The organism is Curtobacterium sp. AC272, from assembly GCF_979258155.1.
Genome location: NZ_OZ409838.1, coordinates 111,851 through 227,193, shown reverse-complemented (window position 1 = coordinate 227,193; position 115,343 = coordinate 111,851). Strand labels below are relative to the sequence as shown.

At 71.1% G+C, this 115,343-nt stretch carries 90 protein-coding genes, 27 pseudogenes and 1 riboswitch (2 of these 118 running past the window's edge); of the genes and pseudogenes, 26 read left to right on the top strand and 91 right to left on the bottom strand.

Translation table 11 applies throughout. From position 1 onward, the window contains the following. The 13 genes and pseudogenes from ACZZ0J_RS01160 to hrcA form a co-directional block, all read right to left on the bottom strand. Nucleotides 1-505: the 5' portion of an FtsX-like permease family protein gene (locus ACZZ0J_RS01160; protein WP_463434225.1), read on the bottom strand. It extends 236 nt beyond the left edge of the window; the window shows 505 of its 741 coding nt (coding positions 1-505); its start codon is at nt 503-505; its stop codon lies off the left edge, out of view. Continuing rightward, nucleotides 502-1,254 (bottom strand): ABC transporter ATP-binding protein, encoded by a 753-nt coding sequence (locus ACZZ0J_RS01155; protein WP_111085736.1) that lies wholly within the window; start codon nt 1,252-1,254, stop codon nt 502-504. Before ACZZ0J_RS01155 ends, ACZZ0J_RS01160 begins: the two co-directional genes overlap by 4 nt. 111 nt (nt 1,255-1,365) lie before the next feature. Next, the gene (locus ACZZ0J_RS01150; protein WP_111085737.1) at nt 1,366-2,055 is read right to left on the bottom strand and encodes a response regulator; all 690 of its coding nucleotides are present in this window, start codon (nt 2,053-2,055) and stop codon (nt 1,366-1,368) included. Next, nucleotides 2,052-3,221, bottom strand: coding sequence for a sensor histidine kinase (locus ACZZ0J_RS01145; RefSeq protein ID WP_463434222.1), 1,170 nt, complete (start codon nt 3,219-3,221; stop codon nt 2,052-2,054). The genes ACZZ0J_RS01150 and ACZZ0J_RS01145 overlap by 4 nt, the downstream gene beginning before the upstream one ends. Next, nucleotides 3,218-3,349 (bottom strand): hypothetical protein, encoded by a 132-nt coding sequence (locus ACZZ0J_RS01140; protein WP_463434220.1) that lies wholly within the window; start codon nt 3,347-3,349, stop codon nt 3,218-3,220. The genes ACZZ0J_RS01145 and ACZZ0J_RS01140 overlap by 4 nt, the downstream gene beginning before the upstream one ends. A gap of 67 nt (nt 3,350-3,416) precedes the next feature. After that, nucleotides 3,417-4,355: a GTPase Era gene (gene era, locus ACZZ0J_RS01135; RefSeq protein ID WP_194648730.1), complete on the bottom strand. Its 939-nt coding sequence runs from the start codon at nt 4,353-4,355 to the stop codon at nt 3,417-3,419. Further along, entirely contained in the window at nt 4,352-5,671 is a 1,320-nt protein-coding gene (locus ACZZ0J_RS01130; protein WP_463434217.1) for a hemolysin family protein, read from the bottom strand. Before ACZZ0J_RS01130 ends, era begins: the two co-directional genes overlap by 4 nt. A 3-nt stretch (nt 5,672-5,674) precedes the next feature. After that, the gene (gene ybeY, locus ACZZ0J_RS01125) at nt 5,675-6,136 is read right to left on the bottom strand and encodes an rRNA maturation RNase YbeY (RefSeq protein WP_111085740.1); all 462 of its coding nucleotides are present in this window, start codon (nt 6,134-6,136) and stop codon (nt 5,675-5,677) included. Then, nucleotides 6,133-7,194: a PhoH family protein gene (locus tag ACZZ0J_RS01120; protein ID WP_463438120.1), complete on the bottom strand. Its 1,062-nt coding sequence runs from the start codon at nt 7,192-7,194 to the stop codon at nt 6,133-6,135. The genes ybeY and ACZZ0J_RS01120 overlap by 4 nt, the downstream gene beginning before the upstream one ends. 70 nt (nt 7,195-7,264) lie before the next feature. Beyond that, nucleotides 7,265-7,618, bottom strand: coding sequence for a histidine triad nucleotide-binding protein (locus ACZZ0J_RS01115; protein ID WP_194648728.1), 354 nt, complete (start codon nt 7,616-7,618; stop codon nt 7,265-7,267). Nucleotides 7,619-7,658: 40 nt separating this feature from the next. Next, nucleotides 7,659-8,396 carry a 16S rRNA (uracil(1498)-N(3))-methyltransferase gene (locus ACZZ0J_RS01110; RefSeq protein ID WP_463434213.1) on the bottom strand — a complete coding sequence of 246 codons (738 nt, stop codon included), beginning with the start codon at nt 8,394-8,396 and terminating at the stop codon, nt 7,659-7,661. Beyond that, nucleotides 8,396-9,508, bottom strand: a complete 1,113-nt coding sequence (dnaJ, locus tag ACZZ0J_RS01105; protein WP_111085744.1) for a molecular chaperone DnaJ — start codon at nt 9,506-9,508, stop codon at nt 8,396-8,398. The genes ACZZ0J_RS01110 and dnaJ overlap by 1 nt, the downstream gene beginning before the upstream one ends. 49 nt (nt 9,509-9,557) lie before the next feature. Next, a pseudogene (gene hrcA / locus ACZZ0J_RS01100) lies at nt 9,558-10,579 on the bottom strand (heat-inducible transcriptional repressor HrcA). Nucleotides 10,580-10,667: 88 nt separating this feature from the next. Between hrcA and ACZZ0J_RS01095 the strand changes: the two are divergent. Next, the gene (locus ACZZ0J_RS01095; protein ID WP_463434211.1) at nt 10,668-11,075 is read left to right on the top strand and encodes a DUF4870 domain-containing protein; all 408 of its coding nucleotides are present in this window, start codon (nt 10,668-10,670) and stop codon (nt 11,073-11,075) included. A 60-nt stretch (nt 11,076-11,135) separates the two neighbouring features. Here ACZZ0J_RS01095 and hemW read toward each other — a convergent pair whose 3' ends face one another. Continuing rightward, nucleotides 11,136-12,377 (bottom strand): radical SAM family heme chaperone HemW, encoded by a 1,242-nt coding sequence (gene hemW, locus ACZZ0J_RS01090; RefSeq protein ID WP_463434209.1) that lies wholly within the window; start codon nt 12,375-12,377, stop codon nt 11,136-11,138. A 28-nt stretch (nt 12,378-12,405) separates the two neighbouring features. Here hemW and ACZZ0J_RS01085 point away from each other — a divergent pair, with 28 nt between their 5' ends. Beyond that, nucleotides 12,406-13,098: an HAD family hydrolase gene (locus ACZZ0J_RS01085; protein ID WP_463434207.1), complete on the top strand. Its 693-nt coding sequence runs from the start codon at nt 12,406-12,408 to the stop codon at nt 13,096-13,098. 68 nt (nt 13,099-13,166) lie between these two features. On the opposite strand, the gene ACZZ0J_RS01080 is transcribed toward ACZZ0J_RS01085, so the two are convergent. Together ACZZ0J_RS01080 and ACZZ0J_RS01075 are read right to left on the bottom strand one after the other, a co-directional pair. Next, nucleotides 13,167-13,475: a DUF1990 family protein gene (locus ACZZ0J_RS01080; RefSeq protein WP_463434205.1), complete on the bottom strand. Its 309-nt coding sequence runs from the start codon at nt 13,473-13,475 to the stop codon at nt 13,167-13,169. Further along, nucleotides 13,472-13,813, bottom strand: a complete 342-nt coding sequence (locus ACZZ0J_RS01075; protein ID WP_463434203.1) for a DUF1990 family protein — start codon at nt 13,811-13,813, stop codon at nt 13,472-13,474. The genes ACZZ0J_RS01080 and ACZZ0J_RS01075 overlap by 4 nt, the downstream gene beginning before the upstream one ends. A 140-nt stretch (nt 13,814-13,953) precedes the next feature. Here ACZZ0J_RS01075 and ACZZ0J_RS01070 point away from each other — a divergent pair, with 140 nt between their 5' ends. After that, nucleotides 13,954-14,445, top strand: a complete 492-nt coding sequence (locus ACZZ0J_RS01070) for a hypothetical protein (protein WP_463434201.1) — start codon at nt 13,954-13,956, stop codon at nt 14,443-14,445. Nucleotides 14,446-14,452: 7 nt separating this feature from the next. Here ACZZ0J_RS01070 and lepA read toward each other — a convergent pair. Both lepA and ACZZ0J_RS01060 read right to left on the bottom strand, forming a co-directional pair. After that, a pseudogene (gene lepA / locus ACZZ0J_RS01065) lies at nt 14,453-16,299 on the bottom strand (translation elongation factor 4). 277 nt (nt 16,300-16,576) lie between these two features. Next, a complete protein-coding gene (locus ACZZ0J_RS01060; RefSeq protein WP_463434199.1) occupies nt 16,577-17,743 on the bottom strand; it encodes a pyridoxal phosphate-dependent aminotransferase in 1,167 nt (388 codons plus the stop codon). Nucleotides 17,744-17,941: 198 nt separating this feature from the next. Here ACZZ0J_RS01060 and rpsT point away from each other — a divergent pair, with 198 nt between their 5' ends. Continuing rightward, nucleotides 17,942-18,202 carry a 30S ribosomal protein S20 gene (gene rpsT / locus ACZZ0J_RS01055; RefSeq protein WP_111085752.1) on the top strand — a complete coding sequence of 87 codons (261 nt, stop codon included), beginning with the start codon at nt 17,942-17,944 and terminating at the stop codon, nt 18,200-18,202. A 237-nt stretch (nt 18,203-18,439) separates the two neighbouring features. Here the strand turns inward: rpsT and holA are convergent. Then, a pseudogene (holA, locus tag ACZZ0J_RS01050) lies at nt 18,440-19,458 on the bottom strand (DNA polymerase III subunit delta). Nucleotides 19,459-19,663: 205 nt separating this feature from the next. On the opposite strand from holA, the gene ACZZ0J_RS01045 reads away from it, so the two are divergent. Then, entirely contained in the window at nt 19,664-20,176 is a 513-nt protein-coding gene (locus tag ACZZ0J_RS01045) for a hypothetical protein (RefSeq protein ID WP_463434196.1), read from the top strand. Here the strand turns inward: ACZZ0J_RS01045 and ACZZ0J_RS01040 are convergent. The 16 genes and pseudogenes from ACZZ0J_RS01040 to ACZZ0J_RS00965 form a co-directional block, all read right to left on the bottom strand. Then, nucleotides 20,129-20,257, bottom strand: a pseudogene (locus ACZZ0J_RS01040) (MBL fold metallo-hydrolase); the annotation flags it as partial. The gene ACZZ0J_RS01045 and the pseudogene ACZZ0J_RS01040 overlap by 48 nt on opposite strands. 152 nt (nt 20,258-20,409) lie before the next feature. Continuing rightward, nucleotides 20,410-21,152 (bottom strand): annotated as a pseudogene (locus ACZZ0J_RS01035) (ComEC/Rec2 family competence protein). Further along, on the bottom strand, nt 21,134-21,895 hold the full coding sequence (locus tag ACZZ0J_RS01030; RefSeq protein ID WP_463434194.1) for a hypothetical protein: 762 nt from the start codon (nt 21,893-21,895) through the stop codon (nt 21,134-21,136). The pseudogene ACZZ0J_RS01035 and the gene ACZZ0J_RS01030 overlap by 19 nt, the downstream one beginning before the upstream one ends. 3 nt (nt 21,896-21,898) lie before the next feature. Beyond that, nucleotides 21,899-22,639: a helix-hairpin-helix domain-containing protein gene (locus ACZZ0J_RS01025; RefSeq protein WP_463434193.1), complete on the bottom strand. Its 741-nt coding sequence runs from the start codon at nt 22,637-22,639 to the stop codon at nt 21,899-21,901. Nucleotides 22,640-22,778: 139 nt separating this feature from the next. Continuing rightward, a pseudogene (gene leuS / locus ACZZ0J_RS01020) lies at nt 22,779-25,317 on the bottom strand (leucine--tRNA ligase). Beyond that, the gene (locus tag ACZZ0J_RS01015; protein WP_463434191.1) at nt 25,314-25,676 is read right to left on the bottom strand and encodes an ATP-binding cassette domain-containing protein; all 363 of its coding nucleotides are present in this window, start codon (nt 25,674-25,676) and stop codon (nt 25,314-25,316) included. The pseudogene leuS and the gene ACZZ0J_RS01015 overlap by 4 nt, the downstream one beginning before the upstream one ends. Nucleotides 25,677-25,681: 5 nt before the next feature. Next, nucleotides 25,682-26,977 (bottom strand): annotated as a pseudogene (gene cydC / locus ACZZ0J_RS01010) (thiol reductant ABC exporter subunit CydC); the annotation flags it as partial. Between the two features lie 119 nt (nt 26,978-27,096). Beyond that, nucleotides 27,097-27,726: an ATP-binding cassette domain-containing protein gene (locus tag ACZZ0J_RS01005; RefSeq protein WP_463438119.1), complete on the bottom strand. Its 630-nt coding sequence runs from the start codon at nt 27,724-27,726 to the stop codon at nt 27,097-27,099. 244 nt (nt 27,727-27,970) lie between these two features. Beyond that, a pseudogene (locus tag ACZZ0J_RS01000) lies at nt 27,971-28,561 on the bottom strand (ABC transporter transmembrane domain-containing protein); the annotation flags it as partial. Nucleotides 28,562-28,766: 205 nt separating this feature from the next. After that, nucleotides 28,767-29,771, bottom strand: a complete 1,005-nt coding sequence (gene cydB, locus ACZZ0J_RS00995) for a cytochrome d ubiquinol oxidase subunit II (protein WP_123340389.1) — start codon at nt 29,769-29,771, stop codon at nt 28,767-28,769. Nucleotide 29,772: 1 nt separating this feature from the next. Beyond that, a pseudogene (locus ACZZ0J_RS00990) lies at nt 29,773-31,183 on the bottom strand (cytochrome ubiquinol oxidase subunit I). 274 nt (nt 31,184-31,457) lie between these two features. Further along, entirely contained in the window at nt 31,458-32,378 is a 921-nt protein-coding gene (locus ACZZ0J_RS00985; RefSeq protein WP_194648719.1) for an ABC transporter substrate-binding protein, read from the bottom strand. Continuing rightward, the gene (locus tag ACZZ0J_RS00980) at nt 32,375-33,103 is read right to left on the bottom strand and encodes an ABC transporter permease (protein ID WP_463434188.1); all 729 of its coding nucleotides are present in this window, start codon (nt 33,101-33,103) and stop codon (nt 32,375-32,377) included. Before ACZZ0J_RS00980 ends, ACZZ0J_RS00985 begins: the two co-directional genes overlap by 4 nt. Continuing rightward, nucleotides 33,100-33,816: an ABC transporter permease gene (locus ACZZ0J_RS00975; protein ID WP_463434186.1), complete on the bottom strand. Its 717-nt coding sequence runs from the start codon at nt 33,814-33,816 to the stop codon at nt 33,100-33,102. The genes ACZZ0J_RS00980 and ACZZ0J_RS00975 overlap by 4 nt, the downstream gene beginning before the upstream one ends. Continuing rightward, nucleotides 33,813-34,736 (bottom strand): ABC transporter ATP-binding protein, encoded by a 924-nt coding sequence (locus ACZZ0J_RS00970; RefSeq protein ID WP_123292493.1) that lies wholly within the window; start codon nt 34,734-34,736, stop codon nt 33,813-33,815. The genes ACZZ0J_RS00975 and ACZZ0J_RS00970 overlap by 4 nt, the downstream gene beginning before the upstream one ends. A gap of 214 nt (nt 34,737-34,950) precedes the next feature. Further along, on the bottom strand, nt 34,951-35,481 hold the full coding sequence (locus tag ACZZ0J_RS00965) for a TetR/AcrR family transcriptional regulator (RefSeq protein WP_248703474.1): 531 nt from the start codon (nt 35,479-35,481) through the stop codon (nt 34,951-34,953). A gap of 255 nt (nt 35,482-35,736) precedes the next feature. Between ACZZ0J_RS00965 and ACZZ0J_RS00960 the strand changes: the two are divergent. Together ACZZ0J_RS00960 and ACZZ0J_RS00955 are read left to right on the top strand one after the other, a co-directional pair. Next, nucleotides 35,737-36,800 (top strand): annotated as a pseudogene (locus ACZZ0J_RS00960) (App1 family protein). Nucleotides 36,801-36,965: 165 nt separating this feature from the next. Then, nucleotides 36,966-38,827: pseudogene (locus ACZZ0J_RS00955) on the top strand (glycoside hydrolase family 15 protein). Nucleotides 38,828-38,929: 102 nt separating this feature from the next. Here ACZZ0J_RS00955 and ACZZ0J_RS00950 read toward each other — a convergent pair. From ACZZ0J_RS00950 to ACZZ0J_RS00925, 6 genes and pseudogenes are all read right to left on the bottom strand, one after another. Further along, a pseudogene (locus tag ACZZ0J_RS00950) lies at nt 38,930-40,302 on the bottom strand (glucose-6-phosphate dehydrogenase). 233 nt (nt 40,303-40,535) lie between these two features. Then, nucleotides 40,536-40,952, bottom strand: a complete 417-nt coding sequence (locus ACZZ0J_RS00945; RefSeq protein ID WP_111085768.1) for a cytochrome c oxidase subunit 4 — start codon at nt 40,950-40,952, stop codon at nt 40,536-40,538. Nucleotides 40,953-40,956: 4 nt separating this feature from the next. Further along, nucleotides 40,957-42,693, bottom strand: a complete 1,737-nt coding sequence (ctaD, locus tag ACZZ0J_RS00940) for an aa3-type cytochrome oxidase subunit I (RefSeq protein WP_173168381.1) — start codon at nt 42,691-42,693, stop codon at nt 40,957-40,959. 11 nt (nt 42,694-42,704) lie between these two features. Further along, on the bottom strand, nt 42,705-43,607 hold the full coding sequence (gene ctaC / locus ACZZ0J_RS00935; protein WP_111085770.1) for an aa3-type cytochrome oxidase subunit II: 903 nt from the start codon (nt 43,605-43,607) through the stop codon (nt 42,705-42,707). A gap of 267 nt (nt 43,608-43,874) precedes the next feature. After that, nucleotides 43,875-44,245, bottom strand: a pseudogene (locus ACZZ0J_RS00930) (HesB/IscA family protein). A gap of 58 nt (nt 44,246-44,303) precedes the next feature. After that, a pseudogene (locus tag ACZZ0J_RS00925) lies at nt 44,304-45,730 on the bottom strand (M20/M25/M40 family metallo-hydrolase). Between the two features lie 53 nt (nt 45,731-45,783). Here ACZZ0J_RS00925 and ACZZ0J_RS00920 point away from each other — a divergent pair. Next, on the top strand, nt 45,784-46,359 hold the full coding sequence (locus tag ACZZ0J_RS00920; protein ID WP_260213429.1) for a DUF3043 domain-containing protein: 576 nt from the start codon (nt 45,784-45,786) through the stop codon (nt 46,357-46,359). Between the two features lie 397 nt (nt 46,360-46,756). Here ACZZ0J_RS00920 and ACZZ0J_RS00915 read toward each other — a convergent pair whose 3' ends face one another. The 26 genes and pseudogenes from ACZZ0J_RS00915 to ACZZ0J_RS00790 form a co-directional block, all read right to left on the bottom strand. Then, the gene (locus ACZZ0J_RS00915) at nt 46,757-47,764 is read right to left on the bottom strand and encodes a quinone-dependent dihydroorotate dehydrogenase (protein WP_463438118.1); all 1,008 of its coding nucleotides are present in this window, start codon (nt 47,762-47,764) and stop codon (nt 46,757-46,759) included. A gap of 65 nt (nt 47,765-47,829) precedes the next feature. After that, nucleotides 47,830-48,375, bottom strand: coding sequence for a transcriptional regulator NrdR (nrdR, locus tag ACZZ0J_RS00910; protein WP_463434177.1), 546 nt, complete (start codon nt 48,373-48,375; stop codon nt 47,830-47,832). A gap of 13 nt (nt 48,376-48,388) precedes the next feature. Next, a pseudogene (hisD, locus tag ACZZ0J_RS00905) lies at nt 48,389-49,695 on the bottom strand (histidinol dehydrogenase). A gap of 12 nt (nt 49,696-49,707) precedes the next feature. Further along, nucleotides 49,708-50,583 carry a hypothetical protein gene (locus ACZZ0J_RS00900; RefSeq protein ID WP_463434175.1) on the bottom strand — a complete coding sequence of 292 codons (876 nt, stop codon included), beginning with the start codon at nt 50,581-50,583 and terminating at the stop codon, nt 49,708-49,710. After that, entirely contained in the window at nt 50,580-50,930 is a 351-nt protein-coding gene (locus ACZZ0J_RS00895) for a DUF2200 domain-containing protein (protein WP_194648710.1), read from the bottom strand. Before ACZZ0J_RS00895 ends, ACZZ0J_RS00900 begins: the two co-directional genes overlap by 4 nt. A 13-nt stretch (nt 50,931-50,943) precedes the next feature. Next, nucleotides 50,944-54,425: pseudogene (gene dnaE / locus ACZZ0J_RS00890) on the bottom strand (DNA polymerase III subunit alpha). Nucleotides 54,426-54,873: 448 nt separating this feature from the next. Further along, nucleotides 54,874-55,803: an RluA family pseudouridine synthase gene (locus tag ACZZ0J_RS00885; RefSeq protein WP_463434172.1), complete on the bottom strand. Its 930-nt coding sequence runs from the start codon at nt 55,801-55,803 to the stop codon at nt 54,874-54,876. Further along, entirely contained in the window at nt 55,800-56,387 is a 588-nt protein-coding gene (gene lspA, locus ACZZ0J_RS00880; protein WP_463438117.1) for a signal peptidase II, read from the bottom strand. Before lspA ends, ACZZ0J_RS00885 begins: the two co-directional genes overlap by 4 nt. 145 nt (nt 56,388-56,532) lie before the next feature. After that, nucleotides 56,533-57,219 (bottom strand): DivIVA domain-containing protein, encoded by a 687-nt coding sequence (locus ACZZ0J_RS00875; RefSeq protein ID WP_194648708.1) that lies wholly within the window; start codon nt 57,217-57,219, stop codon nt 56,533-56,535. 264 nt (nt 57,220-57,483) lie between these two features. Next, entirely contained in the window at nt 57,484-57,780 is a 297-nt protein-coding gene (locus ACZZ0J_RS00870; protein WP_111085780.1) for a YggT family protein, read from the bottom strand. Between the two features lie 70 nt (nt 57,781-57,850). Beyond that, nucleotides 57,851-58,432, bottom strand: coding sequence for a cell division protein SepF (locus ACZZ0J_RS00865; protein WP_463434169.1), 582 nt, complete (start codon nt 58,430-58,432; stop codon nt 57,851-57,853). A 43-nt stretch (nt 58,433-58,475) separates the two neighbouring features. Continuing rightward, nucleotides 58,476-59,201, bottom strand: coding sequence for a YggS family pyridoxal phosphate-dependent enzyme (locus ACZZ0J_RS00860; RefSeq protein WP_463434167.1), 726 nt, complete (start codon nt 59,199-59,201; stop codon nt 58,476-58,478). A 7-nt stretch (nt 59,202-59,208) separates the two neighbouring features. After that, nucleotides 59,209-60,369 (bottom strand): cell division protein FtsZ, encoded by a 1,161-nt coding sequence (ftsZ, locus tag ACZZ0J_RS00855; RefSeq protein ID WP_463434165.1) that lies wholly within the window; start codon nt 60,367-60,369, stop codon nt 59,209-59,211. A 232-nt stretch (nt 60,370-60,601) separates the two neighbouring features. Then, nucleotides 60,602-61,888 carry an FtsQ-type POTRA domain-containing protein gene (locus ACZZ0J_RS00850; RefSeq protein WP_463434163.1) on the bottom strand — a complete coding sequence of 429 codons (1,287 nt, stop codon included), beginning with the start codon at nt 61,886-61,888 and terminating at the stop codon, nt 60,602-60,604. After that, nucleotides 61,885-63,288 (bottom strand): UDP-N-acetylmuramate--L-alanine ligase, encoded by a 1,404-nt coding sequence (gene murC, locus ACZZ0J_RS00845; protein ID WP_463434161.1) that lies wholly within the window; start codon nt 63,286-63,288, stop codon nt 61,885-61,887. The genes ACZZ0J_RS00850 and murC overlap by 4 nt, the downstream gene beginning before the upstream one ends. After that, nucleotides 63,285-64,423 (bottom strand): annotated as a pseudogene (locus ACZZ0J_RS00840) (UDP-N-acetylglucosamine--N-acetylmuramyl-(pentapeptide) pyrophosphoryl-undecaprenol N-acetylglucosamine transferase). The gene murC and the pseudogene ACZZ0J_RS00840 overlap by 4 nt, the downstream one beginning before the upstream one ends. Beyond that, a complete protein-coding gene (gene ftsW, locus ACZZ0J_RS00835; RefSeq protein WP_123340369.1) occupies nt 64,420-65,679 on the bottom strand; it encodes a putative lipid II flippase FtsW in 1,260 nt (419 codons plus the stop codon). The pseudogene ACZZ0J_RS00840 and the gene ftsW overlap by 4 nt, the downstream one beginning before the upstream one ends. Continuing rightward, a pseudogene (murD, locus tag ACZZ0J_RS00830) lies at nt 65,648-67,175 on the bottom strand (UDP-N-acetylmuramoyl-L-alanine--D-glutamate ligase). The gene ftsW and the pseudogene murD overlap by 32 nt, the downstream one beginning before the upstream one ends. A gap of 4 nt (nt 67,176-67,179) precedes the next feature. Next, nucleotides 67,180-68,283, bottom strand: coding sequence for a phospho-N-acetylmuramoyl-pentapeptide-transferase (gene mraY / locus ACZZ0J_RS00825; protein ID WP_123938314.1), 1,104 nt, complete (start codon nt 68,281-68,283; stop codon nt 67,180-67,182). Then, complete coding sequence (locus ACZZ0J_RS00820; RefSeq protein WP_463434155.1) at nt 68,280-69,788, bottom strand: UDP-N-acetylmuramoyl-tripeptide--D-alanyl-D-alanine ligase; 1,509 nt, start codon at nt 69,786-69,788, stop codon at nt 68,280-68,282. The genes mraY and ACZZ0J_RS00820 overlap by 4 nt, the downstream gene beginning before the upstream one ends. Further along, a pseudogene (locus ACZZ0J_RS00815) lies at nt 69,785-71,433 on the bottom strand (Mur ligase family protein); the annotation flags it as partial. The gene ACZZ0J_RS00820 and the pseudogene ACZZ0J_RS00815, both read right to left, overlap by 4 nt. Nucleotides 71,434-71,544: 111 nt before the next feature. Next, nucleotides 71,545-73,185, bottom strand: a pseudogene (locus ACZZ0J_RS00810) (peptidoglycan D,D-transpeptidase FtsI family protein); the annotation flags it as partial. Between the two features lie 94 nt (nt 73,186-73,279). Continuing rightward, on the bottom strand, nt 73,280-73,966 hold the full coding sequence (gene ftsL, locus ACZZ0J_RS00805; protein WP_463434153.1) for a cell division protein FtsL: 687 nt from the start codon (nt 73,964-73,966) through the stop codon (nt 73,280-73,282). 1 nt (nt 73,967) lies between these two features. After that, nucleotides 73,968-74,938, bottom strand: a pseudogene (rsmH, locus tag ACZZ0J_RS00800) (16S rRNA (cytosine(1402)-N(4))-methyltransferase RsmH). Between the two features lie 106 nt (nt 74,939-75,044). Beyond that, entirely contained in the window at nt 75,045-75,476 is a 432-nt protein-coding gene (gene mraZ / locus ACZZ0J_RS00795; protein ID WP_463434151.1) for a division/cell wall cluster transcriptional repressor MraZ, read from the bottom strand. Between the two features lie 641 nt (nt 75,477-76,117). After that, nucleotides 76,118-76,519, bottom strand: a complete 402-nt coding sequence (locus ACZZ0J_RS00790) for a DUF3040 domain-containing protein (RefSeq protein ID WP_131846264.1) — start codon at nt 76,517-76,519, stop codon at nt 76,118-76,120. A gap of 110 nt (nt 76,520-76,629) precedes the next feature. Between ACZZ0J_RS00790 and ACZZ0J_RS00785 the strand changes: the two genes are divergently transcribed. Further along, nucleotides 76,630-77,748 (top strand): polyprenyl synthetase family protein, encoded by a 1,119-nt coding sequence (locus ACZZ0J_RS00785; protein ID WP_463434148.1) that lies wholly within the window; start codon nt 76,630-76,632, stop codon nt 77,746-77,748. Between the two features lie 70 nt (nt 77,749-77,818). Here the strand turns inward: ACZZ0J_RS00785 and ACZZ0J_RS00780 are convergent, their stop codons facing one another. Further along, nucleotides 77,819-78,175: an Rv2175c family DNA-binding protein gene (locus ACZZ0J_RS00780; protein WP_111085815.1), complete on the bottom strand. Its 357-nt coding sequence runs from the start codon at nt 78,173-78,175 to the stop codon at nt 77,819-77,821. A 171-nt stretch (nt 78,176-78,346) separates the two neighbouring features. Between ACZZ0J_RS00780 and ACZZ0J_RS00775 the strand changes: the two genes are divergently transcribed. From ACZZ0J_RS00775 to ACZZ0J_RS00760, 4 genes and pseudogenes are all read left to right on the top strand, one after another. Beyond that, on the top strand, nt 78,347-79,642 hold the full coding sequence (locus ACZZ0J_RS00775; RefSeq protein ID WP_463434146.1) for a LysM peptidoglycan-binding domain-containing protein: 1,296 nt from the start codon (nt 78,347-78,349) through the stop codon (nt 79,640-79,642). Nucleotides 79,643-79,724: 82 nt separating this feature from the next. After that, nucleotides 79,725-81,082, top strand: a pseudogene (locus tag ACZZ0J_RS00770) (protein kinase domain-containing protein); the annotation flags it as partial. A 69-nt stretch (nt 81,083-81,151) separates the two neighbouring features. Then, complete coding sequence (locus tag ACZZ0J_RS00765) at nt 81,152-81,718, top strand: PASTA domain-containing protein (protein WP_463438116.1); 567 nt, start codon at nt 81,152-81,154, stop codon at nt 81,716-81,718. Next, nucleotides 81,715-81,789: a hypothetical protein gene (locus ACZZ0J_RS00760; RefSeq protein WP_463438115.1), complete on the top strand. Its 75-nt coding sequence runs from the start codon at nt 81,715-81,717 to the stop codon at nt 81,787-81,789. The genes ACZZ0J_RS00765 and ACZZ0J_RS00760 overlap by 4 nt, the downstream gene beginning before the upstream one ends. Nucleotides 81,790-82,092: 303 nt before the next feature. Here the strand turns inward: ACZZ0J_RS00760 and ACZZ0J_RS00755 are convergent, their stop codons facing one another. The 3 genes from ACZZ0J_RS00755 to ACZZ0J_RS00745 all read right to left on the bottom strand — a co-directional run bounded on the left by ACZZ0J_RS00755 (nt 82,093) and on the right by ACZZ0J_RS00745 (nt 85,312). Then, entirely contained in the window at nt 82,093-83,478 is a 1,386-nt protein-coding gene (locus ACZZ0J_RS00755; protein WP_123340362.1) for a class II 3-deoxy-7-phosphoheptulonate synthase, read from the bottom strand. 93 nt (nt 83,479-83,571) lie between these two features. Further along, the gene (locus ACZZ0J_RS00750) at nt 83,572-84,297 is read right to left on the bottom strand and encodes a lysophospholipid acyltransferase family protein (protein WP_123292455.1); all 726 of its coding nucleotides are present in this window, start codon (nt 84,295-84,297) and stop codon (nt 83,572-83,574) included. 61 nt (nt 84,298-84,358) lie between these two features. Next, nucleotides 84,359-85,312 carry an ROK family glucokinase gene (locus ACZZ0J_RS00745; RefSeq protein WP_111085799.1) on the bottom strand — a complete coding sequence of 318 codons (954 nt, stop codon included), beginning with the start codon at nt 85,310-85,312 and terminating at the stop codon, nt 84,359-84,361. 80 nt (nt 85,313-85,392) lie between these two features. On the opposite strand from ACZZ0J_RS00745, the pseudogene ACZZ0J_RS00740 reads away from it, so the two are divergent. Further along, nucleotides 85,393-87,407: pseudogene (locus ACZZ0J_RS00740) on the top strand (AMP-dependent synthetase/ligase). A gap of 303 nt (nt 87,408-87,710) precedes the next feature. On the opposite strand, the gene ACZZ0J_RS00735 reads toward ACZZ0J_RS00740, so the two are convergent. The 3 genes and pseudogenes from ACZZ0J_RS00735 to ACZZ0J_RS00725 form a co-directional block, all read right to left on the bottom strand. Further along, the gene (locus tag ACZZ0J_RS00735) at nt 87,711-87,842 is read right to left on the bottom strand and encodes a hypothetical protein (RefSeq protein ID WP_260155074.1); all 132 of its coding nucleotides are present in this window, start codon (nt 87,840-87,842) and stop codon (nt 87,711-87,713) included. Between the two features lie 125 nt (nt 87,843-87,967). Continuing rightward, a pseudogene (locus tag ACZZ0J_RS00730) lies at nt 87,968-88,470 on the bottom strand (peptide deformylase). 1 nt (nt 88,471) lies between these two features. Further along, the gene (locus ACZZ0J_RS00725) at nt 88,472-91,882 is read right to left on the bottom strand and encodes a pyruvate carboxylase (RefSeq protein WP_463434139.1); all 3,411 of its coding nucleotides are present in this window, start codon (nt 91,880-91,882) and stop codon (nt 88,472-88,474) included. Between the two features lie 60 nt (nt 91,883-91,942). Here ACZZ0J_RS00725 and ACZZ0J_RS00720 point away from each other — a divergent pair. Beyond that, nucleotides 91,943-92,763: pseudogene (locus tag ACZZ0J_RS00720) on the top strand (ParA family protein). A gap of 256 nt (nt 92,764-93,019) precedes the next feature. Here the strand turns inward: ACZZ0J_RS00720 and ACZZ0J_RS00715 are convergent. The 5 genes from ACZZ0J_RS00715 to ACZZ0J_RS00695 all read right to left on the bottom strand — a co-directional run bounded on the left by ACZZ0J_RS00715 (nt 93,020) and on the right by ACZZ0J_RS00695 (nt 97,109). Continuing rightward, complete coding sequence (locus ACZZ0J_RS00715; protein WP_111085817.1) at nt 93,020-93,580, bottom strand: MerR family transcriptional regulator; 561 nt, start codon at nt 93,578-93,580, stop codon at nt 93,020-93,022. 184 nt (nt 93,581-93,764) lie between these two features. Continuing rightward, entirely contained in the window at nt 93,765-94,469 is a 705-nt protein-coding gene (gene ftsR / locus ACZZ0J_RS00710) for a transcriptional regulator FtsR (RefSeq protein WP_123312968.1), read from the bottom strand. Then, the gene (locus tag ACZZ0J_RS00705; RefSeq protein ID WP_123292449.1) at nt 94,469-94,948 is read right to left on the bottom strand and encodes an FHA domain-containing protein; all 480 of its coding nucleotides are present in this window, start codon (nt 94,946-94,948) and stop codon (nt 94,469-94,471) included. The genes ftsR and ACZZ0J_RS00705 overlap by 1 nt, the downstream gene beginning before the upstream one ends. Nucleotides 94,949-95,061: 113 nt before the next feature. After that, a complete protein-coding gene (locus ACZZ0J_RS00700; RefSeq protein ID WP_194648691.1) occupies nt 95,062-96,066 on the bottom strand; it encodes a FecCD family ABC transporter permease in 1,005 nt (334 codons plus the stop codon). A gap of 2 nt (nt 96,067-96,068) precedes the next feature. Beyond that, nucleotides 96,069-97,109: a FecCD family ABC transporter permease gene (locus tag ACZZ0J_RS00695; RefSeq protein ID WP_463434135.1), complete on the bottom strand. Its 1,041-nt coding sequence runs from the start codon at nt 97,107-97,109 to the stop codon at nt 96,069-96,071. 177 nt (nt 97,110-97,286) lie between these two features. On the opposite strand from ACZZ0J_RS00695, the pseudogene ACZZ0J_RS00690 reads away from it, so the two are divergent. Both ACZZ0J_RS00690 and ACZZ0J_RS00685 read left to right on the top strand, forming a co-directional pair. Continuing rightward, a pseudogene (locus ACZZ0J_RS00690) lies at nt 97,287-98,411 on the top strand (S1C family serine protease); the annotation flags it as partial. A 215-nt stretch (nt 98,412-98,626) separates the two neighbouring features. Then, complete coding sequence (locus ACZZ0J_RS00685) at nt 98,627-98,803, top strand: PDZ domain-containing protein (RefSeq protein ID WP_463438114.1); 177 nt, start codon at nt 98,627-98,629, stop codon at nt 98,801-98,803. Nucleotides 98,804-98,833: 30 nt separating this feature from the next. Here the strand turns inward: ACZZ0J_RS00685 and ACZZ0J_RS00680 are convergent, their stop codons facing one another. Beyond that, a complete protein-coding gene (locus ACZZ0J_RS00680; protein WP_123672592.1) occupies nt 98,834-99,991 on the bottom strand; it encodes a hypothetical protein in 1,158 nt (385 codons plus the stop codon). 188 nt (nt 99,992-100,179) lie between these two features. After that, nucleotides 100,180-100,437: a hypothetical protein gene (locus ACZZ0J_RS00675; RefSeq protein WP_323749202.1), complete on the bottom strand. Its 258-nt coding sequence runs from the start codon at nt 100,435-100,437 to the stop codon at nt 100,180-100,182. Nucleotides 100,438-100,470: 33 nt separating this feature from the next. On the opposite strand from ACZZ0J_RS00675, the gene ACZZ0J_RS00670 reads away from it, so the two are divergent. Further along, nucleotides 100,471-100,833, top strand: a complete 363-nt coding sequence (locus tag ACZZ0J_RS00670; RefSeq protein WP_123292446.1) for an RNA-binding S4 domain-containing protein — start codon at nt 100,471-100,473, stop codon at nt 100,831-100,833. 31 nt (nt 100,834-100,864) lie between these two features. Here the strand turns inward: ACZZ0J_RS00670 and ACZZ0J_RS00665 are convergent, their stop codons facing one another. The 3 genes from ACZZ0J_RS00665 to ACZZ0J_RS00655 all read right to left on the bottom strand — a co-directional run bounded on the left by ACZZ0J_RS00665 (nt 100,865) and on the right by ACZZ0J_RS00655 (nt 103,761). Further along, nucleotides 100,865-101,830 carry a J domain-containing protein gene (locus ACZZ0J_RS00665; protein ID WP_463434130.1) on the bottom strand — a complete coding sequence of 322 codons (966 nt, stop codon included), beginning with the start codon at nt 101,828-101,830 and terminating at the stop codon, nt 100,865-100,867. 96 nt (nt 101,831-101,926) lie between these two features. Next, nucleotides 101,927-103,018, bottom strand: coding sequence for a winged helix DNA-binding domain-containing protein (locus tag ACZZ0J_RS00660; protein WP_463434128.1), 1,092 nt, complete (start codon nt 103,016-103,018; stop codon nt 101,927-101,929). Next, nucleotides 103,015-103,761 carry a phosphotransferase enzyme family protein gene (locus ACZZ0J_RS00655; protein ID WP_123292443.1) on the bottom strand — a complete coding sequence of 249 codons (747 nt, stop codon included), beginning with the start codon at nt 103,759-103,761 and terminating at the stop codon, nt 103,015-103,017. Before ACZZ0J_RS00655 ends, ACZZ0J_RS00660 begins: the two co-directional genes overlap by 4 nt. Nucleotides 103,762-103,899: 138 nt before the next feature. On the opposite strand from ACZZ0J_RS00655, the gene ACZZ0J_RS00650 reads away from it, so the two are divergent. The 3 genes from ACZZ0J_RS00650 to ACZZ0J_RS00640 are packed head-to-tail and all read left to right on the top strand — an operon-like array spanning nt 103,900 to nt 105,781. Further along, entirely contained in the window at nt 103,900-104,541 is a 642-nt protein-coding gene (locus ACZZ0J_RS00650; protein ID WP_463434125.1) for a GntR family transcriptional regulator, read from the top strand. Then, nucleotides 104,538-105,611, top strand: coding sequence for an MFS transporter (locus tag ACZZ0J_RS00645; RefSeq protein WP_463434123.1), 1,074 nt, complete (start codon nt 104,538-104,540; stop codon nt 105,609-105,611). The genes ACZZ0J_RS00650 and ACZZ0J_RS00645 overlap by 4 nt, the downstream gene beginning before the upstream one ends. Before the next feature lie 5 nt (nt 105,612-105,616). Continuing rightward, nucleotides 105,617-105,781, top strand: a complete 165-nt coding sequence (locus tag ACZZ0J_RS00640) for a hypothetical protein (RefSeq protein WP_463434121.1) — start codon at nt 105,617-105,619, stop codon at nt 105,779-105,781. Nucleotides 105,782-105,786: 5 nt separating this feature from the next. Here ACZZ0J_RS00640 and ACZZ0J_RS00635 read toward each other — a convergent pair whose 3' ends face one another. Then, a complete protein-coding gene (locus ACZZ0J_RS00635; protein ID WP_463434119.1) occupies nt 105,787-106,716 on the bottom strand; it encodes an NUDIX domain-containing protein in 930 nt (309 codons plus the stop codon). An 82-nt stretch (nt 106,717-106,798) separates the two neighbouring features. Then, nucleotides 106,799-106,894, top strand: a riboswitch (TPP riboswitch). Here ACZZ0J_RS00635 and thiM point away from each other — a divergent pair. From thiM to thiD, 3 genes are all read left to right on the top strand, one after another. Beyond that, nucleotides 106,883-107,755 (top strand): hydroxyethylthiazole kinase, encoded by an 873-nt coding sequence (gene thiM / locus ACZZ0J_RS00630; protein ID WP_463434117.1) that lies wholly within the window; start codon nt 106,883-106,885, stop codon nt 107,753-107,755. Its footprint overlaps the riboswitch before it by 12 nt. After that, nucleotides 107,752-108,501, top strand: a complete 750-nt coding sequence (gene thiE / locus ACZZ0J_RS00625) for a thiamine phosphate synthase (protein WP_463434115.1) — start codon at nt 107,752-107,754, stop codon at nt 108,499-108,501. The genes thiM and thiE overlap by 4 nt, the downstream gene beginning before the upstream one ends. Next, nucleotides 108,498-110,078 (top strand): bifunctional hydroxymethylpyrimidine kinase/phosphomethylpyrimidine kinase, encoded by a 1,581-nt coding sequence (thiD, locus tag ACZZ0J_RS00620; protein ID WP_463434113.1) that lies wholly within the window; start codon nt 108,498-108,500, stop codon nt 110,076-110,078. The genes thiE and thiD overlap by 4 nt, the downstream gene beginning before the upstream one ends. A 55-nt stretch (nt 110,079-110,133) precedes the next feature. Here the strand turns inward: thiD and ACZZ0J_RS00615 are convergent, their stop codons facing one another. From ACZZ0J_RS00615 to ACZZ0J_RS00600, 4 genes and pseudogenes are all read right to left on the bottom strand, one after another. After that, nucleotides 110,134-110,643 carry a metallophosphoesterase family protein gene (locus tag ACZZ0J_RS00615; RefSeq protein ID WP_463434111.1) on the bottom strand — a complete coding sequence of 170 codons (510 nt, stop codon included), beginning with the start codon at nt 110,641-110,643 and terminating at the stop codon, nt 110,134-110,136. Continuing rightward, entirely contained in the window at nt 110,640-111,110 is a 471-nt protein-coding gene (locus ACZZ0J_RS00610) for a MarR family winged helix-turn-helix transcriptional regulator (RefSeq protein ID WP_194648680.1), read from the bottom strand. Before ACZZ0J_RS00610 ends, ACZZ0J_RS00615 begins: the two co-directional genes overlap by 4 nt. A gap of 82 nt (nt 111,111-111,192) precedes the next feature. Next, nucleotides 111,193-111,630 (bottom strand): annotated as a pseudogene (locus ACZZ0J_RS00605) (VOC family protein); the annotation flags it as partial. A gap of 45 nt (nt 111,631-111,675) precedes the next feature. After that, complete coding sequence (locus tag ACZZ0J_RS00600) at nt 111,676-111,972, bottom strand: GNAT family N-acetyltransferase (protein WP_111087034.1); 297 nt, start codon at nt 111,970-111,972, stop codon at nt 111,676-111,678. A gap of 76 nt (nt 111,973-112,048) precedes the next feature. On the opposite strand from ACZZ0J_RS00600, the gene ACZZ0J_RS00595 reads away from it, so the two are divergent. Next, a complete protein-coding gene (locus tag ACZZ0J_RS00595; RefSeq protein ID WP_463438113.1) occupies nt 112,049-112,684 on the top strand; it encodes an NADPH-dependent F420 reductase in 636 nt (211 codons plus the stop codon). Between the two features lie 116 nt (nt 112,685-112,800). Here the strand turns inward: ACZZ0J_RS00595 and ACZZ0J_RS00590 are convergent, their stop codons facing one another. Next, a complete protein-coding gene (locus tag ACZZ0J_RS00590) occupies nt 112,801-113,769 on the bottom strand; it encodes an aldo/keto reductase (protein WP_194648677.1) in 969 nt (322 codons plus the stop codon). Between the two features lie 155 nt (nt 113,770-113,924). Here ACZZ0J_RS00590 and ACZZ0J_RS00585 point away from each other — a divergent pair, with 155 nt between their 5' ends. Further along, on the top strand, nt 113,925-115,022 hold the full coding sequence (locus tag ACZZ0J_RS00585; RefSeq protein ID WP_463434106.1) for a hypothetical protein: 1,098 nt from the start codon (nt 113,925-113,927) through the stop codon (nt 115,020-115,022). Between the two features lie 37 nt (nt 115,023-115,059). On the opposite strand, the gene ACZZ0J_RS00580 is transcribed toward ACZZ0J_RS00585, so the two are convergent. Further along, a protein-coding gene (locus ACZZ0J_RS00580) for a LysR substrate-binding domain-containing protein (RefSeq protein WP_123292823.1) crosses the window boundary here: on the bottom strand, nt 115,060-115,343 show its 3' end. The gene runs 574 nt beyond the window's last position; only the last 284 of its 858 coding nucleotides appear in the window; its start codon lies beyond the right edge, outside the window; the stop codon is at nt 115,060-115,062.

Genomic DNA, 115,343 nt, shown 5'->3' with positions numbered 1-115,343 from the left:
CGGGAGCCCGCGGCGAAGGCCCCCAGGTCGCCAGGACCACGGCCACGACGGGCAGCACGAGTTCCCACGGCAGGAGCGTGTAGTCGGTGTCGGGCAGGAACCCGTTGCCGCGCAGGACGACCACGAACAGCGCCGACAGCCCCGTGCCCACGACGGCGCCGATCAGTCCGCCGAGCACCCCGACGACCAGTCCGGTCCGGGTGATCCGGGCCCGGAGCGTGGCACCGGTGGCACCGACGAGCCGTTGCAGCGCGATGATGCGGGTCTGCCCGGCGATGAGGGTCGCGCACGTGTTGGCGGTGACGATCGCGCCGACGTACAGCGCGATGCCGAGGAACAGCCACCCGACCACCGACAGGATCGCCCTGACCGGCCCGAGGTCGGCGAGCCCGGCGGCGCCGAGCGCCTCGGTCACGATGCCCGGGGCGATGACGAGGGCTGAACCGAACGTGGTGCCGAGCGCGGCGACCAGCACGGTGGGGGCGAAGGAGCGGACGCCGTTCACGCTGCCGCCTCCATCCCCAGCATCGTGGTGGAGATCGCGCCGGCGTCCATCGCCGGGCGGTCGGCGACGACCCGGCCGTCGGCGAGGAACAGGATCCGGTCGGCGTTGGCGGCGGCGACGGGGTCGTGCGTCACCATGACGACGCTCTGACCCCACTCCTGCACGGCCCCGCGCAGGATCGCGAGCACGTCACGACCGGTGCGCGAGTCGAGGGCACCGGTCGGCTCGTCGGCGACGACGACCGCCGGCCGCGAGGCGAGCGCCCGAGCGATGGCGACGCGCTGCTGCTGCCCGCCGGACAGCTGGTGCGGGCGGTGCGACAGCCGGTTGCCGAGTCCGAGCTGGTCGACCAGGCGGTCGATCCACGCGCTCTCGTCCTTCGACGGCTTGTGCCCGCCGAGCAGGAACGGCAGCCGGATGTTCTCGCTGACGTCGAGCGTCGGCACCAGGTTGAACGACTGGAACACGAACCCGAGCCGGCGGCGACGGAGCTCGGTCAGGTCCTTGTCACCGAGACCCGTGATGTCGACCCCGTCGATCTCGATGCGGCCCGCGGACACCGCGTCGAGGCCCGCGGCGACGTGCATGAGCGTCGACTTGCCGGACCCGGACGGCCCCATCACGGCGGTGAACTCCCCCGCGCCGATGTCGACGCTGACGTCGTCGAGCGCCGTCACCCGGCGTGCGGCGTCGCCGTAGTGCTTGGACACGTGGTCGAGTCGGATGATCGGAGCGTGGCTGGTGGTCATGCACCAACCATGACGGCAGGGAGGCCCGTCCCGCGTCCGTCGGGCGGCTCCTGTGGATGAGCCGCTCGGCTCGACTTCCTGTGGACGGGTCATCCGATCGGATGACGTCCGTCAGTCGGCCTTGCTCACCAGCCCGTGCTCGTGTGCGAACACGACGAGGCGCACGCGGTCACGGAGTCCGAGCTTCGTCAGGACCCGCGAGATGTGGGTCTTCACGGTCGCCTCGCTGACGTACTCGTGCTGCGCGATCTCGCTGTTGCTGAAGCCGCGGGCCGCCAGGTCGAAGATCTCGCGCTCGCGCGGGGTGAGGTCGTCGAACGTCGCCGGCACGGTGGCGGCCTGCTCGACGGAGTCGTCGTAGCGCCGCAGGAGTTCCCGCGTCGCCGAGGCCGCGAAGACCGCGGTGCCGGCGTGGACGGTCCGCACGGCGGCGAGCAGGAACTCGGGGTCGGCGTCCTTCAGCACGAAGCCGCTCGCCCCGGCCCGGATGGCCTTCGCCGCAGCCTCGTCGAAGTCGAACGTGGTCAGCACGAGCACCTTGGCGCCGTCGGTGCCGGCCTGCTCGACGATGTGCGCGGTCGCCGTGATGCCGTCCATCACCGGCATGCGGACGTCCATGAGCACGACGTCCGGTCGGGTGCGCCGGACGAGTTCGACGCCCTCGGCACCGTCGCCCGCCTCGCCCACGAAGTGCAGGTCGGGCTGGGAGCCGATGAGCATCCGGATGCCGGTGCGGAAGAGTGCCTGGTCGTCGACGAGGGCGACGCGGATCCGGCCGTCGGCCGGCGGGGTGGTGGTCATCGGGCGGTGCGCTCCTGCTCGGTCGGACTGATGGTCGGGGCGGGGGCCGACCCGGCGTTCGGGCTCGCGGTCGGGCTCGCGGTCGGGGTGATGCGCCCGCGGGGCATCTGCCCGCTCGCGGGGACGGCGGGCATGCGCACGGCGACCTCGAAGTCAGGGCCGCGGACCCCGGCGGTCATCGTGCCGCCGGTCATGGTGGCACGCTCGCGCATGCCGACCAGGCCGTGCCCGGTGCCGGGACCCCGGGTGCCGTCGTCGGCTCGGCGGTTCACCACCGCGATCTCGACGGTGTCCGGGCGGTAGGTCAGCGATGCGTGCACCGGGGTGCCGGGTTCACCGTGCTTGTAGGCGTTCGTCAGGCTCTCCTGCACGATCCGGTACACCGCGAGCTGCGTCGTGGTGGGGAGGCCTGCAGGGTCGCCCTCGCGCTCGACCCGGACGTCGAGGCCGACCTGGCGCATCTCGCCGACGAGCCGGTCGATGTCGTCGATCTCCGGCGTCGGGACGGTCCCCTGCTCGTGCCGGAGCGCACCGAGGAGCTCGCGGACGTCGCCGAGGGCCCGGCGGGCGGTGGTCGAGATGGTGCCGAGGGCCTGGTCGGCGACGGCGGGGTCGGCCTTCAGCGCGTAGCGGGCTCCGTCCGCCTGGGCGATGACGACCGCGAGCGAGTGCGCGACGATGTCGTGCATGTCGCGGGCGATGCGCACGCGCTCCTGTTCGACCGCGACCGCTCGGTCGGCTCGGGCGGCGTCGCGCTCGGCGAGCAGCTGGGCCTCGCGGCTCATGCTCGCCGACCGACGGGTGCGGACCACGAGGCCCGCCAACCACGGCAGCAGCAACAGGAGCAGGACGACGGCGAAGTACGAGACCGTGACCTGCACCGACTCCTGGAACGGCGTCGAAGCGGTCTCGATCGTCAACCGGTTCCGGTAGTCGTCGACGCCGATGTACAGCGCCGCGGTGACGGACCCGACGATGGCCGAGACGAGTCCGGCCAGCCGCACCCGCCGACTGCCGTAGGCGCTCGTCGTGTAGAGCACCGCGGCGATGAAGGCGTTCGACAGGTCGGGCATCTGGCCCGTGACCATCTCGAAGACCGCGAACACCCAGGCCACGGCCAGTGCGAGTCCGGGCGACAGCCGTCGGAGCGCGAGCGCCGCGCTCATGCCGACGACCGTGACGACCGCGAGCGGGAGTCCATGCCCCGCGCCGAGGTGATCAGCACGAGCGAGCCGAGCACCACGGCGATGACGACGTCGGTGATGACCTGCGCGCGCAGCATGGGACGGAACACGCGTCCACGGTACGGCGGTCGGCTCACGGGCGCGTCCCTCGTGTGGATGACTCCTGGCGCCGGACGCTCAGAAGCCGAGGCGGCCGAGCTGCTTGGGGTCACGCTGCCACTCCTTGGCGACCTTCACACGGATGTTGAGGTACACGTGCCGACCGCCGAGCAGCGACTCGATCTCGACGCGGGCGCGGGAACCGACGTCCTTCAGGCGCTCGCCCTTGTGGCCGATGACGATCGCCTTCTGGCTGTCGCGCTCGACGAACAGGTTCGCGAAGATGCGCAGGGGTCCCTCGGCGTCGTCGTCCTCGTCCGGCTCGACGATGTCCTCGATCACGACGGCGAGCGAGTGCGGCAGCTCGTCGCGGACGCCCTCGAGCGCAGCTTCGCGGATGAGCTCGCTGATGCGTTCCTCGTCGGTCTCCTCGGTCACGGCCGACGAGTCGTACAGCTGGGGCGACTCCGGCAGCAGCGAGGTGATCTCGCCGAGGAGGTCCTCGAGCTGCAGGCCCTTCGTGCCGGACGTCGGGATGATCGAGTCCCAGTCGCGGAGCCGGGAGACAGCCAGCAGCTGCTCGCCGACCTTGTCCTTCGAGGTGCGGTCGATCTTCGTGACGATCGCGACCTTCTTGGCCCGCGGGTACTGGTCGAGGGTGTCGTTGATGAAGCGGTCGCCCGGGCCGATCGGCTCGTTGGCGGGGACGCAGAACCCGATGACGTCGACGTCACCGAGGGTGGACTGCACCAGGTCGTTGAGCCGCTCGCCGAGCAGGGTGCGGGGACGGTGCACACCCGGGGTGTCGACGATGATGACCTGGCCGTCGGGCCGGTGCACGATGCCGCGGATCGCGCGACGGGTGGTCTGCGGCTTCGACGAGGTGATCGCGACCTTCTGGCCGACCAGCGCGTTCGTCAACGTGGACTTGCCCACGTTCGGACGCCCGACGAACGAGACGAAGCCCGCGCGGTAGGGCTTGCCCGAGGCGGTGGGGGTGGAGTCGGAGTCGGTCATGCGTGCGTGGTTCCCGTCGTGGTGGTGGCGTCGTCGAAGGCGTCCTCGACACCCGCGAGGGCGTCGGTGCGTTCGGCGAGCACGGTGATGAGGTGGCGGCGCTTGCCCTCGACCCGGTCGGCCGTCAGCACGACGCCGGACACCGTGACCGTGTCACCGGAGATCGCCAGGTGGCCGAGCTCCTTGGTGAGCAGGCCGCCGGCGGTGTCGACGTCGTCGTCGTCGAGCTCGATGCCGAACAGGTCGCCGAGCTCGTCGACCGGCAGCCAGGCCGAGATGCGCCAGAGGCCGGGCTCGACCTCGACCCGGTCGACCACGGCGCGGTCGTACTCGTCGGAGATGTCCCCCACGAGCTCTTCGATGAGGTCCTCCATCGTGACGAGACCGGCGACGCCGCCGTACTCGTCGACGACCAGGACCAGGTGGTTCTTCGCGACCTGCATGTGCCGCAGGGTGTCGTCGGCGGCCTTCGACTCCGGGACGAACTCGGCCGGACGCAACAGCCGGGTGACCCGCTCGCTGCCGGACCCCGGTCGCTCGTACAGCGCCCGCGACACGTCACGGAGGTACAGGACGCCGAGGACGTCGTCGCTGTCCTTGCCGGTGACGGGCATGCGGGACACCCCTGCGGCGAGGAACTGCTCCATGCCCGCGGCGAGCGTGTCCGAGCCGTCAACGGTGAGCATGTCGGTGCGCGGCACCATCACCTCGCGCACGAGGGTGTCGCTGAACTCGAAGACCGAGTGGATGAGCTCGCGGTCCTCGTCCTCGAGCACGTTGCTCTCGGTGGCCTCGTCGACGAGGGACAGCAGTTGTTCTTCGCTCGACACCGTCGAGGCGCTGCGGCCGCGGCCCGGGGTCACGCGGTCACCGATCCGGACGAGCAGGCCGGCGAGCGGACCGAGCACGATCCGGACGGCGCGCACCAGGCCGCCGGTGGACGCCAGCAGCCGTTCGGCGTGCGCTCGTCCGACGCTGCGCGGACTCGACCCGACGAGCACGAACGACACGGCCGTCATGATCGCGGCGGAGACGATGAGCGCCACCCACCAGCTGTCGAACGCCCGCACCAGGGCGATCGTGACGAGCACGGCCGCGGCGGTCTCGGCGAGCACGCGGAAGAAGTTCAGGGCGTTGACGTGCGCGCCGACGTCGTCCGCGATCGCCTCGAGCGCACGACGACGCTTGTTGCCGCGGGCGATCTCGTCGAGGTCAGCACGGGACACCACGGAGAGCGCGGCATCGCTCGCGGCGAGGAGCCCGCCGAGCACGACGAGCCCGAGCGCGACCGCGAGCAGACCGACGACGACGAGCATCGGCTACCGACCCCGGCGCTGGGCCGCGAAGGCCGTCAGGATCTCGCCCTGCAGCCCGAACATCTCGGCCTTCTCGTCCGGCTCGGCGTGGTCGAACCCGAGCAGGTGCAGGATGCCGTGGCAGGTGAGCAACAGCATCTCGTCGGTGCTGGAGTGCCCGGCGGTCTTCGCCTGTTCCTCGGCGACCTGCGGGCAGAGCACGATGTCGCCGAGCAGGCCGGCGGGCGTGGGGTCCTCTTCGGTGCCCGGTCGGAGCTCGTCCATCGGGAAGCTCAGGACGTCGGTGGGGCCGGGCTCGTCCATCCACCGCACGTGCAGCTGCTCCATCGCGCCCTCGTCGACCAGGACGATCGCGAGTTCGGCGTCGGCGTGCACGTGCATCGCGTCGAGGGCGAACGCGGCGAGGCGCTGGATGGCTGCCTCGTCCACCTCGACCCCGGACTCGTTGTTGAGCTCGATGCTCACCGGTTGCCTCCTCGGGCGTCGTTCTGGGGGTACGGGGGTCGCTGGCGGTCCTGCGGCGGCCGACCACGGCGCTCGGCACGGTTGGCGCCGTCGGGGTTGCCGACCGGCGCGGTGCCCCGGCCACCGGGACGGTGACCGGCCTGCTCGGCGAGGCGTTCCTCGTCGTAGACGGTGTAGGCGTCGACGATGCGACCGACGAGCGTGTGCCGCACGACGTCCTCGCTGCCGAGCCGGGCGAAGTGGATGTCCTCGACCGTCTCGAGGATCCGCGTCACGAGCCGGAGTCCGGACACGTTGCCCGGCAGGTCGACCTGGGTGATGTCACCCGTCACGACCATCTTCGAGCCGAACCCGAGACGCGTCAGGAACATCTTCATCTGCTCGGGTGTCGTGTTCTGCGCCTCGTCCAGCACGACGAACGAGTCGTTGAGCGTCCGGCCGCGCATGTACGCGAGCGGCGCGACCTCGACCGTGCCCGCAGCCAGCAGCTTCGGGACCAGCTCGGGGTCCATCATCTCGTTCAGGGCGTCGTAGAGCGGCCGCAGGTACAGGTCGATCTTGTCGGTGAGCGTGCCCGGCAGGAACCCGAGCCGCTCGCCGGCCTCGACCGCGGGACGGGTCAGGATGATGCGGGTGACCTCGCGCCGCTGCAGGGCCTGCACGGCCTTCGCCATCGCCAGGTAGGTCTTGCCGGTGCCGGCGGGGCCGATGCCGAACGTGATGGTGTGCTCGTCGATGGCGTCGACGTAGGCACGCTGGCCGTCGGTCTTCGGCCGCACGGACTTGCCGCGGCTCGACACGATCGGCGTGCCGAAGGTGTCGGACGGCTTGCGGTCGTCGTCGAGGATCCGTGCCGACATCAGGATGTCCGACGGGCCGATGTCCTGCCCGCGCTTGACCATGCCGACGAGTTCGTCGACGAGCGCCTTCGCCCGCGCGACCTCGCGCTCGGGCCCGGTGAGCGTCACCTCGTTGCCGCGGACGACGACCTTGACGCCCGGGTACTGCCGTTCGACGGTCTTCAGCAGGCGGTCCTGGGGACCGAGGAGCTGGACCATGGCGATGCCGTCGACCTGGAGGGCGACGGAGACGACCTGGTCGTCGTCGGTGGTGGGCTGTGCTGGTTCGTTAGCCGGCAATGTTGCCTTCCTGCAGTTCACCTGCGAGTACGTGCGCGTGCACGTGGAACACGGTCTGACCGGCGGCTTCGCCGGTGTTGAAGACGAGACGGAACTGGCCGCCGGCGCGCTCGTCGGCGATGCGCTGCGCGGTGGCGACCAGGTGGGCGAGGAGGTCGGGGTCACCGGCCGCGAGTTCGGCGACGTTCGCGTACTGCTCGGTCTTGGGGATGACCAGCACGTGGACGGGTGCCTTCGGGGCGATGTCCTCGATCGCGATCACGCGGTCGTCCTCGGCGACGACGGTCGCCGGGATCTCGCGCGCGATGATCTTGCTGAAGACGCTGGGCGTGCTGGTGCTCATGACTCCATCGTAGAACGCAGGACCGACCTCGGGCCTTCCCTCACCAGCGCCCGAGTCCGGCCTGCAGGATCGCGAGTGCCGCGGGACCGGCGGTCGAGGTCCGCAGCACGCTGTCGCCGAGCCGGACCCTGATCGCTCCCGCGGCCTCGAGCCGCTCGAGCTCGGAGCCGTCGATGCCGCCTTCCGGACCCACCACGAGGGCGATCTCGTCGAGGTCCGCCGTCGGTTCCCAGGTCGCGAGCCGCACGGTCGCGGTGGGGTCGAGCACGAGCACCGCAGCACCGGCACCGAGCGCGGGGACGAGCTGCGCCGTCGTGACGAGCGGCCCGACCTCGGGCACCCGCGACCGGATCGCCTGCTTCGCGGCCTCGTGCGCGATGGCCGTCCACCGCGATCGGCCCTTCTCGACCTTCGAGCCCTCCCACCGGGAGACGCTGCGCGCGGCCGACCACGGCACGATCCGGTCCACACCGATCTCCGTCGACGCCTGCACCGCCATCTCGTCGCGGCCGCCCTTGGCGAGGGCCTGCACGAGCGTCAGCGACGGGACCGGCAGCGGGTCGACGGACAGTGATGCCACGGACAACACCAGCGAGTCGCGGTCGACGGAGTCCACCGCACCGGACACCACGGTCCCCCGTCCGTCCGAGAGCCGCAACGTCTCACCGACCCGCACGCGCGAGACGGTCACGGCGTGCCGCCCCTCTGCCCCGTCGAGCGTCACGGAGCCACCGACGGCGACCCCGTCGAGCGACTCCACGACGTAGAGCGATGCCATCAGAAGTTGAAGAAGCGGTCGCGGAGCTTGCCGAACATGCCCTGCTGGAACCGGGCGAGCTGCGGCGCCGACGCCTTGTGCGACTTCGCGAGCTGCTCGACGAGCTGGCGTTCCTTGTGCGACAGCTTCGTCGGGGTGACGACCTGCACGCCGACCCGGAGGTCGCCGCGGCCGCTCCCGCGGAGCTTCGTGATGCCGCGGTCCTTGATCACCAGGACGTCCGCGCTCTGCACCCCCGGACGGATCTCGAGCTCGACGGGCCCGTCGAGTCCGTCGATCGTCGTGGTGGTGCCGAGCACCGCATCGGTCATCGCGACCTCGAGGGTGGCGAGCAGGTCGTCACCGTCGCGGCTGAAGACGTCGTCGTGCCGGACCCGGATCTCCAGGTACAGGTCGCCGGAGGGGCCACCGGCGGGGCCGACCTCGCCCTGGCCGGGCATCTGCAGGCGCAGGCCCGAGTCGACGCCGGCCGGGACGTCGACCGGCACGGTGCGACGGGCGCGGACGCGGCCCTGACCCTGACAGGTCGGGCAGGGGCTCGGGATGACGGTGCCGTAGCCGCGGCAGGTGCCGCACGGGGCGCTCGTCACGACGTTGCCCAGCAGCGAGCGGACCTGGCGCTGGATGTTGCCGGACCCGCCGCAGATGTCGCAGGTGCGCGGGCTGGTGCCGGGTGCGCAGCACGACCCGTGACAGGTCTCGCACAGGACGGCGGTGTCGACCTCGACGTCCTTGTGGGTGCCGAAGACGACCTCGTCGAGGTCGACGTCGATGCGGAGCAGGGCGTCCTGCCCGCGCTCGGCACGGCTGCGGGGACCACTGCCCCGGCCGCCACCGCCACCGCCGCCGAAGAAGGCGTCGAAGATGTCGCTGAACCCGCCGGCGCCGCCGCCGAAGGGGCTGTCGGCCTGGGGCCCGGCGTCGTACCGGCGCCGCTGTTCCGGGTCGCTCAGGACGTCGTACGCGTGCGTGACGTCCTTGAACCGCTCGGCTGCCTCTGGAGCAGGGTTCACATCCGGGTGGAGCTCGCGCGCCAGCCGGCGGTAGGCCTTCTTGATGTCGGCATCGGAGGCGTCTCGCTGGACGCCGAGGACGTCGTAGTGGTCTGCCACGTATCCCTCAGTCGGTTGTGTTCGGTCGGTCGGTCGGTGTTGCGGTCGATCAGTGTTCGCCCAGGAGCTTGGACAGGTACCGTGCGACGGCCCGGACGGCCGCCATGTTCGTGCCGTAGTCCATCCGGGTCGGTCCCAGGACACCCAGGCGTGCCACCTCGCCGCCACCGGCGAGGTACCCGCCGGCGACGATGCTCGTGGCGTCGAGCCCGTACTCGGCGTTCTCGACGCCGATGCTGGCCGCCACCGCGATGTCGTCCACCTGCATCTCCCCGAACAACCGCAGCAGGGTGACTTGTTCCTCGATCGCTTCGAGCACCGGGAAGAGGCCGCCGGAGAAGTCCTGCTCGCTCTTCGCCAGGTTGGCGGCGCCGGCCATCACCAGGCGGTCCTGCCGGTTCGCCGCGACCTGCTCGATGAGGGTCGCCACCACGACCCCGCCGAGCGTCTGGGCGTCGGGCCGGAGCTGTTGCGGCACCGCACGGAGCGCGGTGGGCACGTCCTGCAGCAGCAGCCCCACGGCCGCGCCGTTCAGCACGGTGCGGAGTTCGGTCAGCAGCGGCTCGTCGAGCGCGACGTCGGTCTCGACGACGCGTTGTTCGACCCGGGCGGTGTCGGTGATGAGCACGACCATGAGCCGGGCGTCGCCGAGTCGCACCAGCTCGATGTGCTGCACCCGGGCGCGCACCATCGAGGGGTACTGGACCAGGGCGACCTGGTTGGTGAGCTGGCTGAGCAGGCGCACGGTGCGGCCGAGGACCTCGTCGAGGTCGTTCGGGGCGCCGAGGAAGGTCTCGATGGCGTGCCGCTGGGCGCTCGTCAGTGGCCGGGCTGCCGCCAGGTGGTCGACGAACAGCCGGTAGCCCTTGTCGGTCGGCACACGGCCGGACGAGTGTGCGGGGCGACGATGAGCTGCTCGTCCTCGAGCAGGGCCATGTCGTTGCGGATCGTGGCGGCGCTGACGCCGAAGGCGTGCCGCTCGACGATCGTCTTGGAGCCGACCGGTTCGCGGGACGCCACGTAGTCGCGCACGATCGCCTTCAGGACCTCGAGGCTGCGTTCACTGACCACGAGCGCTCCTTCCTGGTCGACCTGGCACTCGGACGTGTCGACTGCTGATCCTACGCCCGCACGACTGCACCCCCGATACGCTTCCGGCATGACCTACGGACAGCAGCCCGGTGGCCCGCAGAACCCGAACGGACCCCAGTACCCGAGCGGGTACACCCCGCCGCAGCCGATGAGCCCGGAGGACCAGCGCCTCTGGGCCACGCTGACGCACATCGGCGGGATCTTCTTCAACTTCGTCGCCCCGCTCGTGGCCTACCTGGTGCTGCGCGACCGCGGCGCCTTCATCCGCGAGCACACCCGGGTCGCACTGAACTTCCACATCACCGTGGCGATCGCGTACGTCGCGTGCGGCATCCTGACCGTGGTGTTCATCGGAGCACTGCTGTTCCCGATCGTCGCCGTCCTGACAATCGTCTTCGGCATCCTGGCGGCCGTCGCCGCGAACCAGGGGCAGTTCTACCGCTACCCCCTGTCGATCGAGTTCATCAAGCAGTAGCGAGCACAGTGCAGGAGCAAGCACAGTGCAGTAGCAAGCACAGTGCAGGAGCGAGCAGCGTCAGTCCAGCAGCTCCCGCACCACCGCGTCGGCGAGCAGGCGACCCTGCAGGGTCAGGTCGATGCGTCCCCGCACCGCGGCCGACCCGTCCACGAGACCCCGTGCGATGAGTCCCGCGACCCGGCCACGGGCCTCCTGGCGGATCTCGCTCGTCGCGAGCTCGCCACGGACCCGCGCGGCGAGGAGCAGGCGCTCGACGTAGCGGGTCTCGTCGTCGATGACCTCGCGCCCGGCGGCCGGCGACTCGCCGGACAGCACCCGGTTCGCGTACGCGGCCGGGTGCTTGATGTTCCACCAGCGCGTGCCGGCGACCGCGGAGTGGGCGCCGGGGCCGACACCCCACCAGTCGTGGCCCTTCCAGTACGACAGGTTGTGGCGACTCGCGTGCGCGTCGCCGCGGGCCCAGTTCGACACCTCGTACCAGGAGTACCCGGCGTCGCCGAGCACCTGGTCGGCGAGCTCGTACATGTCGGCGGCCAGGTCGTCGTCGGGGGCCGGCAGTTCGCCGCGCGCGACCATGCGGCCCATCGCGGTGCCGTCCTCGACGATGAGTGAGTAGGCCGAGACGTGGTCCGGCTCGCAGGCCAACGCGGCGTCGAGCGAGGTGCGCCAGTCGTCGAGGGACTCCCCTGGCGTCGAGTAGATGAGGTCGAGGGAGACGTCGAGGCCCTGCTGCTTCGCGAGGTCGACGACGACCGGCACGCGCAACGGGTCGTGCGTGCGGTCGAGGGTCGCGAGGACGTGCGGCACCGCGGACTGCATGCCGTAGCTGATCCGGTTGAACCCGCCCTCGCGCAGTGTCTGCAACGAGGACGCGTCGACCGAGTCCGGGTTCGCCTCGGTCGTGACCTCGGCGCCGGGCAGGATCCCCCACGTGTCGTCGATGGCCCGCAGGATCATCGCCAGGTCGGACGCGGGCAGCATCGTCGGGGTGCCCCCGCCGAAGAACACGGTCGACACGGGCCGACGCGGCACACCCGACCGGTCGAGCACGGTCGCGGCCCACTCGATCTCCCGCACCGCGTGGCCGGCGTAGTCGTCGCGGCGCACGCCGCGGAGCTCGGACGCCGTGTACGTGTTGAAGTCGCAGTAGCCGCAGCGCACCCGGCAGAACGGCACGTGGACGTAGACCCCGAACGGCACGGCCGCCGGGTCGGAACCGGCGGCGGAGCCCGCCGCCGCTCGCGGCACGATCAGCCCGTCAGCGGGTGCCGGATCGGCGATCGGGAGAGCACTCGGCATGGAGTCCATTGTCCGTCATGATGGACGCATGGAGCACCACCCCGTCCCCACCACGGTCCTGTGGGACATCGACGGCACCCTCGTGATGAACGCGTCGTCCCCGGGCAACCTCTACCACCTCGCGCTCGAGCGGGCCGTCGGCCGCGACCTCACCCTGCGCGTCGGGCACCAGCACGGTCGGACCGATGCCGGGCTCATCGCCGAGCACGTCCGTGCGCACGCGTTCGAGGACACGATCATCCCGACGGTCAGCGGCCACCTGCGCGACCTCACCGCCGAACGGCACGCCTCGGGCGACCACCGGTCCCCCGTCCCCGGTGCCACCGCGCTGCTCACCCGCTTCGCCGAGCTCGGGTGGCGGAACGGCCTGCTCACGGGCAACTCCGAGTACCGCGCCCGCGTCAAGCTGGCCGGTGCCGGGTTCGACGAGGGCCTGTTCGACTGGGACCACTCCTACTTCGGCGACACCGAGGTGGAGCGCGCGGACGTCACCACCCGCGCGGCAGCGGAGCTCGCCGGCACCCGTGCCGTGATCGTCGGCGACACCCCGCGTGACGGCGAGGCCGCGGACGCCGCCGGCATCCCCTTCCTCGCGGTCGCCACCGGGGTGTTCGACGTCGAGGCGCTGCGGGTCACCAACGCGGTCACGGTCGCGCGGGACTGCCAGGTCGATGCCGCGCTGATCGAGGACGCCATCGCGGCGCTGCCGCCGCTGCGCTGACCCAGCACGCACGCGCACGCAAGCACGCGCACGCGAGCCCGCAGGCGCTCGCAAGCACGCGCTCGCCGCTAGTCGCCCCGCAGCGCCGCCAGGTACTGCTCCGCCATCACCTTCTGCTGCCGACGCAGCAGCGGCGCGACGAACTGCCACTTCCGGCTCGACGGCTGCGAGAACTGCCGGATCTGCAGCCACACGGAGCCGTCCGACGTGCGCTCGACGACGAACGACTCCTCTCCGGAGAGCGGGTGCCCCTCGAGCGTGCCGTACGCGAAGCCCTTGCGGTCGTGCTCGTCGATGATGGACACGACCCGGACGGGCGCCTGCACCGTCCGCCCGAAGGCGTGCATCGTGAGCGTCGCCGACGTGCCGGCGGTCACCAGCGGCGTTCCGTCCGGCGCGAACTTCTCGACCAGGGCGTGCCGATCGAGGCCGGGGCGATCGGGACGCCGTCGTCGTCGAACGTCACCGGGTTGTACCGGACCTCGTCGTCGTCGGGCTGTTCCTCGACGCGCACGCGGATGCCACTGCGCTCCTGGATCTGCCACGTCAGGGCCTGCGTCACCGCGGTCTCGAACCGCTGGTCGCCGTGCCCGATCCGGGCACGCGACTCGGTGGGGGTGAACCCCTCGGGCGGGTACGTCATGAGGTCCGACGCCTGGGTCGCCCCCACCGCGCCGTAGGTCAGGGCGGTCCGGTAGCTCCCGCGGATGCTCATGCCGTCAGCCTACTTGCGCCTGCCCCGTCGGATCGAACCGATCACGGCTCAGGTCGCGTCGTCCGGGTCGCGTCGTCCGGTTCGCGTGCACCCCGAACTGGAGGCCCGACACCCGCCCGCACCGCCCCTATCGTTGCAGCGTGCCCCGCTCCACCCCCGCGCCCTGGCGGTCCGTCGACCGTCGGACCGCGACGCTCGCCGCGCTCACGCTCGTCGCCTTCGGCGCCGCCGCACTCGCGCGTGTCCTGGTCGACGCGACGACGGCGAGCATCGGCTCGTCCGCGCGCTACGTCGCGGTGCCGCCAGCACAGTGGGACACCTTCGACACCGCGAACGCGATCGCCGCGGTCGGTGCGTGCTGCGCCGGAGCCGGGGTCCTGCTGTTCGGCGCCAGCCTCGTGTCCGCCGTGCGGCGGCACCGGGCCACGCGGATGCCGCAGTGGCTCGGCGCCGTGACGATCGTCCTGGCCCTCGGGGCCGTGGTGTCCGGGATCGCCGCGACACAGCAGACGGACTTCGGTGCGGCCGCCGGGCTGGTCATCCTGCGGACCGCACTGGCGGGACTGGCCGCCGCGAGCCTCCCGGCCCTCTGCCTGGCCGTGCTGCGGGCGCGGGCCACTCGGACCCGCTGACCCGTCGCTACTTCTTCTTCTCTTCCACGTCGCCGGAGAGCGCTGCGATGAAGGCTTCCTGCGGGACCTCGACCCGGCCGATGGTCTTCATGCGCTTCTTGCCCTCCTTCTGCTTCTCGAGGAGCTTGCGCTTGCGGGTGATGTCACCGCCGTAGCACTTCGCCAGGACGTCCTTGCGCATCGCGCGGATGCTCTCGCGGGCGATGATCCGCGCGCCGATGGCCGCCTGGATCGGGACCTCGAACTGCTGGCGCGGGATGAGCTTGCGCAGCCGTTCGGTCATCAGCGTGCCGTAGGCGTAGGCCTTGTCGCGGTGCACGATCGCGCTGAACGCGTCGACCTGGTCGCCCTGCAGCAGGATGTCGACCTTCACGAGGTCGGCTGCCTGGTCACCGATGGGCTCGTAGTCGAGCGAGGCGTAGCCCTGCGTCTTGCTCTTCAGCTGGTCGAAGAAGTCGAACACGATCTCGCCGAGGGGCATCTCGTAGCGGATCTCGACGCGGTCCTCGCCGAGGTACTCCATGCCGAGCAGCGAGCCGCGGCGCGACTGGCACAGCTCCATGATCGCGCCGACGTAGTCCTTCGGGGCCAGGATCGCCGCGCGGACCATGGGCTCACGGACCTCGACGATGCGGCCGCCGGGGAACTCGGACGGATTCGTGACCTCGGTCACGGAGTTGTCCTCGTTCGTGACCTCGTAGATCACGCTGGGCGCGGTCGTGATGAGGTCGAGGCCGAACTCGCGCGAGAGCCGCTCGGTGATGATCTCGAGGTGCAGTAGCCCGAGGAACCCGCAGCGGAAGCCGAAGCCGAGTGCCACGGACGTCTCGGGCTCGTAGACCAGGGCCGCGTCGGAGAGCTTGAGCTTGTCGAGCGCGTCGCGGAGGTCCGGGTAGTCCGACCCGTCGATCGGGTACAGACCCGAGAACACCATCGGCTTCGGGTCCGTGTAGCCGGGCAGGGCGTCGGTCGCGGGCTTCTGCGCGCTCGTGACGGTGTCGCCGACCTTGGACTGGCGGACGTCCTTCACGCCGGTGATCAGGTAGCCGACCTCGCCGACGGAGAGCCCCTTCGTCGGGATCGGCTCGGGGCTCGACACCCCGATCTCGAGGATCTCGTGCGTCGACTTGGTCGACATCATCTGGACCTTCTCGCGCGGCTTGATCGAGCCGTCGATCATCCGGATGTACGTGACGACGCCGCGGTAGCTGTCGTACACCGAGTCGAAGATCATCGCGCGCGGCGCGGCCTCGACGTCACCGACCGGTGCCGGTACGCGCCGGACCACCAGGTCGAGGAGCTCGGGGACGCCGACGCCGGTCTTGCCGGAGACCCGCAGGACGTCCTCCGGCTTGCCGCCGATGAGCTGCGCGAGCTCGGCCGCGTACTTCTCCGGTTCGGCTGCCGGCAGGTCGATCTTGTTGAGCACCGGGATGATCTCGAGGTCGTTCTCGAGCGCCAGGTACAGGTTCGCCAGCGTCTGCGCCTCGATGCCCTGGGCGGCGTCGACGAGCAGGATCGCGCCCTCGCACGCTGCCAGGGAACGCGAGACCTCGTACGAGAAGTCGACGTGCCCGGGGTGTCGATCATGTTGAGCGCGAAGGTCTCACCGTCGAGTTCCCACGGCATGCGGACCGCCTGCGACTTGATCGTGATGCCGCGCTCGCGCTCGATGTCCATGCGGTCGAGGTACTGCGCGCGCATCGCGCGCTCCTCGACGACGCCGGTCATCTGCAGCATGCGGTCGGCCAGCGTGGACTTGCCGTGGTCGATGTGCGCGATGATGCAGAAGTTGCGGATCGCGCCGGCCGGGGTCGCGGCGGGCTCGAGCGGAGCGGATGCTTGTGGGCTCACGGTTCCTCAGGTGGGTCGGACGGTCGGCCCAGTCTCCCATGCTTCACCCGCTCTGGAGGCACGGCGCGGCTGCGCGACGTGCGATGCGCGCTCGGTGCGCCCTCGCGCCGGTGTGCCGGCCCCGCACGGTGCGAGGTCAGCAGGGCCCGTGCGCGGTTGACCGCCCCGTGACCGCATGCTGCGCGGCACGGGGCGAGCACCCTCGCACCAGGTGGAGGACTGCGCACCGTGCGCTGTCGCGCCGACCGGCACCGGGCCTCCTGGCCGCGATCGCCCGTCAGACGGAGGCGTGCGCCGGTGTGGGCAGCACGCCCAGGCCGCGCCGCAGGTCGTCAGGGGTGGCGGCCAGGCAGACGCGGATCCAGCCCTCGCCGGTGCGGCCGAACGCGCTGCCGGGCGCGACCGCGACGGCCTCGCGCCGCAGGAGGCCGAGCGCCCACGCCGCGACGTCGCCGTCCGAGGCGTGCGACACGTCGACCCAGAGGTAGAAGGCGCCGCGCGGATCGAGGTACCGGATGCCGGCGGCGTCGAGGACCTCCTTCGCGACCTCGAGGTTCGCGCGGTAGTGCTCGCGGGCGTCGCGCACCGCGGAGTGGTCCCCCACGATCGCCGCCAGCGCCGCGTACTGGTCGGGTTCGGCGACGCAGCTGATCATCGCCTCCTGCGTGGTGCGCATCGTCGGCCCGAGGCCCTTCGGCGTCACGAGGTACCCGACCCGGACACCCGTCATGGCGTAGGTCTTGCTCAGCGAGAACGCGGAGAACACCCGGTCGTCCTCGTCGAGCGCAGCCAGGCTGACGTGGCGGGTGCCGTAGGTGAAGTACTCGTAGACCTCGTCGCTGATCACCCACAGGTCGTGCCGCTTCGCGAAGGAGAGCAGCGCGCGCAGGGTGTCCTCGCCGAACACCGAGCCGAGCGGGTTCGACGGCGAGTTCACCACGAGCACGCGGGTGCGCTCGGTGACGCTCGCCTCGAGTGCCTCGAGGTCTGGCTCGAACCCGTGCTGCGGTTCGAGCCGGTACGGCACCGGCGTGGCTCCGAGGATGTGCGCGTTCATCGTGAAGGTCGTGTAGCCGGGGTCCGGCACGAGGACCTCGTCGCCGGGGCTCAGCGTCAGCGTCATCGCCTGGAACAGGGCCTGCGTCGCACCGATCGTCGTCCAGATCTGCTCGAGGTCGGCCTCGATTCGGTTCTCGCGGCGGAGCTTGTCGCGGATCGCCTCGCGCAGGGGCGCGATGCCGCCGTTCGGTGTGTAGTCGGTCCGGTCCTCGGTCCACGCGCGACGGGCCGCGTCACCGATGTGGGGCGCCACGGGCACGTCCGGTTCGCCGATCACGAGCATCGTGACCGGGGTGCCGGCGGACTGCAGCAGCGCTGCCTGCTCGAAGACCCTCCGGATGCCGGAGGCGGGCACGGTGTCGATCCGAGGCGCGAGGGATGGCATGCCGTCACCGTATCCGGTGCGTGTTGCCGCGAGATCACGCCGATCCGGCGGTGTTTCGTGCTTTGGTGGCGGGCCGTTCGCCTGGTAATGTTGGTGGCTGGCTTGCGCGTTCCCCGCCCACGGGTGGAACGCGATGCGACCGAGGGCCCTCTACCCCGCGGTCGCGCCCACCCGTACGAGACGAAGCAGGAGCTACACATGGCGAACATCAAGTCGCAGATCAAGCGCATCAAGACCAACCTCAAGGCCACCGAACGCAACAAGGCCTACAAGTCGGAGCTGAAGACGTTCATCCGTCACACCAACGACGCCGTTGCCGCTGGCGACAAGGACAAGGCCGTTGCCGCCCTGGCCACCGCGTCGAAGAAGCTCGACAAGGCCGTGAGCAAGGGTGTCATCCACCGCAACCAGGCCGCGAACCGCAAGTCGGCCATCGCGAAGAAGGTTGCATCGCTCTGATCTCCTGAGCGCTGCACGAAGGCCCGCACCGTTCGGTGCGGGGCCTTCGTCGTGTGCGGGGGCAGTGCGTGGGGCGTGGGCGGGCGGCCTGCGTCGCGGGCGGCACGCTTCGTGAGCAGAAATGGTCGGGTGGCAGGTCGGCACTCGACCATTTCTGCTCACCAAGTGCGCGGGTGTGGGCGCGCGACGAGCGCGCGACGACCGGGAGCGCGCGACGACCGGGAGGCGCGGGTCGCCTCAGCGCGCCTCGCCGCGTCGGGCGATGGTGCGGACCATGACCTCGAGTGCGTAGTGCGCGTCGCGCGAGCCGCCCTTCACCGCGGTGTCCGCCTCGGCGATGCTCGTGATCGCGTTCGCAAGACCCGTCTCACTCCACGAGGCGACGTCACGCTGCGCGCGCTGCACCTGCCACGGGGCCATGCCGAGCGCCGACGCCGCCTGACCGCTCGGCCCGCGGAACGCGCTGACCTTCGCCATCGTGCGGATCTTGCTCGCGAACGCCGCGACGATCGGAACGGGGCTTCGCCCGTGGCCAGGGCGTGCCGCAACTCGACGATCGCCGGAGCGGACCGTCCGGCCAGGGCGATGTCGGCCACCTTGAACGCGTTCGTCTCGACGCGACCGCCGTAGTACTTGTCGACGACCTTGTCGGTGATCTCCTGCGCTTCGTCCGCCAGGAGCTGCCGGCACGCAGCGGCGAGCTCGGCGAGGTCGTCCGCGAAGGCGACCACGAGGGTGCGGACCGCCGACGGCGCGATCTTGCGTCGGGCGGCGCGGAACTCCGCGTTCACGAAGTCGATGCGGTCCGTCTCGCGCTTGAGCTCGTCGCACAGGACCTCGACCCCACCGCCGACCCCGCTGCGGATCGTGTCGAGCAGCTTCTTGCCGCGCACCCCGCCGCCGTGCCGGAGCACCAGGGTGACGTCGTCGGCCGGGGCCTGCAGGTACGAGATGGTCTCGGTGATGAAGGCGTCGGTGCACTTCTCGACGTTGGTGACCCGCACGAGTCGCGGCTCGCCGAACAACGACGGGCTGGCGAGGGTCGCGAGCAGCCCGGGAGCGTACTGGTCGGCCTCGAGGTCGTGCACCTCGAGCGCCGGGTCCTCGCCCACGAGCAGGTCCTTGAGCACGCTGCTGGCCCGGTCCGCCAGGAACGCCTCGGGCCCGGTGACGAGCACGACCGGGGCCGGGCGGATCCCCGACCAGGGGACCTGGTCGATCTTCGCCGCGGCGCGCGCGGGCTTCTTGGCGGGCATGCGGTCCTTCCGGTGGTGCCGACCCGGACGGTGCCGGTGCGACGAGTGCTCCGACGATCCTACGGGCGGCCACCGACGGCGTGTGCTCCGTCCACACCCGCAGGTCGTCGGCGTCCGCCCGACCCACCACGACGGTGCCGAGTTCGTCGGTGCGGTACGTGGCCGTCCCGGACGATGCGAGCATCGACAACGCCGACCGTGTCGGGTGGCCGTAGGTGTTGTCCGCGCCGACGCCGACGAGTCCGACGCGGGCCGCGAGCTGCCGGTACAGCAGCGGGTCCTGGTCGGCCGAACCGTGGTGCGAGACCTTCACGACGTCGACGGGGCCGTCGGGGAGCCCACCGCCGGAGCGGAGCCGACGCTGCGCGGTCTCCCCCAGGTCGCCGAGGAACACCCCGGACACGCACGTGGGGCAGTCGTCGCCCGGCAGCGGCTCGGTCACGAGCACGATGCTCGCGTCGTTGCCGGCGTCCGGGCTGTCCGCCCGCGGCCACACCACGCGCCAACCGAGCGGCCCGAGCACGCCGGACACCCGGTCGTCGGCCTGCCGGACGTCGACGCCACCGCGCTGCAGGTCCTGCACGACGCGGCTGTCCGACGCACGGCCGACGGGTCCGACGAGCGCCGTGTCGACGATGCCCGTGACCTCGTCCACCGCTCCCACGTGGTCGCGGTCGAAGTGCGTGAGGACGAGCAGGTCGATCCGGCGGACCCCTAGCAGGTCGAGGCATGCCCGGAGGCGACCAGGATCGTCCCCGGTGTCGATCAGGGCCGTGCTGTCGCCGCCACGGACCAGCACGGCGTCGCCCTGTCCGACGTCGCACGCCGCGACCGCCCAGGTGCCCGGGACGGAACCGCGCACGACCAGCACGGGAACCGCGACGGCGGCGACACCGACCACGACGACGACTCCCGCGACGAGCAACAGGCGGCTCCGCACCGTCGGAGTGCTCAGCACGGCGACCGCGAGGCTCGCGCTGACGACCACGGCGCCGACCACCCCGACGACTCCACCCGGCCACGGCGCCGACGCGTACGGCAGCAGCGCTGCACCGTGGGCGATGCCGCCGACTGCCGACGCGGGGCCCAGGCAACGGCTGCCAGGACCGACCCACCCCACGGCCAGACCGGCGCGAGCAGACACGCACCGAGGCCGACGACGGTGACGATCGGTGCCAGGGGCTCGGCCAGCAGGTTCGCCGGCACCGCGTAGGTCGGCAGCGCCGCGGACAGCGGGATCGTCACGGGCCAGCAGGCGACCTGCGCCGCCACCGGCACGGCGAGGGCAGCGCCGCCGGTGGCCACAGCCGTCGGGCGAAGAGCGTGGTGAGCGGTGGTCCGAGCACCACGATGCCGGTCGTGGCGAGCACCGACAGCGCGAACCCGAACGACCGCGAGAACCAGGGATCGACCACCAGCATGCCGATCGCGGCCAGGGCGATGAGCGGTAGACCGCGAACGGGGCGACCGGACAGGTGCACGACCAGCACGACGACCGCCATCACGGTGGCCCGGACGATCGACGGGTCGGGCCGCACGAGCACCACGAACGCGAGCAGCACGGCGACGGCTGACGCTGCCCGGACCCACCGCGGCGCCCCGCAGAGTCGGCCGACCACCACCACCAGGCCGACGATCACCGCGCAGTTCGACCCGGACACCGCGGTCAGGTGGGTCAGCGCCGAGGTCTCCATCGCTGCCTCGGTCGCTGCGTCGAGACCGGACCGGTCGCCGATCGCCAGGCCACGCAGGAGTGCGGCTCCGGGCTCGGGCAGGTCGGCCGTCGCACGGACGAAAGCCCGGCGGGCGGTGTCGGTGACTCCGAGCAGTCCCCCGGGTGGCTCGGTGGCGGGCACCCCCGGAGGAACAGCACGAACGCGGTCGTGGACCCGGGGACGTCGGCCTCGAGCGTCCCGGAGCCGGTCACCCGCGTTCCCGCGGCCAGCACGCGGTCGTGATCGTCACCCGATGGCACGAGCGCACCTTCGCCCGGCGGCACGAGCCGGACCGGTACCCGGAGCGCACGCACCGTGTCGGCACGCTCGAGCGTCGCGAGCACCGAGCGGTCACCCGGGCCCAGGTCGCGCGACAGGGCCGCGTCGAACGAGACGGTGCCCGCCCCGGAGGCGAGGGCGCGGAGCACCTCCGGCGTTCGTCGGGTCTCACCCACGGTGACCGACACCGCGAGCAACGCGGTCAGCGCCGCCGCGACGAGCACCGGGCCGGCACACGCGGTCACGGTGCGGCAGCGACGGCCCGAACGACGACTTGCGACGATCGCACTCCCACCGGCCAGCACGGCCAGCACCGCGGCCACGATCCCGACCACGGGCGCTGCCGCCGGTCCCCCGACCAGCACGGTCGTCACGATCCAGGCGATCGCCGCCGACACCGCCACCCGCAGGTCCGTCGCGCTCGGCCGCAGCTGCACGGGCACGGCTCAGACCCGTACGCGGTCACGAAGCTCAGCGAACCGGACGTCGCCGATGCCGCTGACGTCGAGCAGGTCCTCGACCGCGGTGAACCGGCCGTGTTCGTCGCGCCAGGCGAGGATCCGGCCGGCCAACCCCGGACCGATGCCGGGCAGGGTCTCGAGCGCAGCCTGGTCGGCACTGTTCAGGTCGACGACGGAGTCAGCACCGGTTCCGGAAGCACCCGCAGCACACGTACCGCCGTCCCTGCCGCCGCTCGCTGCGGCCGCACCGCCGCCGACCGGATCGAGCGCCGCCGGCACCTCGTCCTCGCCCAGGCGCGGCACGTACAGCCGCTCGCCGTCGGTCAGGACCCGCGCCAGGTTCAGTCGGTCCAGGTCCGCGTCCGCCGTCGCGCCGCCGGCCCGCTCGATCGCGTCGGTGACCCGGCTCGACGGCGGCAGGCGCACCACGCCGTCGCGCTCGACCGCCCCGAGCACGTGCACCACCACACGCGCCGCACCAGTGGCAACCGCTTCCCCACCGGATGCAGGACCAGCGGACGGCGCACCGACAGTGGGTGCACCGGCGGTGGGCGCACCACTGACGACGACCCCGCCCGCCCCCGCACCACCGCGCCCCGGCAGCGACCCGACCAGGACCACCACGAGCGCGACCACCACGACGACCCCGGCCAGCACCACCGCGGCCCGCGGCGAGAGCACCAGGCGCGACCAGAGCACGCGTCCCGATGCGGGCGCACCGTCCACTGACCGAGGGTCCGGTGACGAGGGCGACGACATGCCCCGAACGCTACGGAGCCCGGCCGATCGGCCGGGCTCCGAGGTGCTGGTCTGTGGACAGGTGCGTCGGACGCCCACCCTGTGGACGGCCGACGACACCCGAGGGCTACCCCTTGATGGCGATGTTCACGAGCTTCGGCGCCCGCACGATGACCTTCACGATCTCGCGGTCACCGATGTACCGCTGCACGTTCGCCGAGTTGCGCGCGAGTGCCTCGAGCTCGGCGGGATCGATCGACTTCGACACCTCGAACGAGTCGCGGACCTTGCCGTTCACCTGCACGACGGCGGTGAGGGTCTCCTGCACCAGCAGCGTCGGGTCGGCCTTCCGCCAACCGTGCAGCGCGACGGTGGCCTCGTACCCGAGCTGCTCCCACATCTCCTCGCCGGTGTACGGCGCGAACACGGCGAGGCCGAGCGTGACGGTCTCGACGGCTTCGCGCACGGCGGGGTCGGCGGCACCGGGGCCGCTGTCGATCGCCTTGCGGGTCACGTTGACCAGGTCCATGAGCCGCGCGATCACGACGTTGAACTTGAACGACTCCATCAGGCCCGGCGCATCGGCCAGGAACCGGTGCGTCACCTGGCGCAGGGCGCGATCACCCTCGGCCCAGACGACGTCGGGGTCGACGTGACGTCGGTCGCCAGGCGGTAGGCGCGGGCCAGGAAGCGTGCCGAGGCAGACGGGGAGACGTCCTCCCAGTTGATGTCGTCCTCGGGCGGGCCGGCGAAGCCCATCACCAGGCGGATCGCGTCGACGCCGTTCGCGTCGAGCTCGTCGCCGAGCGAGACACCACCCTTCGACTTCGACATCTTCGAGCCGCCGGACAGCACCATGCCCTGGTTGAGCAGTGCCGAGAACGGCTCGGTGAAGTCGAGGTAACCGAGGTCGAAGAGCACCTTGGTGACGAAGCGCGCGTACAGCAGGTGCAGGATCGCGTGCTCGATCCCGCCGATGTACTGGTCGACCGGCGCCCACTTGCGGGCGACCGCGGGGTCGAACGCCTGGGTGTCGTCGTTCGCTGCCAGGAAGCGCAGGAAGTACCACGACGAGTCGACGAAGGTGTCCATCGTGTCGGTGTCACGGAGCGCGGGCGTGCCGTCGACGGGGTTCGGGACGTTGACCCAGTCGGTCGCTCCGCCGAGCGGCGAGGTGCCCTTGGGCTTGAGGTCGAGCCCCTCGGTGTCGGGCAGCCGCACCGGCAGCTGGTCGAGCGGCACGGGGTGCTCGCTGCCGTCGGCGCCGTGGATGATCGGGATCGGCGTGCCCCAGAAGCGCTGGCGCGAGATGAGCCAGTCACGCAGGCGGTAGGTCTTGGCGGCGCGACCGGTCCCGCGTTCCTCGAGCAGTGCGATCGCGGCGGTGATCGCGTGCTGCTTCGACATGCCGTCGAGGGGGCCGGAGTTCATCATCCGGCCCTGACCCGTCAGCGCCTCGCCCGTGGTCGCGGGGTTGAGGTCGGGCAGCTCGGTGTCCTCGGTGATCACCGGGATCGCTCCGGTGACCGCGGCGTTGGTGTCGACGACGACCTTCACCGGCAGGTCGAACGCCCGGGCGAAGTCGAGGTCGCGCTGGTCGTGCGCCGGCACGGCCATGACCGCCCCGTGGCCGTAGTCGGCGAGCACGTAGTCGGCGGCCCAGATCGGCAGGCGCTCCCCGTCAGCGGGTGGATCGCGAAGCGGCCGAGCGGCACACCGGTCTTCGGGCGGTCGGCGTTCTGCCGGTCGATCTCGGATGTCTTCTGGGTGGCGACCAGGTACGAGTCGAACGCAGCACGGACGTCGTCCGGAGCAGACGAGACGAGCGACGCCGCCAGGTCCGAGTCCGGTGCGACGACCAGGAACGTCACGCCGTGGATCGTGTCGGGGCGCGTCGTGAACACCGTGACGGGCTCGTCACGGCCCTCGATGAGGAAGTCGACGTCCGCGCCGACCGACCGGCCGATCCAGTTGCGCTGCTGCGCGATGACCTTGGCGGGCCACCGACCCTCGAGCTGGTTGAGGTCGTCGAGCAGGCGGTCGGCGTACTCCGTGATCTTGAAGTACCACTGCGTGAGCTTCTTCTTGACGACGACGGCGCCGGAGCGGTCCGAGGTGCCGTCGGGCAGGACCTGCTCGTTCGCGAGCACGGTCTGGTCCACCGGGTCCCAGTTGACCCAGCTGTCCTTGCGGTACGCCAGGCCCTTCTCGTACATCTTCAGGAACAGCCACTGGTTCCACTTGTAGTACTCGGGGTCCGAGGTGTGGATCTCGGTGCTCCAGTCGAACGACGGCGCGTAGCGCTTGAAGGACGCCTTCTGCTGCGCGATGTTCGCGTACGTCCAGTCCTTCGGGTCCACCCCGCGCTTGATCGCGGCGTTCTCGGCGGGCAGGCCGAAGGAGTCCCAGCCGATGGGGTGCAGGACGTTGAAGCCCTGCTGGCGCCAGTAGCGCGCCACGAAGTCGCCGAGGGCCCAGTTCTCGGCGTGCCCCATGTGGAGGTCGCCGGACGGGTACGGGAACATCTCGAGGATGTACTTGCGCGGACGCGTGTCGTCCAGGTCGGTGGTGAAGAGCCCGAGCTCTTCCCAGCGGGGCTGCCACTTCTCCTGGATACGACGGAAGTCGTAGGCGTTCGGGTCCTCGGCGTGCTGCTCGGTGGTCACGGTTCACAAGGATATAAGCCGGGAGGCCCGACTCGCGCCGCCCGCACCGCCTGCGGTCCGTCAGGGGTCACGAGGCGGCCGGCGGCCATCCGCAGGGTGCGGTCGACCAGGTCCGCCCGGACCGGCACGTGCGACACGATCACGACCGTCCGGCCCGCTGCGCGGGCCGTCGTGACGAGGTCGTGCAGGACGGCGTCGCCGAGGTCCGGGTCGATGTCTGCCGTGGGCTCGTCGAGCACCAGCACTGGGAACGCGTGCAGGAGCGCGCGTGCCAGGGCGAGCCGGTGCGCCTGTCCGCCGGAGACGAGGCCCCGCGCTCCCCCACGGACGCGTCGAGCCCGCCGCGACGCCCGACCCACTCGCCGAGGCCGACCCGGTCGAGCACGGCGAGCAGCTCGTCGTCGGTCGCGGTCTCGCGGGCGAACAGCAGGTTCTGTCGGACGGACTGGTCGAATACGAACGGGTCCTGCTCGATGAGCCCGATGCGGGCGCGGACGGCGTCGGGGTGCATGTCCTTCGCCGAGACCCCGTCGAGCGTGTACGAGCCCTGGTGGTCGACGAACCGGACGAGCGCGTCGACGAGCGTGGACTTCCCCGCGCCGCTCGGCCCTTCGAGCACGACGACCTCGCCGGGGTGCAGGTCGAGCGAGACCCCGTCGACCGCCGGCGTCGTGGCTCCGGGCCACTGCACGGTCAGGTCGCGCACCGCCACGCTGACCGGACCGGACACCGTCAGTTCGGCCTGGTCGGCGTCCTGCTCGGGTTCGGGCACGATGCCCGCGGGCACCCGTGCGGGGACGACCTGCTCGACCCGCTCGGCGGCGGCGCGCACGCGGCGCAGCGTGAGGACGGCGAGCGGGACGCCGCCGACGACCTCGAACAGCGCGAGCGGCACGAACACGGTCAGCGCCCAGAGCGGTCCGTCGAGCGACCCGGACACCACGGCGGGTGCACCGACGACCAGGATCCCGATCACCGCGCCGCCGCCGACCAGCCCGACCAGGGCACCGACGAGCGCCTCGACCGTGCCACGGCGGCGGACCGCACGGGTGACGCCGGCGTCGAGACGGGCGATGTGTGCCAGGCGCTCGTCGAGGGTGCCGTAGGCCGCGAAGACGTCGAGCGTCCGGACGGTGTCGAGCACGAGGTCCGCGACCCGACCACGGTCCGCCGCGGTCTCACGGTCGGAGCGCTCGGCGATCGACCGCGTCACGACCGACCCGAGCAGCGCCGCGACCGCCAGGGCGAGCACGAGCACGAGGGCGGCCGGCACCGACACGATCGACACCGCGACGACGGACAGCACGGCGACGACCCCGGCGGACACCAGCGGCCCGACGACGCGGATGGGCAGGTCCTGCAGCCGGTCGGTGTCGGTGACCAGGCGGGTCATCAGGTCGCCACGGCCGGTGCTGCCGAGCCCTGCCGGTGCGACCGAGGCGAGCCGCCGGTACATCTCGGTGCGCACCACCGCGAGCTGCCGGAAGGACGCGTCGTGCCCGGCGAGCCGGTCGACGTAGCGCAGCGCCGCACGCCCGAGTGCGAACGCCCGCACGCCGACCATCACGAGGGTCAGGTAGAGGATCGGCGGGTGCTCGGCGGCACGCGTGATGAGGTAACCGCTCGCGGCGAGGAGTGCCACGGCGCAGACCGCACTGAGCGCACCGGCGGCGACCGCCTTCGCCCAACCCGACCCGTGCGGCATCGCGAGCCGCAGGACCGACGCTCCAAGGGCCTCCCGGGACAGCGGTCGCTGCCGGGACAGCGCTCGCTGCCGGCTCATGCGCGCACCCCCGTCCGGACGGTGACCGACCCACCGGTGCCGATGTCGACCCGGACGTCGGCCGCGGCCACGACCGCCGGTCGGTGGCTCGCGACCACGACGACCGTGCCGTCGGCTGCGAGGCCGCGGATCGCGGCGACGACATGGGCCTCGGCCTCGGCGTCGAGCGCCGACGTCGGTTCGTCGAGCAGGACCAACGGTGTGCCGACGCGGCGGGCGCGGTACAGCGCCCGCGCGACGGCGACGCGCTGCGCCTGGCCGCCGGACAGTCCGCTGCCGCCGGCGCCGATCGGGAGGCCCGGGTCGACTCCCAGCCCCGCGTCGCGCAACGCGGTCCGGACGTCCACGGCGTCGGGGGTCGCGCTGAGCGCGACGTTCTCGGCGACGGTCCCGCGCACGAGGCGGGGTCGCTGGTCGGCCCAGGTGGTGCGCTCGGCGGCGGTCGTACCGGCGGCGCCCGGGACGACCACGGTGCCGTCGTGCGTCACGACGCCGCGGAGTGCGGCGATGACGCTCGACTTGCCCGAGCCGCTCGGGCCGGCGAGCACGACGACGGTGCCGGCGTCGGCGTGCAGGTCGAGGGGGCCGATCACCACGTCGGGCCGCCGGACGGTCAGACCGTGCACGGCCAACGCCGTGGCCGCCGGAGCGGTCGCCGTGGTCCGCACCGTCGCGCGGCGCGGACTGTGTGTCGTTGTCGTCGAGGACGTCGAGGACCGCTGCCGATGCCTCGACGCCGTCCTGGGCGGCGTGGAAGTCCGCGCCGACCTGGCGGATGGGGGCGAACGCCTCTGGGGCGAGGACCAGGACGAACATCGCGGCGCCGAGCCCGAGCGAGCCGTCGACCAGCCGGATGCCGATCGACACCGCGACGAGGGCGACGGACAGGCTCGCGGCGAGCTCGAGTGCGAACCCGCTGACGAACGACAGCCGGAGCACCCCGAGCGTTCCGCGCCGGTACTCGTCCGTGACGGCGCCGATGCGGCCGACCTGGCGCCGGGCGCGACCGAACACCTTGAGGGTGGCCAGGCCCTCGACGGCCTCGAGGAAGGCGCCGCCGAGCTTGGCGAGGGCGTCGGACTGCTTCCGCTGCAACGACTGGGTCGCGAGTCCGATCAGGATCATGAACACCGGGATGACCGGCAGGGCGAACAGGATGATCAGCCCGCTCGTCAGGTCACCGAGGCCGATCGCGACCAGCAGCAGCGGTGTGGCGATCGCGGTGAGTGCGAGCTGCGGCAGGTAGCGACCGAAGTAGGCGTCGAGCGCGTCGAGGCCAGGCCCGAGGGTGGTGGCGAACCCCGCACTCGATCGGCCCGCCAGCCAGGACGGACCCCGCTCGGCGGCGCGGGCGAGCACCGTGGTCCGCATCTCGCTCTTCACCTTCGCCGCGGCGCGGGCCGCCAGGTCGTCGGTCGCCCAGGCCGCCACGGCACGGAGCACGAACGCGCCGCCCAGCACCGCGAGCGCCTGCCCGAAGGTGCTCGGGACACGGCCGTCCTGGACCGCGTCGATGCCGAGGGTCACGGCGGCGGCGATCCCCCACGCGATCGCGATGGTCGCGACCGTGCGGAGGACGCCGGTGCCCGCGGCCGCGACGATGAAGCCGCGCGCCGTCCGCGACAGGCGCAGGAGTCGCGGGTCGAGCGGCTTCACCGTCGCCTGCCTAGTGCGCGGCCTGGGTGACCTGGGCCCGCGAGACACGCTTGCGGAACACCCAGTACGTCCAGGCCTGGTACGCGAACACGAGGGGCACGAAGATCAGCGCCACCCAGCTCATCACCGTCAGCGTGTACGAGCCGCTCGAGGCGTTGTACACGTTCAGGCTGTTCGCGGGGTCGTTAGTGGCGGGCATGACGTCCGGGAAGATCGCCGTGAACATGGCGAGCACGATCGCGGCGATGGTGACGGCCATGAGCGTGAACGCCCGGCCCTCCTTGCCCCAGGCGTTGCAGAGCACGGCCAGGACGAGCGCGAGCGCCGCGACCACCGAGAGCACGAGCGAGGCCGGGGTCGCCCGGACGAACGCCATCCAGACCAGGAACGCGGCGCCGACGACGATCGTCAGGATGCCAGCCCGGGTCGCCAGGCGTTTCGCCCGCTCGCGGATCTCACCCTCGGTCTTCAGCGCGACGAACACGACGCCGTGCGTGAAGAACACCAGCAGCGTCGCCACGCCGGTCAGGAGCGCGAACGGGTTGAGCAGGTCGAAGAGCGTGCCCGTGTAGTTGTGCCCCGAGTCCATCGGGATCCCGCGGACGACGTTGCCGAACGCGACGCCCCAGAGGAACGACGGCAGGGCGGACCCGACGATGATCATCAGGTCGAAGCGACGCTTCCACTCAAGGTGCTTGTTCTGGTGCCGGTACTCGAACGAGACACCGCGCAGGATCAGCGCCGCGAGGATGAGGAGCAGCGCCAGGTAGAACCCGGAGAACATCGTGGCGTACCACTCGGGGAACGCCGCGAACAGGCAGGCGCCGGCGACGATGACCCACGTCTCGTTGAGGTCCCAGACCGGGCCGATCGTGTTGATGAGCACCCGACGGTCGGTGTCGTCCTTGCCCAGGAAGGGCAGGGACATGCCGACACCGAAGTCGAAGCCGTCGAGGACGAAGTAGCCGACGAAGAACACGCCGACGATCGCGAACCAGAGGACAGGCAGATCCATCTCAGTACACCGTCACTTCGTGCTTGACCTCGCCGGTCTCCTCGTCGACCTCTGCCGGAGCGGCAGGGCCCTCTTGCGCGACCTTCTTGATGAGCTTGAACTCGACCACCGCCAGTGAGCCGTAGATCACGGTGAACACGATGAGCGAGATGAGGACCTCGAGCCCGGTCACGTTCGGCGAGACGCCGTCGCTGGTCTTGAGCAACCCGAACACGAGCCACGGCTGGCGACCCATCTCGGTGAAGATCCAGCCGACGATCATCGCGGCCATCGGGAGCGGGACGGTCCAGGTGGCGACGCGCCAGATCCAGCGCTTCGTCGGGAAGCGGCCCTTGCGGGTCAGCCAGAGGCCGGCGAGCGACACCATGACCGCACCGACGCCGAGCGCGATCATCCAGCGGAACGACCAGTAGGTGACCCAGATGATCGGCTTGTAGTCGCCGGGCCCGTAGACCTGGGTGTACTGCGCCTGCAGGTCGTTGATGCCCTCGACCGTGCCGTTGAAGGTGTGCGTGGACAGGAACGACAGCAGGTAGGGCACCCGGATCGAGAACAGTTCGTGCACGCCGTCGGGGGTGCCGAGCGTGAAGATCGAGAACGAGGCGTCCTTGCCGGTCGCCGTGTTGTACAGCGCTTCGGCTGCGGCCATCTTCATCGGCTGGGTGTCGACCATGGTCAGGCCGAGCTGGTCGCCGGTGAGCACCGTCAGGGCACCCGCCGCCACCATGGTCCACATGCCGAACTTGAGCGCCGGCATCATCGTCTCGAGGTTCTGGTTCCGCGCCAGGTGGTAGGCGGCGACCGAGATGATCACCGCTGCGGCGACCATGAAGCAGGCGAACAACGTGTGCGGGAAGGCTGCCAGAGCGACCTTGTTGCCGAGGACCGCCCAGATGTCGGTGAGCTCCGCACGCCCCTTGGCCTCGTTCATCGAGAAGCCGACCGGGTGCTGCATGAACGCGTTCGCGGCGATGATGAAGTACGCCGACATGATCGTGCCGGCGCTGACGCACCAGATGCTCGCCAGGTGCAGCCCTTCGGCAAGCGGTCCCAGCCGAAGATCCAGACGCCGATGAACGCGGCTTCGAAGAAGAAGGCCAGGATCCCCTCGAGCGCGAGGGGGCGCCGAAGACGTCACCGACGAAGCGCGAGTAGTTCGACCAGTTCATGCCGAACTGGAATTCCTGCACGATGCCCGTCACGACGCCCATCGCGAAGTTGATCAGGAAGATGCGTCCGAAGAACCGGGTCAGCTGCAGGTAGTGCGCGCGACCGGTCCGGTACCAGGCGGTCTGGAACACGGCCACCACGGCGGCCATGCCGATCGTCAGCGGGACGAAGAGGAAGTGGTAGATGGTCGTCAGACCGAACTGCCACCGCGACAGGATGAGCGGGTCGAGGAGGTCGGTCATGCGGCACTTCCCAGTCGGGTCGCCGCGCGCAGTCGGTGCACGTCAGTGTCTTCCTGTGGAACGGATACATCAGATGTCACAGCCGTTGGGACTCTTCAACGGTACCGCGTCACCACCGACTTCGACAACTTGTAGAAATGTTCCGTGCACGAACGTGCAAGGGTGCTGCACGGCACAACCGTGCGGCACGGATGTGCCGATTCCCGCTCTGCGGAACGACGACAGGCGCCGGGCAGTTGCCCGACGCCTGTCGTCTAACGCACGAGGACTGCTGCTACAGCAGGCCCTCGTCGGTCAGGAACTCCTTGGCGATGGTCGACGCCTTCTCCTTGTCCGCCGTGCTCTTGGTGTTGAGCTCGATCAGGGCCTCGGGCGTCAGCTTCTCGTTGACCGAGTCGATCGCGTCCGCGGCCTTGTCGTTCACCTTGTCGGAGACGACGGGGATGACGTTCTGCGGCAGGATCAGGTTCTCCGGGTCCTCGAGCGTGACGAAGTCGTTCGCCTTGATGCTCGGGTCGGCGCTGTAGATGTCGGCGAGCTGGACGGTGCCGTCCTTCAGCGCCTTGACCGTCAGGGCCCCGCCGGAGTCCTCGACCGCCTTGAAGTCGACGTCGACGCCGTAGACCGACTTCAGGCCCTTCGGACCGTACGGACGGGTCTGGAACTCGGAGTTCGCGCCGACGGTGAGCTTCGACTTGACGTCCTTCAGGTCGGCCAGGCTCGTCACGTCGTTGTCCTCGGAGAACTTCTTCGTGACGGTGTAGCTGTCCTGGTCGGTCGCCTCGGCCTCGTCGAGGACCCGGAGGCCCTTCGGCAGCGCCGTCTCGAGGCCGTCGTCGATCTGGTCGGCGGTCTTCGCCGTCGAGTCCTTGTCGAAGTACTGCAGCAGGTTGCCGCTGTACTCGGGCATGACGTCGATCGCGCCCTTCTCGAGCTGCGGGATGTAGACCTCACGCTGCCCGATGTTGAAGTTGCGCTTGACCTCGAAGCCGTTCTTCTCGAGGACCTGGGCGTACAGCTCGGCGATGATCTCGTTCGAGTAGTACTGCTGCGAGCCGACGACGATCGTCTTGGAGTCGGACGACGCGCTGGAGCCGCTGTCGAGCGGGTCGCTCGACGCGCAGCCGGTCAGGGCGGCGGCGACGCCCAGTGCGAGCGCTGCTGCGACGCCCGCACGGATCTTTGCTGTGATCACGATGGATTTCCTTCCGGGATGGGATTGCGGGCTCGCTCGCGCGATCCCTGGCGCTGCCGGGCCGACGGGTCGGCGGTGCCCTTGGGCACCGACGCCCGCTGCAGCACGGCGAACACGATCTCGAACGCGATCGCGAGTGCGATCACGAGGATGGAGGCGCCGAGCATCTCGGCGTAGTCCTGGGTCTTCAGACCGAGGAAGAAGTAGCCGCCGAGGCCGCCGGCACCGACGTACGCGGCGAGCGTCGCCGTGGCCACGACCTGCAGCACGGCCGCGCGGAAGCCGCCGATCAGCAGGGGCAGGCCGAGCGGGACCTCGACCTTCCACAGGATCTGCCAGCCCGTCATGCCCTGGGCCTTGGCGGCGTCGACGGTCACCGGTTCGACCGACTCGATGCCCGAGTACGCACCGGCCAGCACCGAGGGGATGGCGAGCACGACGAGCGCCAGGAGCGGAGCCTGCAGGCCGATGCCGAGCAGGAGTCCGAACAGGGAGAGCACGCCGAGCGTCGGCAGTGCGCGGATCCCGCCGGACACGGCGATCGAGAAGCCCCGTGCGCGGCGCGTGTGGCCGATGGCGTACCCGATCGGCACGGCGATCACCGAGGCGATCACCACGGCGAGCAACGTGATCCAGATGTGCTCCCAGAGGCGGCCGGGGATCGCGTTGTACCCGGAGTAGTTGGTGGGGTCGAAGACCCAGGCGACGGCCTGTCCGATGATCACGAGGCGACCTCCGCTGCTTGCAGGACGCGGCGGGCCCGGCGGCGCGACACCGAGGTCGTCCGGGTCCACGGCATGACGATCCGGCCGAGCAGCACCAGGATCCCGTCGAGCACGAACGCCAGGACGAGGACCATGACGATGCCGGAGATGATCTCCTCGTAGATCCCACGGCCGAGGCCGTCCGTGAACAGCGACCCGAGGCTCTGGATGCCGAGGACGGCGCCGACGGTCGTCAGCGAGATCGTGGACACCGAGACCACCCGCAGCCCGGCGAGCAGCACCGGCCCGGCCAACGGCAGTTCGACGCGGAAGAACCGCTGCGCCGACGAGTACCCCATCGCGGTCGAGGCCGACTTCGTCCCCGAGTCCACCGAGGTGAGCCCGTCGACGGTCGACCGGACCATGAGCGCGAGGCCGTACAGGGTCAGCCCGATCACGACGTTGACCGGGCTCTGCAGCCCGGTGCCGATGATGCCCGGCAGCGCCACGAACAGCGCCAGGGACGGGATCGCGTAGAGCAGACCGGCGAACGTCACGATGCCGCTGCCGACGCCAGAGGCGAACCGCGATCCGCCGGGGCGCTGGAGTCGGACGACGAGCCAGCCGATGGGGATGGACAGCAGGAACGCGATGATGATGGGCGGGATGGCGATCGCCAGGTGCGAGACCGTGTCGTCACGGATCGTGTCGAGGTTCGCGAGGACCCACTTCACCGCGTGCCCTCACCCTGCGCCGGAGCACCCGGGGCGTCGAGCGACGCTCCGGCCTGGTTCGATGCGGGGTCGGCCTGCACCGCTGCTGCGGCGTCGACGACGTTGACCGGTCCGGTGAGGACCCCGGCTGCACGCCCGTCGCCGTCCACGACGATGGGGCCAGTGGGGGTGTGCTCGACGCGCAGCGACCGACGCCCCCGGCCGACGCCGATGAAGTTCGCGACGAAGTCGTCCGCCGGCTCGGCCAGGATCTCGGACGGCGTGCCCTGCTGGGCGATCTCGCCGCCCTTCTTCAGGATGACGACCTGGTCGCCGAGCTTGAACGCCTCGTCGATGTCGTGCGTCACGAACACGACGGTCTTGCCGAGTTCACGCTGCAGGCGGATGAGCTCGTCCTGCAGGTCGTTGCGGACCAGCGGGTCGACGGCGCCGAAGGGCTCGTCCATGAGCAGGATGTTCGGGTCGACGGCGAGGCCGCGGGCCACACCGACGCGCTGCTGCTGCCCGCCGGACAGCTGGGACGGGTACCGGTCGGCGAACGCCCGGTCGAGTCCCACGGTGTCCATGAGCTCGAGCGCACGCGTGCGGGCATCGGCCTTCGACACCCCGGTGAGCAGGGGAACAGTCGCGATGTTGTCGACGACCTTGCGGTGCGGCAGCAGACCGGAGTTCTGCATGACGTACCCGATGCTCCGCCGGAGCTTCACGGGGTCGACGCCGGAGACGTCGGATCCGTCGATCTGCACGGAACCCGAGGTGGGGTCGACCATGCGGTTGATCATCCGGAGCAGCGTCGTCTTGCCGCAACCGCTGGAGCCGACGAAGACGGTGGTGGTCCGGGACGGGATCACGAGGTCGAAGTCGTCGACCGCGGTGGTGCCGTCCGGGTAGGTCTTTCGTACCGAGCGGAACTCGATCATGGGTGCCCTTCTGTTCGGAGGTAGCCCGACTCCGGATGAGAGTACCCGTCGGGTCCGACAGCGGTTCACCTGTTCCGGCACGCGGCGCGTCCCGGACAGGTGCGCACCGCCGTGGACCGGACCGAGCGCACGACGGAACCAGCGCGGACGACGACGCCGCGCCTCCTGTTCGGAGGCGCGGGCGTCGTCGGATGGGTGCGGGGTCCCGCGGCGGTCAGCCGGCGGCGACCACCGACTCCATGTGGGCACGGCTCATGGTGCGGTACTCGGCGATGAGCGCCGTGTCGGGGTGCTCGCGGTCGCGGTGCGCCCGCGCCAGCACGGCGTGGCCGGACTCGGCCAGCACGACCCAGGCACGTGCGATGCGCTCGTTGTCGGGCAGCCCGAACCGGTCGCGCATGATCTGCCCGACGGCGGCGCCGAGCGCTCCCATGCGGTCCTCGGCGTCACCGGTGCCGGTGTCCGCGGTGTCGCCGAAGCGGATCGCGCGGAAGCCGGGCTCGGTGCGGTACAGCTCAGCGGTCTCGTCGATCAGCGCGTCGCAGGCCTGCTGCCAGGTCTCCGCGCCGCTCGCGTCGAGCGCCGCGACGAAGCGCGCGGCGAGCCGCTGCGTGCAGCGGATGGCGAGGGCGTCGACCACGGCGATGCGGTCCGGGAAGTAGCGGTAGACGGTGCCGATGGACGCTCCGGCCCGCTCGGCGACCATCGCGGTCGTGAGTCGCTCGAACCCGATCTCGTCGATCACCGCAGCAGCAGCGTCGAGCAGACCCGCGAGGCGCGCCGAACTGCGGGCTTGGACCGGCTCGTTCCTGAGCAGTGATGATCCCCCGGCAGAGCGTTCGTTACCTCGGTGACGAGCACGTGTTCTCCTCTTGCGCTCCAGCGCGGTTCGTTGGTGTGACGAGGACGATTTTCGCAGAGACCGGCTGGAACATGGCTGCGACTCACCACAGGTGCCGCGGGACGTGGACTTCCGGGTCCTGCATGGGATGATGGGGCGATGCCCGACCCGACGCCCCACGAGCCGTCGTTGGCCGAGCCGCTCCTGCACCGCGCGGCCCGCATCGAGGACGCCGTCCAGGAGTTCCGCGAGCACCGCGCCCGAAGCCGTGGCCTGGTCCCGACCGTCGTCCCCTACACCGGCTACGGCGCTCCCGGATGGGTCCGCATCCTCTGCCGCGTGCTGCTGACCCGCCGTGGCCTCGCCTCCGACGTCTCGTACGCCGGTGTCCGCGGATGGAAGAGCTTCACGAGCGTCGCGGTCGACCACGCCGAGGTCACCGTCACCGCCGGAGGGGTGTCGCACGTCGTCGAGACCGACCGTGGCGGGGTCGTCGACACCATCGTGCCGATCGACCTCGAGCCGGGCTGGCGCACCGTCCGCTTGTCGGCCGGCGGCGGGCGCGACGTCGAGGCGGACGTGTTCGTCGTGCACCCCGACACCCGCTTCGGCCTGCTGTCCGACATCGACGACACCGTCATGGTGACCTCACTCCCCGTCCGATGCTGGCGGCGTGGAACTCCTTCGTCCTCACCGAGCACGCCCGCCGCCCCGTGCCGGGAATGTCCGTGCTCTACGAGCGCGTGCAGGCACAGCACCCCGGCTCCCCGACCGTGTACCTGTCCACCGGTGCCTGGAACGTGGCGCCGACCCTGCAGCGCTTCCTGACCCGCAACATGTACCCGTCCGGCACGCTCCTGCTCACCGACTGGGGTCCCACGCACGACCGGTTCTTCCGGAGCGGGCAGCTGCACAAGCAGCAGAACCTGCGGCGTCTGGCGAAGGACTTCCCGGACGTGCAGTGGCTGCTCGTCGGCGACGACGGCCAGCACGACGAGTCGCTGTACGGCGAGTTCGCCCGCGAGCACCCGGAGAACGTCGCGGGCGTCGCGATCCGGCAACTGTCCACGAGCGAGGCGGTCCTGGCCGGCGGACGCTCCCGAGCGCAGGAGCGCTCCCGCGACACCTCGGCGCCGTGGGTCTACGCACCGGACGGTGCCGGGCTCTGGTCCGAACTCGCGCGGGTCGGGCTCGCCGAGGCGGACGCCTCCGACCCGGCCTGAGCGAGGCTTCAGGCACACGGACGGCACGCGGCCGCCAGACGGCCGGCGTCCCGTCCGCGCGGCCACGACGCTCGGCCTCCGGGTGTTCGATCGGGGCATGAGCACCGACACGGACCGGACCGCCGACACCGAGCGAGCACCCGCGCCCCCCGCGACTCCCCGAACCTGATCGAGGACCACGCCGTCATCGGCGACACCTCGACCGCCGCACTCGTCGGCCGCGACGGCACGATCGACTGGGCGTGCCTGCCGCGCTTCGACAGCGCCGCCACGTTCGCCTCCCTGCTCGGCACCGAGGACCACGGGCACTGGACGCTCCGCCCGAGCGACCCCGCGGCGACGGCGCACCGGAAGTACCACGGCGACACCCTCGTCCTGTCGACGGTGTGGACCACGGCGGACGGTGCCGTCGAGGTGACCGAGTTCATGCCCGTGGGCGCGCACCGGCCGTCCATCGTCCGCCGGGTCCGCGGACTGAGCGGCTCGGTCGAGGTGCAGCAGACCCTGCGGATCCGGTTCGACTACGCCCTCGCGCTGCCGTGGGTGCGCCAGATCGGCGGCGACGAGGACCCGGCACTGCTCGCCACCGCCGGCCCCGGGTCGGTCATCGTGCGCGGTCCCCGCTTCCGGGCCTCGGACCACCGGCACACGGCCACCGCGATCATCCACGACGGTGACGTGCTCGACACCGTGCTCACCTGGTACCCCTCGCACCGCGAGCCCCGGAGCCCGTCGACGTCGACGTCGAGCTCCACCGCACCGTGACGTGGTGGACGGACTGGATGGCGACGGCGCGCACCGAGGGTCGCTACGCCGACGCCGCCCGCCGCTCCCTCCTGCTGCTCCGCGCGATGACCCACGGCGAGACCGGCGGCGTGGTGGCCGCCGTGACCACGAGCCTGCCGGAGGACCCGGGCGGGGAACGCAACTGGGACTACCGCTACGTCTGGCTCCGCGACGCCTCCCTCGCCCTCGCCTCGCTCATCGCGCACGGCTACCGCGACGAGGCGGCACACTGGCGCGGCTGGTTGCTCCGCGCCATCGCGGGCGACCCCGCCGACGTGCAGATCATGTACGGCATCGCCGGGGAGCGCGAACTGCCGGAACGGGAGCTCCCGCACCTGCCCGGGTACGCCGGCTCGACGCCCGTCCGGGTCGGCAACGGTGCGTACACGCAGTACCAGGGCGACGTGTTCGGCGAGGTCCTGGCCGCCCTGCACGACGCCCGCGAGCTCGGGGTCGAGGAGAACGCCGACTCGTGGGCCCTGCAGCGCGCCCTGCTCGGCTACGTCGAGGAGCACTGGCAGGAGCCCGACAACGGCATCTGGGAGATGCGCGGCCCGCGACGGCACTTCACGCACTCGCGCGCGATGATCTGGGCCGCGTTCGACCGTGGGGTCGCCGCGGTCGAGGAGTTCGGTCTCGAAGGGCCCGTGGACCGCTGGCGCACCCTGCGCGACCAGGTCCGGGCCGAGATCGAGGAGCACGGCTGGAACGCTGCACGCGGCAGCTACCGGCAGCACTACGACACCGACGAGGTCGACGCGAGCCTGCTCGTCCTGCCGCAGATCGGGTACGTCTCCGCCCACGACGCCCGCATGACCGGCACCGTCGCCGCCATCGAGCAGGACCTGTCCACCGGCGCCGACGGCCTCGTGCTGCGGTACCGGACGTCGTCGGGGTTCGACGGGCTCACCGGCGCGGAGCACCCGTTCCTGGCGTGCTCGTTCTGGCTGGTCGAGCAGTACGCGGCATCGGGCCGGATCGACGACGCCGAGCGCCTCATGGACGTGCTCGTCGGGTACGCCAACGACGTCGGCATGCTCTCCGAGGAGATCGACGTCGCCACCGGACACCACGTCGGCAACACGCCCCAGGTGCTGTCGCACCTGACGCTCGTGTCCGCGTCGGACGCCATCGCGCGGGCGCGGGGCGCGTCGACCGGGCACCGCACGCGACTGCCCGTGCACGACGGCGGCACCCGCTCGTGGACCGGCGAGGGCGAGCGCGCCGGCACCCCCGCCTGATGCGGTGGTGCTGACCATGAAACGGACGGGAGGCACGGTGCCAGCTGGCACCGTGCCTCCCGTCCGCAGTTCCGCCCGTTCAGGGCGCGACGGTCACGTCCGTCAGGACGACGACTCCCAGTCCGCCGGGCCGCGCGAACCGGCGCGGTACTCCTCGAGCGGGACCTCGTCGGCCTTCCAGGCCTTGACGACCGGCTCGACGATCTCCCAGCAGCGCTCGGCCACGTCGCCGCGGATCGAGAGCAGCGGGTCGTCGTGGAAGATGCCGTTCAGGACCTCGCCGTAGGGGTCAGCTCGCCGTCGCTGAACGACGACGACAGGGTGACCTGGCCCATCTCGAACGGGTTGCCACCGCCGTTGGCCGACACGGTCAGCTCGATCTCGTCCGGGTTCAGGACGATGCGGAGCGTGTCCGCCTTCGGGCGACCGCTCAGGCCGGAGGGCAGACGGGTGACCGGCTTGAAGGTGATCAGCACCTCTTTCCGGCTGGTGCCGAGAGCCTTGCCGGAACGCAGCGTGAACGGGACGCCCTTCCAGCGGGCAGTGTCGACCTCGACCGAGATCTCGGCGAGCGTCTCGGTGCTCCGCGACTTGTCGACGCCGTCCTCGTCCTGGTAGGACGGCAGCTCCTTGCCGTCGATCGTGCCGGCCGTGTAGACGGCGCGACGCGACGCGATCTTCGGGTCGCCGCCCTTGAGCTGGGTCGAACGGAGCACCCGGGCCAGGGACGAGCGGAACTCGACCGCGTCGATGTCCGCCGGGGCGTCCATCGTCACGATGCCGAGGATCTGCAGCAGGTGCGACTGGATCATGTCGACCATCGCGCCGGCCTCGTCGTAGTACTGGGCGCGGTTCTCGAGACCGAGGGTCTCGTCGTAGAAGACGTCGACCTTCTCGATGTTGTCGGCGTTCCAGATCGGCTCGAACAGGCGGTTCGCGAAGCGCAGACCGATGATGTTCAGGACCGTGGTGCGTCCGAGGAAGTGGTCGGTGCGGTGCACGCGCTCTTCCGGGACCAGCTTCAGCACGGTCTCGTTGAGGGCCTGGGCGCTGGCGACGTCGGTGCCGAACGGCTTCTCGAAGGCGAGGGTGGTGCCAGCGGGGAGTTCGACCTGCTGCAGTGCCTCGCAGATGTCGGAGGCGATCTGCGGGGGCAGGGCGAAGTAGAGGATCGGCTCGGCCTCGGCCGCGTCGAGCAGTGCCGTGAGGTGCTCCGGGTCGGTGGGGTCGCCCTGGATGAACTGGGTCGACGCGAGCGTGGCGTCGACCTCGGGTCCCTTGACGTCCTGCGACGCAAAGGACTTCGTGACGATGTCCTTCCACTGCTCCTCGCTGCGGGCGCTGCGGCCCGTGCCGATGAGCTGGACGGGAACCGCTCGACCGCTCTGCAGGAACGTGCCGAGGCCCGGCAGCAGCAGGCGGGAGGCGAGGTCGCCCGTCGCGCCGAAGATGATGAGGGTGCGCTTGTCGGTCACCTGAGGTGACTCCTTTCGCTGTGGTGGGAGGTCCGCTCCAGTCAAGCCGCGGGCGGGCCCGTTTGTTCCGGATCGGGAACCGGAGATCGTGGGGCGCTGTGGTGTGCAGCGCCGGGTCGTGCGCTGCGCTCGCAGCGCCGGGTCGTGTGCTGTGGTCGTGCAGCGCCTGGACGCACTTCGGGCGGCACCGGATGTGGTGCCGCCCGAAGTGTCAGGTGCGTTGCAGCGTCAGGTCAGTGCCCGAAGTTGCCGCGGTAGTACTCGTAGACCCAGCCGACCAGGGTGACCGCCACCAGGGCGAGTCCGATCGGGACGATCCACAGGCCGGCTGCGACACCGAGGAAGCAGACGGCGACCGCTGCGGCCAGCAGGATGGGCCACCACGACCACGGGCTGAAGTGCCCGAGCTCGGCGTCGCCGTCCTCGATGTTGGCGTCGGGGCGGTCCTCGGGCAGCACGCCGCCCTGGGACGCCATGACCTTACCGAGGTAGAAGGCGATGAACGCGGACATGATGCCGGTCAGGCCGATCGCCACGGTGCCGACCCACTCCGGGTGGCCGTAGTAGAGCAGCGCCCAGATCGTGTACGCGGCGTCCGCGAGGATGAAGAACCCGAAGAGGATCCAGAACAGGTTGGTGTTCGCGCGCATCGGCTTACTTCACCTCGCCCTTCGCGGCGTCGTAGGTCGGGGCATCCGGGGCGTCCTTCGCGGGGCCGACACCGATCGGCACACCTGCCTCGGGGTGGTTCAGGTCGAAGGCCGGGGACTCGGAACGGATCCGCGGGATCGACGTGAAGTTGTGGCGGGGCGGCGGGCAGCTGGTGGCCCACTCGAGCGAGCGGCCGTAGCCCCACGGGTCGTTCACGGCGACCTTCGGTGCGTTCCGGGCCGTCACGTAGACGTTGAAGATGAACGGCAGGAACGAGATCGCGAGGATCATCGAGCCGATCGTCGACAGCTGGTTCATCCAGGTGAAGCCGTCGTTCGGCAGGTAGGTCGCGTAGCGACGCGGCATGCCGATGACGCCCAGCCAGTGCTGGATGAGGAACGTGGTGTGGAACCCGATGAACAGGAGCCAGAAGTGGATCTTGCCAAGACGCTCGTTGAGCATCTTGCCCGTCCACTTCGGCCACCAGAAGTAGAAGCCGGAGAACATCGCGAAGACGACGGTGCCGAAGACCACGTAGTGGAAGTGCGCCACGACGAAGTACGAGTCGGACACGTGGAAGTCGAGCGGCGGCGACGCCAGGATCACACCGGTGAGGCCACCGAACGTGAACGTGATGAGGAAGCCGACGGCCCACAGCAGCGGGGTCTCGAAGGTCACCGAGCCGCGCCACATCGTGCCGACCCAGTTGAAGATCTTCACGCCGGTCGGGACCGCGATGAGCATCGTCATGAGCGAGAACCAGGGCAGCAGGACGCCACCGGTGACGTACATGTGGTGCGCCCAGACCGTGACCGACAGGGCCGCGATCGCGATGGTCGCGTAGACGAGCGTCTTGTACCCGAAGATCGGCTTGCGGCTGAAGACCGGGAAGACCTCGGACACGATGCCGAAGAACGGCAGCGCGATGATGTACACCTCGGGGTGCCCGAAGAACCAGAACAGGTGCTGCCAGAGCAGCGCACCGCCGTTGGCCGGGTTGAAGATCTGCGCGTCGAACACCCGGTCGAGCCCGAGGCCGAACAGCGCGGTGGCGAGCACCGGGAAGGCCATCAGGACGAGCAGCGCCGTCACGAGGGTGTTCCACGTGAAGATCGACATGCGGAACATCGTCAGACCCGGGGCGCGCATCGTGATGATGGTGGTGATGAAGTTCACCGCGCCGAGGATCGTCGAGAAGCCGGTCATGCCGAGTCCGAAGACCCAGAGAGTGCCGCCGAGCCCTGGTGTGAACGTCGTGTCACTCAGTGGCGCGTAGGCGAACCAGCCGAACGAGGCCGCACCCTGCGGGGTGAGGAAGCCGCCGACCGCGATGAGCGAGCCGAACAGGTAGAGCCAGAACGCGAAGCCGTTGAGTCGCGGGAAGGCGACGTCGGGAGCACCGATCTGGAGCGGCATGATCGCGTTCGCGAAGCCCGAGAAGAGCGGCGTCGCGAACATCAGCAGCATGATCGTGCCGTGCATCGTGAAGAGCTGGTTGTACTGCTCCTTCGTCGCGACCACGTGCAGGCCGGGCTCGAACAGCTGGGCACGGATGACCAGGGCCATCACACCCGCGAGCAGGAAGAAGACGAACGACGCGATCAGGTACATGTACCCGATGGTCTTGTGGTCGGTGGAGGTGATCCACCGGACGATGATGTTGCCCTTCCGGCCCACCTTCGACGCCTGGAAGTCCGGCGAAGCAGTCTGGGTCGGTTGGCCGACGAAAGACGTTGTCATCTGACGAGCCCCTACTTGTTCTCGCTGGACGCCTCGACCGGCGCCTTGTTGTTCGGTTCGTTCGTGTTGGTGTTGTACTCGTCACCGAGGAGCCCGACCTTGCCCTGGTCCTTCAGGGTGTCGAGGTAGTCCTGGTACTGCGCCGGCGTGACGACCTTCACCTGGAAGAGCATCAGCGAGTGGTACTCACCGCAGAGCTCCGCGCACTTGCCCTGGTACGTCCCGAGCTTCTCCGGGATGAAGTACTCCCAGTTCGTCTTGCCGGGGAGCATGTCCTTCTTGTACAGGAAGTCGATGATCCAGAAGGAGTGGTCGACGTCGCGCGAGGAGAGCTCGATCGCGACCTTCTTGCCCTGCGGCAGGTACAGGGTCGGCAGCTGCGACTCGTCGATGGCGCCCTTGGCGTTCTCTTCTTCCTGAGCCTGGATGCCCTGGTAGTAGACGCTGTCCTCGGGGTTGTCCTTGTTGATGTAGTTGAAGTCCCACGCCCAGCGCTTGCCGTACACGTGCACGGTGGCGTCGGGGTCGTCGAACGGCTTCTCGATCGCGGCCTGGTCCTTCGCGGTGAAGGCGAAGAAGCCCAGCACGAGGATGAGCGGCACGATCGTGTAGAAGATCTCGAGCGGCATGTTGTAGCGCATCTGCACGGGCAGGCCGGTCTGGCCCTTCCGGCGGCGGTACACGATGGCGGCCCAGATGATCAGGCCCCAGACGATGAGACCGACGGCGAGGAGCACCACCCAGCTGGTGGTCCACAGGCCGACGATGCGGCTCGTGTGGTTGGTGACGTCCTTCGTCTCCTCCGTGCCGGGGAGCCATCCGTTCATCTGCTGCTGCGTGCAGCCAGCCAGTGCGATGACCAGACCGACGGCCACCGGGACGGCCGCCCAACGTATACGGCGATTCGAACGCACTGTTACCTCTCGCAAAAGACGTGAGCTCGGGCCGAACCCGCCGAGCCGCACGAAGGCGACACTTGGCTGGCTCCCAGCTTGATTGGAACACTCCTAGCTTACTCGCAGCTCGGTACCGCTCGCGCACACCCGACACGCTCATCGCCGCGATCCGCACTCCTGACCGGCCGTTTTCCCCGGTCACACTGCGACCGCATCCCCCGACGAACGCGAGCGGGGAGCGACCGTGTCGGTCGCTCCCCGCTCGCGTGTCGGATCGGCTGGTGATCAGTGGAAGCTGTCACCGCACGCGCAGCTGCCCTGCGCGTTCGGGTTGTCGATCGTGAAGCCCTGCTTCTGGATGGTGTCCTCGAAGTCGATCGTCGCGCCGTCGAGGTACGGGACGCTCATCTTGTCGACGACGACCTCGACCCCGTCGAACTCGGCGGTGACGTCACCGTCGAGCAGGCGCTCGTCGAAGTACAGCTGGTAGATCAGACCAGAGCATCCCCGGGCTGGACGGCGAGGCGCAGGCGCAGGTCGTCGCGGCCCTCCTGCTCGAGGAGACTCGCCACCTTGCCGGCCGCGGCGTCGCTCAGGAGGACGCCGTGCGAGGCCGCCTCGGTCACCGGTGCGTCGGTGGTGATGGTGTCGCTCATCGCGCGTCTCCCTCCGGGCGGTGCGGTTCACCGCGCCTGGCGTCGATTGTAAGCACCGTCAGCTGCGCGTCGCGAGCCTGGCGAGCAGGATCGCCTCGGACGCGATGGCCCGGTGCAGGACGCCGAGGTGCTGCGACTCGTTCGGGCTGTGGGCGCGGGTGTCCGGGTCCTCCACCCCGGTGACCAGGATCTGGGCCTCCGGGAACTCTGCCGCGAGGTCCGAGACGAACGGGATCGAGCCGCCGATGCCCTGTTCGACCGCCTCGGCACCCCAGCCCTCGCGCATGGCCGTGCGGGCCTCCTGGACGGCCCAGCCGGCCGTGTCGACGAGGAAACCGTCGCCGCTGTCCGGCTCGGAGATCTCCATCCGGGCACCGAAGGGCACGTGTGCCCGCAGGTGCCGCTCGACGGCCGCGTACGCCTCCGTGGCGGGCTGGCCGGGTGCGACCCGCACCGAGACGCGGGCGGAGACGGTCGGGAGCAGCGTGTTGGAGGCGTTCGCGACGCTCGGCACGTCCATGCCGGTCACGGTGATCGACGGCTGGAACCACATGCGGGACAGGACCTCGCCGGTGCCGATCGGTCGGACGCCCGCCACCAGGGCCGCGTCGACGGCGAGCTCGTCGTCGGTGCGAGCCGGGACGTCGGCCTCGTACGAGGTGAGCCCGTCGACCGCGACGGAGCCGGCGTCGTCGTGCAGCGACGCGAGCAGCTTGACCATCGGGATCATGGCGTCCGGCGCCGCTCCCCGAACATCCCGCTGTGGCTGGCGTGCTCGAGGGTCGTCAGGGTGAGCTTGAAGGTGACGTTGCCGCGGAGCGACACGGTGATCGACGGCACGTCCACCGACCAGTTGTCGCTGTCGGCGACCACGATGACGTCGGCAGCCAGCCGTTCCTTCTGGTCGGCGAGGAAGGTGCGGAACGACCGGGAGCCGAACTCCTCCTCACCCTCGACGAACAGGACGACACCGAGGTCGAGGTCGTCGCCGAACTGCGCGTGGATCGCCCGGAGCGACGCGATGTGCGTCATCACGCCGGCCTTGTCGTCCGAGGCGCCGCGACCGTACAGCCGGTCACCGCGGAGGGTCGGCTCGAACGGCGGGGTCTCCCACAGGGCGTCGTCGCCCTGCGGCTGCACGTCGTGGTGGGCGTAGAGCATGACGGTCGGCTTGCCGTTCCGGGCCGGGCGGACGGCGAGCACTGCGGGCTGGCCGAGCTCGAGCGGTTCGTCGTCGCTGATCGCTGAACGGATGATCTCCACCTGGTCCTCGGCGAAGACCCCGGTGCTCAGCGCCAGGTCCGCCACGGCACGCGCGCTCGCGAGCACGTGCGACTCGTCGAACGCCGACCACGACACCGACGGGATCCGCACCAGCGCGGACAGATCGGCGATCGTCGTGGGCAGTGCACCCTGCACCTGTTCGCGCAGGGCGTCGAGGAGAGCGGGGTCGGTCGCGGAGCTGGGCTGTGCGGTGTCGGTCATGCCCGGTAATCTAGAGGACGATCCCGCACGCACAACGCCGTTAGGAACGCACCGTGGCGAAGGCAGCCCCCAAGACCAACACGACCGTGAACCCCACCGAGGAAGAACTCCTCGAGCAGGGCAAGGGCCGCCCGACGCCGTCCCGCCGTGAGCGCGAGGCAGCGAACCGCCGCCCCCTCGTCGGCAACACGCCGGTCGACAAGAAGGCCGCCCGCGCGCGTCTCAACTCCGACCGCGAGCGTGCCCGGGTCGGCATGGCCAACGGCGAAGAGCGCTACCTGCCGGCGAAGGACCGCGGTGAGCAGCGTCGCTTCCTCCGCAACTGGATCGACGCGCGCTGGAACGTCGGCGAGATCATGATGCCGGTGCTCGTGCTGTTCCTGATCGTCGGGTTCGCCGCCTCGCAGACCGCGATCGCCTCGTACTCGCTCCTGCTCGTGTGGGCGTTCGTGGCCCTGTTCGTGATCGACTGCGTGGTCCTCTGGCTGTCGATGCGGCGCAAGCTCACCGCCAAGTTCGGCGAGCTGCAGCGCGGCACGTTCCTCTACATCCTGACGCGGGCGTGGCAGCTGCGGTTCCTGCGCCTGCCGAAGCCCCAGGTCAAGCGCGGGGAGTACCCCGCCCTCTGACCCCAGCGTCGCTGTCCCGAAGCGCCGTCCGGCCTCGCCGGGCGGCGCTTCGTCGTCCCGGCGTGCGCGGGCTGCGCGGGCTGCGCGGCGAGGTTCCACAACTCGCCGCGTGCACGCCGCCGAGGTTCCACAGACGGCCCGCCCGCGCGCCGAGGTTCCGAAGTCTCGGACACTCGGCGGCCGCGTCCGGGCGTGGCCACGCACCGCCGGACGGGAGGCCCGTGGTGGGACCGCACCGGGCCTCCCGTCCCAGGGGTGGTCGGCGAGGTTCCACGACTCGCCGCGTGCACGCCGCCGAGGTTCCACAGACGGCCGCCGAGAGCCGCGAGATGCCGAGATTTCGGAACCTGGAGGGCACCGGGAACGCCGGACGGGCCGCGCCCGCGCCCGCGCGCGCTCAGCGCGCGGCGCGGCGCAGCCGCTTGCGGCGCAAGCGGTTGATGCGCGTGGCCCAGCTCGGCCCCTCGTAGAGGAACGCCGTGTAGCCCTGCACCAGGGTGGCCCCGGCGTCGATGCGGTCCTGCACGTCTTGCTCGGTCGTCACCCCGCCGACGGCGATGACGCAGAACTCGGCGGGCACCGCGGCACGGACCCGACGCAGCACCTCGAGCGAGCGCGCGGCGACAGGAGCACCGGAGAGTCCCCCGGCACCCAAGGCCTCGACGTCAGCCGGGTCCACGGTGAGCCCCTCACGGGAGATCGTCGTGTTGTTGGCGATGATGCCCGACAGCCCGAGCGACACCGCGAGGCCGGCGATGGCGTCGACCTGCTCATCGGTCAGGTCCGGCGCGATCTTCACCAGCACGGGCGTGTCGCCTGCGGCGTCGCGCACGGCGGACAGCAGCGGTCGGAGCTGGTCGAGTTCCTGCAGGCCGCGCAGTCCGGGCGTGTTCGGGGAGCTGACGTTGACCGCCAGGTAGTCCGCGAACGGCGCGAGGCGACGCGTCGACTCGAGGTAGTCGTCGATGGCGTCCTCGACGGCGACGACCCGGCTCTTGCCGATGTTCACGCCGATGACCGGGCGGCCAGGGTTGCGTCGGGCGCGCTCGAGCCGTCGGGCAGCAGCACCAGCACCGTGGTTGTTGAAGCCCATGCGGTTGATGAGCGCACGGTCCTCGACGAGGCGGAACAGGCGCGGGCGCTCGTTGCCGGGCTGGGGCTTCGCCGTGATCGTGCCGACCTCGACGTGGCCGAAACCGAGCAGGCCGAGGCCGCCGATGCCGCGAGCGTCCTTGTCGAACCCGGCGGCGAGGCCGAAGCGCGACGGGAAGTGGATGCCCATCGTCGTGATGCCGTCAGCAGCTGCCGGGCGGGAGTACCGCTCGACCAGACCGCCGACGAACGGCACGTGCGGCAGCGCCTTGATGACGGCGAACGCCAGGTGGTGGGCCCGCTCGGGGTCCATCTTGGCGAAGACCGACCGGAAGACGACGGCGTACCCGGAGCGGACCAGGCCTTCCGCGACGCCGCTCACGCGCCGGCACCCGCCGGCGAGCCGGCGGTACCCGAAGGCGAGCCGGCGGCACCTGAAGGCGAACCGGCACCCGCAACCCCGCCAGCCGCAGCACCGTGGTGGTCACGGCGGAGCTGGCCGATGGCGTCCTCGAAGTCCTCGAGCGAGTCGAAGGCCTGGTAGACGCTGGCGAAGCGCAGGTACGCGACCTCGTCGAGCTCACGGAGCGGCGCGAGGATCGCGAGGCCGATGTCGTTCGCGTCGATCTGGCTCGAGCCGGACGACCGCACGGTCTCCTCGACGCGCTGCGCGAGCACGGCCAGGTCCCCGTCGGTGACCGGGCGCCCCTGGCAGGCCTTGCGCACGCCGGAGACGATCTTGTCGCGGCTGAAGGGTTCGGTGACGCCGTTGCGCTTGACGACGTTGAGCGACGCGGTCTCGGTGGTCGAGAAGCGTCGTCCGCAGTTCGGGCACTGTCGACGGCGGCGGATGGAGGTTCCGTCATCGCTCGTCCGTGAGTCGACGACGCGGGAGTCCGGGTGGCGGCAGAAAGGGCAGAACATGTCGTCGCCCAGGCTATCGGTTCGTGCGCTCCGTCACGGCTGCGCCGTGCGCGGGGAGCTGCTCCTCGGTCGACAGCGCGACGATGTGCGCGGCGACCTCGTCGAGCGCGGACGCCGAGTACCGGATGACCTGCTGCGGCCGGAGGAACGTCGACGCGGACAGGCCGGAACCGAAGCGCGCCTGGCCACCGGTGGGCAGCACGTGGTTCGACCCGGCCAGGTAGTCCCCCAGGCTGACAGGCGTGCTCGGCCCGACGAACACCGCTCCGGCGGCGTCGATGTCGGCGAGCACCGCGTCGTCGTCCGCCGTCTGGATCTCGAGGTGCTCCGGCCCGTACGCGTTGCTCACGGTCGCGGCGTCGGCGAGCGAGTCCACCAGCACGATCGCGGACTGCGGTCCGTCCAGGGCGGTCTGGAGGCGCGCAGCCGTCCCGAGCACGGCCGTGCGTTCCGGGATGGCGGCTTCGACCGCATCGGCGAACGTCGCCGACGTCGTCACCAGCACACTGCCGGCCTGCTCGTCGTGCTCGGCCTGGCTGATGAGGTCGGCGGCGACGAACCCGGGGTCGGCGGTCTCGTCGGCGATCACGAGGATCTCGGTCGCGCCGGCCTCGGCGTCGATGCCGACGACACCGCGCACCAGGCGCTTCGCGGCGGCGACGTAGTTGTTGCCAGGACCGGTGACCAGGTCGACGGGCTCGAGGTCGATCGCGGGCACGCCGTACGCCAGCGCGCCGATCGCACCGGCGCCGCCCATCGCGTAGACCTCGTCGATGCCGAGCAGTCCGGCCGCGGCCAGGATCGTCGGGTGGACCGCACCGCCGTGGTCGCGCTGCGGCGGGGACACGAGCGCGATCGACCGGACCCCGGCGACCTGCGCCGGGACGACGTTCATGACGACGCTCGACGGGTAGACGGCCTTGCCACCGGGCACGTAGAGCCCGACGCGGCGCATCGGCTGCCAGCGCTGGTGCACCTCAGCGCCGTCGGCGAGGGTGGTGACGGAGCCGGCCGGCACCTGTGCGGCGCTGGCGGCTCGGACGCGGCGGATGGCTTCGTCGAGCGCTTCCCGCAGTTCGGGGTCAGTCCGGCGACGGCCGCCGCGATCTCGGCGACCGGCACCCGGACGTTCGCCGGGGCGCCCCCGTCGAAGCGTTCGGCCTGGTCGTGCAGTGCGTCCGCTCCGCGGTGTCGGACGTCCTCGACGAGCTCGCGGGCGGCGTCGACCGCGTGCGAGACGTCACCCACGGCGCGCGGCATGAGTCGGAGGAGTTCGGCACGGGCGGGCAGGCCGCCGCGGAGGTCGATTCGCTGCATCATCAGGGGACAAGCCTACCGAGGTGACGTGGGCGTCCGCCGTCCGACGAGTGCGTCGACGACCGGCCGGTGGTGTGCCACGGCCGCGGCGTCCCAGACACCGAGCAGGTGCAGTGTGGCGATGCGGAACACGAGCGCCCGGGTCAGCAGCGACGTCCATTCCGGCTCGTCTGCCTCGGCCGCAGCCCCGTGCGCGGCCCTGCCGAGGGCTGCCAGTCGCCCGACCGGGAAGCCGTGCCAGCAGACAGCGTCGACGGCTGCGATCGCTGCGCCGAACTCCGCTGGACGCCAGTACGGCGGCCAGTCGATGATCGTCGGCGGCTGCCCGTCAGCGAACAGCACGTTGCCGAGCAGGTCACCGTGGACCAGCTGCGACGGCGCTCGGACCGGCCGGAACGCCGCGGCGAGCCGGGCGAGGATCGGGTCCGCCGGCAGCGGTTCCTCGCCCCACGCCATCCGGTCGGCACGGGCCCACGGGGCGGTGACGGCGCCGGGATCCGTGCCGAGGAACGCGGGCCGCTCCAGGCCGGCGATCGCGCGGTGGAAGGCACGGCCCGCCCGGATCACGTCCTCGACGCGGGACTCGTCGGCCGCACCGGGCACGAACTCCCACGCCTCCCAGTCCCCCGACCTCCAGCTGCCGTCGCGGGCGGCCACGGGCCGAGGCGTGCGGAACTCAGCCGGGTGCTCGGACTCCGCTGCGTGTTCGAGTTCCGCCAGGACGCCGGCACGCCAGTCGGTCGCCGCCGGATCGTCGTGGGGCCGGAGGACGATGCCCTCGGCACGCCAGGTCAGCCCGCGCCCGCCCGCGAGCGGCACAGGCGTGGACTCGGCGACCCCGAAGGCACGCAGCACCTCGGCGCCGGGAACGCTCCCGTCGGCTCCGGTCACGCGGTCCGCAACACCTTCGCCATCGGACGGCCCTTCGCGACCTCGTCGACGAGCTTGTCGAGGTACCGGATCTGCCGCATGAGCGGGTCGTCGATCTCCTCGATCCGCACTCCGCAGATCACGCCCGTGATGAGCGGCGCGTTCGGGTGCAGCTGCGCGGCGACGAAGAAGTCCTCGAACGTGGTCTCGTCCGCCAGGTGCCGTGCGAGCGCTGCGTCGTCGAACCCGGTCAGCCACGTGATGACGGCGTCGAGATCACCCTTCGTGTGGCCCTTCCGCTCCACCTTCGCCAGGTAGTGCGGGTAGACCGCCGCGAAGGGCGTCCCGAAGATCCGGTGTCCGGCCACGGTCACATCCCTGCTACACCAGACAGCGCGGCCCGAGCAGGCTCTTCAGCTCGCCGAACAGGTCGGGTGTCAGGTTCACCGGGAACGGCAGCTCGAACGTGCGCGCGACGTCGTCCTTCAGCAGCTTCAGCCGGACCTCGGTCTCGCCCTGGTGCCGTCCGAGCACTGCGGCGAGCTCCGTCACCGTGGAGGTGGTGGCCTGCCGCTCCGGCAGCGACAACGTGAGCGGACCGGAGCCCATCGCGTCGCCGATCGCCGGCTGGAACATGCTCACCGCGTGCAGGGCCTTGCCGTCGTCGCGGACGTTCACGCGCCCGCGCAGGACCACGATCGAGTCGGCCACGAGCGACGGTCCGAACTCCTGGTAGGTCTTGCCGAGGAACATCACGCCGATCTGGCCGCCGAAGTCCTCGATGTCGACGATGCCGTACGGGTTGCCGCTCGTCTTCGCCACCCGGTGCTGCACGCTCGTCAACAGCCCCGCGACCGTGACGGTCTCCCCCTCGACCGAGTCGTCGGCCGCGATGAGGTCGGCGATGGTGATCGACTGGTGCTTCGCGAGCTCGATCTCGAGACCCGCGAGCGGGTGGTCAGAGACGTAGAGCCCCAGCATGTCGCGCTCGAACGCGAGCTTGTCGCGCTTGGACCACTCCGGACGGTCGGGCACCTGCGACACCGGACCGGTGGCCGGCGACTCCTCGGCGACCTCGGCGAATAACGAGTCGAAGTCGAAGCCGACGTTGCCGTGGGCCTCGTCGCGCTTGACCTTGACGGCGCCTTCGACCGCGCCCTCGTGGATCTCGACCAGGGCGCGGCGGGAATCGCCGAACTCGTCGAAGGCACCCGCCTTGATGAGCGACTCGACGGTCCGCTTGTTCGCCGACGAGATCGGGATCTTGCGCAGGAAGTCGTGGAACGACTCGAACGCGCCCTTGTCGGTGCGGGCCTTCACGATGTCGTCGACGACGTTGAACCCGACGTTGCGGATCGCACCCATGCCGAACCGGATGTCCTCACCGACAGCGGCGAAGAAGCCGATCGACTCGTTGACGTCCGGCGGCATGACCTTGATGCCCATGCGGCGGCACTCGTTCAGGTACAACGCGAGCTTGTCGCGGGCATCGCCCACCGAGGTGAGCAGCGCCGCCATGTACTCGGCCGGGTAGTGCGCCTTGAGGTAGGCGGTCCAGAACGAGACCACACCGTACGCGGCGGAGTGCGCCTTGTTGAAGGCGTAGTCGGAGAACGGCAGCAGGATGTCCCACAGCATCCTGATCGCCGCGGCCGAGTAGCCGTTGTCCAACATGCCCTTCTCGAAGCCCGCGTACTGCTTGTCGAGCTCGGACTTCTTCTTCTTGCCCATCGCGCGGCGGAGGATGTCCGCCTGGCCGAGGGAGAACCCCGCGACCTTCTGCGCGATGGCCATGACCTGCTCCTGGTAGATGATCAGGCCGTAGGTCCCGCCGAGGATCTCCGCCAGGGGCTCTTCGAGCTCCGGGTGGATCGGCGTGATCGCCTGCTCGCCGTTCTTGCGGAGCGCGTAGTTCGTGTGCGAGTTCGCACCCATGGGGCCCGGACGGTACAGGGCGATGAGCGCGGAGATGTCCTCGAAGTTGTCGGGCTTCATCAGGCGCAGCAGCCCGCGCATCGGCCCGCCGTCGAGCTGGAAGACACCGAGTGTGTCACCGCGCTGCAGGAGCGCGTACGCCTCGGGGTCCTCGAGTCCCATGGTCTCGAGGTCGAGCTCGATGCCACGGTTGTTCTTGATGTTGTCGAGGGCGTCACTGATGATCGTGAGGTTGCGGAGCCCCAGGAAGTCCATCTTGATCAGGCCGAGCGACTCCGCTGCCGGGTAGTCGAACTGCGTGACGACCTGGCCGTCCTGCTCCCGCTTCATGATCGGGATGATGTCGATGAGCGGATCGCTCGACATGATGACGCCGGCCGCGTGCACGCCCCACTGGCGCTTCAGCCCCTCGAGCCCGAGCGCGGTGTCGAAGACGGTCTTCGCCTCGGGGTCGTTCTCGACCACGGTGCGGACGTCGACGGCTTCCTTGTAGCGCGGGTGGTCCTTGTCGAAGATCCCGGTGAGCGGGATGTCCTTGCCCATCACGGGCGGCGGCATCGCCTTGGTGAGCTTCTCGCCCATACCGAACGGGAACCCGAGGACGCGCGAGGAGTCCTTCAGCGCCTGCTTCGCCTTGATCGTGCCGTACGTGACGATCTGCGCGACGCGCTCCGACCCGTACTTCTCGGTGACGTACTTGATCGCCTCACCGCGGCGCCGGTCGTCGAAGTCGACGTCGAAGTCGGGCATCGAGACGCGGTCCGGGTTCAGGAACCGCTCGAAGATCAGGCCGTGCCGGATCGGGTCGAGGTCGGTGATGCGCATCGCGTACGCGACCATTGAGCCGGCACCGGAACCACGGCCGGGACCGACGCGGATGCCGTTGTTCTTCGACCACAGGATGAAGTCGGACACCACGAGGAAGTACCCCGGGAACCCCATCTGGTTGATGATGCCGACCTCGTAGTCGGCACGCTCCTGCACCTCGGCCGGGATGCCGTCCGGGTACCGGTAGTCCAGCCCCTTCGCGACCTCCTTCTCGAACCAGGAGTGCTCGGTCTCGCCCGCCGGCACCGGGAACTTCGGCATGTAGTTCGCCGAGGTGTCGAACTCGACGTTGCACCGCTCGGCGATGAGCAGCGTGTTGTCGCAGGCCTCGGGGTTGTCGCGGAAGACGTGCCGCATCTGCTGCGGGGACTTCAGGTAGAACTCGTCGGCGTCGAACTTGAACCGGTTCGGGTCGTTCAGCGTCGAACCCGACTGCACGCACAGCAGGGCGGCGTGCGACTTGGCGTCGTGCGAGTGCGTGTAGTGCAGGTCGTTCGTACCGACCAGCGGGATGTCGAGGTCCTTCGCCAGCCGGATCAGGTCGCTCATGATCCGACGCTCGATCTCGAGTCCGTGGTCCATGACCTCGGCGAAGTAGTTCTCCTTGCCGAAGATGTCGCGGTAGTCGGCGGCGGCCTTGACGGCTTCGTCGTACTGGCCGAGGCGCAGGCGCGTCTGGACCTCGCCCGACGGGCACCCCGTCGTGGCGATGATGCCCTCGTGGTATTCCTCGAGCAGCTCGATGTCCATGCGCGGCTTGAAGTAGTAGCCCTCGAGCGACGCCTTCGACGACAGCCGGAACAGGTTGTGCATGCCCGTCGTGTTCTCGGCGAACATCGTCATGTGCGTGTACGAGCCGGCACCGGAGACGTCGTCCCCACCGCCGTCGCCCCACCGCACACGGGTCTTGTCCGTGCGGTGTGTCCGGGGGTGATGTACGCCTCGGTCCCGATGATCGGCTTGACGCCGCCGGCCTTGGCGGCCTTCCAGAACTCGAAGGCGCCGAACATGTTGCCGTGGTCGGTCACCGCCACGGCCGGCATGCCCTGCGCAGCGGTCTCCTGCACGAGGTCGCCGAGCCTGGCAGCGCCGTCGAGCATCGAGTACTCGCTGTGCACGTGCAGGTGGACGAAGGAGTCGGAATCCGCCACGGAACCTCCGGTCGAACGAGCTGCTTGCGGGACGCGAACAGCCTAACCGCGACCGCGGACAAACCCGCGCGTGTCCGAGCGGTCCGATGCCGAGGTCGCACGACACGCCGGGCGCAGTCCGGCGAGGGTGCAGGAACGTGTCCGCACGGCGGTGGAGCCCGCGCGCGGCGGACGGGAGGCACGGGGCGGCGTCGCCACGGGCCTCCCGTCCGGGGTGTGAACGTGACGGATGCGGCACGCCCGTCGCTCCCCCGTCGAGGTTCCACAACACCCCGCGTGCGCTCCGCCGGGGTTCCACAGACCGACGCACAGCGCGCCGACATGCCGAGATTTCGGAACCTCGGCGACCGACGCGACCGGCGCGACCGACGCGAACCACGCGACCGGCTCGCGCGCGTCAGGACGAAGCGGCTCGGATGCGGTCGAGCGCGAGGCGCAGGTCGTCGGGGTACTCCGCCTTGAACGACACCCACTCGCCGGTGCGCGGGTGGTCGAACCCGAGCCGGACGGCATCGAGCCACTGGCGGGTCAGCCCGAGCTCCTGCGCCAGGACCGGGTCGGCGCCGTACATCGTGTCGCCGACCAGCGGGTGGCGGGTCGCGGCCATGTGCACGCGGATCTGGTGGGTGCGCCCGGTCTCGAGGTGCACCTCGAGCAGGGTCGCCGACCGGAACGCCTCGAGGGTCTCGTAGTGGGTGACGCTCGGCTTGCCGTCGGCCGTGACCGCGAACTTCCAGTCGCTCGACGGGTGCCGACCGATGGGCGCGTCCACGGTGCCGGAGGTCGGGTCGGGGTGCCCCTGCGCGAGCGCGTGGTAGACCTTCTCGACCGTGCGCTCCTTGAAGGCGCGCTTGAGGTGGGTGTACGCGAGCTCGGTCTTCGCGACGACCATGAGCCCGGACGTGCCGACGTCGAGGCGGTGCACGATGCCCGCGCGCTCGGCGGCGCCGGAGGTCGCGATGGTGAAGCCCGCTGCGGCGAGGCCCCCGGGCACGGTCGGACCGTCCCAACCGGGCGAGGGGTGCGCGGCGACGCCGACGGGCTTGTCGACGACCACGATGTCCTCGTCGTCGTGCACGATCGTCATCCCGGGCACGGCCGCCGGCACGATGCGCGGCGGCTCCTTCGGGGACCACTCGACCTCGAGCCACGAGTCGGCGTGCAGGCGGTCGGACTTGTCGACGGGGACGCCGTCGACCCGGACCCCACCGGCGGCGACGACGTCGGCCGCGAACGACCGGCTGAACCCGAGGAGCTTCGCGATGGCGGCGTCGACACGCTCGCCGGCGAGCCCGTCGGGGACGGGAAGAGAACGCGACTCGGTCACGTGGCGTCGTGCCCCAGCGCGTCGCGCCGGTCGTGCTGTGCCGGACGGGAGGCCCGCTCCGGCTCCGGCAGGTCCGCTGCGGGCGCTGCAGTGCCGGTTGCGGGCGCTGCAGTGCCGGTTGCGGGCGCTGCTGCGTCGGTTGCGGGCACCGAGAACGCGGCCCCGCCGTCGAGTGGCTCCGTCGTGTCCGCCTGCGCAGCGCGCTTGGCGGAGACCGTGCGGGACCCGTCGAGGTTCACCCCGAGGATCACCAGCAGCACGAAGACCACCATGCTGATGCAGATGAACGAGTCGGCGACGTTGTAGATCGCCGGCATCATCCACGGCGTCGAGATGAAGTCGACCACGTGGCCGCGGCCGAAGCCGGGCTCACGGAAGAGTCGGTCGATCAGGTTGCCGAGCGCGCCGCCCAGCAGCATGCCGAGCACGACGGCCCACCACATCGACCGGATCCGGCGCGAGTAGATGATGATCGCGACGACGACCGCCGCCGAGATGATCGAGAACACCCACGTCATGTTCACCGCGAAGGAGAACGCCGCCCCGGGGTTCCGGACGTACAGGAACTGGAGCGCCCCGCCCAGGATCGGGACGGGGTGCCGTACGGCAGGTTCGCGACGACCAGCGCCTTCGCGACCTGGTCGAACGCCACCACCACGACAGCGGCGAAGGCCAGTGCCGCGATCGCGCGGACACTGACCTTCGCTCGTGATGCTGGTCGCGACAACGTCAGTTGCCGAAGCCCTGCGCCGATGCCGGCGCCGGGGTGAGACCGGACTGCTCGTTCGAGGAGTCGAGCTCGGAGAGCTGCCCCTGGATGTAGCTCTTGAGCTGGGCGCGGTAGTCGCGCTCGAACGTCCGGAGCTCGTCGATCTTGCCTTCGAGCTGGCGCTGCTCCTGCTCGAGCACCTGGACACGCTGACGGTTCGTGTTCTCGGTGTCGGCGATGATCTGGCGCTGCTTGGCCTCGGCCTCGGACACGAGACGCGCTGCCTGGGCGGTGCCCTCGGCGATGAGCGCGTCACGCTTCTCGACACCTTCGCGGACGTGCTCCTCGTGGAGACGACGCGCGAGCGTCAGGAGGTTCGTGGTGCCCTCGGTGTCCTCGTCCGCCGGGACCGTGGTCGCCGGGGCGGCCGCTGCGACCGGAGCGGGCTCCGGCGCCGCCTCGACCGGGGCCGGCACGGGCTCCGGTTCGGGCTCTGCCGCGGGAGCGGGCTGCTCGGTCTGCGCCGACTGCGGGGCCGACTCGGCCGCCTGCAGGCGCTGGCGGAGCTCGTCGTTCTCCGCGGTCAGGCGACGCAGCTCGACCACGACCTCGTCGAGGAAGTCGTCGACCTCGTCCTGGTCGTAGCCCTCGCGGAACTTCGTCGGCTGGAACCGCTTGTTGACTACGTCTTCCGGCGTCAAAGCCATTGCCGTCACCTCAATAGAACTGCTGAACGTGTGGAACCACTTGCGTCGTGACCGAACGTACCAGTCACCACGTGTGGTGCGGATGCCGCGCCGGAGGCGAGCATCGATCCCGACCACCGTACACCGACGACGGGGAGGAACGACGATCGCTGCATCGGCGCGGCGCGTGTCGCGGACCTGGATCGAGCCAGGATCGAGCCAGGATCGAGCCAGGATCGAGCCAGGATCGGACCTTGACCGGGTCAGGATCGGACCTGGATCGGGTCAGACCGCGACCGCGATGCCGTTGACGACGACCCGGGCGATGATCACGACGAGCATGACGATCGTCCAGCCGAAGTCGAGTGCCACCGGCCCCATGCGGAGCGGCGGCAGGACCCGCCGAACCGCGCGGATCGGCGGATCGGTGATCGTGTAGACGAACTCGGAGACCACGAGCAGTCCCCCGCGCGGCCGCCAGGACCGGTTGAAGTTCTGCACGAGGTCGAGCGCGAACCGCCCCCACATCACGAAGAAGTACAGCAGGAGGGCGAGGGAGATGATCCCTAGGATCACGGACACGATGGGGCTCGCTCGTCTCGGGCGAGTGCCGTCATGCGACGACGCTCACGGGCGGGTGGCCGGGTACGGCTCAGGACTGGGCGAAGAAGTTCGCCTCGATGTCGGACTCTACCTCAGCAGGCTCACCGCTCACTGCGACGTGTGCGGGTGACAGCAGGAAGACCTTGTTCGTGACGCGCTCGATCTTGCCGTACAGGCCGAGCGACAGGCCGGAGGCGAAGTCGATCATGCGTCGGGCGTCGTTCTCGGTCATCTGCGAGAGATTGATGATGACGGGGATCCCGTCGCGGAAGCTCTCGGCGATGGACTGGGCGTCCTTGTACTCGCGCGGGTGGACGGTGAGGATCTCGTTCATTTCCTGGACCGGGGTCGCCTTCTGTGCAGTCGTGTGCGAGCGGCGGAGCGGAGTGACCTGGGCGCCGCGCTGGTGGGTGTGCGTCTTCGTCGCAGCCGGTGCAGCTGCGGGCGCCGCGGCCGGAGCAGCCGTGGCGACCGGGGCAGCCGCAGGTGCGGGACTCTCAAGTGCAGCGGCAGGAGCGGCCGGAGCCTGCTGGCGCGCGGGCGCGGTCTGCTGCGGCTGCTCGTCCTCGTAGTCGAGTTCCTCGTCGGCGAGGCCGAGGTAGACCATCGTCTTCTTCAGCGGGTTGGCCATGGTTCCTCCGGAGGTTGGTGCACGTGGATGCCCTGCAACGAGGCTAGGGTGCTGCCGGCCGATTTCCCGTGATTGCGGTACCGATCCGCAGGTGTGTCGCGCCCTCGAGCACGGCGTCGGCGTAGTCGCCGCTCATGCCGGCCGAGATGTCGGTGGCGCCGGGCTCGAGCGCCACGACCCGGTCCGAGATCGCCCGCAGTCGGGCGAACGCCGCACGGGGCTGCTCGTCCAGCGGCGCGACGGCCATGACCCCGCGCAACCGGATGGTGCCGGTCTCGAGTACGCGTTCGGCCATCGCCTCGACGTCGTCCGGTTGCACGCCGCCGCGGCCGGGGTCGTCGGTCAGGTTGACCTGCACGAACCCGTCGATCACCGGTGGCTCCGGCTCGGCCTCGGTCGGCGCGAAGGCATCCACGACCGACGTGCGGTCGAGGGACTGCACGACGTGCGCGTAGCGACGGACCTGTCGGGCCTTCTTCGACTGCAGCTGCCCGATGAAGTGCCAGGTCAGGTCGAGGTCGGCGACTTCAGCAGCCTTGGCCTGTGCCTCTTGGTGGCGGTTCTCCCCCACGTCGGTGACGCCGAGTGACGCCAGCGCACGGACGAGCGACGCCGGGTGGTACTTCGTGACGACGATCAGCGTGAGGTCGTCGGCCGAACGCCCTGCGGCGCGCGCCGCGTCGGCGATGCCGCTCCGGACGGACGCGAGACGCGCCTCCAGTCCGTCGTCGTGGGACGAGGCGGACGGGAGGCGCGGATCACCTGCCACGGAACGATTACTTCAGGAAGTCGGGGACGTCGAGCTCGTCGTCGTCGTCGAACGCCGGGTCGGCGGCGCGCTGCACCGGCGGCTGGTGTTCCTGCGAGGCCCAGGAGGGGCTCGACGTGCTGGAGTCCTCGATCGCACCGGTCGACGCGGCGACGGGGGCCGTCGCGCTCGACTCGGGGTCGACGTAGCTCGAGCGACGCTCCTTCTGCTGCTGCGCCGGCTCGCCGCCGTCGAAGCCCGCGGCGATGACGGTCACGCGGACCTCGTCGCCGAGGGTGTCGTCGATGACCGCACCGAAGATGATGTTCGCCTCGGGGTGCACGGCTTCCTGCACCAGACGCGCGGCGTCGTTGATCTCGAAGATGCCGAGGTTCGAGCCACCCTGGATCGAGAGCAGCACACCGTGCGCTCCGTCGATCGAGGCCTCGAGCAGCAGGGACGCGACGGCGAGCTCGGCGGCCTTGATGGCACGGTCGGCACCGCGCGACGAGCCGATGCCCATGAGCGCGGAACCCGCACCCTGCATGACGGACTTGACGTCAGCGAAGTCGAGGTTGATGAGCCCCGGGGTGGTGATGAGGTCGGTGATGCCCTGCACGCCGGCGAGGAGCACCTGGTCGGCCGTGGCGAAGGCCTCGACCATGGAGATGCCGCGGTCGCTGATCTCGAGCAGGCGGTCGTTCGGGACGACGATGAGCGTGTCGACCTCGTCCTTGAGCCCGGCGACGCCGTTCTCGGCCTGCGACTGGCGGCGCTTGCCCTCGAAGCTGAACGGCTTCGTGACGACGCCGATGGTGAGGGCACCGATCGACTTGGCGATGCGGGCGACGACGGGCGCACCACCCGTGCCGGTCCCACCGCCTTCACCCGCAGTGACGAAGACCATGTCGGCACCCGCGAGGGCCTCTTCGATCTCCTCGGCGTGGTCCTCGGCGGCACGACGGCCGACCTCGGGGTCCGCGCCGGCGCCGAGGCCGCGGGTGATCTCGCGGCCGACGTCGAGCTTGACGTCGGCGTCGCTGAGCAGCAGCGCCTGCGCGTCGGTGTTGATCGCGATGAACTCGACCCCACGGAGGCCGAGTTCGATCATCCGGTTGACGGCGTTGACGCCGCCGCCGCCGACACCGACGACCTTGATGACGGCGAGGTAGTTGTGGTTCGTGGTCACGTCAGTCAGGCCTCCGGTTGAACCCTCAACCTCTACTTGAAGTTCAGGGGCAATGCTGGTAGATGTGGTGCTGTCTTCGACGCTACGGGTGGGTTCCGCGCACTGTCGCCCCGCCACGCCGCGTGTCGCCGATCAGGTCGGCAATTCCAGTCCTTCGCGCGGATCACGCCGTTGTCCGGCGCCGACACGTCGTACTCGACGACGACACCCGGGTTCCGCGCCGCGTGGTCCTTCACCAGCGCGGCGAGCAGCGCAGCCTTCGCCTCGGAGTCGTCCGGGCTCCCCACACCACCGTCGACGTGTCGCGCAGCGTCAGGGTCACGTCGTCGGCGGTGGACCCGGCGACCCGCGTGACCTGCGACCGGACGGTCGACGGCAGCGCCAGCACGACCTCGGTCATGGTGCGGAAGCTCGAGGACCCGAGGCGCGCACGGGCGATGTCGGCGAGCGGCATGGTGTCCGGACGCTTCGGAGCCGACTGGACGACGATGCCGGCCGGGTCGACGAGGTCGAACGAGCTGCCGGACTGCACGGCGACGACGGGCGTGCGCTCGGTCACCGTCACCACGAGGGTGTGCGGCGGCGCCTCTTCGGTCACGTAGCTCTCGATGAGCGGGAAGCCCGCGATGTCCTGCTTGATCTCGTCGAAGTCGAGCCGGGCGAGCGGGGTGCCGATCTGGTCGGACAGGGCCTGTCGCAACGCGGTCTCGTCGACGCGGTCGGTGCCCTTGATCTCGATCGTCTGCAGCGCCATGAGCGGCGAGAACACGGCCACCAGGATCGAGACGCCGAGCACGAGCACGATGCCGGCCGCGGTGATCCCGGCGGCGCGACGGTGGCGGCTGCGCCGGGTGAACCGCCGCACCTCGGCGCGCTCGAGCAGGCGACGGCGACGCTTCGCGATGCGCGCCTCACGCGCGGTCTCGGCAGCGCGGACGCCGGCACCGATGGGTGCGTCGTCGTGCTGGACCGGCCGGGAGGCACTCCCCGCGTCGAGCACGTCGGTCACGGTCGCGTCGTGGTCGCCTGCACTGCCCGCCGCGCCCCCGGACGGTCGTCGCGCCCCGTCTCCTCGGGGCGCGTTGCCCGCATCGGGGCGCGAGTCGCGGTGGTCCTCGTCCGGTGTGTACTCGCGCAGGCGGTCGGCGACGGCCCCGAAGCCGGCGCCGACGCGGCGGCCGGCCGCGCCCGCGAGGGTGCCGACGCGGTCGCGCGTCGAGTCGGCGGCATCGGTGGTCGGATCCGCGCCCGCGGACGGTCGTCGCGCCCCGACACTCGAGGGCGCACCGCCCCCTGGGGGGCGCGTTCCGGAGAGACCGGGGGCCGGGGTGGGGTCGGCCGTCTCGGCGACCGCAGCCGACTCGTCGGGCGTGGGACGGGCCTCCCGGTCGTCGGGTGTGCTCCCGCGGAACGAGAGCCGCGGCATCGAGGGGCCACGACGCTGCCGGGGCGCGTCGGCGCCCTCGACCGGGGCGTCCCTGCGGGCGTCCCCCTCGTCGAACCCCTCGGGTCGCCTCACCGGCCCAACGCTCCCAGCACCTGCGGGATGATCCGGTACACGTCACCGCAGCTGAGCGTCATGATGATGTCGCCGTCGCGGGCGACCGCGGCGGCACGGGCGGCGGCCTCGTCCCAGTCCGGCAGGAACTCCACGCGAGACTGGTCGGCGAACCGTTCCTGCACCAGGGCGCCGGTGACCCCGGGCTCCGGGTCCTCGCGCGCGCCGTAGACGTCGAGGACGACCGTGTGGTCGGCGAGCTCCTCGTAGACCCGCGCGAAGTCACCGGCCATCAGACGGGTTCGCGAGTACAGGTGGGGCTGGTGGATGGCGATGATGCGGCCGTCGCCGACGACGTTGCGGGCGGCCTTGAGCGCCGCGGCGACCTCGGTCGGGTGGTGCGCGTAGTCGTCGTAGACCGACACCCCGCGCTCGACACCGTGCAGTTCGAAGCGGCGCTGGGTCCCGCCGAAGGCCTCGAGCCCGCGGATCGCGTCGGCGGCGCTCACCCCCAGGCCGGTCAGGACCGCGAAGGCACCGACGGCGTTGATCGCGTTGTGCCGACCCGGCACGCGGAGGGTCAGGTGGTGTGCCTCGCCGTCGGCGCGGAACGCGACCTCGACGCCCGCGGACTCGATGATCCGCTCGATGCGCACGTCGGCGTCGACGGCCTCGCCGAACGTCACCACCTCGGGAGCGTCGGCACGCGCTCGGATGCCCGCCGTGACGGTCTTCGCGCCGGCGTCGTCGCTCGAGATCACGACGCGCTCGCTCGCCTTCGCGGCGAACTCGACGAAGGCCTCGGTGAAGGCCTCCTCGCTGCCGTAGTGGTCGAGGTGGTCGGCGTCGACGTTCGTGATCAGGGCCACCGCGACGTCGTAGAGCAGGAACGAGCCGTCGGACTCGTCGGCCTCGACCACGAACAGGTCGCTCGAGCCGGGCGCCGAGCTCGTACCGAGCGACTGGATGACGCCGCCGTTCACGAAGCTCGGGTCGAGGCCGAGCTCGACCATCGCGGTGACGATCATGCCGGTCGAGGTGGTCTTGCCGTGCGCGCCGGCGACCGCGACGAGGCGGTGTTCGGCGATGAGGGCGGCGAGGGCCTGGGACCGGTGCAGCACCGGTAGGCCGCGGCGCTGCGCCTCGAGCAGTTCGGGGTTGTCCGGCCAGAGCGCGCTCGTGACGACGATCGTGTCCGCATCGCCGACGTTCGCGGCGTCGTGGCCGATGTGCACCGCGGCGCCGAGGTCGCGCATGATGCCCGTCGTCTCGGTCTCGCGGGAGTCGCTGCCCGTCACGCGGTGGCCGGCGGCGAGGAACATCCGGGCGATGCCGCTCATGCCGGCGCCGCCGATGCCGACGAAGTGGACGGTGCCGAGGTCGTCCGGGATCGGCTGCGTCAGGTCCGGCTTGATGGTCATGGTTCCTCCGTGGTGCTGGCGGCGCCGTTGCCTCGTGCGGTTCCTCGTGCGGCACCTCGTTCGGTGCCTCGTGCTGCGTCCAGGACGAGGTCGGTCATCCGGTCCGCGCCGTCGCGGTGTCCGACGCTGCCTGCCCGGACCGTCATGTCCGCGATGCGGGCCCGGTCCTGCAGGATCGTCAGGAGCTGGAACGTCACCCAGTCGGGGTCGAATTCCCCGTCCGCCACGAGCACTGCTCCCCGGCGTCGACGACGTCCTTCGCGTTGTGCCGCTGCTCGCCGTTGCCGACAGGGTACGGCACGAGCACGCTCGGCAGCCCGACCGCGGTGAGCTCGCAGACCATGCCGGCGCCGGAGCGCGACACGACGAAGTCGCTCGCCGCGTACGCCAGGTCCATCCGGTCGCAGTAGGCGAGCACGTGGTAGCCGTCGAGGTCGCTCGGGCCGATGTCCGACGCCGCCCCGACCACGTGCAGGACCTGCCAGCCGGCGCCCACGATGGTCGCCGCCGACTTGTTGATCGTGCGGTTGATGCTGCGCGCGCCCGAGGAGCCTCCCGTGACGAGGAGCACCGGGCGAGCCGGGTCGAGCCCGAACTCGTCGAGGGCCTCGGCGCGGCTGGCACGGCGGTCGAGCGACTCGATCTCGCGCCGGAGCGGCATGCCGACGACCCGGCCGTGCCGCAGTCGGGTGTTCGAGAAGGTCAGGCCGACGTGCTCGGTGAGGAACGCGGCGAGGCGGTTCGCCAACCCCGGCTTCGCGTTCTGCTCGTGCACGACGATCGGGGTGCCGGTGCGACGAGCTGCGATGTACGCCGGCGCCGCCGCGTAGCCGCCGACGCCGAGGACGACCTCGACCTCGCGCTCGCGGATGATCTGCTCGGTGCGCTTGACCGCCGCGGCGAAGCGCTGCGGGAAGCGCAGGGCCGCGCCGTTCAGCTTCCGGGGGAACGGCAGGCGCGGGATCGTCAGGAGCTCGTAGCCGCGCATCGGCACCAGGCGGGACTCCAGGCCCTCGGCGGTGCCCAGGACGAGCACCTCGGCGTCCGGCTCGCGCTCGGTCAGCCGGTCGGCGACCGCGAGCAGGGGGTTGACGTGTCCGGCGGTGCCCCCGCCGGCGAAGAGGTACTTGCTCACCGGAGTCGTCCGTTCGTGGTGGTGCTGTCGAGGGGCGCGTTCGTGGTGCGCGGGTCGTTCTTGCCGGGCAGGTCGCGGGCGAACGACAGCACGACGCCGATCGCCACCAGGGTCATGATGAGCGCGGACCCGCCGGCCGAGATCAGCGGTAGTGGGACGCCGAGGACCGGCAGCAGGCCGAGCACCACGGCGATGTTCACGAGCGCCTGGCCGATGATCCACGCCAGGATGCCGCCCGTGACCGTCTTCACGAAGGGGTCGCGGGACTGCCGGATGATCTTGATCATGCCGACGGCGAGCACGACGAACAGTGCGAGGACGACGACGGCGCCGATCAGGCCGAGCTCTTCGCCGATGATCGCGAAGATGTAGTCGTTGTCCGCCTCGGGCAGCCACGACCACTTCGCCTTCGAGTTGCCGAGTCCGACGCCGAACACGCCACCGGACGCCAGCGCCCACATGCCGTGCACGGGCTGCCAGCACAGGTCGGCGTACTGGTTCGAGTCGGTGCAGCCGGACAGCCACGCGCTGATGCGCACCTGACGGGAGGACGAGGCCATCGTGACGAACGGCAGCATGACCGCCATCGCCGCCAGGCCGACGAGCAGGTGCCGCGCGCGGGCCCCGCCGACGTAGAGCGCACCGAGGATCAGGATGAGCATGATCATCGCGGTGCCCTGGTCGCCACCGAGGATCACGAGGCCGAGCGACAGGAGCGAGGCGATCCCGATCGGGATGAACACCTCTTTCCAGTCGTCGAGCTTGTCGCGCTTGACGTACATGATCGCGCCGATGCCCAGCACCAGCCCGAGCTTCACGACCTCGGACGGCTGCGCGGTGAACGAGCCGATGCCGATCCAGTTCCGGTTGCCCTGGACGTCGATGCCGAGCGGTGTGTACACGAGGAGCTGCAGGACGAGGGCAGCGCCGAGCAGTCGCATCGCCCACTTCCGCCACAGCCGCGTCGGGACACGACTCGCGATGAGCATGAGCGGGACGCCGAGGACGGCGTACAGACCCTGGCGGGACGCTGCACCGAAGAAGTCGTGCGTCGCGGCGTACTGCTCGACGCTCGACGACGACAGCACCATCACGACGCCGAAGACGACCAGGAAGAGTGTGACGCCGAGGATCGTGTAGAAGGTGCTGGACTCGGCGACGAAGACGTTCTTGACGGCGACGAGTGCACCGTTCGTGCGACGCGGGTTGCCCGTCGCCGGCGTGCTACGACTGTTCGGAAGATCCGTCGTCGCCATCGGCGTTGCCTCCCAGGTGCTCGTGGACCGCCGCCGCGAAACGACGCCCCCGGTCGGCGTAGGAGCCGAACTGGTCGAACGACGCAGCCGCCGGGGCGAGGAGGACCGTGTCGCCCGGCCTCGCGACCGATGCGGCATGCCGGACCGCCTCGGGCATGACCTGATCAGTGTCCGTCGTCTCCACCTGGAGCACCGGCACCCCGGACGCGTGTCGCGCGAATGCCTCCAGGACGGGGTCCGGTCGGTGCCGATCACGACGACGGCACGGACCTCCGGGCCGAAGCGTGCGACGAGCCCGTCGACGTCGACGCCCTTGAACAGACCGCCGACGATCCACACCACGGTGTCGAACGACGCGAGCGAGGCGGTGGCGGCGTGCGGGTTCGTGGCCTTCGAGTCGTCGACCCACGCGATGCCGGCCGACTCCGCCACGAGCTCCGTACGGTGGTGGTCGGCGCGGAAGGCCCGGACGGCGGAGCGGATCGCACTCGGCTGGACGGTGCCGGCTCGGGCGAGGGCCGCGGCAGCCAGGACGTTCATCGTCATGTGCGGGCTGGCGAGCCCGGCGACCTCGAGGTCGGCGAGAGTCGACAGCTCGAGCGCGCTGTTCCGACGGTCCTCGGTGAAGGCGCGGTCACACAGGACGTCCTCGACGATGCCGACGTCACCGGGCGCGGGCACCCCGGCGTGAAGCCGACGGCACGGCAGCCCTCGACGACGTCGGCGTCCTGCACCATGTCACGCGTGACGTCGTCGGCGGTGTTGTAGACGCACGCCATCACGGTGCGCTCGTAGACCTTGGCCTTCGCGGCGCGGTACGCCGCGGCGGAGCCGTGCCACTCGAGGTGGTCGTCGGCGATGTTCAGGCAGGCGCTCGCGAGCGGCACGACCGCGCCGTCACCCGAGGTCGCCATGTAGTGCAGCTGGTGGCTGGAGAGCTCGACGACGAGCACGTCGTAGCCGTCCGGGTCGCGGACGACGTCGAGCACCGGCACGCCGATGTTGCCGCAGGCCACGGCACGCAGGCCGCCGGCCTCGTACATCGCGGTGGTGAGCTGCGTCGTGGTGGTCTTGCCGTTCGTGCCCGTGATCGTGATCCACGGCGCCGCGACCGGACCGCGCACGACCTTGTCGCGCACGCGCCAGGCGAGCTCGATGTCGCCCCAGACGGTGCTGTTCCGGGCGGACCACTCGACGGTCGCGTTGTGCGGCGGCAGGCCGGGCGACACGATGACGACGTCCGGTGCCTGCTCCTGCAGCGCGGCCGGCACGGTGTCGAGCGGCGTCTGCACGAAGCGCGCGCCGATGACGTCGAGCAGCTCGACGCTGTCCGACGGCGCGTCGGACGAGTAGACCGTCACCGCACTGCCGAGCTCCACCAGGGTGTCGGCGACCGAGAACCCGGTCGCGCCGAGCCCGAGGACGGCGACGTTCAGGCCCTTCCACCCCTCGGAGTACCAGCTGTCGAGGGACTGGAGGCGGGAGGACGAGGCCACCGGGTCAACCAACGCGTGCGATCCATTCGAGGTAGAAGAGGCCGACCCCCGCGGCGACGAAGAGCCCCGCGATGATCCAGAACCGGACGACGACCGTCACCTCGGCCCACCCCTTCAGCTCGAAGTGGTGGTGCAGCGGACTCATCCGGAAGATCCGCTTCCCGTGGGTGATCTTGAAGTACGCCCGCTGCAGGATGACCGAGCCGGTGACGATGAAGAACAGGCCGCCGATCAGGATGAGCAGGAGCTCGGTGCGGCTGAGGATCGCGAGACCCGCCAGCGCCCCACCGAGGCCGAGCGAACCGGTGTCGCCGAGGAAGATCTGCGCCGGCGAGGTGTTGTACCAGAGGAAGCCGATGAGCCCACCGCAGACCGCGGCCGCGACGACCGCCAGGTCGAGCGGGTTGCTCACGGTGTAGCAGGCGTGCTCCGTACTCGCGTCGAGACGGGCGCCGCCGCAGATCTGGTTGGACTGCCAGAAGCCGATGATGACGTACGAGCCGATCGCCAGGATGCTCGAGCCGGTCGCGAGACCGTCGAGGCCGTCCGCGACGTTGACGCCGTTCGACGTCGACACCGTGAGCAGCACGATCCAGGCCAGGAACAGCACGGTGCCGATGACCGTGCCGAGCGCCATGAAGTCGAGCCACGGGATGTCCCGGATCGCGGAGATCATGGTCGAAGCCGGGGGCTTGCCGTTCGACGTCGGCACCACCAGGGCGACCGTGGCGAAGATGACGCCGACGATGACCTGGCCGAGGACCTTGGCCCACCCGCCGAGCCCGAGGCTCCGCTGGCGCCGGACCTTGAGGAAGTCGTCGATGAACCCGACGAAGCCCAGCCCCACCATGAGGAACAGCACGAGCAGGCCGGACAGGGTGATCGAGTCGCGTCCGACCAGGTGGCCGACGAAGTACCCGATCACGGCGCCGATGATGAGGACGATGCCGCCCATCGTCGCGGTGCCGCGCTTGGTGTGGTGCGACTGCGGACCGTCGTCACGGATGAACTGCCCCCACCCGAGACGGTGGAAGAGCTTGATGAAGAACGGGGTGAGCAGCAACGTGAACACCAGCGACGTAGCGCCGGCGATGAGGAGCGCGATCATTCGGTGACACCTCCGAGGCGGTCGCCGAGGAATCGCAGTTCGGCCGACTTCGAGGACTTGACCAGGACCACGTCGCCGGGGCGCAGCATGTCCTGGAGTGACCGGACGGCGTCGTCGACGTCCTCGATGAACACCGACTCGCCGTCCCACGATCCCTCGAGGGTGGCGGCCTGGTGGATGGGCATCGCGCCGCGTCCGACGACCACGAGCTGTCCGATGCCGAGACGGACGACGAGCCGACCGATGCGGTCGTGCTCCTCGGTCGAGAACTCGCCGAGCTCGGCCATCTCGCCGAGCACGGCGACGGTCCGCTCCCCCGGGCGCACGATCTGCGCCAGGGTCCGCAGCGCCGCTGCGGTCGAGTCCGGCGACGCGTTGTAGGCGTCGTTGATGACGGTGACGCCCTCGGGTCCGCCCTGCAGCAGCTCCATGCGCCAGCGCTCGGCGCGCGTCATCGACGCGAGCGCCGCGGCGCCGTCGGCGAGCAGGACGCCCCAGCGGTGGGCGACCGTCAGGGCGGCGGCCGCGTTCATCGCGTGGTGCTCACCCAGGATCGCGAGGCGCACGTCCACGTGATCCGGGCCTCCAGGCTGGGTACCGTCCGCCGGACGGTCGCCTTCCTGGTCGACGGGAGGCGCGGTGAGGGTGAAGCGGGTGCCGCTGCGGTCCGTCTCGATGCCGGTGATGCGGTAATCGGCATCCGCCGACGTGCCGAAGCCGACCACCTGGGCGGCCGTCAGGTCGCGCATCGACGCGACCCGGTCGTCGTCGACGTTGAGCAGTGCGGTCGCGGAGGCGGGCAGGTCGGTGACCATCTCGGACTTCGCGCGCTGCGTCGCCTCGATGCCGCCGAACTCGCCGGCGTGCGCCAGGCCCACCTTGAGCACGACACCGACGTCCGGCTCGGCGATCCGGACGAGCGCCGCGATGTGGCCGACGCCGCTGGCCCCCATCTCGACGACCAGGAACCGGGTGTCGTCCGTGACCCGGAGCATCGAGATCGGTGCCCCAACGTGGTTGTTGAAGGACCCCTCGGGCGCGACGGTCTCGCCGTGCTGCTCGAGGATCGTCCGGAGCATGTTCTTCGTGCTCGTCTTGCCGTTCGAGCCGGTGATGCCGACGACCTTGAGCGGTGCCGGACGCCCCTCGGCGTCGACGCGGTCGGCGGAGGCCATCCGGACCCGGGTGACGACCTCGTGCGCGAGCGCAGCGAGTGCTGCGTAGCCGTCCGCGACGATGATCTGCGGCGCGGTGGTCTCGACGCGCTCGGGCGTGATGACCAGCGCGGCACCGGCTTCGGTCGCGGCGGGCACGAAGCGGCGCCCGTCCGTGACCTCGCCGGGCAGGGCGAAGAAGACACTGCCGGGGCGGACCAGGCGTGAGTCGGTCTCGACCGAGCCCTCCACCACCAGGTCGCCGGGCTCGGCGACGTCGGTCGCCTGGGCACCGCCGATCAGCTCGCCGCCGACCGCGGTGGCGATCTCGGCGAGGGTGAGCGCGATCATCGGAGGTCCTCGGCCGGACCGGAGTTCGGCTCCCAACCGGCTTCGCGCAGGGCCTGACGGGCCTCGTCGCGTGCCGAGTAGGGGGTGCGGACGCCGGCGATGTCGCGGTAGTCCTGGTGGCCCGGGCCGGCCCAGAGGATGGAGTCGCCTTCGCCGAGCAGGCCGACGGCCAGGCGGATGGCGGCCTCGGGCGGGCTCACCTCGTGCAGCTCGTGGTCCGGGAACGCCTCGCGCGCAGCGTCGACCAGGGTCTTCCGGATCGACGCGGCGTCCTCGAAGCGGGGGTGGTGGTCGGTGACGACGAGGATGTCGCTGCCGGCCGCCGCGACGCGGGCCATGTCGCCGCGCTTCGTGGTGTCGCGGTCGCCGTCGGCGCCGAACAGCATGAGGACCTTGCCGGACGTGAACTGGCGGACGGCCGCGAGGGTGTTCTCGAACGCATCGGCGCTGTGGCCGAAGTCGACGTAGACGCTCGGGCCGTGCTCGCCCGAGACACGCTCGGTCCGGCCGGGCAGGTAGCACTCGATGGCGGACACGCGGCGCACGTCGCCGTCGCGGTCGCTTCGGGCCTCGTGCTCGTCGCGGTCGTCCTCGTCGGGGTAGCGGCGGTGGTTGCTGTCGAGCGCGTGCGCGATGGCACCGAGCTCGAAACCGCCCTCGACCAGCATGACGATCGCCAGTGCGGCGTTCGCGGCCATGTGCCAGCCGATCAGGGGCACACGGGTGGTGAGCTCGCGGCCCTCGGGACCGGTCAGGCGGAACTCGGTGTACGCGGCGTGCGCCTCGACGATGTCGACGTGCCACTCGGCCTCGACGTCCGGGTCCACGGTGATCGTCGTGACCGGGATGCGGGAGTCCTGCACCACGCGGTGGCCCCAGTCGGTGTCCAGCGAGACGACGCCGCGACGGGCGTGCTCGGGCTGGAACAGCGGGAGCTTCGCCTGGTAGTACTCCTCCATGTCGGCGTAGTCGTCGAGGTGGTCGTGCGACAGGTTCGTGAAGGCCGCGACGTCGAAGACGATGCCGTCGACCCGGTGGCGGCTGAGGGCCTGCGCGCTCACCTCGACGGCGACCGCGCGCACCTCGCTCTCGCGCATCCGGGCGAGGAGCGCGTGCATCTCGCTGGCCTCGGGCGTGGTGAGGCGGCTCGTCACGCTGAGCGCGCCGATGTGGCGCTCGGCGGTCGAGCTCAGGCCGGTGACCAGGCCGAGCTGCTTGAGGATCCCCTCGAGGATGTACGACGTGCTCGTCTTGCCGTTCGTGCCGGTGACGGCGAACAGCTGCGGCAGGTCGGTGGCCTCGTCCGGGTGGGTGCGGTACACCCAGGCGGACACGTCGCCCAGGGCAGCACGGGGTCGTCCACGACGAGGACCGGCAGGCCGGCCGCTCGTGCGCTCTCCACGCCCGCGTCGTCGGTCAGGACGGCGACGGCACCGCGCTCGGCGGCCTCGGCGGAGAACTCCGCGCCGTGCCGGTTCGCACCGTGCACGCCGACGAAGACGTCACCCGGCTGCACCTCGGCGGCGCTCAGCGTGACACCGGTCGTCTCGACGGCGTCGAGGGAACCGACGACGCGGAGGCCGAACGCGTTCGCGAGTTCGGCGACCGCCCTCGGGGTCGGGTGTTCGGGCCGGAGGACCGGGGGATCCGTGCGGACAAGTGTTCCTTCTTCCTCACCACGTGGACGGGTAGAGCTTCGCCTCGGACGCGGAGGGGCTACTCGGTACTTCTCGAGCACCTGGGACATGAGTGTGCGGAACGCCGGAGCCGCTCCGCTCGACCACTTGTTGGTCTGCGGCTTCGTGAACGTCACCGTGACAACATACTGGGGGTCTTCGGCGGGTGCCATTCCGGCCACCGAGGTGATGCGCTGACCGCCGTAGCCCTTCGAGCCCTCGGCCACCTCGGCGGTACCGGTCTTCGCGGCGATGTTGTAGCCCGAGATCGGCTTCATGCCCACGAGCGTGCCGCCCGTGACCACGCTCTGGAGCATGTCGGTGACCTGGGTCGCAGCATCGGCGGACACGACGCGCTGCTTCTGCACGTCGGGCGCGTCGATGGTCGTGCCGTCCGAGGTGGTGCAGCCCTTGACGAAGTGCAGCGGGATCCGGACACCGTCGTTCGCGATGGTCTGGAACACGCTGGCGACCTGGACCGCGGTCGTCGAGATGCCCTGGCCGAACATCGAGTTGATGTTCGTCTGCTGGTCCCAGTTCGGGCTCGAGCCGTAGTCCATCGACGGCTGGCCAGGGTAGTCGATCGCCGACTCCGGCTCGAACAGTCCGAACTTCTGCATGTAGTCGTACCGCTGCTGAGCCGTCAGCCGGGCCCCGAGCTCGGTGATGCCGACGTTCGACGAGTTCTGCAGGATGCCGGTCAGCGTCAGGTTCTCGGTCTCGTGGAACTCGGAGTCGTGGATCGTGCCGCCCCAGGGGAAGGTGCGCGAGTACGGCACGACCGCCTGGTCGGTGGGGCTCGACTTGCCCTGGTCGATCAGGGCCGCGGCGATGGCGGCCTTGATCGTCGATCCGGGCTCGTAGCTCGCCGTGAGTGCCCGGGAACCGAACGCCCCCTTGTCGGTGGTGGCGTCCACGTCGTTCGGGTCGACGGTCGGGTAGTCGGCGACCGCGAGCAGCTCACCCGTCTTCACGCTGGTGACCGTGGCCGTCGCGGACTCGGCCTGCAGGGACTTCGCGGCGGACGCGATGGTCTGCAACGCCATGTACTGCAGGTCGCTGTCGATCGTGGTGACGAGCGTGCCGCCGTCCTTGGCCTGCTTCTTCGTCACCGTGCTACCAGGCAGCTGGACACCGTCCTCACCGCGCTCGTACGTCTCCGAGCCGTTCGTGCCGGCGAGGCACTTGTTGTAGGCGTACTCCAGGCCGGCCTGTGCGCCGTCCGTGCCCATGAAGCCGGTGACGTTGCCCGTGGTCGCACCCGTCGGGTACACCCGCGACGCCTGCTGCTCCTTGTAGATCCACGGGATACCGAGGTCGGTGACGGCCTCGTAGTGCTTCACGTCGAGGCCCTTGACCAGGTACGCGAAGTCCGACTTCGGGTTCGCTGCGATGTTCTTCCGCATGGTCGCGACGTCGCCACCCGAGGCCTTCGCCAGGGCGGTGAGCGCCGTCGACACGCTGATGTCCTTGACCCGGGTCCCGCCGAGCTTCCCCTTGAAGGCCTTGACCAGGCGCGGGGCGGTGGTGATGTTGTACCGGGTGACGCTGTCGGCGAGTTCCGTGCCGTTGCGGTCGACGATCGACCCGCGGGTGCCGTAGATCGTCACCGGGATGCTGCGCTTCTGCGTCGACTGCTCGTTGAGGGCCGAGGCCTGCACGACCTGGATGTCGACGAGGCGGACCACGAAGACACCCACCAGGGCGATCACGGCGATCATCACGATGCTGTAGCGCAGTCGGCGGTTGCGGATCGTCTTCGTCACGCGGTGCGGTCCTTCCCGGATGGTGCTGAGGGTGGTTCAGACCCGCAGGTCACCGGGTGGAGGGCGCCTGGAGCTGGTTCGCGTCGGACTCTACGGAGGACTTCGAGGAACCCCCGTCCGACGCGCTGGCGCCGCTCGTCTTCTCAGACGCGGCGGTGCCGGCGCTGGCGGTGCCGGCGCTGGCGGTGCCGGCGCTGGCGGTGCCGGTCGTCGAGCCCGTCTCCTTGCTCGTCGACGTGTCGCCCTGCTTCGCAGCGAGGGGGACGTCGTTCAGCAGGGAGTTCGGCACCTGGTTCTCCGTGCTCGCGGTGGCCTGGTCGGCGACCGCCGGGGTCGGCGTGCCGTAGACCCGGCCCGTCTTGGGGTCGAGGTAGACCGGCGTGGAGTTCGCGATCATCCCGAGGGACTGCGCGTTGCGGGCCAGGTTCTGCGGCGAGTCGAGCACACGGAGTTCCTCGGACAGCGACTGCTGCGTGCGGGACAGGTTCGTCTGCTCCGTGCCGAGCGCGCTCAGCGTGTAGGCCCCCTGGCTGAGCACCATGCTGATGCCGAGCTGGGCGAGCAGCAGGACGCCGAGTGCGACGACCGCGGTGACGGCGTAGCCGATACGGGGACGTGCACGGCGCTGGGCCGCGGTCGGCGTGACCTCGACGAGCTCCGGTCGGCGCTGGCGGTCCGGGCGCGGGGCGCGGGACGGGACGACGGCGGGGTCGACGAGTGCGAGGTTCGTGCTCATGTCACTTCCGGATCCGCTCGGCCGCGCGCAGGCGCACGGGTGTTGCTCGGGGTTGGCGGCGCGCTCGGCCTCGTCGGCCAGCTCGGCGCCCTTGACGATCAGGGAGAAGGTGGGGGCGTGCTCGGGGAGCTCGACCGGCAGCCCGGCGGGGGCGCTCGACTTCGTGCGCGCCACCAGTGCCCGCTTGACGATGCGGTCCTCGAGCGACTGGTACGACTCGACGACGATGCGACCGCCGACCGCGATGGCGTCGAGCGCCGCCGGGATCGCGCGTTCGAGGACGCTGAGTTCGGCGTTCACCTCGATGCGCAGCGCCTGGAACACGCGCTTCGCGGGGTGGCCCTGGCGCTGGATCGCGACCGGGGTCGCGTCGTGGAGCACCTGCACCAGGTCGCCCGACATCTCGAACGGCACGCTCGCGCGGCGGTCGACGATGGCCCGGGCGTAGCGGCCGGCGAGCTTCTCCTCGCCGTAGCGCTGGAAGATGCGGCGCAGTTCGCCCTCGTCGTAGGTGGCCAGGACGTCGGCGGCGGTCTGCCCCTCGGTCCGGTCCATGCGCATGTCGAGCGGGGCGTCCTGGCTGTACGCGAAGCCGCGCTCGGCCCGGTCGAGCTGCAGCGAGCTCACGCCGAGGTCGAAGAGCACGCCGTCGACCTGACGGAAGCCCTCGCCCTCGATCGCGTCGACGATGCCGTCGTACACGGTGTGCACGAGCCGAACGCGGTCACCGAAGCGGGCCAGGCGCTCCCCCGCGATGCCGAGTGCGTCGGTGTCCCGGTCGAGCCCGATGAGCGTGAGCTCCGGGAACCGCTCGAGCAGGCCCTCGGAGTGTCCGCCCATGCCGAGCGTGGCGTCCACGACGACCTTGCCCGGTCCGTCGAGCGTCGGCGTGAACAGGTCGACGATGCGCTCGAGCATCACCGGGGTGTGCGGGAAGCGTGGTGTCCCGTTGTCGTTGTCGTTGTCGGCCATGTGCAGCCCCTCGTCTTCCGGGCCGCGGGTCCGGATCCCCATCCATGCGACCTGACATCGGGGAAGTGATGTCAGGGCTTCACGGCTGGGAGTCCCGATCCACGGATCAGAAGATCCCCGGGATCACCTCCTCGTCGTTGTCGGCGAACGCCTCTTCGGCTTCGGCGTAGTAGGCCTCCCACGCGGTGGTCGACCAGATCTCGGCACGGTCACCGCTGCCGATGACCGTCAGGTCCTGTTCGAGCCCCGCGTACTCACGGAGGTTCTGCGGGATCGTCACGCGGTTCTGCTTGTCGGGCTGTTCAGCGCTGGCCCCCGAGAGGAACAGGCGCATGTAGTCCCTGGTGCGCTTCGACGTCATCGGTGCGGTCCGGATGCGCTCGTGGAGTTCCTCGAACGTCCGGGCGCTGAAGACCACGACGCAGCGTTCCTGGCCGCGGGTCATCACGAGTCCCCCGGACAGTTCGTCCCGGAACTTGGCGGGGAGGATCACGCGACCCTTCTCGTCGAGCTTCGGGGCATGAGTACCGAGCAGCACGTCGGGCCTCCCCTCCGCTCCACCGGACCGTTGCAAGCCCCACTTTACTCCACTGCCCTCCCCCGGCCAGGATTCCACTCCCTTTTCGCCCCGTGGCACCCCTTTGGGGCCGTTTCGGCAGCTTTGAGAGCCGCACAGCTGTGGCGGATGCCCGTCGTGCCGGGGATCTGGGCGGGAGCGGCGGGCGTGGAGGAAAGTGGAGGACTTTCGCAGCCAGTGGAGCGCCCCGTGGCGCGGCGAGGTGCGGCGGCGTGTGGCGAGGGTGCGGAGGCGTGTGGCGAGGGTGCGGCGGCGTGTCTCGCGCTGCTGCTCGGCGGTGCTCGGCGCCGTGGCGTCTGCGCCCGATCGCTCCCGCGACGCCCCTGCCACGCCCCCTGCCACGCCCCCTGCCACGCTCTCACCACGCTCTCGCCACGCCCGAGCCATCGCACCGAGGTTCCACGACATGCCGCGCGCAGGTCGCCGAGGTTCCACGGAGGGACGCCCGAGCGCGCGAGATGCCGAGATTTCGGAACCTCGACGACGCTCGACGCGGGGCGCCCCCGGGGACGCTCGACGCTCGACGCGGGGCGCGGCCCGGGCACGCAAACGGGGCCGGCCCGAAGGCCGACCCCGTCACGAGGGAGGAGTGTGGAGGGCTGCTACTGCCCCTGGTCGTTCCGCTTGTCCCAGCGGTCGTTCATGCGGTCCATGAAGGACCCGCCGCCACCGCCGCCACTGGCAGGACGAGCCGAACCACCGGACGCCGGAGCACCCGGTCGGGCGGGCTTCGCCTTCGGGGCACGCATGCCCGGGCGCAACGCGAAGAGGACACCGGCGAGCATCACGACGAAGCCGAGGATGCCCAGCAGCGGGGCCTTGATCACGAGACCGACGATCACGATCGCGACGCCGGCGAGTGCACCGAGCACTCCGAGCGTGATGGCTGTGTACGTCGGACGACCCTGTCGACGTGTGACACGCGCCACGAAATCGGAATCGTTCTGGTAGAGGCTGCGCTCCATCTCTTCGAGAAGGCGCTGCTCCTGTTCCGAGAGCGGCATCTTGGTTCCCTCTGTTCCTGGGATCGACGCGGGGTTGAACAACCGGGCTGGAAAACACTCGGTTGAGTGGACCGATTCTATGTCCCAACCGCTCCACTAGGGTAGGGACTGTGGCTGAGAGTACGCGATTAGTGGACCTCGTATCGGCGCGTATCGACCGGGCACTCGACGAGCAGCGTGAACGGCTCCTCGCGATCAGCCCCGATCTCGCCCCGTTCGACCTGTACGCCCGAGATCTGCTGTCCGGCGGCAAGCGCTTCCGAGCGCTGTTCTGCTACTGGGGATGGCAGTCGGTGGCGGGCCGTTCGGGCTCGTTCGACCCGCTCGCCGAGGGCTCCCGTCAGACCACGGCCGAGGCGATCGTCACGGTCGCCGCAGCGCTCGAGGTCTTCCACGCAGCGGCGCTCGTGCACGACGACATCATGGACCGCTCGGACACCCGCCGTGGGCGTCCCGCAGCACACCGCCGCTTCGAGGCCCTCCACCAGGAGTCCGGCTTCGTCGGCGACCGCGGGCAGTACGGCACGAACTCGGCGCTGCTGCTCGGTGACCTGCTGCTGTCCCTCAGCGACTCGGTGTTCGACGAGGGCCTCGCGCTCCTCGACCCGGTGCGCGCCCGCATCGTGCGCCAGGAGTTCCACGCGATGCGCCTCGACGTCACCGCGGGCCAGTACCTCGACGTGCACGAGGAAACGGCCTGGCCCGTCATCGACGAGTCCGAGCACCTGCTCCGCGCCCAGCGCGTCATCGTCTTCAAGTCCGCGAAGTACTCGATCGAAGCACCGCTCGTCATCGGCGCGCTGGTGGCCGGGGCGAGCGACTCCCAACTCGAGGGCCTCCGCGCCTTCGGGCTCCCCCTCGGCGTCGCCTACCAGCTGCGCGACGACATGCTCGGCGTGTTCGGTGACCCGGAGGTCACCGGCAAGCCCGCAGGCGACGACCTGCGCGAGGGCAAGCGGACCGTGCTCATCGCCTCGGCCCGCAAGGCGCTGGCCAGTGGCCCGCGGCAGCTGCTCGACGAGCTCCTCGGCGACCCCGACCTCGACGATCAGCAGGTGCAGATGCTCCGCGCCACCCTCACCGAGTCCGGTGCGGTCGCCGCGGTCGAGCGTTCCATCGACCGACACGTGCAGCGCGCGAAGGCGGCGCTCGACGCGTCGCCGTTGACACCGTCGGCACGGGAGCAGCTCGCGTCGCTGGCCGACACGGTCAGCCGCCGGTCGTCGTAGACGCGACACCAGGACAGACGGGAGGCCCGGTGCCAGCTTGCACCGGGCCTCCCGTCTGCTCGGAACGCGTCTAGAGCAGCGACTGGGCCACGCGACGCACCTCGGCCTTGCGACCGGCGCGCAGCGCCGCGATGGGCGAGACACCCATCGAGTCATCGACCGTGAGCATCCAGCGGACCGCCTCGTCGTCGGTGAAGCCGTTGTCGCTGAGCACGGTCAGGGTGCCACGCAGCTCCGGCATGGGCTCGCGGTCCTCGAGGAACTCGCTCGGCACGCGCAGGACACCACCGACGCGGGCCGCCAGCAGGGTCTTCTCCTCGAACAGGCGGTGGATCCGGCCGGGGCTGGTGCTGAACAGGTCCACCAGTTCGGGGACGGTCAGCCAGCGCTCGGAGAGGGAGAGGTCGTCGACGGGTGCAGCACTCACACGCCCATGGTGCCAGAGCGGGGCGCCGAGTGAGTACGCACCGTTCGTCACATTCGCCACACGCACCACATCCGGCTCTCTGGTTGACTTGGGAATCACACCATGCCAGCGTTGTGCCACCTGTGAGTGCGCGCATGCACGCGCACGGGACAGTCGAGATCAGGAGAAACCGTGGACAACGCTGCAGACGAAGCCGCCCGGCGCGCACGATCCGCCCGGTTCGCGACCATGCCCATCGTCCTCGCGGGCACGATCGCGGTGACCGCCGGCCTGACCGGCCCCATCGCGCACGCCGAACCGCGCCACGACGACGCGGACTCGAACCACAAGCGCCATGTCGACCAAGACCGCAACGTCGGCAACCGTCCGGTCTTCGGCACCGCGGTCGCACGTCCGTCGCAGACCGTCGTCACGACGGTCGCCGCGACGACGAAGGCAGCCGCCCCCACGACCTACACCGTCCGTCAGGGCGACACGGTCTCGGGCATCGCCGCCCGCTTCGGCCTGTCGGCGCAGGAGGTCCTGGTGCGCAACGGCCTCGGCTGGAACACGATCATCCACCCCGGGCAGACGCTGCACCTGGCGTCGACGCCCGCGGTGACGACGGCGCGCACGACCACGAGCGCCGGATCGACGTCCGGGTCCGGGTCGGGATCGAGTACCTCGAGCTACCACGTGAAGTCGGGCGACACCGTGTCCGGCATCGCGTCGCGGGTCGGCGTGTCGACGACCGCGCTCCTCAGCGCCAACAAGCTCTCGCAGCGCAGCGTGATCTACCCCGGCCAGACGCTCCGGGTACCGCACGGCTCGTCCGGTGGCAGCTCGGTGTCCACGTCCGCAGCGTCGTCAGGTTCGTCGAAGTCGAGTGTGAAGATCTCCTCGGGCGACACGATCGGCTCGATCGCTGCGTCCCACCACGTCTCCGTCGCCTCGCTGCTGTCGGCGAACGGCCTGACCTACACGAGCACGATCTACGCGGGCAAGACCCTCGTCATCCCGTCGTCGAGCACTGCTGCGACGACCGCCACGGCGCCGTCGCGCGCCGCGGTGAGCGCCGCCGTCGGACTGAGTGCCGAGCAGCGCCAGAACGCGGCCACCATCGTCGCCGTCGGCCGCTCCCTCGGGGTGTCCGACCGCGGCATCGTGGTGGCCCTGGCCGCCGCGATGCAGGAGTCGAGCCTGCGCAACCTGCCCCACGGCGACCGCGACTCGGTCGGCCTGTTCCAACAGCGGCCGAGCCAGGGCTGGGGCAGCGCGGCGAAGCTGCAGGACCCGGCGTACGCGACGAAGCTGTTCTTCGGCGGTCGCAGCAACCCGAACGTCGGCAAGACCCGCGGGCTGCTCGACGTGCCCGGGTGGTCGTCGATGAGCATCACCGACGCCGCCCAGGCCGTGCAGCTCTCCGCGTACCCCAAGGCCTACGCCAACTGGGCGAGCGCCGCCCAGGGCTGGCTGGCCACCCTCTGAGTCTCATCCGGAAGATCGAGATTGGGTCACGACCGGTGCGCCGGTGCGGTGTCGTGCAGTCTCGATTCGTAGAATGCCGCCGATGACCACCAACGCCGCCACGGATCCGATGATCGGTCGCATGATCGATCAGCGGTACCGCGTCCGCTCCCGCATCGCGCGCGGGGGCATGGCGACCGTGTACCTCGCGACCGACGTCCGCCTCGAGCGACGCGTCGCGATCAAGATCATGCACGGGCACCTGGCCGACGACCAGGCCTTCCGTGAGCGCTTCATCCAAGAGGCGAGGTCCGCCGCGCGGCTGTCCCACCCGAACCTGGTCGGCGTCTACGACCAGGGCGCCGAGGACGACACCGCCTACATCGTCATGGAGTACATCCCGGGCATCACGCTGCGGGACCTGCTGCAGGAGCACCACGCCCTGACGCCGGAGCAGGCGACGGACATCCTGCGGGCCGTGCTGGCCGGCCTCGCCTCGGCCCACCGCGCCGGCATCGTGCACCGCGACCTGAAGCCCGAGAACGTCCTGCTCGCCGACGACGGCCGCATCAAGCTCGGCGACTTCGGCTTGGCCCGGGCGACGACGGCGAACACCGCGACCGGGGCCGCCCTGCTCGGCACGATCGCGTACCTCTCCCCGAGCTCGTCACCCGTGGCGCCGCCGACTCGCGCAGCGACATCTACGCGCTCGGCATCATGCTCTACGAGATGCTCACCGGCGAACAGCCCTACAAGGGCGAGCAGCCGATGCAGATCGCCTACCAGCACGCGAACGACACGGTGCCGGTCCCGAGTGCCGCGGTGTCCGGCGTCCCACCCGAGCTCGACGAACTCGTCGCCTGGTCGACCGCCCGCGACCCCGAGGACCGTCCGCGCGACGCCCGCGAGATGCTCGACCACATGGCGGGCAACCAGCAGCGCGCCACGGGCCAGTACCGGACCGCCGTGCTGCGGCCCGAGAACGCGACCGCGATCCTGCCGTCCGGCGGCGGGGCCGCTGCCGGGCTCGGCGCTGCTGCCGCTGGTGCCCGCGCTGCTGCCGCCGACGCACCGGCTGCCACCGATGCCACGGCGATCATCGACAGCCCCGACCGCCAGCGTCCCACGGCCCGAAACCGCAACACCGGTCCGGGCCCGCGCCGCACGGGCGCGCAGCCCGGGGTGCTCTCGCCCGCGGGACAGCGCCTGGCCGACCTCTCCGCGAAGCGTCGCAAGCGCGGCTGGATCGCGCTGTCGGTCTTCGTCGTGCTCCTGCTCATCGGCGCGGGCTTCGGCTGGTACTTCGGGCCGGGGCCGGGTGGCAACGTGCGCATCCCCGAAGTGACGGGCAAGTCGGTCTCGCAGGCCCGGCAGCTGCTCGAAGCCCAGGGCCTGCACGCGGCGTCGAAGACCGGAACCCGGTTCGACGCCGTCGTCGCGAAGGGACAGGTGTCCATCACCAAGCCGGCCGCGAAGCGCGAGGTGCAGAAGGGCACCTCCGTGCAGCTCGTCGTGTCGAACGGGCCGAAGATGATCGCGCTGCCGGCCATCGTCGGGCAGCCGATCTCGACCGTCACCGCGGCGCTCGACGACGACTTCGAGCTGCAGGACAACCGGTACGAGTTCTCGGCCGACGCCGCGAAGGACACCGTCATCGCGGCGACCGGCCGGGCGTCGGGCGGCAAGGCGCTCGACCTGACGTCGGTCAAGGCCTACGGCGAGACCGGCCCGGTCACGCTGACGGTGTCCCTCGGCGCCGTTCCGGACGTCGTCGGCAAGACCGTCGAGCAGGCCTCCGCCGAGCTCGACGCGGTCGGCCTGATCCTCGGCGCCCAGACCGAGGAGTTCGACGAGGACGTCCCCTCCGGGCAGATCGTCTCCGCGAAGGTGCAGGACTCCCCGCCGTGCGCGGCAGCGCGATCGACGTCGTCGTCTCGAAGGGCCCGACGCCGATCACCCTGCCCGAGGACGGCGTCGTCGGCTCGACCATCAACGAGGCCACCGCGACGCTCGAGGGCCTCGGCCTCAAGGTCGCCGTTCCCGACTGCACGAACATCCTGTGCGGCTTCTACGACTGGAAGTCGTCGCTGCCGGTGACCGGCACCGACCCGGGCCCCGGAGCCACGGTGTACCGCGGCGACACGGTGACGCTCTCCTACGACCAGTAGGCGGTCGCGCCGCCCCGTCCGGTCCGGTCCGGTCCGCCGAAGCGACACTTGTCCGCACGGCCTCGCCGAAGGCACCGCGAAAGCGACAGTGTGCCGTCGGACATCGGCGGCACACTGTCGCTTTCGCGGACCGGCGCGGCCGATGCCTCGTGAAGCGGGCAGTGGACGCAACCGGCACGGCGGACGGGAGGCGCGGGGCAGGGCCGCCACGGGCCTCCCGTCCGACACGCGGAAGCGACAGAACCCCGCGAACAGTTCGCGGGATTCTGTCGCTCTGGCGGGACTGACGCGACCCGCTGCGCGCTACGCGCGCACGTGCGGGTGCGCGCCGAGCTCCTCGGCCACGAGGAACGCGAGCTCGAGCGACTGCATGTGGTTCAGCCGCGGGTCGCAGAGCGACTCGTAGCGGGTGGCGAGGGTGGCCTCGTCGATGTGCTCCGACCCGCCGAGGCACTCCGTGACGTCGTCACCGGTGAGCTCGACGTGCATGCCGCCCGGGTAGGTGCCGACCTGCCGGTGCGCCTCGAAGAAGCCGAGGACCTCGTCCACGACGTCGTCGAACCGACGGGTCTTGTAGCCGGTGGGCGTGGTCAGGCCGTTGCCGTGCATCGGGTCGGTGACCCACAGCGGGTTGGCGTCCATGCCCTTGATCGCCTCGAGCAGCTTGGGGAGCTCGTCGCGGATCTTGCCGGCACCCATGCGCGTGATGAACGTCAGGCGGCCGGGCTCGCGGTTCGGGTCGAGCTTGTCGACCAGGGCCTTCATGTCGTCGACGCTCGTGGTCGGGCCGAGCTTCACGCCGATCGGGTTCCGCACCCGCGACAGGAAGTCGACGTGCGCACCGTCGAGGTCACGCGTGCGCTCCCCGATCCAGATGAAGTGGCCGGAGGTGTCGTAGGCCAGACCGGAACGCGAGTCGATGCGGGTCATCGGGCGCTCGTAGTCCATGAGCAGACCCTCGTGCGACGCGTAGAACTCGACGTGCTTCAGTGCCTCGAAGTCGGCACCGCAGGCGTCCATGAAGCGGATCGCGCGGTCGATTTCCTTGGCGAGGTGCTCGTACCGGGCGTTCGCCGGGTTCGACGCGAAGCCCTTGTTCCACGAGTGCACCTGACGCAGGTCGGCGAAGCCACCCTGGGTGAAGGCGCGGACGAGGTTCAGGGTCGACGCGGCCGTGTGGTACCCCTGCACCAGGCGGCGCGGGTCGGCCGTCCGGCTCTCCGGCGTGAAGTCGTAGCCGTTCACGATGTCACCGCGGTAGGCGGGCAGCGTGACGTCGCCGCGGGTCTCGAAGTCGCTCGAGCGCGGCTTGGCGAACTGCCCGGCCATGCGCCCCATCTTGATGACGGGCATCGACGCACCGTAGGTCAGGACGACGGCCATCTGCAGGATCGTCTTGACGCGGTCGCGGATGGAGTCGGCGGTCGCGCCGGCGAAGGTCTCGGCGCAGTCACCGCCCTGCAGCAGGAACGCCTTGCCCTGTGCGGCGGCGGCGAGCCGCTCGCGGAGCTTGTCGACCTCGCCCGCGAAGACGAGGGGCGGCAGCGTGGCGATCTCGGCCGAGGCTGCCTCGGCTGCCGCGGCGTCGGGCCACGTGGGCTGCTGCTTGATGGGGAGCGTGCGCCAATAGTCGAGACCCTCGATGACGTCCGGATCCTGCAGGGCGACGAAGTCGGTCGACTCGAACAAGGGCGTTACCTCGGTGTTCTGTGCGGGCGGCCCGCCTGGCCGCCGGAAGGCGGCAGAACGGGCGTCCTGGCGGAGTGCCGGGACCATCAGAGCCTAACGTGCGGGCGACGACTTCCGTTCCCGCATGACTGCCTCGCGTGCCGAGCTCGCGCGTTCCTTGACGCTCGTCGCGTAGACGTCGACGTACTCCTGACGGCTCAGCCCCGCGAGCTCGTGCATGACCTCGTCGGTGACGCTGCGCAGGATGAACCGGTCGGTCTCGAAGCCCTGGAAGCGCGAGAAGTCGAGCGGCTTGCCGAACACCACGCCGACGCGCTTGATCTTCGGGAAGCGCTGCCCGATCTGCTGCACCTCACGCGTGCCGACCATGGCGACGGGGACGACGAGGACCCGGCCCTCGAGGATCATCCGCGCGATCCCGGTGCGACCGCGGTACAGCTTGCCGTCGGGGCTGCGGGTGCCCTCCGGGTAGATGCCGAGCTGCTCGCCGCGCGCCAGGACCTGCAGGCCCGTGCGGAGCGAGGCCTCGGACGCCTTGCCGCCGGAGCGGTCGATCGGCAGCTGGCCGATGGCGTTGAAGAACGTCTTCGTCGCCCAGCCCTTGAGCCCCCGCCCGGTGAAGTAGTCGCTCTTCGCCAGGAAGGACAGCCGCCGGTCGAGCACGGCCGGCAGGATCACCGAGTCGATGAACGAGATGTGGTTGGACGCGAAGATGACCGGGCCCTTGGCGGGGACGTTTTCACGGCCGACCACCCACGGGCGGAACAGGGTGAGGATGAGCGGGCCGAGCAGGAAGTTCTTCAGCAGCCAGTAGGTCATCGACGACTCCAGGTGGTGGGGCGGGCTCGAGTGACCCTACGCCGTGCGGGCCGGTACGCGGTTACGCCGTGCGGGCGTGGATGCGGGCCAGGTCGGCGGCGCCGACGACTCCGGCATCGTTCACCAGCTCGGCGATCACGAAGTCCGGCTCGGGGTGGTAGCCACGCGCCGGCAGGTTGTTGAGGTACGCCTGCTTGATCGGGTCGAGCAGCCGGTCCCCCGCGCTGGCGACCCCGCCGCCGAACACGAACAGCTGCGGGTCGAGCACCGCGGACAGCGAGGCGCAGGCCTCACCGAGGTGACGGCCGAGGCGACGGAGCGCCGCGAGGGCACCCGGGTCGTCGGCCAGGATCAGGTCGCCCACGATGTGCCCGTCGAGCTCGCCGCCGTTGGCTTCGCGCGCGTCGGCCAGCGCGGAGCCGATGCCGCCGGCGTCGGCGACGTCGTTCGCCATCCGCTGCAGGGCACGGCCGGAACCGTACTGCTCGATGCAGCCACGCGCACCGCAGCCGCACGGCAGACCGTTCGGCACGATGCGCAGGTGGCCGATCTCGCCGCCGGTGCCGAACCCGCCGCGGAACAGGCGGTCCTCGGTCACGATGGCGCCGCCCACACCGGTACCGATGGTGAGCATCGTCATGTCGGAGACGAGCCGGCCGGCGCCGAAGCGGAACTCGGCCCACCCGGCAGCGTTGGCGTCGTTGTCGACCGTGATGTGCAGGTCGCCGAGGCGCTGCTGCAGCTTCTGGCGCAGGGGCTCGTTCCGCCACCGGATGTTCGGCGTGTAGTAGACGATCGACTGCGAGGCGTCGATGAAGCCCGGGGCCGCGACGCCGACCGCGCCGACCTCGTGACCTGAGCTGAGTCGCTCGACCATCGAGACGACGTCGTCGAGCATGGCGTTCGGGTCCGCAGCGTTGGTGGCCACGCGGTCCTCGGCGATGATCTCGCCGAGTTCCGTCACGACCGCTCCCGCGATCTTGGTGCCCCCGATGTCGATTCCGATGGCGTGCACGGTCCAAGAGCCTACCGGTTCACCGCGAACTCACGGAACGCCCGGTGACGCGTCCTATGCTGGCTGTGTCGCCTCGCAGGATGAGGCGCCCTCGAATCGAACCGGCAGACAAGGGAGTCACCGTGAACGATCAGCGACCCGAACGCGCCAGCGTCACCACCGACGGTGCTCTCGCCGACAGCGCGGTCACCGACGGCGCACGTCCCGACGGTGCGGTCACCGACAGCGTCGGCGTTCCGACCGGGAGGCACGCCTCGCGTCCGACGAGCGGCCCCGTCGCCCCTGACCACGGCTCTGCAGCGCGGCTGCTCGGCGACCGCGCCCGGCTGACGCCGTCGCGTCCGATCCTGGCCCAGCGCCACGGCGACACGTGGACGACGATCACCGCCGGCGAGGTGCTCGCACGGGTCCGCGGCATCGCGAAGGGCTTCGTCGCCGCCGGCCTCGAGCCCGGCGCCCACGTCGCGATCCTGTCCCGCACCCGCCTGGAGTGGACGCTCGTCGACTTCGCGGTGTGGACGGCGGGCCTCGTCTCCGTCCCCGTCTACGAGACGAGTTCTCCCGACCAGGTCCGATGGATCCTGTCCGACTCCGAGGCCGTCGCGATCGTCGTCGAGCAGGAGGAGCACGCGCGTCGGGTCGCCTCGATCGCCCCGGACCTGCCGCACCTCGGGCAGCACTGGACGATCGACGGCGGCGGGCTCGACGACCTGACCCGGCTCGGCGAGGACGTCACCGACGACGAACTCGACGCGCGGACGGCATCGGTGCACGGCCACGACGACGCGACGATCATCTACACCTCCGGGTCGACCGGGCGCCCGAAGGGGTGCGTCCTGCGGCACGACAACTTCACCGCGACGGTCGAGAACGCCAGTGTCGCGATGCCCGAGGTCGTCGCGGACGGCGCCTCGACGCTGCTCTTCATCCCGATGGCCCACGTGTTCGCCCGCTTCATCGCGGCGATGTCCGTGTCGGCCGGGGTACTGGTCGGCCACGAGCCGGACACGAAGGACCTCATGCAGGCCGTGTCGTCGTTCAAGCCGTCCTTCCTGCTGGCGGTCCCCGGGTGTTCGAGAAGATCTACAACGCCTCCGAGCAGAAGGCCGACCTCGGTGGCAAGGGGAAGATCTTCCGGGCCGCTGCGGACACCGCGGTCGCCCACTCCGAGGCCTTGGCCGCCGGTCGGGTCCCGCTCGTGCTCGGCCTGAAGTTCAAGCTGTTCGACAAGCTCGTCTACGCGAAGCTCCGGAACGCCCTCGGTGGCCGCACCGAGTACGCGGTCAGCGGCTCTGCGCCGCTCTCGCCGCGGCTGTCGCACTTCTTCCGCTCGATCGGGGTGCTCATCCTCGAGGGCTACGGCCTCACCGAGACGACGGCCCCCGCGACCGTGAACCGTGCAGCGGAGCTGCGCATCGGCACGGTCGGTCGTGCCCTGCCCGGTGTCGAGATCCGGATCGCCGACGACCAGGAGATCCTGATCCGCGGCGTCGACGTGTTCGACCGCTACTGGCGGAACGACGAGGCCACCGAGCAGGCCTTCACCGACGACGGCTGGTTCCGCACGGGCGACCTCGGACGGCTCGACGACGACGGCATCCTGACGGTGACCGGACGCGCCAAGGAACTCATCGTCACCGCGAGCGGCAAGAACGTCGCACCGGCACCGCTCGAGGACGGCGTCCGTGAGCACCCGCTCATCGGGCAGGTCGTGGTCGTCGGCGAGGGCAAGCCCTTCGTCGCCGCCCTCGTCACACTCGACCGCGAGATGCTCCCGGGGTGGTGCGAGAGCCGCGGGATCACGCCGGCGCTCTCCGCGCACGAGGCCGCCTACGACGAGCGCGTGCTCACCGCCGTGCAAGAGGCGATCGACACCGCGAACGGCCGGGTCTCACGAGCCGAGTCGGTCCGGTCGTTCACGATCCTGGACACCGAGCTGACGGAGGGCTCCGGACACCTGACGCCGAAGCTGACGATCAAGCGCTCGGTCATCCTGCGCGACTTCGCGGCCGACATCGACCACATCTACTCGGGGTCGAAGGTGCAGACGACTGCGACGCCCGTCATCGAGGAGCGTCGCGGGCGCCGCGCGTAGCGTCCCGCCGTCTCGACGTACCGGGACCGATCGGGCGTACCAGGTCGTTTCTTCCGACCAGGTACGCCCGATTCCGCCAGGTGCGCGCGGGATGCAGGCGCAACGGCCTGGAGGCCCGGTGCCGGTCCACGGGACCGGCACCGGGCCTCCAGGCGGTTGCGGTGCGCGCGGGGCGCGACCCCGTCGTCTCGGCGTACCGGGACCGATCGGGCGTACCAGGTCGTTTCTTCCGACCAGGTATGCCCGATTCCGCCAGGTGCGCGCGGGGTGCAGGTGCGCGCGGGGTGCAGGTGCGCGCGGGGCTCAGGCCTCCGGCGACTGCTCCGGCGCGGGGGCGTCGAGGACGGCGGTCGAACCGGTGGCGACCGTGGTGTCGGCAGGACGACGGTTGGTGCGGGTGCGGTGGGAGCTGAGCTCGTCAGTCTGACTGGTCATGCGGGAGTCCTGGGGGGATGGGATGGTCGCCGGTGGGAGGCCGACGCCGATACGGTACCTCTTCGTCAGGACAAAGCGACAATCCCCCGTGGGGGTGTCATGAGCAGGCACTCATGACGAGCGGATCAGTGGAACCACTCCTGCGCCCGGATGTCCCGCAACGCCTGCCGTCGGACCTCTGGTTCGAGCGTCATCACGTAGACGGTGCCGTCCAGGTGGTCGACCTCGTGCTGCAGCGCCTCGGCCATCAGCCCGGTGCCCTCGAGCACCACCTCGGCGCCGTCGACGTCGACGCCACGGACCTTGGCGTACGGGTGCCGCCGGGTCGGGTAGCCGAGCCCGGGGACGGACAGGCACCCTTCCTCCATGAGCTCGGGCTCCCCGAGACCTCGACGACCTCGGGGTTCAGGACGTACCCGACCTCGCCGTCGACGTTGTACGAGAACGCGCGGAGTCCGACACCGATCTGCGGCGCGGCCACACCGGCTCGGCCGGGCTCCTTGACGGTGTCGATCAGGTCCTGCACGAGGTCGCGGACCCCGCTCGACCCGAGTGCCGCCGGAGCGATCGGGTCTGCAGGCGAACGGAGGACGGGGTCGCCGAACAGGCGGATGGGACGGACGGTCAATTTACTGCAGCACCACCAGGAGGTCGCCGGCGTCCACCTGCTGGGTCGCCGGGATCGCGAGACGGCCGACGGTGCCCGCCACGGGCGCCGTGATGGCCGCTTCCATCTTCATCGCCTCGATGCTCGCCACGGCCGCTCCGGCCTCGACGACGTCACCGACGGCGACCTTGAGCGTCACCACACCGGAGAACGGCGCGGCCACGTGCTTCGGGTCGGACTTGTCGGCCTGCTCGGCGACCTTCGTCTCGACCTCGATCGACCGGTCGCGGACCGAGACCGGGCGGAGCTGCCCGTTCATCGTGGCCATGACCGTACGGATGCCCTTGTCGTCGACCTCGCCGATCGCCTCGAGCCCGACGAACAGGTCGACGCCCTTGCCGAGCGGCACGACGTGCTCCTGCCCGGGGCGCAGCCCGTACAGGTAGTCGACGGTCGGGACCACGGACAGGTCGCCGTACTGCTCGCGCACCTGCTCGAACTGCGCCGTGGGCTGCGGGAACAGCAGCCGGTTCAACGCCTGCTGGCGCTCGGGCCCCTGGGCGTCGAGGTGCGCGCGCTCGGCGTCCGGCACCGGGGTGATCTCGAGGCGGACGTCGCGGCCCGCCAGCACCTTCGTCCGGAACGGCTCCGGCCACCCACCCGGCAGGTCACCGAGCTCGCCGGCCATGAACCCGACGACGGAGTCCGGGATGTCGTACTTGTCCGGGTTCTGCTCGAAGTCGGCCGGGTCGGCGTTCACCGCGGCGAGCTGCAGCGCGAGGTCACCGACCACCTTCGACGACGGCGTGACCTTGGTCGGGCGTCCGAGGATCCGGTTTGCCTCGGCGTACCAGTCCTCGACCTGCTCGAACCGGTCGCCCAGGCCGAGCGCGATCGCCTGCTGGCGGAGGTTCGACAGCTGACCACCGGGGATCTCGTGCTTGTAGACCCGACCTGTCGGACCGGGCAGCCCGGACTCGAACGGGGCGTAGGCCCGACGGACCGCCTCCCAGTAGGGCTCGAGGTCGCCGACCGCGTCGAGGGACAGTCCGGTGTCGCGCTCCGTGTGGGCCAGGGCGGCGACCAGCGCGGACATGCTCGGCTGGCTCGTCGTCCCGGCCATCGGCGCCGAGGCGACGTCCACCGCGTCCGCACCGGCACGCGCGGCGGCGAGGAGCGTCGCGAGCTGCCCACCGGCGGTGTCGTGCGTGTGCACGTGCACGGGCTGGTCGAAGCGTTCGCGCAGGGCGCCGACGAGCTTCTCGGCGGCGCCGGCGCGGAGCAGGCCGGCCATGTCCTTGATGCCGATGACGTGCGCACCGGCCTCGACCATCTGCTCCGCCAGGCGGAGGTAGTAGTCCAACGTGTACAGGTCCTCGGCAGGATCGAGGAGGTCGGCGGTGTAGCAGAGCGCCGCTTCGGCGACGGCCGTGCCGGTCGCGAGCACTGCCTCCAGGGCCGGTCGCAACTGGCTGACGTCGTTGAGCGCGTCGAACACGCGGAAGACGTCGACGCCCGTGGCGGCGGCCTCGGCGACGAACGCGTCCGTCACCTCGGTCGGGTACGGGGTGTAGCCGACCGTGTTGCGGCCGCGCAGCAGCATCTGGATCGGGATGTTCGGCATCGCCTCGCGCAGCGAGGCCAGGCGCTCCCACGGGTCCTCGCCGAGGAACCGGAGGGCGACGTCGTACGTCGCACCGCCCCAGGCCTCGACGCTCAGCAGCTGCGGCGTCAGCCGCGCGACGTACGGTGCGACGGCGACGAGGTCCTTCGTGCGGACGCGGGTGGCGAGCAGCGACTGGTGCGCGTCCCGCATCGTCGTCTCCGTCACGGCGAGCCGCGTCTGAGCACGGAGCGCCTTCGCCCACTCGGCCGGACCCTGCGCCAGCAGCAGGTCGCGCTGGCCCTCGGGCACCGGGGCGCTGAGGTCGAGGGCGGGGAGCTTGGCGCTCGGGTCGGTGACCAGCGGAGACCGCTCACCGTTCGGCTTGTTCACCGTGACGTCGGCCAGCCAGTTCAGGACCTTGGTGCCGCGGTCCTTCGACACGTGGCCGCTGAACAGCTGCGGACGCTCCTCGATGAACTTCGTCGAGACGTCGCCGCGGGCGAAGTCCGGGTCCTCGAGCACGGCCTGCAGGAACGGGATGTTCGTGCTGACGCCGCGGATGCGGAACTCGGCGAGGGCCCGCTTCGCACGAGCGACGGCCGTCGGGAAGTCGCGTCCGCGGCACGTCATCTTGGCGAGCATCGAGTCGAAGTGCGGGCTGATCTGCGCACCGGTGGCGACCGTGCCGCCGTCCAGACGCACGCCAGCACCGCCGGGACTGCGGTACGTGGTGATGCGGCCGGTGTCCGGCCGGAAGCCCTGCGTGGGGTCCTCGGTCGTGATGCGGGTCTGCAGCGCGGCCCCGTGCACCGAGACGGTGTCCTGCGACAGGCCGAGGTCGGCGAGCGACTCGCCCGAGGCGATGCGCATCTGCGACTGCACCAGGTCGACGTCGGTGACCTCTTCGGTGACGGTGTGCTCGACCTGGATGCGCGGGTTCATCTCGATGAAGACGTGCTGGCCCTCGCGCTCGCCCTCGGTGTCGAGCAGGAACTCGACGGTGCCGGCGTTCACGTAGCCGATCGAGCGGGCGAAGGCGACCGCGTCCCGGTGCAGAGCCTGGGCGACGGCGGGGTCGAGGTTCGGCGCCGGGGCGATCTCGACGACCTTCTGGTTGCGGCGCTGCACGGAGCAGTCCCGCTCGAACAGGTGGATCGTCCCTGCTTCGGTACCCGTCGCGTCGGCGAGGATCTGCACCTCGATGTGCCGCGGCCGGATCACCGCCTGCTCGAGGAACATGGTCGGGTCGCCGAACGCACTGTCGGCCTCGCGCATCGCTGCTTCGAGCGCTGCACGGAGTTCGGGCTTGGTCTCGACCCGGCGCATGCCACGACCGCCACCGCCGGCGACCGCCTTGGCGAACACCGGGAACCCGATGGCGTCGGAGCCGGCGATGAGCTCCTCGATGTCACGACTCGCCGGGGTGCTCGCGAGGACCGGCACGCCGGCCGCGATCGCGTGCTCCTTCGCGGTCACCTTGTTGCCGGCCATCTCGAGCACGTGTTCGCCCGGACCGATGAAGGTGATGCCTGCTGCGGCGGCCGCGGCGGCGAGCTCCGGGTTCTCGGACAGGAAGCCGTACCCCGGGTAGATCGCGTCGGCACCCGACTCGCGCGCCACGCGGATGATCTCGGAGACGTCCAGGTACGCCCGGACCGGGTGGCCCCGCTCACCGATCAGGTAGGCCTCGTCGGCCTTCAGACGGTGCAGGGAGTTCCGGTCTTCGTAGGGGTAGACGGCGACGGTGCGCGCCCCCAGTTCGTACGCGGCACGGAATGCGCGGATGGCGATCTCACCACGGTTCGCCACGAGGATCTTGCTGAACACGACGTCCCTTTCAGCCCGGGTTGAGGTGAGACAACCCTAGTGGCGGTAACGTTGCTGATCGTGCATGTACTCAGCGTGAGCTCCCTCAAGGGCGGTGTCGGCAAGACGACGGTGACGCTCGGCCTGACTTCGGCCGCCTTCGCCAAGGGACTGCGCACGCTGGTGGTGGATCTCGACCCGCAGTCCGACGTCTCCACCGGCCTCGACATCAACCTCGCCGGACACCTCAACGTGGCCGACGTCCTCGAGAACCCGAAGGAGAAGATCGTCCGTCAGGCGATCGCCCCCTCCGGGTGGACGAAGGGCTCGCAGGGCAAGATCGACGTCATGGTCGGGTCGCCCTCGGCGATCAACTTCGACGGGCCGCACCCCTCCATCCGCGACATCTGGAAGCTCGAAGAGGCCCTGGCCAACGTCGAGCAGGACTACGAGCTCGTGCTCATCGACTGCGCACCGTCACTGAACGCCCTGACGCGTACCGCGTGGGCAGCGTCCGACCGCGTCACCGTCGTCACCGAGCCCGGCCTGTTCTCCGTCGCCGCCGCCGACCGCGCGCTCCGTGCCATCGAGGAGATCCGCCGCGGTCTCTCCCCCGCTTGCAGCCGCTCGGCATCATCGTGAACCGTGCCCGCGTCCAGTCGCTCGAGCACCAGTTCCGCATCAAGGAACTCCGCGACATGTTCGGGCCGCTCGTCCTGTCGCCGCAGCTGCCCGAGCGCACCTCGCTGCAGCAGGCGCAGGGTGCCGCGAAGCCCCTGCACGTGTGGCCCGGCGAGTCCGCGCAGGAGATGGCGCGCAACTTCGACCAGCTGCTCGAGCGCATCATGCGGACCGGCAAGATCGGGCCGTACGCCGACGGTTCGGGTGCCGTAGGCGCGTAGGCGCGTAGGCGCGTAGGCGCGTAGGCGGTCGTTCGTAGCGCGTTCGTGTGTCCCCGGCGTCGAGTTCGTTGGGCGCGGGGGCGGTTCGCTGTCGTCGAGGTTCCAGAACTCGCCGCTCAGGTTCGCCGAGGTTCCACTCCCGAGCCCTGAGCGCGTCGAGGTTCCGAGATTTCGGATCCTCGGGGGCAGACGGACGACCGCGCGACCGCGCAGACGGACGACCGCGAGGACGTCCGGACGAGGGCGAACGGCGCGGTCAGGAAGCGCGGGAAGCGCGACGCGCGGCGAGCTCGTCGGACGGGTCGGCCGCCGCGGAGGCGTCGAGCTCGACCAGGGAGGTCTCGACCTCGCGCAGGACCTTGCCGACCGCGATGCCGAAGACACCCTGACCGCGGGACACCAGGTCGATGACCTCGTCGTCCGAGGTGCACAGGTACACCGAGGCTCCGTCGGACATCAGGGTGGTCTGGGCGAGGTCGGACACGCCCGACTCGCGGAGCTGGTTCACGGCGGTGCGGATCTGCTGCAGCGAGATGCCGGTGTCGAGCAGGCGCTTCACGAGCTTGAGCACGAGGATGTCGCGGAAGCCGTACAGGCGCTGGGAACCGGAGCCGGCAGCGCCGCGGATGGTGGGCTGCACGAGTTCGGTGCGTGCCCAGTAGTCGAGCTGTCGGTACGAGATGCCGGCTGCACGTGCGGCGACGGTGCCGCGGTAGCCGTTCTGCTCGTCGTGCTCGGGGAGGCCGTCGGTGAAGAGCAGCCCGAGGTCGTACCGCGTCGTGTCCGACTCGGTGCCTGGGGTGTCGTTCCCACTCATGCGCTTGCCTTCCACGACGATCGAGCTCCCACCCGAAGGTTCAACGACGGGTTGAGAGTTGTTCCGAGGTCAACGGTAGCGACTCCGACCGCTCCCGCGCGGGACATCCGACTCGGCGCGTCCGGCGTGTCGAGGATACGCCCCACCCACTGACGCACAAGCCCCCGCGGAGCACCGGAACGGATCATGCGTCGAGACGACCGATCGCCGCGCGGATGAGGCTCGAGCGGATGACCTCGAGCTGGACGGCGATCTCGCGTGCGAGTTCCGTGGCCTTCGCCCGTGACGTCGCATCGCCCCGGCGGGACACGGGCATGAGCGCGGATTCGATGAGTCCGACCTCGCGCTCGGCGGTGCTGCGGAGCGTGCGCAGGTGCCGCGGCTCGATGCCGGTCCGCTGCAGCTCGACGAGTGCCTTGAGGACCGACACGCTGTCCTCGCCGTAGGTCTCGGTGGCGGGGAGCAGTGATGCGGAGACCGCGTCGGCCAGGAGCATCGGGGACGCGCCGGCCGCTCGGGCCGTCTCGTCGCGGGTGTACCGGCGTTCGCGCCCGAGGATCGAGGGACGTGGGGCGTCCCCACCGCCCGGCAGTACGGGCTCGCGCCCGGCGTCGAGGTCGGCGAGGTAGTCCTTGATGACCTTGAGTGGCAGGTAGTGGTCGCGCTGCAGGCCGAGGATCACCCGGAGGCGGTCGACGTCGGCCGCCGAGAACTTGCGGTACCCGCTGGCCGTGCGGATCGGCGTCACGAGCTCGCGCTCTTCGAGGAAGCGCAGCTTGGAACTCGACAGGTCCGCGAACTCGGGCTTGAGGCGAGCGAGGACCTGCCCGATCGTGAGCAGGTCCGGTGCCGCTGACCCCGCCCGGGCCGCAGCGGACCGTGCGGCCACTACGCGTTCGCCAGGCGCGCCAGGTCGACCCGGGACGCGTAGAACGTCAGACGGAACTTGCCGACCTGGACCTCTGCCCCGTCGGTGAGCGGTGCTTCGTCGATGCGGTCACCGTCGAAGTACGTGCCGTTGAGCGAACCGTTGTCCTTGACGGTGAACGCCGTGCCGTGCCGCAGGAACTGCGCGTGCTTGCGCGACACCGTGACGTCGTCGAGGAAGATGTCGGCGTCGGGGTGTCGGCCGGCGGTCGTGACGTCGGAGTCGAGGAGGAACCGCGCACCCACGTTCGGACCGCGGCGCACGACGAGCAGCGCCGATCCGGACGGCAGGGCGTTGACCGCCTCGCGCTCTTCCGCTGAGACACCGGACTCGGCGGTGAGCGCCGCGCCCATGTCCATGCTGAAGGTCAACGTGGTGTCGACCAGCCGCTGCTCCGGGGTCTTCTGACCGTCCGGCTGCGGGACCACTGGATCTGGCATCGGTGGACCTCCTCCTCTTGGCCCACCAGCGTATCGGAAAGGAGGGCTCCAGCGGCAGCCCCGAACTGGGCCTGTGGACGATCGTCCGCGGTGCGCGAACGTGCGGTCCGCGTTCAGCGACCGCGCGCGAGCAACCAGAGCAGGTACGGGGCGCCGACGACACCCGTCACGACGCCGACGGGCAGGGCGTTGCCGGGGATCGCGAACTGGGCGATGAGGTCGCTGCCGAGGGTGATCGCCGCTCCCACCGCGGCGGCCGGCCCGAGGGCGACGCGGCCTCCGCCGACGAGCCGACGGGCGATCGGCGCCGCCATCAGCGCGACGAACGACACCGGCCCCGCCGTGGCGACCGCGGCGGCGGTCAGGCACACCGCGGTGAGGAGCAGCAGCACCTTCGCGCGGTCCGGCCGGAGCCCGAGGGCCGCCGACACCTCGTCGCCGAGCGTCAGGACGGTCAGGCGCGACGACTGCAGCAGGGCCAGCAGGAACAGCACGACGAACGCGACGCCGAGCACGCCGACCAGGTTCCGGTCGACGGCGTTCAGGCTGCCGGACAACCACAGCAGCGCGGTGCCGGCCTGGGTGACGGTGCCGCTGGTGAGCATCCACCCCGTGATGCTCAGGCAGATCGCCGAGACGCCGATCCCGACGAGAACGACCCGGTTGCCGGTGATCCCCCGCCGCCAGGCCAGTCCGGCGATCACGATCGACACCACGACCGCGCCGACGAGCACGACCGAGAACAGGGTGCCGCCGGACGCCCCGAACAGCACGATCGCGGTGAGACCCGCAGCACTGGCACCCGAGGTGATGCCGATGACGTCCGGGCTCGCGATCGGGTTGCGGACGACGCTCTGCACGATGGCGCCGGCGACCCCCAGGCTCGCACCGACAAGGATCGCTCCGAGCACCCGGGGGCCGCGCAGCTGCCCGATGACGAAGTCCGAGATGCGGTCGCCCTGGCCGAACAGTGCGCCGACGACCTGCGCCGGGGTGAGTGGGATCGAGCCGACCCCGAGTCCGACGAGCACCAGCGCGACGAGCACGACGACGACGACCGCCAGGACCACGAGCTCGCGTCGGACACCGACGAGCGCACCCCGAAGGGACGTCGACACCGTCACAGGCCCCGCACCGCCCTCGACCGCACGAGCGCGATGAATACCGGCGCACCGATGAGGGCTGTGACGATGCCGACCTGCAGCTCCCCCGGGTACGCCACGACGCGACCGATGACGTCGGCCACCAGCAGCAGCGCCGGCGCGACGATCGCGGACAGCAGGATGGTCCACCGGTGGTCGGGGCCGCTCAGCCGACGGACGGCGTGCGGCACGGCGAGCCCGACGAAGGCGATCGGCCCGGCGGCGGCCACGGCGGAGCCGGCGAGCAGCACGGTCACGAGTCCGCCGACAGCCCGGACGAGCACCACGCGTTGCCCGAGCGACGCCGCGAGCTCGTCGCCGAGGGCGAGGGTGTTGAGCGAGCGGCCCAGGCCGAACGCGATCGCGAGACCGATCAGCACGGGCGCCGTGATGATGCCGGCGGTACCGAGGTCCTTGCCGGCGAGGGCACCCACCTGCCAGAACCGCAGCTGGTCGAGCAGGCTCGCGTTCGTGACGAGTACCGCCGTCGTGATCGACGACAGCGCGGCGGCGACCACGGCACCGGACAGTGCGAGGCCGACCGGCGAAAGTCCACGCCGGGCGACGGCGGCGATCCCGTAGACGAGCAGTGCCGCGAGGGCAGCACCGAGGAAGGCGAACGGCAGGTAGGCGGCCGTGCCGCTCACCCCGAAGAGCGCGATGCCGGCGACCACGGCGAGGGCCGCCCCGGAGTTGATGCCGAGGACGCTCGGGTCGGCGAGCGGGTTTCGGGTCACGCCCTGCATCACCGCGCCGGCGACACCGAGGGCAGCACCCGCGAGGAGCCCGACGACGGTGCGCGGGACGCGGTTGCCGAGCACGATCAGCCCGACCTCGTCGTTCCGTGACGGGTGGAGAACGGTGTCGAGCACGGTGTGGAGCGGGATCGGCCGGGATCCGTAGGCGATCGACAGCGCGCACGCCACGACGAGGACGACGACGGCCAGCACGGTCGCCCCGACCAGGCGGGAGACGGAGGCGGGCGCCGGTGGCGTGGACGTGGACGTGGAGGAGCGCATGGGAAGTAAGGCAACCCTAACGGACCACGGGCGACCGAACCGGCAGCCCACTCGGCGTCCCCCGAGCAAGCCCGGAGCAGTCGCTGGGTCCGTTCATAGGCTCGTCATTGGATCGCCGCCTGTACTGATCTCCATCGACACCCGCCCGGGTCGTCGAGGGACGACCGGAGAGCACCGATGAACGAGACCCCGAACCCCGCCGCCGACGCCGACCGCGAACACGACGAGCAGGGCACCGCCCGGACCGACGGCACGCAGCAGCAGGCGTACGGGATGCGCTGGGAGGCACCCCACGCCGACCCCGCCACCCTCCGTCCGGCCTACGCCTTCGACGGCTCCGGCCCGTACCTGTACGGCCCGGACGGCTCCGGTCCCTACGCCTACTCCCCCGACGGCCGCGGCCCGTACCTGATCGGCAGCCCGGCACTCACCGGCACCCACCACGCCTGGGCGCACACCGCGGCGACGGCGAACCACCCGGGAGTGAACACGAAGCGCCCGCGTCGCCTCGGGCTGATGATCGGCTCCGGCATCGCGGCCCTCGCGATCGTCGGTGCCGCTGGTGGCACGGCCCTCGGCCTGTCCTCGCAGAGCACGACCACGACGTCGAGCCAGTCGCAGGGCACCACGACGCTGCCCGACACCGGCAACGGCACGGGCAGCAGCGACGGCACGAACGGCTTCACCGTCCCCGGAGACGGCAGCGGCACCGGCACCGGCACCGACGGCAGCGGCACCACTGGCAACGGCAGCAGCGGCACGAGCACCGAGTCCGCCGCCACCGCAGCGACCGCCGCCCAGAAGAAGGGCGTCGTGACGATCAACACCGTCCTGAACTACGACGAGTCCTCGCAGGCGGCCGGCACCGGCATGATCCTCAGCTCGAACGGCACGGTCCTGACGAACAACCACGTCATCCAGGGCGCCACGAGCATCACCGTCACCGACGAGACCACCGGCAAGGAGTACAAGGCGGACGTGGTCGGCACCGACGCCACGAACGACGTCGCCGTCCTGAAGCTCGAGGACGCCTCCGGCCTCTCCACCGTCACGCTCGACGACGACGGCGAGCCGAGCACCGGTGACACCGTCACCGACGTCGGCAACGCCGAGGGCACGGGCAACCTCGTCGCCGCCGAGGGCACCGTCACGGCCACCGACCAGGACATCCAGGTGCAGAGCGAGTCCGGCACCGGGACCGAGTCGCTGTCCGGTCTGATCGAGATCGCGGCGAACATCGTCTCCGGCGACTCCGGCGGCCCCGTCGTCGACAGCGAGGGCGAGGTCGTCGGCATGGCGACCGCGGCGTCCTCGGGCACCGCGGACGTCACCGGTTACGCCATCCCGATCACCACCGCGAAGGCGATCGCCGAGAAGATCCTGGCCGGGGAGTCCTCGAGCACGATCACCATCGGCCTGCCCGCGTTCCTCGGCGTCCAGGTCAGCAGCACCGCCAGCACCACGGGCGGCGTCGCCGTCGCTGGCACGGTCGAGGGTCTGGTGCCGCGAGCGCCGGCCTGGCCGAGGGCGACACGATCACGAGCCTCGGCGGCAAGACGGTCACGACGTCGGACGAGCTCACCGCCGCCGTGCAGTCGCACTCCGTCGGCGACAAGGTCGTGGTCGGCTACACCGACAGCACCGGCGCCGCCAAGACCGTCACCGTCACCCTGACCGCCGGCCCGGCCGCGTAAGCAGAAACCGTAGCAGCAGCGAGCACCGGGTCAGCCGAGCAGCGCCCGCACCACCGATCGGTACACGTTGGCCGGGGAGTCCGTCTGGAAGACGGTCTCCCCGGCTTCCGTCTTGCCCACGCGGGCGAAGCCGATCCCCTCGGCGCGCACGATCGTCACGGGCTTCGGCTTGCCCGGTCGACGCAGGTACGACACCGTCCACGGCGCGGCCCAGAAGCGCGCGAGCCGCGGGTCCGCCTCGACGAGGGCCTCCGGCAGGTCCGGTGCGTCGGAGCCGCCGGCCAGTCGGCGGCCGAGCAGGTGCCCTGGGAGCGACCCCGTGCGGAACGGGAAGGTCCACGTCGGGCCGATGCCGAGCCTCCCGGCCGTCAGCGCGACCGCGCGGTCCGGCGTGACGGACGCGACCACCGCGCCCGCCTCGGCGGTCCCGTCCACGACGGTCTGCGACCAGGCCTGGAGGCGCGACTCCCCACCGTCGGGCAAGTGCTGTTCCAGCGTGACCGGCTGGGCATCGCCCTGCCACGGCTCGAGCAGGGTCTGGGTCGACTCCGGCAGCGTGCCGAGTCGGCCGACGAGGCCCGCTTCGATGAGTTCGCGGCCCGCCGCGGTGCGGAGGAGCGTCGGGTTCCACCGGCGTCCGGCGAGGCTCTTGAGCGTGCCGACCGCGTCGGCGCTCAGGCGGGGGCCGTCGAGCTCCGGGCCGGGCGCCGGGGTGGGCAGCGGCTCGAGGTCGCGCTCGGGGCGGACCGGGGACGGCTCGGTGGCGCGGACGCTCTCGAGGACCGCGAACACGAGCTCGTCGGTCTCGAGCAGGCGTGCCAGGGGGCGTTCGATCGTGAGGTCGACGCGGTGCCGCCCGGTGACGAACAGCAGGTGCGCACCCGCGACGTCGCCGTGTTCGTCGGGACGGACGTACTCGACCAGGCGCGCGGGGGCCCCGGCGGCGGTCCAGGTGTCGCAGCCGACGAGCAGCAGCCCCTCGACGGAACCGGGCAGTCTCGCGAGGAGGCCCGTGTTCTCGTCGCCGATCGCGCGGTCGCTGGGTCGGGATCGGACGGTGAGGACGATGTCGTCGCCGGTGACGCGCAGGTCCGCCTGGGCAGAGTCCTCGCGGCGCCACTGGTCGGGGCGGCGGAGGGTGAGGCGGGCGGTGCGGTCCTCGGTGCCGAGCGGGACGGGGACTGCCATGGCACGAGGCTACGTCGGGTGCGGGCTGCGGAGGGGCGCGGCTCGCCGTGCGCGCGCGGCGCGGGCGCGGCGCGGCGGCGCGGCGCGTGGCGCGGCGCGTGGTGCGTGGTGCGAGGTTGACCACTCCGTGCCGCGCAACAAGCTCGCACCGGGTGTGCAACCTCGCACCGAGTCGCCACTCGCACGCCTCAGCGACGGGGCGCGCGCGGGGCCGGGGGCGGCGGGACGGGTTTCGCGGCGACGACGTCGGCGAGCCGGACCTCGACCGGGCCGCGGCGGGTGGCGATCGTCACGGTGTCGGGGGTGCGGGCGACGAGGTCCCCGAGGGCGTCCTGTGCACCGTCGCCGTGGTGTGCCCGCACCACGAGCCGGTCACCGATCGCGGCGTCGTGCAGGACCCCGAGCGCACGGACCCGCGCGATCGCCGCCTGTTCCCCGGTGCTCACCCGCCCAGCGTAGGGGCCGCCTAGAGTGAGGGGATGGCCAAGGCTCGCGTGGACAGCTGGATCTGGGCGGTGCGGATCACCAAGACCCGCTCCGCTGCGACCGCCGCGTGCAAGGCCGGGCACGTCCGGGTGAACGGGGAGCGCGCGAAGCCCGCGCAGCCGATCGGCCCCGGCGACGAGGTCCGGGTCCGCCAGAACGGCTTCGACCGGATCGTCGTCGTCACCGGCATCATCCTGAAGCGGACGAGTGCTCCAGAGGCCGCGAAGCACTTCGAGGACAAGACCCCGCCGCGGCTGTCCAAGGAAGAGGCGGGGTTCGTGCCGATGCGCGACCGCGGTGCCGGACGCCCGAGCAAGCGGGAGCGCCGCGACCTCGAGAAGCTCCGCGGCTACTGACGCCGGCCCCCGACGCCGTGCGGGCCGGACGTCAGACGAAGCGGACGGTCTGCTGCAGGCGGTCGCGGATCTCGAACACGTCGACCGAACCGGGCGGGGACCACACGCCGCTCAGCACCTGCCCGAGCGCACTGCGGCGGACGACCAGGGCGGTCGGCTTCTTCGGGGAACCGACGAGCTGCACGTCGACCTCGACCGCGGAGTCCGGCACGACGAGCAGCCGGCCGGTGAACCGCACCCGGGTCTGCTTCTGCACGGCACGGGCGGCGCGGACGAGTTCCTTCACCGGACGCTCGCCGGGCGCCAGGGTCTCCCCGACGATGTCGCCGTGCTCGACCCGGACGGGGGCTCCCCAGTCGATCGACTCGACTGCCCAGAGCCCGCTCGGGGTCAGGACGGCGTGGTCGAGCTTGCCTTCGGCCCCGGCGTCGAGGTCGTGCCAGACGGTGACGCCGATGCCCATGTCCGAGACGATCGAGGCGGTGGCCTCTTCGGCGAGCGCTTCGCCGAGCAGCCGTCGGATGTGCCGGGGCGCGGAACGGATGAGGGTGGGGTCGTAGGGGTCCTCGATGGGGTCGCCGAGTCCGACCCATTCGCGTTCTGCTTGCAGGAAGACCTCTCGCGACCGTCCGCCGGGGTGTCCGTGGGACCGGGCGCGGGGGCGGGTGTCGCGACGGGCTGACGGGGGTGCGTAGGCGTCGCGACCGGTGTCGGGCCTCCCGGTCGACGAACCGGACGCACCGGAGGCGCTGAACGGGCCGGCGCCGCTGCTGCTGAACGCGCCGCGCGAGCCGGCGTCGTAGGCGCGGCGTGCTGCGGGCGTGCCGATGCGTTCCCAGGCGAGCTGGACGCGGCGGAAGTGCTGGGCGTCGCCGCCGAGGTCGGGGTGGGATTCGCGGGCGGCGCGCCGGTAGGCGCGGCGGAGCGCGTCGTCGTCGGCGGTCGCGGGGACGCCGAGGACTTCGTACGGGGTGGCGTCGGCCGGGCTGTCGGTCATGGCCCTGCGACATTACCCGAGGCAGGGTACGAGTCCGCCGCGTGGTTGCTGGGGACGGCCTGGAGGCTGGGATGAGCTCGACCTCACCGGCTGCGGTCAGCGGCTGGTCGCCTCCACCACCCCGAACGCGACGGGCGCGTCGAGGAACCGCGCGTACCGGGCGGCGGCCGCCTCGAGCGCGCGCACCGAGGTGTCGTCGAGTTCCGCGAAGGGTGTGACGGTGACGGCCACCCCGCTGGCGCGCTCGGTCCGCTTCCAGGTGCCGACGACCCGACCGCGGACGACGGCCATGGGTAGGAACACGCCGTTGGCGCCCGGGACGACCCGGTCGGCGTGTTCGGGGTCGAGCTGGGCGGAGCGGTCGGCGTACCCGAGCAGGTACTCGTCGAACCCGGGCAGCAGGTGGCCGGTGGGTGTGCCGCCGGTGGTGGGACGGTCGGCGAGCGCGAGGAGTCCGCCGCCGAGGTCCTCGACGGTGTCGCCGGCGGCGGCCCGGGCGCGGCGGAGGTCGCCGAGCGGGAGCTTCGTCCAGCTGGCGGCGTCGGCCTCGGTGGCGGGGCCCCGGCCGCGGAGGTACCCGAGCAGGACCCGGCGGAGTGCTTCGTCGCGGTCGGGGACCTCGGTGAGCGTCGGTGCCCACTCGTCGAGGAGCACGAGTCCCTGGCCGACACGGGCGGTGGGCCCCCAGGCGACGAGTCCCTCTTGCGAGAGCTGCAGCAGCAGGTGGTAGCCACGGCCGGCGGTGGGGTCGATGCCGGCGGCGCGGTACTCGTCGAAGAGTTCGTCGCGGACGAGGGCGCGGCCGCCGGACAGTGCGGCGACGGTGGTGTGCCGTGCTCGGTCGAGCAGGGGCTGGTCGATGCCGAGTTCGGTGGCGCGTCGGGCGATGCTGCGCAGGGTCCGTTCGGCGGTCAGGGAGAGCAGGAGCCGCAGGTCGTCGGGTCGCACGGCGTGCAGGGTGCCCCGCATCGGCCAGGAGCGGACGAGCTCGCCGCGGTCGAAGGCGGCGCGGACGTCGTCACGGGTGGCCCCGGGTGTGCGGACCCCGATGGCCCAGAGGACCTGGCCGAGGTCCTGCCCTTGCACGGCGGTCATCCGTTCGACCGCACCGGTGGGGCTGGTGCCGGGGACGGCGATCCCCTGCGCGGCGAGCCGCAGGGTGCGGAGCTGCGCAGGGGCCGGGGTCACGCGACGGCGGCGGCGATGGCGTCGGCGTGCTGCTCGATGTAGGCGACGTCGGCCCGGTACAGGTCGGCGTGCCCGTGCGCCAGGTCGCTGACGAACTTCGGGTTGCCGGCAGCGGCCTCGGTCTCCATGGTGGTGACCATCGCGACGAGGGACGCGGCCATCGTCTCGGCGAGGACGCTGCGGGAGCGGTCGTCGAGGTCGTAGGCGCGGCAGAACTCGGCTGCGCGGGCGAGCCGGTCGTCGAGGTCCGGGGCGGTCATGCCCTCGACGGCGCCGGTGGTGAACGGGGCGAACCGGTACACGGCACTCGCGACGTCCCAGACCCGTGGCCCGGGGTGTGCGGTGTCGAAGTCGATGAGCCCCACGGCCTGGATGCCGTCGTAGACGCAGTTGTAGGGGGCGAAGTCGCCGTGCACGATCGTCTCGACGGGGGTGCGTTCGGCCTGTGACCAGCAGTCGCGTGCCCCGTCACGCGGGAACGTGGTCGCGGCGTCGTGGAAGTGCCGGAGCAGTCGCGCGCTCGTGACGAGGGCGGCTTCGCTCGCGACGTCCTCGGTCCAGGGGTACTCCCCCGCGACCCCGGGGACGAACGACACCGTCTCGAGGGTGTCGCCGTGCTCGATCGGTTCCGGTGCCGCGACGAACCCCTGTTCGTGCAGGTGTGCGAGCAGCCGGTGGACGGTCGGTGTCCACGGTCCGGCCGGGCGGTGGACTCGGTCGTCGGCCCTGGTGATCCGCTCCATGGGGAACCTCCTGTGTGTGCGTCTCCGTTGACGTCCGGCCAGCGTATCGACGTGTGCCGCCGTGTGTGACGCGGTGGTGTGAACAACACGTCACGTGACGGCATGCAGCGTTGCATCCAAGGGCGTACGATCGTTCACGTGGAGCAGCACACGACGACCCAGGCCGCATCCGAGCGCGCGTACGACCACGTCAAGCGGGCGATCATCCGCGGCGACCTCCCGGGTGGGACCGCGATCAGCGAGAACGCCCTGTGCCAGGAGATCGGGGTGTCCCGCACCCCCGTGCACGAGGCCTTCCTGCGCCTGGCCGCCGAGGACCTGCTCACCCTGGAGTCCCGGAAGGGTGCGGTGGTGCGCCCGATGTCCCCGAACGAGGCGGCAGACGTGCTCGAGATGCGCGAGGCGATCGAGGCCACGGCGGCGACCCGCGTCGTGACCGACGGCCGCGTGGCGGACGTCACCCCGGGCCTCCAGGCCATGCTGACGGAGCAGGAGCAGGCGGTCGCGACGGGCGACGTCGACCGGTTCATCGAGGTCGACGCGGCGTTCCACGGTGCGGTGATCGGCGCGTCGCGGAACGCGATCGCGGTGCGCTTCGCGCAGACGCTCCGCGATCGACAGAACCGGCTCCGACACCAGCTGATGCGGGTGCAGCCGTCGCAGCTGCAGGCCTCGCTCGACGACCACCGAGCCCTCGCGGCAGCCCTGGCAGCGGGCGACGCGGCCCGCTACGCCGAGGTCCTGCACGCCCACGTCGCCTCGCACCGGGGTGCCCTGTGAGCGCGACGGGGAGCATCCCCACCACCGGCTCGCTGTCCGTCCCCTCGGCGCGCGTCATGCCCTGGGTCGCGGTGTGGGGCGCGGTGTTCGTCTGCTCGTGGGGCGGCAACCAGTTCTCGCCCCTGCTGCTCATGTACGAGGGCCGCGAGCACTACTCGTCGGTCGTCGTCAACGTCTTCCTGGGCGTCTACGTGCTCGGGCTCGCGCCGGCGCTGCTCATCGCCGGGTCGCTGTCCGACCGGCACGGCCGCAAGCCCCTCATGCTCGCCGCCATCGTGTCCGCCGTCGTCGGCAGCGGACTGCTCGCGCTCGGACCGCTCGGCCCCGGGTTCCTGGCGGCCGGGCGGCTGTTCTCCGGCATCACCGTCGGCATCGCGATGGCCGTCGGCAACAGCTGGGTCAAGGAGCTGTCACAGGGACGCTTCGACCCATCCGCCGACGCCGGGTCCGGTGCCCGCCGGGCCTCGCTGGCGTTCACGCTCGGTTCGGCATCCGGCGCACTGGTCGCCGGGCTCATCGCACAGTGGGGCCCGATCCCCGAGGTGCTGCCCTTCTTGGTCCACATCATCGTCGCCCTGCCCTTCGCCGTCGTCGTCTGGCGCACCCCCGAGACCAACCGTTCCGGCGGGGTCCCCGGTCCGTGGTGGCGCCAGCTGCGGGTGCCGAGCGCCGGGCACCGACGGTTCACCCGTGTGGTCCTCGTCACCGCCCCGTGGATCTTCGGCTCGGCGGCGATCGGGTACGGCTACCTGCCGACCCGGCTCACCGGGGCCACCGGTGCGTGGGGCCTGCTGTTCGCCACCGCCGCGACCGTCGTCGCCCTCGGGGTGTCCAGTGCGGTCCAACCGCTCGCGCGGCGCGTGCACTCGCTGACCTCGGCCCGCGGACTCACGACGGCCCTCGCGTGCATGACCGCCGGCATCGCCGTGGTCGTCGTCGCGATCGCGCTGCAGTCCGTCGTGGTCGGACTCGTCGCGAACGTCGTCATCGGCGTCGGGATCGGGCTCGCCCTGGTGTCGTCGCTGCTCGAGGTGCAGCGGATCGCGGGTCCCGCGACCTGGCCGGACTGACCGGGGTGTTCTACGCGGCGGCGTACGCGGGGTTCCTGGCGCCCGCCGTGATCGCGGCGATCGCGAACGTCGTGGCGCTGCCCGTCGTCCTCTGGGTGATCGTCGGGCTCGGTGTCGTGTCGTGGTGCGCGGTGCTCGTGTCGTCGCGGCGGTACCTGCCGACGGCGTAGCGCCGCTAGAACTGGTCGCGCAACCAGGACGGCCCGTGCACCACGGCACCGAGCGCCTCGACGCGTGCACGGAGCTCGCGATCAGCCGTGACGACCACGACGGGACCGTCCCCGGCCTCCACCGCGGCACGAGCGGCGTCCACGATGGCGTCGTCCCCCGAACCCGGCGCTGCGACGACGTCGAGTGCACGGGGCAGTGCACGGGGCAGTGCACGGGGCAGTGCGCCGTCCGACGACCCGGAGGCCGCCCGGGCTTCGCCCTCGAGCACCACGGTCCACCGCGGCCACCACCGGGCGAACGGCAGCGCCAGCACGTCGGCCGTCACCCCGGACGCGGCGAGCGCCGTCACCGACGACAGCAGGCGTGCGGCGGCTCCCGCGCGGTCCTTCCACCAGCCGTCGGGCACGCTGCCGACGACGTTCGCCGCGTCGACGACGACGTGCGGGGTGGTGGTGAGCGACGCTCGGAGCGCCGGCCACGACTTCCCGAACCCGGGGTGGAGCGGCAGGTCGTCGACCTCGTCGACGGGGATCCAGGACAGGGCGAGGCTCTCGCGGTCCGCGATCACCGGTTCGAACGGCCGAGCGGCACGCCCCACCACGGTCGTGTAGGTCCAGAACCCCAGGTCGAGCAGTGCCGTGTGGCGCAGGTCGACGCCGTCGTGGGGCACACCGGCTTCCTCGGCGGACTCGCGGAGCGCGCCGGTGACGGCGTCCTCGCCCTGGTGGCGTGCGCCGCCGGGGATGCCCCACGTGCCGCCGTGGTGGCTCCACTCGACGCGGTGCTGCAGGAGCACGCGTCCGGCGCCGTCGTCGACGAGCAGCCCAGCGGCGCCGAAGAGTCCCCAGGCCTTGGTGCCGTCGGGACCGACCGCCCAGGCGTCGCCGGGGTCGCGGGGGCCTGGTGGCGGTCCGGGAGGCGTGGAGTCTGGCACCCGTCAACCCTGTCACACGGGGCCGGACATGTGACCGGAGACGACGGGCCGTGGCAGGGCACGGCTGCTCGTGTACGGTGTCGATCGAGACACGGGGTGCCGCAACCAGCGGCTGAGATCACACCCGTCGAACCTGCTCGAGCTCGTACTCGCGAAGGGATCGTCCATGGAATCCGCTGCGCCCTCCCCTGCCTGGGCCCACCGAACCGCCGAACTGCTCGAGGCCGTCCGGGCCCGGAGCCCGCTGGTGCAGTGCATCACGAACACCGTGGTGCAGAACGTCACCGCGAACGTGCTGCTCGCCCTCGGGGCCTCGCCCGCGATGGTCGACGTCGCGACCGAGGCGGGACCGTTCGCCCGGGTCGCCGACGCCCTGCTGGTGAACACCGGCACCCCGCACGCCGAACCCCGGGTCGCGGCGCTCGAGGCCGCGCACGCCGCCCGCGACACCGGTACCCCCTGGGTGCTCGACCCCGTCGCGGTCGGCTCGCTGCCGGTGCGCACCGCCCTGGCCCGCGACCTGCTGGCGCTGCACCCGACGGTGCTGCGCGGCAACGCGTCCGAGGTCCTCGCCTTGCTCGGCACGTCGGCCGGTGGCCGCGGTGTCGACAGCACGGTGGGCACCGAGGACGCCCGTGCGGCTGCGGTCGACGCCGTGTCCGGTCAGGCGGCCGGGAGGCTCGTGGCCGCGGTGGCCGTGTCGGGTCCCGTCGACCTGTTGGTCGCGCCGGGCACGGGCGTGGTGCGGGTCGCGAACGGCACCGAGCTGTTGACGCGGATCACCGGGGGCGGGTGCGCCCTCGGTGCGGTCGTCGCCGCGTTCACGTCGGTCGCTCCCGACGACGCCGGTGCGGCCGCCGTCGCGGCGACCGCGGTGCACACGATCGCCGCGGAGCTCGCCGCCCGCGAGGCCGGCGGCCCCGGCACCTTCCAGCCGCTGTTCCTCGACCGGTTGGCGTCGCTCACCCCCGAGGGCGTCGTCCGCGAGGCCCGGATCACGGTCGAGGCCGAGCCCGCGTCCCTGGTGGTGCCGGCGTGAGCGGGCTGCGGGAGGACTTCGGCGTGTACCTGGTCACCGACGGCGCCCTGGCCGACCGGCACGGTGTCGGTGTGCTCGGGGTGGTCCGCGCCGCGGTGCACGCCGGGGTCCGGATCGTGCAGGTGCGCGACAAGGACGCCTCGGCACGGGACCTCCTGGCACTGACCGCTGCCGTGGCCGACGCCGTGGGCGACCGCGCCGCCGTGGTGGTCGACGACCGGGTCGACGTCGCCCTCGCCGCTCGGCACGCGGGACACCGGGTCGCGGGGGTGCACCTCGGCCAGTCGGACGTGCCGGTGACCGCTGCCCGTTCGCTGCTCGGGCCGGACGCACACGTCGGGTTGACCGCGAACACCCCGGAGCACCTGGCCGTCGTCGCCCGGCTGCCCCGCGGCACCGTGGACCTGCTCGGCGTCGGGGTCGTGCACCCCACCACGACGAAGGCCGACCACCCGCCGGCGCTCGGGCACGACGGGTTCGCCCGGCTCGCGGCGGCGACGGACGTGCCGTGCGTGGCGATCGGCGGGGTGACCCTCGACGACGTCGCGCCGCTCCGGGCAGCGGGCGCCGCCGGGGTCGCGATCGTGTCGGGCGTCTGCGCCGCGGCCGATCCCGGGTCCGCAGCGGCCGCGTACGTGGCCGCGTGGGGCCCTGGACCCGGCCACGGGGCGGAGCCGGGGCGGCCCGCGGCGGGCGATCCGTTCCTCCCGTCGGGGGCTTCGTCGCACCACGGGGCGGAGTCGTGAGCGTCCCGCGCGTGCTGGCCATCGCCGGGACCGACCCGACGGGCGGCGCCGGGCTGCAGGCCGACCTCAAGGCGATCGCGACGCACGACGGGTACGGCATGGGCGTGGTCACCGCCCTCGTCGCGCAGAACACGCACGGGGTGCGGTCGGTGCACGTGCCGGACGTCGCGTTCCTGCGGGAGCAGCTCGACGCGGTGTCGGACGACGTCACGATCGACGCCGTGAAGATCGGGATGCTCGGCACAGCACCGGTCGTCCGCGTCGTGACGGACTGGTTGCGGGAGCACCGGCCACCCGTGGTCGTCGTGGACCCGGTGATGGTGGCGACGAGTGGTGACCGGTTGCTCGACGAGGACGCCGCGTCGGCGATGGGTGCGCTGTTCGGACTGGCCGACCTGGTGACGCCGAACCGGGCCGAGTTGCAGGTGTTGGCGGAGCTGGCTGGGGCTCCGGCGCCTGCCTCGTTGTCGACGCTCGACGCTGCGCGGCTCGTGGCGTCGACGTGGGACGTGCTCGTGCTGGCGAAGGGCGGGCACGACGAGGGGCCGACCTCCGACGACGTGCTCGTGTCGCCGTCGGGGTCCGCTCGACAGTTCACCGCTCCCCGCGTCGCGACGGCCAACACGCACGGCACCGGGTGCTCCCTGTCGAGCGCCATCGCGACGCTCGCTGCCCGGCACGGGGACTGGGAACTCGCGGTCGGGGTGGCGAAGCCCTGGCTGACGGCTGCGCTGCGGGGAGCCGATGCCCTGGAGGTCGGGTCCGGCAACGGACCGATCGACCACGGCGCCGTGATCCGAGCGTTGCTGCCCGTGGTCCCCTCCACCGACGTGTGGTGGTCCGACGTCAGCGCCGTGCTGCAGGCCACGATCGAGTGCGGGTTCCTGGTCGGGCTGCGCGACGGGACGCTCGACGCGGACGTGTTCGCCGGGTACCTCGCGCAGGACGTGCACTACCTGCGGGCCTACGAGCAGCACCTGGCGGCGTTGGCGGCGAGCGCTGGCGGCGCTGGCCCTGCGGCTGCCGGCGCTGCGGCTGCCGGCGCTGCGGCTGCCGGCGCTGCGGCTGCCGGCGCTGCGGCTGCCGGCGCCGGCACTGCGGCTGCCGGCGCTGGTCGTGGTCCTGTGGCTGCCGCCTTCTGGACGGCGGCGTCCGAGGGGTGCGCCACCGAGGCCCGCGACCTGCACCACCGACGCCTCGCCGGCACCCACGCCGACGATCCCGTCCACCCGACGTGCGCCGGGTACCTCGCACACCTGCAGGAGGCGGCGGACTCCGGGTCGGCGGCCGTGCTCGCCGCGGCGGTGCTCCCCTGCTTCCGGGTCTACGCCTGGGTGGGGGCGCAGCTCGGCTCGGCGCCGGACGGGCACGCGTTCGCGGACTGGATCACGGCCTACGGCGACCCGGGGTTCGCGGCGTCGAGTGCCGAGGCGACCCGTCTGGTCGAGGAGATGGCGGCAGCCGCGACCCCGTCCGAGCGAGGCCGGATGGCGAGGGCGTTCCGCCGCTCGACCGAGTGGGAGCTGGCGTTCTTCGAGATGCCGCTGACGGTTCCGGTGGCCCGAGTCTCGGCGTGAGCGACACTTCTCGCGGCGCCGGGCCCGAGAACTGTCGCCTGGCCCGAGTCTCGGGTCAGCGGGCGGGCGGCGGCAAGCGCACCAGCTCGACGGCCAGGTCCGCGCCGGTCACGGTGCCGCGCATCCACGTGAAGTCCGGCTGCCGACGGCGATCGGTCGGCGATCCGGGGTTGAGCAGCCGCAACCCGGACGGTGCGACGGTGTCCCACGGGATGTGCGAGTGCCCGAAGACGAGCACGTCGACGTCCGGGTACTCGGCGGCCATCCGGCGCTCCCGGCCCGTCGCGGCACCGGTCTCGTGCACGAGCGCGAAGCGCAGGTCCTCGACCGCGAAGTGCGCGACGAGCGGCAGCCGGTCGTCGAACTCAGGGCCGTCGTTGTTGCCGCGCACGCCCTCGAACCGGCGGGATCGGGCCTGCACGGCGTCGAGGGTGGCGAGGTCGACCCAGTCCCCCGCGTGCACCACCAGGTCGGTGGCGTCGACAGCGGACCAGAGCGCGGCGGGCAGGTCCTTCGCCCGCTTCGGCAGGTGCGTGTCGGAGAGCAGGACGAACGACGTGGTCACGACGGGGTGCGTCCGGGCATCGGCAGTCCGGCCTCGTCCGAGGCGCCGAGCCGTTCGAGCAGTCCGGCGAGCAGGGCGATGTCGTCGTCGGACCAGCCGGCGAGCCGTTCCTCCAGCGCATCCCGGTGCAGTTGCACGGAGCGCTCGAGCGCGGTGCGACCGGCGTCCGTCGCCACGAGGGGCTTCGCGTTGCCGGTGCCGCCGTCGGTCGTCTCGATCAGCTTCGTGGCGAGGAGCCCGGACAGCTGCCGCGAGATCGTCGAGCGGTTCAGGCGCAGGTACCGGGCGATGTCGATGGCCATGCAGCCGGGGTGCTGCACCACGAAGTCGACGAGGGACTGGTCGACGACGCTCAGTGCCTGGTCGGATCCGCGGGCACGGATGCTCGCACGTCGGGTGATCCGTGCCAGCTCGGTGTACGCCCGGCCGATCTCGCTGTTCCGGATCCCGGAGCTCGGGTGGTCCATCGTGGCTCCAGCCTTTCGGTGCCGGCGCCGGCCGGCGGTCTTCTGTGCCGACACCATACCGGTCGGTACGCGAGATTCGGGCTCAGTGACCTGTAGCTGCGGCCCGGAGCGCGGGGATGTCGAGCTTCTGCATCGTCATCATCGCCTGGAAGACACGGGCGTTCGCCTCGGGGTCGCCCGACCCGGTCATGAGCTCGCCCATCATCGACGGGGTCACCTGCCAGGCGACACCCCAGCGGTCGAACAGCCAGCCGCACATGCTCGGCTTCCCGCCGTCGGCGAGCAGGGCGTCCCAGATGCGGTCGAGTTCGTCCTGCGTGTCGACGTCGACCTGGAAGGAGACGGCATCGGTGTGCGGGTGTCCGGGGCCGCCGTTCATCGCCCGGTACGGCTGCCCGAGCAACGTGAACTCGACGACCAGGGTCGCGCCGTCCGGGGTCTTCGCCACGCTGTCGACCGAACTGCCGGGGAACAGGTCCACGTAGTACCGGGCGGCCTGCTCGGCTTGGTCGTCGTACCAGAGGAAGGGGTGATGGTGGGCATGGGGCGCTCTTCTCGCGTCGGCTCAGTCCGCGGCACTGCGGATGAGCAGGTCTGACTTCTCGGGGTGCTCGTCGAACCACTTGCCGACGAACCAGCACATCGGCACGACCCGCTTCGTCGAGTTCGTCTCGACGTCGGCGACCGCGTACTCGACGAGCTCGGCCGCGTAGCCGTGCCCGCGGTGCTTCGGCACCGTGTACGTGTGCGGGAACGCGATCGCGTCGCCGTTCTCGCGGTAGTCGAGCACGCTCACGAGCTCGCCGCCGACGTACATCGCGTAGCGGTCCTGGTCGGTCTCGTCGCGGAACTCGTGGTCCATGCCGCCATCATGCTCCGCCCGGGGCGCACGTGCCCCACCGGGAATGCTCGTGGCCGCCGAGCGTTGGATGGACACCATGACAACGATCGGCATCATCGGCGCAGGCAACATCGGATCCCAACTCGCACGGCTCGCGGTGCAGCACGGCCACCAGGTCGTGATCGCGAACTCACGAGGACCCGAGACCCTGGCCGACCTCGTGGCCGAACTCGGCGACCAGGCCCGTGCGGTCACCCGTGACGAAGCCGCCGCCGCGGGCGAGGTCGTCGTCGTGACGGTGCCGCTCGCCGCCATCGAGACGATCCCGGCGGAGCCGCTCGCCGGCAAGGTCGTCATCGACACGAACAACTACTACTGGGAGCGCGACGGCCGCATCGCCGCGCTCGACGACGAGTCGACGACGACGGCCGAGCTGCTGCAGGACCACCTGCCCGGCGCCCGGGTCGTCAAGGCGTTCAACCACATCGGCGCCGCGGACCTGACCGGCCACGCCACCCCGGCCGGCACCCCGGACCGTCGCGCCCTCGTGGTCGCAGGCGACGACGCCGAGGCGAAGCAGGTCGCCGCGGACCTCATCGACGAGTTCGGCTTCGACGTCGTCGACGCCGGGCCCCTCGCCGAGGGCTGGCGCATCCAGCGGGACACCCCCGGCTACGGCCCGCGCCTGACCGCCGCCCAGCTGCGCGAAGCACTGCAGGCAGCCACCCGCTGACGCCCCCGAGTCTCGGCCCCGCCGCGGCGAGACTCGCGCTGGGCGACAGTCCTCGTGCCGACAGCCGCGAGAACTGTCGCCCACCCCGAGACTCGGGCCCGGCGGCCAGCGTCCCGCTACGCCCGGTCGAAGATCACCGTCATGTCGGCGATGTCGTCCTCGGTCGGCTCCCACGTGGTGCCGGCCTCGACGTTCTGCGTGATCTGCTCCGGCTTCGTCGCCCCCGCGATGACGCTGGACAGCCCCGGCTGCGCGAGCAACCACGCGAAGGTCGCCTGCAGCATCGTGACGCCGCGGTGGTCGCAGAACCGCTGGTAGTCGTCGAGGACGTCCCACGGGGCGTCCTCGAGCAGCTGCGGCTTCGACGTCGACAGCCGCCCGTCGGCCGGACCCCCGGCCTTCGTGTACTTGCCGGTCAGCAGCCCGTTGTAGAGCGGGAAGAACGGCAGGAACCCGAGGGCGTACGCGCGAACGGCCGGCAGCACCTCGGCCTCGGCGGCACGGGCGAGCGGGCTGTACTCGTTCTGCGCGGACACGAACGCCGTGGTGCCGGCGATCGACGCGGTCAGTTCGGCCTCGGCGATCTGCCACCCCGCGAAGTTCGAGTGGCCGACGTAGCGGATCTTACCCTCGCGGACCAGGTCGTCGAGGACCGACAGCGTCTCCTCGATCGGCGTCACGTCGTCGGGACGGTGCATCTGGTACAGGTCGATCCAGTCCGTGCCGAGGCGACGGAGCGACGACTCGACGGCCAACCGGACGTACCGTCGCGACCCGCGCACACCCCAGTCCGGGCCGTTCGCGCCCTGCATGTCCATGCCGAACTTCGTCGCGAGCACGATCTCGTCACGCCGTCCCGCGATCGACCGGCCGAGCATCTCCTCGGACATGCCGGGCCGGCCGCCGTAGATGTCGGCCGTGTCGAAGAGCGTGACCCCGGCGTCGAGTGCCGCGCGCACGACGGCGTCGGTGCCCTCCTGCGACTCGGAGGCGGTCCCCGGCCGCCCGAAGTTGTTGCAGCCGAGGCCGACGGTGGAGACGACGAGCCCCGAGGGACCCAGTGGACGGTGTTCGATTCCGGTCATGCCCCGAACGTACCGGCGACCCCGGAACTGGGGCTGCGACATCCGCGACCGTTGCCACTAGAACTGACGATGGATCAGTCGACGAAGGGAGCACCGCAGTGGCGTCGCATCGCATGCAGGATTCGGAACGGCCGCGCCGTCCCGTCCCGTCCTGGGTGACCGCACCGGTCGTCGAACCGGCCGAGTCCGCCCGGCGGGTCGCCGCCGACTCCGCAGCGAGCACCGGCCAGGAGGCCCGTCCCACCCCCGCCAGGTCGCGCGCCGCCCACGGTGCGCCGGCTCCCACCGCCGTGGTCGGCTCCGCCCCGCAGCCGACGGCCACGCTCGACCCGACCGCAGCGCCGACGCCGGAGCCGGCGTCCATCGCCACCCTGGTCGAGGACGACGTCACGGTGCCCGACTACCCGCCGCAGCAGGACCTCCTGCCGCCGGCCCCGACCTCACCGACCGTGCACACCGTGCCGTTCGACACCGCCGCCGTGGCCTCCGCACCGGCTCCGGTCTCACCGATCGACGCCGCTCCGCGCACCGCGCCGGCCTCCGCAGCGTCGCCCGTGCCCGCCGCCGGACAGCCCCGGTTCTCGGTGCCCGGCCTGGAGCACGTCGTCGTCGAGGGCACCGAGCCCGAACCGGTGGGCCCGATCGGCTTCCGCACGCCCCGCCGCTTCGCCCACCAGCAGGCCGCCGCCACCGTGACACCGGTACCGACACCGACGCCGGCGTCCGCCCACGTGCGTTCCTTCGACGCGGTCCTGCAGGCGCCGTCGGTACCGACCGCCTCGTCGACCGCACCGATGGCGCCGAACCCGGTCGTGCCCGTGACCGCACCCCGTGCCGAGGCGAGTGCGTCCGTCGGGGCCGAGCCGGGCCTCCCGACCGAACTGCTCGACCAGCCCGTGGCCGCAGCCGTCCAGCCGGAGCCGCGCCGTGCACTCGGTGCGACGCCCGGGGCGGTCCTGGGTGCCGTGGCGGGCATCGCGACGCTCGGACTCGCGGCGTGGTGGTTCACCGCGCCGGCGACCGTGCACGGTGTCGGCGTCGTGCTCGGACTCCTCGCGCTGGTGGTGTCGCTCATGACGCTGCGCAACCGTGCGGCGACGTGGCAGCGGCCGGTCGCGCTGCTCGGCGCCGTGCTCGGTGGCGTCGGCACGCTCGTGCTGCTGTGGGCCGTCGCGTCGGCGCTGCTGCCGCTCGCCGGGGTGACGCTGCCCGACCTGACCGGGACCGGGACGACCCCGACCCTCGCGCCGTAGCGGCCTCGGGCGCCGGTTCGGCCCTCGGCTGGCGCGATCAGACCGCGCGGACGACGCCGCGCGACAGGATCGCGTTCGTCAGGGCATCGATCGGCTCGCGTTGCACCGTCGGGTTCGCGATGAGGACGTAGTCGACCGCCGGCAGGTCCGGCAGCCCGAGCCGCTGCGACACCTTCACCAGGTCCGCCGGGATGAGCGAGTGCGGGAACACCGCCACGCCGATCCCCGCCCGCACCGCCGCCAGCACGCCGTTCACGTCGCGGGTGTTGCAGGTGATCCGCCAGGTGCGGCCCGCGGCCTCGAGGGCGTCGATCGCCATCT

Excerpts from the sequence above, each read along its gene's own strand:
- ACZZ0J_RS01155 (WP_111085736.1), bottom strand. The coding sequence starts at position 1,254 with ATGACCACCAGCCACGCTCCGATCATCCGACTCGACCACGTGTCCAAG.
- ACZZ0J_RS01150 (WP_111085737.1), bottom strand. The coding sequence starts at position 2,055 with ATGACCACCACCCCGCCGGCCGACGGCCGGATCCGCGTCGCCCTCGTC.
- ACZZ0J_RS01145 (WP_463434222.1), bottom strand. The coding sequence starts at position 3,221 with ATGAGCGCGGCGCTCGCGCTCCGACGGCTGTCGCCCGGACTCGCACTG.
- era (WP_194648730.1), bottom strand. The coding sequence starts at position 4,355 with ATGACCGACTCCGACTCCACCCCCACCGCCTCGGGCAAGCCCTACCGC.
- ACZZ0J_RS01130 (WP_463434217.1), bottom strand. The coding sequence starts at position 5,671 with ATGCTCGTCGTCGTCGGTCTGCTCGCGGTCGCGCTCGGGCTCGTCGTG.
- ACZZ0J_RS01120 (WP_463438120.1), bottom strand. The coding sequence starts at position 7,194 with ATGGTCCAGCTCCTCGGTCCCCAGGACCGCCTGCTGAAGACCGTCGAA.
- ACZZ0J_RS01115 (WP_194648728.1), bottom strand. The coding sequence starts at position 7,618 with ATGAGCACCAGCACGCCCAGCGTCTTCAGCAAGATCATCGCGCGCGAG.
- ACZZ0J_RS01110 (WP_463434213.1), bottom strand. The coding sequence starts at position 8,396 with ATGGCATCGCTCTACGTCGTGGAGTCGCTCGACGGGGTCGCCGTCGGT.
- ACZZ0J_RS01095 (WP_463434211.1), top strand. The coding sequence starts at position 10,668 with ATGACCTACGGACAGCAGCCCGGTGGCCCGCAGAACCCGAACGGACCC.
- hemW (WP_463434209.1), bottom strand. The coding sequence starts at position 12,377 with ATGCCGAGTGCTCTCCCGATCGCCGATCCGGCACCCGCTGACGGGCTG.
- ACZZ0J_RS01085 (WP_463434207.1), top strand. The coding sequence starts at position 12,406 with ATGGAGCACCACCCCGTCCCCACCACGGTCCTGTGGGACATCGACGGC.
- ACZZ0J_RS01075 (WP_463434203.1), bottom strand. The coding sequence starts at position 13,813 with ATGAGCATCCGCGGGAGCTACCGGACCGCCCTGACCTACGGCGCGGTG.
- ACZZ0J_RS01060 (WP_463434199.1), bottom strand. The coding sequence starts at position 17,743 with ATGCCATCCCTCGCGCCTCGGATCGACACCGTGCCCGCCTCCGGCATC.
- rpsT (WP_111085752.1), top strand. The coding sequence starts at position 17,942 with ATGGCGAACATCAAGTCGCAGATCAAGCGCATCAAGACCAACCTCAAG.
- cydB (WP_123340389.1), bottom strand. The coding sequence starts at position 29,771 with ATGGATCTGCCTGTCCTCTGGTTCGCGATCGTCGGCGTGTTCTTCGTC.
- ACZZ0J_RS00970 (WP_123292493.1), bottom strand. The coding sequence starts at position 34,736 with ATGATCGAGTTCCGCTCGGTACGAAAGACCTACCCGGACGGCACCACC.
- ACZZ0J_RS00945 (WP_111085768.1), bottom strand. The coding sequence starts at position 40,952 with ATGCGCGCGAACACCAACCTGTTCTGGATCCTCTTCGGGTTCTTCATC.
- ctaD (WP_173168381.1), bottom strand. The coding sequence starts at position 42,693 with ATGACAACGTCTTTCGTCGGCCAACCGACCCAGACTGCTTCGCCGGAC.
- ACZZ0J_RS00915 (WP_463438118.1), bottom strand. The coding sequence starts at position 47,764 with ATGGACCCCGAGCGGGCCCACCACCTGGCGTTCGCCGTCATCAAGGCG.
- nrdR (WP_463434177.1), bottom strand. The coding sequence starts at position 48,375 with ATGTTCTGCCCTTTCTGCCGCCACCCGGACTCCCGCGTCGTCGACTCA.
- ACZZ0J_RS00875 (WP_194648708.1), bottom strand. The coding sequence starts at position 57,219 with ATGGCTTTGACGCCGGAAGACGTAGTCAACAAGCGGTTCCAGCCGACG.
- ACZZ0J_RS00865 (WP_463434169.1), bottom strand. The coding sequence starts at position 58,432 with ATGGCCAACCCGCTGAAGAAGACGATGGTCTACCTCGGCCTCGCCGAC.
- murC (WP_463434161.1), bottom strand. The coding sequence starts at position 63,288 with ATGACCATCAAGCCGGACCTGACGCAGCCGATCCCGGACGACCTCGGC.
- ftsW (WP_123340369.1), bottom strand. The coding sequence starts at position 65,679 with ATGGCGACGACGGATCTTCCGAACAGTCGTAGCACGCCGGCGACGGGC.
- mraY (WP_123938314.1), bottom strand. The coding sequence starts at position 68,283 with ATGATCGCGCTCCTCATCGCCGGCGCTACGTCGCTGGTGTTCACGTTG.
- ACZZ0J_RS00820 (WP_463434155.1), bottom strand. The coding sequence starts at position 69,788 with ATGATCGCGCTCACCCTCGCCGAGATCGCCACCGCGGTCGGCGGCGAG.
- ftsL (WP_463434153.1), bottom strand. The coding sequence starts at position 73,966 with ATGAGCACGAACCTCGCACTCGTCGACCCCGCCGTCGTCCCGTCCCGC.
- ACZZ0J_RS00790 (WP_131846264.1), bottom strand. The coding sequence starts at position 76,519 with ATGCCGCTCTCGGAACAGGAGCAGCGCCTTCTCGAAGAGATGGAGCGC.
- ACZZ0J_RS00765 (WP_463438116.1), top strand. The coding sequence starts at position 81,152 with ATGATCGCGCTGCCGGCCATCGTCGGGCAGCCGATCTCGACCGTCACC.
- ACZZ0J_RS00750 (WP_123292455.1), bottom strand. The coding sequence starts at position 84,297 with ATGACCTACTGGCTGCTGAAGAACTTCCTGCTCGGCCCGCTCATCCTC.
- ACZZ0J_RS00735 (WP_260155074.1), bottom strand. The coding sequence starts at position 87,842 with ATGACCAGTCAGACTGACGAGCTCAGCTCCCACCGCACCCGCACCAAC.
- ACZZ0J_RS00715 (WP_111085817.1), bottom strand. The coding sequence starts at position 93,580 with ATGAGTGGGAACGACACCCCAGGCACCGAGTCGGACACGACGCGGTAC.
- ACZZ0J_RS00705 (WP_123292449.1), bottom strand. The coding sequence starts at position 94,948 with ATGCCAGATCCAGTGGTCCCGCAGCCGGACGGTCAGAAGACCCCGGAG.
- ACZZ0J_RS00695 (WP_463434135.1), bottom strand. The coding sequence starts at position 97,109 with ATGCGCTCCTCCACGTCCACGTCCACGCCACCGGCGCCCGCCTCCGTC.
- ACZZ0J_RS00680 (WP_123672592.1), bottom strand. The coding sequence starts at position 99,991 with ATGGCAGTCCCCGTCCCGCTCGGCACCGAGGACCGCACCGCCCGCCTC.
- ACZZ0J_RS00670 (WP_123292446.1), top strand. The coding sequence starts at position 100,471 with ATGGCCAAGGCTCGCGTGGACAGCTGGATCTGGGCGGTGCGGATCACC.
- ACZZ0J_RS00665 (WP_463434130.1), bottom strand. The coding sequence starts at position 101,830 with ATGACCGACAGCCCGGCCGACGCCACCCCGTACGAAGTCCTCGGCGTC.
- ACZZ0J_RS00655 (WP_123292443.1), bottom strand. The coding sequence starts at position 103,761 with ATGGAGCGGATCACCAGGGCCGACGACCGAGTCCACCGCCCGGCCGGA.
- thiM (WP_463434117.1), top strand. The coding sequence starts at position 106,883 with ATGGAATCCGCTGCGCCCTCCCCTGCCTGGGCCCACCGAACCGCCGAA.
- ACZZ0J_RS00610 (WP_194648680.1), bottom strand. The coding sequence starts at position 111,110 with ATGGACCACCCGAGCTCCGGGATCCGGAACAGCGAGATCGGCCGGGCG.
- ACZZ0J_RS00600 (WP_111087034.1), bottom strand. The coding sequence starts at position 111,972 with ATGGACCACGAGTTCCGCGACGAGACCGACCAGGACCGCTACGCGATG.
- ACZZ0J_RS00595 (WP_463438113.1), top strand. The coding sequence starts at position 112,049 with ATGACAACGATCGGCATCATCGGCGCAGGCAACATCGGATCCCAACTC.
- ACZZ0J_RS00590 (WP_194648677.1), bottom strand. The coding sequence starts at position 113,769 with ATGACCGGAATCGAACACCGTCCACTGGGTCCCTCGGGGCTCGTCGTC.